Source organism: Agromyces humatus (assembly GCF_021228295.1).
GTDB lineage: Bacteria > Actinomycetota > Actinomycetes > Actinomycetales > Microbacteriaceae > Agromyces > Agromyces humatus.
Window position 1 is genome coordinate 1 of the sequence record NZ_JAJQPD010000008.1, and the last position, 114,763, is coordinate 114,763.

The following is a 114,763-nucleotide window of genomic DNA, read 5'->3' on the forward strand; positions in this document are numbered from 1 at the left end:
GCGAGCGTCAGCGAGGCCGTGGCGGCAAGCGCCACCACGGCGCCCAAGCGCAGAGACTTCTTCATGGATGCTTCCTCACTCTGGTGGATGGTGCACCGCGTCTCGGTACCCCAACGTGAGCAGCACGGCCTGCATCAGCCAGCACAGTCCCGTGAATCCTGCACGATGGGACTGCATTGTCGCGAGCGAAGCAACCGGAACTGCTATTAGTTTGGCTGCTAAACTATAGGCGCATCGTCCGCGCGTCAAGCACGAACTTCGCTGACCCCGACCGCGATCATTGGATGCCGAGAACGGCACTCGCCACGAGGCTCATCGCACCCTGCAGGACCAGGTCGTCGCCGACTTCGCTCACGCGGAGGTCGAGCGAATCGACGACCTCCGCCGCGAGCCGCGCGCGGAGCGCGTCTCGTGTGGAGGAGAGGATCGGCTCGACGAACGGATCGATCAACCCGGTCACCACGACCGCCTCGAGACCCAGCGAGCCGACGAGCGGCGCCAGAACGATCGCGAGACATTCCCCCGCATCGCGGAGCACACCTTCTCGAGCCGCATCCGGCGACTCTTCGACCCGGGCAACCAGCCGTGGGAGCGACAGGGTCGCCTCCAAGCATCCCTCACGACCACACACGCACCTCGGGCCGCCATCACCGCCGACGGCGACGTGGCCGATCTCGCCCGCCGTGAATCGCGACCCTTGGACGAGCTGACCATTCGTGATGATGCCCGCGCCCACACCGAATCCGATCTTGACGAGCATCAGATCCTCCTCCGACGCATAGAGGTCACGCTCGGCGAGCGCAGCGGCATTCGCATCGTTCGCGACGCAGGTCGGCAGGTTGGTATGCCGCTCGATCTCCGCCTTGAGCGGGAGACCGACCCAGTCGAGGTTGTGCGACGCGAGCACGCGACCCTCGTTGTCGACAGTGCCGGGGGCGCAGACGCCCACCCCGAGGATCCGTCGGTCGGCGCGGAGAATGAGCCGATCGATGAGCTCGATCGTCTTCTGCAGTGCCGCATCCCCGAGCGCACCCTCGGTCGCGATCGACTCCCTCACGTGCACGTTCCCCGCGAGGTCGATCAACGCCCCGCGGAGTTCACGGTCGGGAGACAGGTCCACGGCGACGACCAACCAGTTCAGCCGATCGATGTTCAGATCTACTGCGGGGCGACCGGGCCCGTCGACCGCGCGCTGGCGCGTCTCGACGACGAGCCCCTCTCGAATCATTTCGGCGATCAATGACGAGACCGTGGCCTTCGTGAGCCCCACGGCCCGCGCAAGGTCTGCACGGGAGAGATCGCCGCTCTCGTGCAAGAGTTGGAGCAGACGCGAATGGTTGCTCCCGGGGAGTTCGCGCCGGATCTCAAACGGCGTCAGATGCGGCGCTCCCGCTCCCGCTCCCGCTCGCGTTCCGTCCTCGGCCTTCATCGTTCGTCCTATAGCTTCGCGGAGACCGTCAAGATCTCTGTCCGTCGTCATGACTTGTCCTCGGTTTCGTCCGAACGGATTCCGCGCATATGGCACGGGTTGCATGCCTCCCGCTCGTGCTCCGAGACGGGCAGGAGGATCGGCGGTCGCGTACGACCGCCCATCCCCCTGCCCAACCTACTTCGCGACGAGCACCATGATCGGTGCACTCGTCGTCGCCCCGGCTTGATTCCGGAACTCGACCGTGTACACGTGGGAGCCGAGCATCCGGTCGGTCACGCGCACGCTCGCCCTCTGCGCATGCGGCGTCACCGCCGTCAATGTGCCCGAGCCGATCTCCACACCGTCCTCGAGGAACCGGTACGAGGTCGCGTTCGTTCCCCACCAGAGGTCGGCGTACACCGTGTACTCACCGTCACGATCCCAGTTGTCAGACGAGAGCACCGGCTTTCCCGGGTTCGCATCGGTCACGTTCACGACGAGCGTGACGGACTGCGAACGCCCCTTGGAGTTCTTCAACACGGCGACGTATCGGTATTGGCCGTTCGAGAGCCCCGAGATATCGACGCTCGCCGCCTGCGCACGCCGGCCATCCGCGGTGAGGTGTTTCGTCGAGACGAGCTCACCGTTCTCGTAGAGCTGGAACAGCGAGGCGTTCTCACCCCACCAGTTGTTCCAGGTAATGCGGAACTCGCCGTCGTGCAGACCCGTGTCCCAACCGTTGTCCGACGAGAGCACACCCGGCACCGGCGGCGCCACCGCTCCATCGTTCGACGGAACATCGGGCAGCGTCACGGGTGTACTCACTGCCGAACGCGTGCCCTCGCCGACACCGTTGACGGCCGCGATCTCGTAGCTATGCGAGCTCCCGAGTTCGAGACCGGAGACGGTGCATGTCGTGACTGCGACATCGACCTCGCACACCGGCGTCGAGGCGCCCGCTTCGTAGACGCGGTAACCCGTGACAGGGCTCCGCCCGTCGTCGTCGGGGGCCGCCCAGCTCACCGCGATCGAGGTATCGCCGGCCTGGACCGCGGTCGGGGCATCCGGCGCACCCGGCACCGTCGCAGCGTCGCGGAGCGACCACCCCGAGAACGCGGCCACGACTCGGTCGCTTCCGCCGGAGTTCACCGCGGAGGCAAGCATCCCCGTGTCGGCTGGGCCGGTGAGGCCGGCCGGGGTCGCAATCCCGAGCACCGTCCAGGCCTTGCGGTCGGCGCTGCACGCGCCCTCGAATCCGACCTCAGTGCGGGTGAGTCGCAGCCAGACCGAACCCGAGAATTCGGGTGCGTACCGGTGCGTGTCGAGCGAACCGCTCGAAGATCCGTTCCAGGTGAGCACACAACCGTTCGCGGGCGTCAGGGAGAGCAGGGCGATCGCCGATGTCCCCTTCGTGATATCGGCGCTCGCGACGATGCCCGAACGAGCCCACGGGCGAGCGCCCTCGCTCTGCTGGAGGTCGACGTGCACCTCGGCCGTCTGGCCGTTCCCGAACGCGTCGTCGCGGAACACCGCTGCAAAGCGGCGGGTCGTCCTGGAGAAGTCCGCACCCGTCGTGCGGATCGCGAACTGGTTGCCGCCGGCCGAGAAGTCGCTGACGGTCTCGGTCGAGTGTGTCAGCCACGGATCGCCGGGGGGTCCTCCGACGAGCACGATCGCCGACGCGGACTTCGTCTCCTCCGAGTCACCTGTGATCACCTGTGCGTCGACTCCCACGTCGGCGACCGCACCCTGCAGGTTCACTGCGTCCACCGTCACATCCCAGGTCGTGGTGCGAGTCTCGCCGGGGGAGAGGTCGGCCAGGGTCGTCTCCGCCGAGCCTGACACCAGGACACCCTCGGGTAGGTCCAGAGTCAGCACCACGCGATCGACCGTCGTCAGGGGCGACGTGTTCTGCACGCTCGCCGTCACGGTGCCGGTCGATCCCGGGCGGATGGTCGGTGCGGTGAGCCTGAGTGACACGCTCCCCTTCGCGAGCGAATCGATCGTCTTGCGCGCCTCGGTGACGATGTCGCCGCTCGGCGTGGAGGGGTAGCCGTGGTCGCCGCGCGCCCACGCCTCATCGACTTCGAACCAGTCGATCGCGGCCGGCGATCCACCCTGAACGAGCGCCACCCGGAGCGTCTGGAAGTACTGCTGCCAACGGGAGGCGTAGAAGTCGCCGACGAGCCCTTGCCACTCACGGTTCGCATAGTCGTGGAGCGAGAAGCTCGCTTTCGTCCCCCACGTCGTCAGCAGGTTCTGGAGATCATAGGCGCCGATCGCGCCGTTCTGCGCGTGAGCTCGATCGACGTACGCCCCGAGCAGAAACTCCGAGTCGGTCGCGAGCACTGCGTCCAGCTGCGCGATGAGGTCCATCCAGGTCTTCGTGAGCGAATCGAACTCCTCGAGGTTCCGCGCCTGGTAGGCCGCGTTGATCTGCGGGAGCAGGTCACGGCTGAGGTTCGCGATCACCTGACGCGTGACGTCCGTCAGGTCGTACTCGTAGGCCGCGCGCTGAATGACGTCGCCGTCCGCGGCGACCAGTTGCGGCAACGCCGTTGCGAACTTGGCGAGGTCGTAACGTACTTCGCCCACGGCACAGCACGAGCGCGCCTTCGTTGTCGTGAGGCTCGGCTGCGCTGCGAACAATCCATCGTGGGACTCGCTGTGGGTGCCGATGGGCTTCATCGAGTACGCGGTCTCGGCGATGGTCTTCCACGCCGCCGCCCCCGCGTCCGTGCCGTAGCGACCCATCGCGTACTCGCGGAACCATTCGGTGTGGTCCGGGGCCGTGTCGAGCCAGGGGAGTTCGGAGAGGAGCTCGTACGCCGCGGGGTTGTTGTAGAAGCCCTCGGGCAGGATGGCGACGCCCGAGAGCGCCGAGTCGGCCTTCGCCCGGGCCGCGAAGTATCGATCGATCCACACGGTGCTGATCGCCCCCATGGACGTGTTGCCGCCGAAGTTGTAGATCGAGCCGAACGCATAGGGGATCCCGGGCCACCGTGTCTCGCGGTTCAGCGTCCCCACGGTGTCCGAGAGCCCGTCGACGATCAGCAGTCGGTTCTTGTCGACGACGCCGGAAAGCAGCGCTGAAGTCGGGTTGCTCTGCCAGCCGAGCAGCACCCACAGTGCGGTGGGGTGTGCGTCGCGGAGGGCGTCCTCGATGCCGGACGCAGCATCAGGAACGGAGACGTTGCCGGGCTTGCCGCCCTCATGGAGCGGATCCATCTTGTAGGCCCCTGCATCCCCGATGAGTTCGCTCGAGATGCGGTAGTAGTCCGCGGCGACGTCCGCGAACAACTCGGTCGTCGGATCGAGCCAACTCGGACGCTGGTAGTTGCTCCAGGTGCCCTGGGGGACGACGTTCGCGCCAGGGTTGCGCTGGGCGAAGTCGGTCGGGACGGTGCCGAAGTACCCCGGTAGGACCGGGGTGATCCCGAGCGCGTCCGCGCGTTCGACGATGAGCGAGGCAAGCCTGGCACGCTCCTCCAGCAGTGCAGTCGTCATCGGCTCCTGACCCTCGGATGAGATGTTCTGCAGAACCCACCACGGCTGGTGAGCGGGCTGCGGAATCCACGCCCGGGCCTCGGCATCCGAGTAGCCGTACTCCGTGAGGAGTTCGGCGAACACCGCGTCGGTGCCGATGCTGAGGAAGACCTGGTTGACGCCGTGGAGCGCGAGGTTGTCGAGGAGTCGCTCCCAGCCGTCCCAGTCGAGGTAGGGGTCGGTGTAGCCCTCGTTGGTGTCGTTCATGGCGAACCGGTACCCCTCGTGGCCGGTGTTGGCAATGGGCGCTTCGGGAGCGGGCAGCACGTCGGGAACGGCGGGTCGGGTGCTTCCAAGGTTGACCGCGGCGTGAGCGACGTACTTGAGGTACCACCCGGCCGCGGCGGTCAGCGCGGACGGGGTGGTCGCCTGAATGTCGATGTTGCCGGCGCTGCCGGAGATGGTGTACTCCTCGACACCGTCGGCCGAGCGCTCGAGGTCGAAGTCGACCTGGTCGGCGGCGTCGCCGATCGATCGGGCGAGCACCGCTCCGGCCGCAGTCTCGTACTCGTCGTCTGTGAGCGGGAACTCGGGCGTCGGCAGCGTGATGGGCGGTTCGGGGTCGATGACGGGTGGCTCGCCCGTGGGCGGGACGATGCGGACGGTCGCGCCGCGGATCGAGCCCGAGTAGAAGAACTCCGTGCCGCTATTGCCGCCGTTGCCGAAGCGCAGCTTGGTCCCGTCCGTGACGGCGCTGTAGCCACCGCCGAGCACCGCCTTGCCCGTGCCGGTGCCGGCACCCGTGACGGCGATGGAAACGTCGTTGCCCGTGCGCTCGACGGTGATGTCGTAGGTTGCACCGACTGCGGCGACGACGCCGGATGACACGGCGAGGTACTTCGTGCTGCCGCTCTTCTGCCCCATCCAGAACTCGATCTGCTTCTGGGGGGTGAGGTAGACGGCCCAGCCGTCGTCGGCACCGCGAGTACCCATGATCGTTCGGTGCGTGCCGCCGACGACGGCCGGCGTCACGTCGTCGAGCTCGAGCCGCCACGTGCCGTGGTCGCCAGCGGCCTCGGGCTGGTAGCTCGCGGCGTATTCGACGGTGATCTCCCCGCTGTCCGTCCCGTTGAAGACGGCACCGGACGACGCGAATGACACGCCCGCGGCAGCTGTGCCGTCGTGCCCATGCCAGGAGACGTCGGACGCCGCACCGCCGCTGAAGTCCCATCTCGCGGCGTCATCGGATTCGTCGGCGTACGCAGCGACAGGTATGAGGGGACCTGCGATGAGAGCGATGCCGAGCATCGCCACGGCAAGGAACCGGCCCCGACGGGAGGGTGACCAGGATGAGGAAAGTTCGCGCATGTGCAAGCTCCGATTCGACCGGGTGGGCGTGTGTGTTCGCCCGAGCGCGACCGAGGGCACCAGAGCGATCGGGTTTAGTTCAATTGCCAAACTTTTTATTTCGTGCGACTCTAACCGAGCCTTCCGAGGCTGTCAACGGTTCGGGGCGACGGTGGATTCGTCCCGTGGTTCCCTTCGGCTCGTCTCTCGCCGGTGTCGCCGATCCGGCGGTTCACGACGGCGGTGCGGGCGCGGGAGCTCAGAAGGACGACGAGTGTCTGTCTCGACTGATCCCCAGGAGAAGCCGTGTTCTCAGGACAGGGTCGAGTCCTGCGCGAAATGGACGTCAGCCGGCGTCCCCGTGCTCATCAAGTGCACTGGGGAGCTGCTCGCGGGCGAGGATGCTCGCACGGGCGAGCACGTCGAGCTGAGCAGGGTTGTACAGTTCCACCATCACTTCGACGAGCGTCTGCTGCGTGACGTGCTTGCTCGTCGACAGGTGCGCCGCCGGATCGCTCAGCCAGGGGTAGTCGATCAGGTTCCGCGCGAGAATCGGCGCGAGCCGTTCGACGAGCTGCTGCCTGGTCGCTTCGTCCGCATCCGCGGGGAGTGCGTCGATGTCAGCGCCGACGGCGTCGGTGTCGGCCTCCACCATCTTCCGCACATCGGCAATTGCGTCCTCGTCGTACAACTGCTTGTAGATGTGGATGATCGAACTGTCGGTCTCGGACAGCCGTGACGCCACAGACTCGAAGCCGGCGGGGGCGTCAGCCGGAGCGTTGTCGCGCAGGATGACCGCGATATCCGATCGCGCCTGCTGCAGGCGTTCGATCCTCGCCGCCAGCTCTGCGTCGAGTTCCCGCAGCGCATCCGGCGTGCCGCCCCCGCCCGCGCTGACATCTCCGATCTGCGACAGCGGCACGCCCAGATCCACCAGACGTCGGATACGCAGAAGGCACACCAGATGCCGTACCTCGTACTCCTTGTACCCGTTGTACCTGCGCTCAGGCACGTCGAGCAGACCCAACCGGTGGTAATGCCGGATAGTGTTCACCGTCGTCCCCGCCAGATCGGCGAGCTCACGCGTACTCCAGGCCACGTTCGACTCCCTCGATGGAACCTACCGTACCGATTCGTGCTGAAGGATCGCGGAGTGATCTCGGCCGCGCGACCGGGTGGCCAGCCGAGTTCGCGGTCGAGATGACGCTCAGGCGAGCGCTGCTGCGAGCCCGTCGAGCAGGCGCTCCACGTCGTCGGCGTCGGTGTAGGGCGCGAGCCCGACGCGCAGCCCGCCCTCGTCGCCGAGTCCGAGACGGCGCGACGCCTCGAGCGCGTAGAAGTTGTGGGACGGTGCGAGCACCCTGCCCTCGGCGAGCCGCGCGGTGATGTCGGATGCCGCGTGGCCGGCGAATGTCGTGAGCAGGGTCGGTGTTCGGCGCGAGGCGCGTGACCACAGGGTCACCCCGGGCAGTTCGGCAAGTCCGGCCTCGATGCGCGCACGCAGCACATCCTCGTGCTCGTGCAGCGCCGCGTACGAGGCGGCGAGCCGCGCGCGGCGCGAGCCCGGGACATCCGATGCGCCCGACGACTCTCCCGCCTCGCCCGAAGAATCGCCCGACGTCGCGAGCCCGGCGAGCACGTCGACCGCCGCGGTGGCGCCGGCGAGCAGTTCGTACGGCAGCGTGCCGAACTCGAACCGCTCGGGCACGGCGTTCGTCGCCGGCAGCAGCTTGTCGGGCATGAACATCTCGAGCAGCTCGGGCTGCGCGGCGAGCACGCCGCAGTGCGGTCCGAGGAACTTGTAGGGCGAGCACGTGAAGAAGTCGGCCCCGAGCGCGTCGATGTCGGGCAGCTCGTGCGCGGTGTAGTGCACCCCGTCGACGTAGAGCAGGGCACCCACCGCGTGCACGGCGTTCGCGATCGCAGGGATGTCGGGCATCGTGCCGATGAGGTTCGACGCAGCGGTCACGGCGACGAGCCGGGTGCGATCGGTCAGGGCCGCCTCGATGTCGGCGGTCGCGAGCTCGCCGGTCTCGGGGTCGAAGTCGACCCAGAGCACCGTGGCGCCGACGCGCTCAGCGGCCTGCACCCACGGTCGCACGTTCGAGTCGTGGTCGAGCCGCGTGACGACGACCTCATCGCGCTCGCCCCAGCCCCGCGACAGCATGCGCGAGAAGTCGTAGGCGAGCTGCGTGGCGCTGCGACCGTGCACGATGCCGCGCGGGTGCCCGTTGACGAGGTCGGCCATCGCGAGGCGGAATCCGTGCACGGCCGCCTCGGCGCGCTCCTCGGATTCGCCGGTCGTGCCTCGATTCGAGAGCGGGCCGGTGAGCACGGATGCCACGGCCTCGCCGACGACTCGCGGCGTCTGCGTTCCGCCGGGGCCGTCGAACTGGGCCCACCCGCTCTCGAGCGAGGGGAACATCGATCGGATGCGCGCGACGTCGTAGGCCATGGCGGAAAGCCTAGCGATCGGCGACGCCCGCCCTCGGTTACGCCGCTCAGTGCGGCGCGTGGTACTCGGCTTCACCTCGACGCCAGTAGCCCTTGACCACCGCGTGGTCGGCGTCGATCGACCACCGTTCGAGCAGCGCCCGCCCCGGTTTCACGATCGCCTGCTCGGCGGCGATGAACGCGAACACGTCGCCCGTGGGCCGGTCGTCGGCGGTGAGCGCGGCGAGCCGCTCGCCGAGCACGGCGGCCGGGGCGGCCGGGTCGCGTCGCAGCCACTCGACCCGCACGTCGTCGGGTGTGTCGAGCTCGTAGTCGGCGCCGTCGCCGGCGGCCTCGATCACGACGAGTCCGATCGCGGTACGGGACATCCTGCCGACGTGGCGGCGGATCGCGGGCAGCGCCGTCTCGTCGCCCGCGAGCAGCCACGCGTCGGGCTCGCCCTCGAGCACGAGCGAGCCGCGCGGGCCGCCGACGCCGGCCGAGGCGCCGATGGGGGCGTCGGCCGCCCAGCGTCCGGCGATGCCCTCGTCGCCGTGCACGAGGAACTCGAGCTCGAGCACGCCGGCCTCGGCGTCCCACGCGAGCGGCGTGTACTCGCGGTTGGGCGACGCGCGCAACTCGTCGACGGTGAGTGGCGCGATGTCGCCCGCGTCGGCGGCCGGGAAGAACACCCGGATGTGGTCGTCGGCGCCCAGCGAGTCGAAGCCGCGCAGCGCGTCGCCCTCGAGACGCACGCGCACGTAGTCGGACGTCAGGAATCGGCGTTCGACGAGGCGGACCGGGCGGAAGACGAGTTCCGACGGGCGGCGGGCGAGCGAGAACGGCATGGTGTTCCGATCAGGTAGGGAAGGAGGTGGGGATGACGCCACGCTGCCGGGCGATGAGGCGTGCCCAAGACAACGAGCTTAATCCGAGACCCCGGCGCGACTGCCCGCCGGCGGTAGCATGCCGACATGGGGGAGACGCCGGTCGCGGCATCCGTTGCCATCGACGAGCCGCCGCGCGCGCGCCGGTTCTCGCTGAACGCCGCGCTCGACGGATTCTTCTTCGTGTTCGCCGGCGTCGCCTCGGTGTGGCTCGCGTGGCTCGTGCTCACCGAGTCGTTCGGCTTCGGCTGGTGGGGCATCGCGTTCTTCGTGGTGTTCTGGCTCGTGCTCGCGTACCTCGTACTCCCGCGGTTGCACCGCATCCTCACCACGATCTACGTGCCCGACTACTTCATCGGCCGTGCCCGCACCAGTGACGGCCTGCTGGGCGACCCGGTGAATCTCGCGGTCGACGGGCCCGAGGCATCCGTGCACGCGGCGATGCTCGCCGCCGGCTGGACCCGCGCCGACGACCTGTCGCTCGCCTCGAGTTGGCGCATCGTGACCTCGACCGTCACCCGCATGAGCTACGACGAAGCGCCGGTGAGCCCGCTGTTCCTGTTCGGGCGGCAGCAGGACTTCGCCTACCAGCAGGAGGTCGAGGGCAACCCGGCCAAGCGCCACCACGTGCGGTTCTGGCGCACGCCCGACGGCTGGCTGCTGCCGGGTGGGCGCCGGGTCGACTGGCTCGCTGCCGGCACGTTCGACCGGGCCGTCGGCTTCTCGCTGTTCACCCTGCAGGTCACGCACAAGATCGACGCCGACACCGACGTCGAGCGCGATCACATCGTCGCGACCGTGCTGGGAGGAAACCCCGATGCGCGCGTCCACGTGCTCGCCGACTTCGCGACCGGGTATCACTCCCGCAACGGCGGCGGGGATTCGATCCGCACCGACGGCGACCTGCCGGTGATCGATGTGTCGGATGTCCCGGCCGCGCCCGTCGCGCCGGCGCAGGGTGGTGGCGTATGAACGTCGACAAGCGTGCGGCGTTCGAGCCGCCGGCCGAGCTCGTGCGGCCCGTGGAGGCGACGCCCGACATGAAGCGGCCGGGCCCGACCGCAGCCGGGGCCGTGCTCGTGGTGCTGCGCGTGATCGCCGGCATCGTCTGGCTCGTCGCGCTCGCCGCCCAGTGGGAGCAGGTGCTCGCCGACGACGGCGGCATCGACCCCGAGTCGGCCGAGGGCGTCGCGTCGTACGGGGTGCTCGGGTTCATCCTGGTGGTCGGTGCGGTCGTGCTGCTCGTGCAGCTGCTGCTCGCGTTCGCGGTGTACCGCGGCAGCAACGCGGCCCGGCTGACCCTCATGATTTTCGCGACGCTCAGCATCGTCGTCTCGTGGATCGACTACGCCGCCGGTCAGGAGATCACGATCCGCACGACGCTCGTGACGCTCGCGCTCGACATTCTCGTGCTGCTCGCACTGTCTAGCCGTGCGGCGCGCGCGTACGCGAGGCGGCCGCGCCGCGCGTCGTCGGTCGAGTAGGCGCGCCAGCGCCGTATCGAGATCACGCGACGGGTCTCGATACGCTGGTCTCGAGACGGCGCTGGCGCGCCTCCTCGACCCGCCGCCTACGTCGCTATTCGACCTGCAGCGTGTGCAGCGCGTCGCTCGCGCTCAACCAGCGTCGGCGCTCGCCTACGTGACGACTGTGGCGGACGTCGACCCGGTGGCGATGACGGCGGTGCCCAGCTTCACGGTGGTCGTGATGGGCCACGGGGAGTACTCTGACCGCGGCGACGGGTCTCAGGTTCCCGTCGGATGGGGTGGGCGGTGGCGCGCGCGATCGACATGCTGGTCTGGGCCGCGATCTTCCTGCTGATCGCGGTCGTCCTCGTGTTCGCGGGCATCCGGGTCGGCACCGATGGTCCGCTCATCGTGACGGGCACCGCGGCCGAGGGCGACACGTTCGAGCTCCGCTACGTCGCGAACCCGTGGCTCGCCTACCTGCACATCGTTCCCGGCGTCTTCTACCTGATCGGCGCGCCGCTGCAGTTGTGGCGCCGCTTCCGCGAGCGGCATTTCGCGTTCCACCGTCGGTTCGGACGCGTGCTGCTCACGCTCGGGCTGGTGAGCGGCGTCTTCGCGCTCGGGTTCGGCGTTCCGTTCTCGTACGGCGGCGCGTGGCAGTCGCTCGCGGCGGCGGTGTTCGGCTCGTGGTTCCTCGTCTCGCTTGCGCTTGCCTATCGCGCCATCCGCGGCGGCGATGTGCGGATGCATCGGCGGTGGATGATCCGTGCGTTCGCGGTGGGGCTGGGCGTCGGCATGATCCGCATCTGGGTGGGGATCTTCGCCGGGTTCCAGATCCTCTCCCTTGAGGAGAGCTTCGCCCCCGCGTTCTGGCTCGGGCTCTCGATGCATGTCGTCGCCGGCGAGTTGTGGCTGTGGTGGCGCCCGAACGAGGACGGGCTGCCGCGGCGCGCCGCGCTCGAGCCGGTGGTCGAGTAGGCGCGCGAGCGCCGTATCGAGACCTCGTGCGCTGTTCGCGCGACCGGCCCACGGGGTCTCGATTCGCTGGTCTCGAGACGGCGCTGGCGCGCCTCCTCGACCCACCGCCTCCGTCGCTACTCGGCCGGCGACGCGTGTGCCGCGCACGGCGGCAGGTCGCACGACCCGCACACGACGCGCTCGGTCGTGCATGAGGCATCCGCGCAGTTCGCCGTTCGGTTCGCTGGTGTGCCGCACACGACGCACGAGCCGATGACCTCGGCGCGGTCGCTGAACTCGATCGCACCGCGCTTGTCGAACACGTAGAGCGACCCCTGCCAGAGGCCGTCGTCGCCGAACTGTTCGCCGTAGCGCACGATGCCGCCGTCGAGTTGGTAGACCTCGCCGAAGCCGCGGCTGACCATGAGGCTCGAGAGCACCTCGCAGCGGATGCCGCCCGTGCAGTACGTGACGACCGGGCGCCCCTTGAGGTCGTCGTACTCGCCCGAGTCGAGGAGTTCCACGAAGTCGCGGGTCGTCTCGACGTCGGGAACGATCGCACCGCGGAACCGGCCGATCGCCGCCTCGAGCGCGTTGCGCCCGTCGAAGAATGCGACCTCGTCGCCGCGCTCGGCGACGAGTTCGTGCAGGTCGTCGGGAGAGAGTCGCGTGCCGCCGGCGACCACTCCGTCGTCTCCGACGCGCAGCTCGCCGGGCGCACCGAACGACACGATCTCGTCGCGCACCTTGACGCTGAGCTTCGGGAAGTCGAGGCTCGCACCGGTGTCGTCGAGGCCGCTGCCGGCGCTCCACTTGAATTCGATGTTCCTGAATGGGGCATACTCGCGGGTCTTGCGCACATAACGCTTGAGCGCGGTCATCTCGCCGCCGAGGGTGCCGTTCAGCCCGTGCTGCGAGATGAGGATGCGCCCGCGCAGCCCGAGCGATTCGGCGAGGTCGCGCTGCCACAGCCGCACCGCGTCGGGGTCGGCGAGCGGCGTGAAGGCGTAGTAGAGCAGGATCTTCGCGAGCGGCACCCCGAGATTCTACGAGCGGATGCCGCGTGATTGCCGTGTGCCGCTGCGTCGGTCGAGTGGGGCGAAGCGCGCCTATCGAGACCCCTTGTGTTCACGGATCGGCAATACGCTGAGACTGATCGAGGAGGCCGATGATGCTCGACTACGACCCGTACGCAGCGCTGCAGGCGCTGAAGCCCATGCCGGCATTCACGCTCACGAGCGCCGACTTCGCCGATGGCGACGAGTTGCCGCTGCCGCTTCGCGCGTCCGGGCGCGGCGCCGGCGACCGTTCACCGCAGTTGTCGTGGTGGGGCTTTCCGGCTGCCACGCAGAGCTTCGCGGTGTCGTGCTTCGACCCCGACGCTCCGAGCGGATCGGGTTGGTGGCACTGGGCCGTCGCGAACATTCCGGTGACGGTGACGAGTCTCGACGCCGATGCCGGCGAGCCGGGCGGCCTGAAGCTGCCGCACGGCGCTCTCGTGTTGCGCAACGAAGACGGCGAGCGCCGGTACGTCGGATCGAGCCCGCCGCCGGCCACCGGCGTGCACCGCTACATCTTCGTCGTGCACGCGCTCGACCGGGCCCGCCTGTCGATCGATCCCGACGCGACCGCCGCCGTACTCGGCGCGCAGTGCTTCTTCCACGGCCTCGCCCGTGCTGTGCTCACGGGTACCGCGATCCACCCAGACTGAGCTCGGCGGCTATTCGACCGACGCCGGCCACACCGGGTCGAAGCGCTGCTCGTCGAGCACGCGGGCGACGAGCCCCGGCGGAAGGTCGTGCAGCTCGGGCGGATTCCACCGCGGCTGCCGGTCCTTGTCGATGACCTGGGCCCTGATGCCCTCGTGCAGGTCGTGCTGCTCGATGAACCAGGTCACCGCGCGGAACTCCTGCTCGAGCGCGTCCTCGAGTCGCGGCAGCGTGCGCGCCCGTCGCACCGATTCGAGCGTCACCGCCAGCGCGGTCGGCGAGAGCGCCTCGAGTTCGTCGGCCGCTGCGGCAGCGTAGGCGAACGCGCCAGGGTCGAGCGGATGTCGCGGGAACGCGCTCGACCCGGCATCGGGCCTGCCCTCGGCGAACGCGCGCAGGCGCGCGATGATCTCGCCGACGGTCGGCGCCGAGTAGCAGGCGTCGACCCAGTCGCGCGCGAGCGCGAGCGCCGACGGCCCAGGGGTCTCGTCGAAGAGCATGACGATCTCGGCGGGGGTGCCGGGGTCGGCCCGCTCGGCGAGGGCCTGCAACAGGTGCGGCAGGCGCTCGGAGGGCACGTACGCGTCGGCGAAGCCGGCGTGCAGCGCGTCGGCGGCGTCCATGGTGCGAGAGTTCAGGGCGAGGTGCACGCCGAGCTCGCCAGGTGTTTTCGCGAGCAGCCACGAACCGCCGACATCGGGCGTGAACCCGATGCGCGTCTCGGGCATCGCGACACGCGAGCGTTCGGTGACCACGCGGATCGACGCGTGGCCGGCGAGTCCGATGCCGCCGCCCATCGTGATGCCGTCCATGATCGCGACGACCGGCTTCGGGTACCGGGCGATCGCCGCGTCGAGACGGTACTCGGTTCGAAAGAACTCGTGCGCCTCGGCATGGGCGTCATTGGTCGCGTAGCCGTAGAGTTCGCGGACGTCGCCGCCGGCGCAGAACCCGCGCTCGCCGGCACCGTCGAGCACGATGACGCCGACCTCGGTGTCATCGCGCCAGGCGTCGAAGATCACGGTGAGCGCCCTGATCATCTCGAATGAGAGGGCGTTGAGTGCCTGGGGACGATCGAGCGTGACATGGCCGACACCGTCGGCGACGGTCGCAGAGATGTGGTCGCTCACGAGTGCCACCGTAGCGCCCATCGGGGCTAACCTGCTCAGATGGTGCCAGTCGAGATCCTGTGGGCGTTCGTGATCGCCTCGGTCGTGCTCATCGTGATTCCCGGTCCGAGCGTGCTGTTCGTGATCGGGCGCTCCCTCGCGCTCGGCCGCCTCGGCGGGCTGCTGAGCGTGGTCGGCAATGCGATCGGCATGGTGCCGCTCGTCGCCGCGGTCGCACTCGGGGTCGGCGCACTCGTCGCCCAGTCGGTGATCGTCTTCACGATCATCAAGTTCGTCGGCGCCGCGTACCTCGTCTACCTCGGGGTGCAGGCGATCCGCCATCGCGCCGACGCCGCCGACGCCGTCAACGGGCAGGCGCCGCCGCGCTCGCACTGGCGCCAGCTCGGCGAAGGCGTCGTCGTCGGCGTCACGAACCCCAAGACGATCGCGTTCTTCGTGGCGGTGCTGCCGCAGTTCGTGTCGTTCAGCGCCGGGTCGATCCCGCTGCAGCTCTTCGAGCTCGGCGTCGTGTTCATCGTGCTCGCACTCATCTGCGACTCGGTGTGGGCGCTCGCTGCGAGCGCTGCGCGCGACTGGTTCGGCCGTTCCCCGCGTCGAGCCTCCCACCTCGCCGCCACCGGCGGCGTCATGATGATCGGCCTCGGCGGCGTGCTCGCGCTCAGCGGCAACAAGCACTGATCGCCCATTCGCCTGTCGAGTAGGCGCGCCAGCACCCTATCGAGACCCCGCACCAGCGACCCGTCCTCCACACACCCGACCCGCCCCCTCTCCATTCCGTGCCCGGCCTTCGCTCGAGGCGCACCGGCGAGACGCCGTAGCCTGCCGGCATGATGCACGTATTCGAGATCGTCGCCGAGCCGGTGCGGCGGCGCATCATCGAGGTACTCGCGGTCGGCGAGCACACGGTCGGAAACCTGAACGACGTGATCTCCGTCGAGTTCGGGGTATCACGCTCGGCGGTCTGGCATCACCTGCGCATTCTTCGCGATGAGCAGGTTGTCACGGTGCGACACGATCTCCAGGAGCGCTGGTACATGCTCGACGAGGAGTTCCTCGAACGACTCGACCACGCGGGTCGGCGCCCTGTTCCTGCTCTGGGATCACAGGTACGGCTCCAACGTCGGCCGCATGCCCATTCCGCCGGTGACGCCGTCACGCACGCCGCACGCGCATCGCGCGGGTCGCAAGGGACTGCGCGGGCGCGACGAATTCGACACGTGAGCGCCTGCCTCTACTCCAGCGCGATCATCGAGACACCTCATGACCTGTGCAGAACCGGTATGCCAGTTCCGTCTCAGCGTGAGGGGGAACTGGCATACGGAATTCGAAGGACCTGGTGCCAGCGCCAGGGCCGGACGCCCGAGGAGCCGGCGGGTCGGCCGGCGCGCCTACGAGGAGCCGGCGGGTGGGCCGGCGCGCCTACTCGACCGCCGGGTGCGTCGGCGATCCGGCCTCGGTGAGGCACGCCTCGAGCGCGACCCAGCCCAGCATCGCGCACTTGACGCGCATGACGTACTTCGAGACGCCGTGGAACGCGATCGCGTCGCCGAGCAGTTCTTCGTCGGGCTCGCCCTGACCCTGCGAGCGCAGCATGGCCCGGAACCCGTCGATGAGTTCGCGCACCTCATCGACGTCGCGACCGGTGGCGAGCTCGGCGAGTGTCGAGGCCGAGGCCATCGAGATGCTGCAGCCGTCGCCCTGCCACGCGAGTTCGGCGATGCGAGCATGCGAGTCGTCGAGGCGAATGCGCATGGTCAACTCGTCGCCGCACGTCGGGTTGAACTCGTGGTGCTCGGCGTCGGCGTGGTCGAGCGGGCCGTCGCCGTGCCTCGCCCTCGCCTGGTCGAGGATGATCTCTTGGTAGAGCCCCGAGAGTCCGCTCATGCGATGACCGCCGCGGCCGGGGCATCCGAGACGCCGAAGAATCCACGCACGCCGGCGAGCGCGTCGACGAACCGGTCGACCTCGTCGTCGGTGGTGTACACGTGGGCGCTGGCTCGCGTCGACGCGGTGATGCCGAGTGCGCGGTGAAGGGGCTGCGCACAGTGGTGACCGACGCGCACGATGATGCCGGCCTCGTCGAGGAACTGGCCGACGTCGTGGGCGTGCACGCCGTCGACCGAGACCGCGACGAGCCCCGCGCGCTCGACGCCGACACCCGGGCCGATGATGCGCACTCCGGGCAGCGCCGAGACCCCTTCGACGATGCGCGCGGCGAGCTCGGACTCGTGCCGGGCGATCGCGTCCATGCCGATCGCCTCGAGATACCGCACGGCCTCGGCGAGGGCGACCGCCTGCGACACCGGCTGCGTGCCCGCCTCGAAGCGGTGCGGCGACGGCAGGAACTCGGCGGTCTCGAGCGTGACGCGCGTGATGGTCGATCCGCCGGTACGGGCCGGCGGGAGTACGTCGAGCAGCTCTTCGCGGCCGTAGAGCACGCCGATGCCGTTCGGCCCGAGCATCTTGTGGCCCGAGAACGCGGCGAAGTCGACGCCCATCGCGCCGAAATCGGTCGGACGGTGCGGCACCGACTGGCACGCGTCGAGCACGACCCGGGCGCCGCGGGCGTGCGCCAACGACACGACGTCGGCGACGGGTGCGAGGTAGCCCGTGACGTTCGAGACCTCGGCGACGGCGACGATGCGGGTGCGGTCGCCGAGCTCGGCGGCGAGGTCGTCGATCGACCACAGGCCGTGCCCGTCGACGCGCACCGCACGCAGCCGCGCGCCCGTCTTGGCTGCGAGGCGCTGCCACGGGATCAGGTTGGCGTGGTGCTCGGCCTCGGTGATAACGATCTCGTCGCCGGGTTCGAGTGCGAGCGAGCGAGCGGATGCCCCTCCGAGCCCCGCGCTCGCGTCGGCGATGCCGAGGGAGACCATGTTGATGGCGTCGGTGGCGTTCTCGGTCCACACGATCTCGCGCTCGCCGGCGCCGACGAATCGGGCGACGGTGGCCCGGGCGTCTTCGAAGAGCGTGGTCGAGTGGCCGACCGCCGCGCTCGCGCCGCGGTGGACGGGTGCGAGGTGGTGCTCGAGGTACTCGCGCTCGGCGTCGAGCACCTGGCGCGGTCGCTGCGAGGTGGCGGCGGAGTCGAGGTACGCGGTGGGGGTGCTGCCGCCGGACGCCCGGTCGAAGGCCGGGAAGTCGCGGCGGAGGTCGCTCATGCTCATCCCTTCAATCGTCCCACGGATGGGTGGGTGTGGGCCGGGAGCGATCAGCCGCCACCGTCAAGCGGTCTGTGTATACACAGCAGTGGGGGCGGGGCTCGGATTGCAACTCAAGCCGCCACAGTGTATACATAAAGAGGAAGAAGGGGACCGATGCGAGCCAGTGATCGCGCCTACCGCGCACTCCGCGAGGAGATCCTCGACGGGGTGCTCGCGCCCGGCACCGCGCTCGCCGAGGTCGAGCAGGCCAACCGCCTCGGCGTCTCTCGCACTCCCGTGCGCGAAGCACTCGCACGGCTCGAAGCCGACGGTCTCGCCACGGCCGCGTCGCCGCGCGTGCTGCAGGTGAGCGAGCTTTCGGCAGCGAGCATCACCGCCCTCTACGAACTGCGCGAAGCGCTCGAGGAGCAGGCCGCCCGCCTCGCCGCGATGCGCCGCGATCCCGAACGATTCGAGGGACTGCGCAGCCGACTGCAGCTCTCGCCGGGCCAGCTCGCCTCGGGCGACGAGGGCGGCCTGCGCGACTACTACGACACGGTCGACGCGCTCGACGCCGAACTCGATGCCGCGGTCGCCAACCCGCTGCTCATCGGCGCCCTCCGCAACGCTCGCCTGCACTCGGCCCGTGTGCGGCGGCTCGCACGCCAGCATCCCGAGCGACTTCGCGCTGCGGCATCCGAGCACCTGCTCATCGTCGAGGCGATCATCGCCGGCGACGCGTCGCTCGCAGCGCATGCCACTCACGTGCACCTGCACATGAGCCTTCGTCACGCACTCGCCTCGATCGAGGCTCGTCAGCCCGACGGGCACCGCGTAGCCTGACCGATGGAACACCGAGAAAGGTCCACCATGCATCTGCACCACGTTCGTACGCATCGCAGCGACGAGAACCTCGCCCGAGAGGGCCAGCTCGCCTGGCAGCTCGCTGGCGTCGCGACCGACCCGGTCGAGCTCGACGACGACGTGATCGACATGGTCGTGAACCGCGTGATCGACAACGCCGCGGTGGCCGCGGCGTCGGTCGCCCGCCGGCCGGTCGTGTCGGCCCGCAGCCAGGCGCTGTCGCACCCGGTTTCGATCGGCGGCGACGGTGCGACCGTGTTCGGTGCCGATGCGGCGCGCCACACTTCGCCCGAATGGGCCGCATGGGCCAACGGGGTCGCGGTGCGCGAGCTCGACTACCACGACACCTTCCTCGCCGCCGAGTACTCGCACCCGGGCGACAACATCCCGCCGATCGCGGCGGTCGCGCAGCACCTCGCGGCCAAGCGCGGGCTCACCGGGCGCGACCTCGTGCGCGGCATCGCCACGGGCTACGAGGTCCAGATCGATCTCGTCAAGGCGATCTCGCTGCATGCCCACAAGATCGACCACGTCGCCCACCTCGGGCCGTCGGCCGCGGCCGGCATCGGCACGCTGCTCGGCCTCGATCAGGAGACGATCTTCCAGGCCATCGGCCAGGCGCTGCACACCACCACCGCGACCCGGCAGTCGCGCAAGGGCGAGATCTCGACGTGGAAGGCGCACGCCCCCGCCTTCGCGGGCAAGATGGCCGTCGAGGCGGTCGACCGCGCGATGCGCGGCGAGACGAGCCCCGTGCCCATCTACGAGGGTGAAGACGGCGTCATCGCGTGGCTGCTCGACGGGCCCGAGGGCGCCTACGAGGTGCCGCTGCCCGACGTGGGCGAGGCGAAGCGCGCCATCCTCGACTCCTATACCAAGGAGCACTCGGCCGAGTACCAGGCGCAGGCCTGGATCGACCTCGCCCGCAAGCTGCACGCCGAGTATCCGCTCATCCTCGACTCCGACCACATCGAGTCGATCACGCTGCACACCTCGCACCACACCCACTACGTCATCGGGTCGGGCGCGAACGACCCGCAGAAGTTCGACCCCGATGCCTCGCGCGAGACGCTCGACCACTCGATCCCCTACATCTTCACGGTGGCCCTGCAAGACGGCTCGTGGCACCACGCCGACTCGTACTCGCCCGAGCGCGCACACCGTGCCGACACGGTCGAGCTGTGGAAGAAGGTGTCGACCGTCGAAGACCCCGAGTGGACCCGCCGCTACCACTCGAACGACATCAGCGAGAAGGCCTTCGGCGGCCGCGTCGTGATCAAGCTCGCCGACGGCGGCGAGATCGTCGACGAGATCGCCGTGGCCGACGCGCATCCGCTCGGCGCCCGCCCGTTCGCCCGCGAGCAGTACGTCGCGAAGTTCCGCACGCTCGCCGAGTGGGCGCTCGAGGAGGCCGAGATCGAACGGTTCCTCGACGTCGCCCAGCGCCTGCCCGAGCTCGGCCCCGACGAGCTCGCCGGCCTCACCTTCACCGTCGCCCCCGGGGCGCTCACCGGCGTCGACATCCCCGAGGGGCTCTTCTGATGTTGTATTCCACGACCCCTGCGGCCGAGAAGCGGCGACGGTTCCGCGAACGACTCGCCACCGGCGAGATCATGCGGTTCCCCGGCGCGTTCAACCCGCTGAGTGCCAGGCTCATCGGTGAGAAGGGCTTCGAGGGCGTCTACATCTCGGGTGCGGTGCTCAGCGCCGACCTCGGGCTGCCCGACATCGGCCTCACGACGCTCACCGAGGTCGCCGGCCGAGGCAAGCAGATCGCGCGGATGACCGAGCTGCCCGCGATCATCGACGCCGACACCGGCTTCGGCGAGCCGATGAACGTCGCACGCACGGTTCAAGAGATGGAGGACGCGGGGCTCGCGGGGCTCCACATCGAAGACCAGATCAACCCCAAGCGCTGCGGTCACCTCGACGGCAAGCAGGTCGTCGACGACGAGACCGCACTCCGGCGCATCCGTGCCGCCGTCGACGCGCGCCGCGATCCGAACTTCCTCGTCATGGCGCGCACCGACATCGCCGCGGTCGACGGCCTGCAGGCCGCAGTCGACCGCGCGAAAGCGCTCGTCGACGCGGGCGCCGACGCGATCTTCCCCGAGGCGATGCGCTCGCTCGAGGAGTTCGCCGCGGTCCGCGCTGCGGTCGACGTGCCGCTGCTCGCGAATATGACCGAGTTCGGCAAGAGCGACCTGTTCACCGTGCGCCAGCTCGCCGATGTGGGCATGAACATCGTCATCTGGCCGGTGTCGCTGCTGCGCCTCGCGATGGGGGCCGCGGTTCGCGGGCTCGACGAGCTCGAGGCATCCGGAAGCTTCACGGCGAAGCTCGGCGACATGCAGCACCGTGCCGACCTCTACGAGCTCATCGACTACGAGGGTTACAACCACTTCGACACGTCGATCTTCAACTTCACCGTCACCAAGACGCCGGTTGAGCGCCGGATCGAGTAGGCGCGAAGCGCCGTATCGAGATCCAGCGCGCCAGCGCCGCATCGAGACCACGCCACGAGCAAGGGAGCACACATGGCCGAGCAGAGCACCGCACCGCAGACCGCGGCGCCGACCCCGATGATCTACAAGGGCCTGGCCGGTGTGCCGGTCGACTACACGGCCGTCTCGAAGGTGAACCCCGACACCAACTCGCTGCTCTATCGCGGGTACCCCGTGCAGGAGCTCGCCGCGTCGTGCACCTTCGAGGAGGTGGCCTACCTGCTCTGGCACGGCGAGCTGCCCGACGACGCCGAGCTCGCCGCGTTCGAGGAGCGCGAGCGGTCGCTGCGCGGCCTCGACCACGACGTCAAGCGCATCATCGACGAACTGCCGCTCACGGCACATCCGATGGACGTCGTGCGCACGGCCGTGTCGGTGATCGGCGCGAGCGACCCGGCCACGCCCGACGACTCACCCGAGGCGAACCTCGACAAGTCGTTGCGGCTGCTCGCGAAGCTGCCCTCGATCGTCGCCTACGACCAGCGGCGCCGCCACGACCTCGAGTTCGTCGAGCCCCGCGACGACCTGGGCTTCTCGGCGAACTTCCTCTGGCAGACATTCGGCGAGGCGGCGGAACTCCCGGTGGTGACGGCGTTCGACGTGTCGATGATCCTCTACGCCGAGCACTCGTTCAACGCGTCCACGTTCACCGCGCGCGTCATCACGAGCACCCTCGCCGACCTCTACTCGGCCGTAGTGGGGGCAATCGGGGCGTTGAAGGGTCCGCTGCACGGCGGAGCCAACGAGGCGGTCATGCACGCCTTCGAAGAGATCGGCGCGGGCGAAGGCGGCGCCGAGCGCGCGGTGGCCTGGCTCGACACCGCCCTCGCCGAGAAGCGCAAGATCATGGGCTTCGGGCACCGGGTCTACAAGAACGGCGACTCGCGCGTGCCCACGATGCGCGACTCGATGGAGCGCATGGTCGAGCACTACGACCGGCCCGACCTGCTCGAGCTGTACGTCGCGCTCGAGCAGGCGATGGGCGAGCGCAAGGGCATCAAGCCCAACCTCGACTACCCGGCCGGTCCGACGTACCACTTGATGGGATTCGACACCCTGACATTCACCCCGCTGTTCGTCGCGAGCCGCATCACCGGGTGGACGGCGCACATCATGGAGCAGGCCGCGGCGAACGCCCTCATCCGGCCGCTCTCGGTCTACAACGGCCACGACGAACGGCACGTCCCCACGAAGGACTGACGCCATGTCGCACGTGTTCCTCGAGATGTCGATGACCCTCGACGGGTTCACGGCCGGGCAGGGCGTGAGTCTCGAGCGGCCGCTCGGCATCGACGGCGACTGCGTGCACGAGTGGCTCCGAAACTCCGTCTTCTCAGGCGCCGCGCCGCGCGACGACCGCTCGGGCGTCGACGACCGCGAATCCGACGAGGTCGACCGGCGCGCCCGCGCGGCGATGTTCGAGTCGACCGGCGCGTTCGTGATCGGCCGGCGCACGTTCGACGTCGGCGAGGGGCCCTGGGGCGACGATCCCGTGTTCGGGGGTCGGCCGTGCTTCGTGGTCACGAGCCGCGAACGCGAGCCGTTCTCGCGCGGCGGCTCGCGCTACGAGTTCGTGACCGGCGGGGTTCGCGAGGCGGTCGGGCGGGCGAGTGCGGCCGCGAGTGCGGCATCGGTCTGCATCATGGGCGGTGCGGATGTCGCGCGCCAGGCCCTGGCCGCCGACCTCGTCGACGAGGTGCGCCTGCACCTGGCGCCGTTCCTGCTCGGCGGAGGGTCGAGACTGTTCCCCGACGCGTCGGGGCATCGGGTCGATCTCGGCCCCGAGTCAGTCGAGCAGGGTGCGCTCGCGACGCACCTGCGCTACCGGGTGCTGCGCTCGGCCGGGTGACGCGAGCGTTCGTACAACCGCGGCCAGCGGCATCCGCATCGCCGCTGTGGTGATGTGCCAACGTTGAGGAAACGACCACGATTCCGGCATACAGTCGTGGACTATGCACATGATCTTCCGCACGCTGCTGCACGTGCTGTTCCTCGCGCGCCGCAAGCCCGACCTCGCGCACGACGAGGTCGCCCGCACGAACTTCATCACCCTGCCGACCGACCTCGACATCAACCGGCACATGAACAACGGCGTGTACTTCTCGATCATGGATGTCGCGCGGTTCGACATGCTCGTGCGCAACGGCGTCTGGCAGATGATGCGCGACAAGGCCTGGTACCCGGTGGTTGCGAGCGAGACGATCACGTTCCGCAAGTCGCTGGGCCTGTGGCAGCGGTTCACGATCGAGTCGCGGCTCGTCGGGCACGACGACAAGGCGGTCTACATGGAGCAGCGCTTCGTTCGACCCGGCCCGGGCGGCCAGCCCGAGGTGTACGCGACGGGGTTCATCCGGGCCCGATTCCTGCGCAAGGCGGGCGGCACCGTGCCGATGAGCGAGATCGTCGAGGCGCTCGGCGTGACCGAGGCGCACGGCATCCCCGAATGGCTCGAGCGGTGGGGCACGGATGTCGCGTTGCCGCCGACCCGTGCCGAAGCGCCGTCGGTCTGGCACTGAGGGAGGGTCTCGATACCGGCGCTGCGCGCCTCCTCGACCGACGCCTACGAGAGCGCCTTCTTCGGCACGACGACCTCTTTGATGATGAGCAGGATGCCGGCCGCCACCGGGATCGCGACAAGAGCGCCGGGCAGGCCGGCGAGGGTGCCGCCCGCGAGTGCGGCGATGAGCACGATCGACCCGGGGACCTGCACCGCCTTGCTCATGACCTTCGGCGTGAGCACATAGGCCTCGACCTGCATGTAGATGAGCATCGCGACCAGCACGATGAGCGCCGCCAGCGGCGAGACGAAGAGCGAGAGCACCGTCATCACGATGGTCGTGAGCACGGTGCCGATGAGCGGGATGAGCGTGATGAAGAACGCCGCAACCGCGATCACGAGGGCGAATGGAACCTGCACGAGCCACAGCAGGATCAGGCTGTACGTCGCATTGAAGAACGCCAGCACGACCATGCCGCTGAGGTAGCGACCGACGTTCTGCATGATGCGCTCGGCGTATCCGACGACCCGCTCACGATGCGAGGCCGAGATCAGCGTGTAGATCGCCGCCTTCGATACGTCGAGCGTGGCCGTGAAGTAGATCGTGAGGATGAAGATGAAGAACGCGCTCGAGAGGCCGCCCACGATCGCCAGGCCGATGTTGAGTGCTCCGCCGCCGATCGTCGCCCAGAAGTTCGGATCGCTGATCAGGCCGGTGATCCACGTGTAGATCGTGCTGAGCACCCCGCCCGTGCCCGAGGACGCCTCTTGGAACCACTCCTGCTCGCGCATGTTCGCGAGCATTTGCGGCAGCGAGTCGATGAGCAGCGATGCCTGCGAGATCACGAGCGGCAGCACGAGCCACAGCATGCCGGCGATGACCAGGATGAAGAGGATGATCACCGTGACGATCGCGACGCCGCGCTTCATGCCGCGGCGCTCGAACCAGCGCACGAGCGGGTCGAGGCCGAGCGTGATGAACGCCGCAGCGAGCACCGAGAACACGACGCTCGAGATGCTCGCGAACGCGGCGGTGAGCGCGAGCGCGACGACCACGCCGAGCGTCGCGACGAACGCCCACTGGAACGGCCGGTTCGCCATGAAGTCAGCGGCGCGCCCCGGGCGGCCGGGGCGGTCGGTCGTCGCCTGCTCGGCCTCGCGTGCACGTCGCTCGATGCGCTTCACGGCGTCAGTCTAGAGGGGCGGATGTCGCGTGGTCGGGACATCCGCATCGTCGGCATCATCGATGCCGGGCTCAGGCCTTGGCGCTGCTCGGAACCGTCAACTCGCGGTAGTGGGGTGCGAAAACGGGATAGTAGGTGTCCCACACGGGGAGCTCTGCCCCGGAGCGGGCCGCGATGAGCCGATCGAGGTAGTAGTCCCAGCCGGGGCCCATGCTCTCGGCCTCGGCCGCGTCCTTGATGCGCTGGCCGAGGGTGAGCGTGGTCATGCCGCCGCCCTCGACGAGGTGGCAGAAGACGCGGATGCCGGTCGGCCCGGAGCCGGAGTCTGCGGTGAAGCGGTACGGTCGCTGGCACTCGAGGATGCTCACGTTCTGCCACTCGGCGTCGCCCTCTTCGGCCGTCATCTGGAAGCGCACGCCGCCCGAGGAGGGCGTGCCGGTGTACGTGCCGATCCACGCCTTCATGGCGTTCGGGTTGGTGAGGCTGTACCACACGTCTTCGATGGGCGCATGGAACAGCCGATCGAACTGCAGGTACAGGCCGTCGACCTTCAGCACGTAGTGTCCGGTCGGTTTCGCGGTCATCTTCGCCTCCCTGTCGCTCGTCACTTCAGGCTAATGCGGTGCGGTGCCTATCTCTAGAGCGACGGGCCTCACTAGAGTGTCGCCATGGGTTCCAGTGGGGGCGCGAAGCGCAAGCCGAATCATCCGTCGAGCGGTCAGGCGCACGAAGAGACCATGAACGTCACCGAGGGCAAGTCCGGCCTCTGGGGTGCGCTCGCCGGACTCATCGTGTTCGCGGTCATCGCCGTTCCGTTGTCGGCGGCGTTCGCGTTCGCGACCAACCCGCACACGCAGCAGCTCTTCGCCGGCCGGCTCTCCGACGCGACGCAAGGCGGGTATCAGGCGTTCTGGTGGATCGTCACGATCTTCCTGCTCGCGCTGCCGTTCCTCGTCGGCTACGGCGTGGCCAGGCTCTCGGCGAAGTCGCTCACGGTCATCGGTGCCGTCGTGGCGCTGTTCCTGATCGCGGTGCTCGTGCTGGGGCAGCTGTTCGTCTTCTAGGCGGCTGGTCTTCTCGGCGCCCTGTTCGCGGCCGGGCTCTTCGGTGACCGCATCCGAGTCGGTCGGGCGCGCGATCGAGGGTGTGGCGGCATTGCCGCCGAAGGCGTCGAAGGGCTCGAAGTAGGTCGTTCGGTTCGGCACGCGTCGTGGTCGCGCGCGAGTAACATCGATCCGATGCATCCCCTGATGGCTCGCGCGGACCTCCGTCACCAGAACCTGCGTCGCGCGCTCCAGATCGTGGTCCGCGACGGCGGAACGGCGACGCGCGCGAAGATCGCGCGAGAGACCGGTCTGACCTCGGCCACGGTCTCATCGCTGATCGCCGAGCTCGAGCAGTCGGGGTTCGTCGACGAGGTCGGGCAGGCGTCGAGCACCGGAGGCAAGCGGGCCACGCTGCTGAGAGCGGCCGAGCGGGGGCACGAGATCATCGCCGTGCGGGTGCGACCGCACCTGATCATGGGCTCCGTGTTCAACCTCGCCGGCGAGAAGCTCGCCGAGGACCGTGCCGACTTCGAGTCCGACGTGCGACCCGACGACGTCGTCGAATTCGTCGAGCGCCTCGCGAGCAGCCACTGCGAACAGCTGCTCGCTGTGGGCATCCAGGTCCCGGGCGCCGCCGAATCGCGGGTCGTCGTCGAGAGCGTGCAACTCGGATGGTTCGAGCTCGCCCTCGGTGAACTCGTCGAGGAGGCGGTCGGTGCTCCCACGCACGTCATCAACGACGCCCACGCTGAGGCGCTCGGAGAGCTGATCGATGAGCGCATGCGAGAGGGCGTGCAACTGTTCGTGCACCTCGGCGAGGGCATCGGTGCCGCCGTCGTGCATCGCGGCGAGCTGCTTCGGGGCGCGTCGGCCCGCGCCGGCGAGATCGGGCATGTCCGCGTCGTGTTCGAGGGCGAGCGCGCACAGTGCCGTTGCGGGCTCTACGGCTGCCTCGAGTCCGCCGCGTCGATGAGCGCCATGATCGGCGACGAGTTCCGCGATGAACTGACCGCCGACGAGATCGCGAGGCTCGTCTACGACCCCTACATCCGGGCGCGGCTGGCCGCGGGCGCGTCGGCGTTCGCCCGCGCGCTGCGCATGCTCGCGGCAATGCTCGATCCCGACGACGTGGTCATCGGCGGTGCTGCGCCATCTCTCGGCCCCGACTTCCTCAGCATGCTGCAGGACGAGTTGGATCTGTACCGCGCGAAGGGCGCCGGCCCGGTCGCCGTCCGCTACGCACGTCCGACCGACCCGTTCCTCGGTGCGGCCCAGCATGCCCTCATGTCGACGCTCGGCGTTCGGTGGAACCATCCGGGTGTCGCACTGGCCGGCTGAGTCCGAGCCCGACTGCGGTGCTGGTGGGCCGACGGTTGCCGATGGAGCATACCATACGGTATGGTATGTAGTATGAACGGCCTGCTGCCCGACCCGATCTGGCCGGTCGTCGTGCTCGCGGCGATCCAGCTGGTCGACGGCATCATCAGCTACAAGCCGGTCGCCTTCGTGGCCGAGTGCTTCGACGACGTGCACTTTCCACGTCGCTGGTGGTGGATCATGACCCCCATCAAGTTCGCGGCCGCCCTCGGCCTCATCGCGGGCCTCTGGATCCCGTATCTCGGCGCCGTGACCTGCGGGGCGCTCATCGCCTATTTCGTCGTGGCGATCAGCATGCACCTGCGCGCACGAGACTTCGGGCGCAACCTGTTCGTGAACGCGACGGGCATGCTGGTGATCTGCGTCGCGACGATGCTGTGGAGCTTCGTGCTCTAACCGGTCGCCGCGTCGCCGGGCACCGCCTCGAGCAACAGCTCGTAGACCCGGCGCAGGTCGTCGGGTGCGATCGGCGGAATCGTCATCGCGGCGCCGAGTGACACGAGGTAGGGCACGAGCGCCGCGGTGCGGGCGGCTGCATCGGAGTCGACGGCTGGGCGCCACGCGGCCTGCAACGCATCGATGACCGCGGCATCGATGCGCGCCTGGGCCGCGCGGGCGACGGGGTCGACGGCGGCCCATGCCCGCACGGCGAGGTCGAGCCCGGGTCGCCGGATCGACTCGGGCCGAGACGTTGCGAGCTCGGTCAGCCACGCGAGCGTATCGCGGGTCTGGTCGCCGCGACGTGCTTCGATGGCGTCGGCGAGGGCGCCGAGGGTCCGCCGCTCGTACTCGGCGAGCAGCGCCTCACGGTACCCGGGAGCGCCGTCGAAGTGGTGGAAGAACGAGCCCTTGGTGAGTCCGATGCGCGCCGCGATGCGATCGATGCGAAGCCCGGCCTCACCCTCGTCGGCGAGCACGGCGAGACCCTCGTCGAGCCAGCGTTGCCGAGTCGTGGACATACCCGCCACCGTACCCGAAGGTATGGTCGCCGGCGAGCGCGAGCGCGAGCGCGGGCGCGGGCGCGCTCGGCCGCTCAGGCGCCGGATGCCTCGAGCACGGCCATCGCGGCATTGTGTCCGCCGATGCCGCTGACGGCGCCGCCGCGGACCGCGCCCGAGCCGCAGAGCAGGATGCGCGGGTGCTGCGTCGCCACGCCCCATCGTTCGGCGGGAGTCGTGAGTGGCGCATCGTCTTCGGCCCATGGCCACGACAGCGGCCCGTGGAAGATGTTGCCGCCCGGCATGCGCAACGCCTCCTCGAGATCGTGCGTGGTCTTCGTCTCGATACAGGGCCGGCCCGAGGCATCCGTCGCGATCACGCTCTCGATCGGCTCGGCGAGCACCGAATTCAGGGACTCGATGACGGCCGCCTGCAAGCGTTCGCGCAGCGCGTCGTTGCCGAAGCGCTCGACGAGGCGGTCGGGTGCGTGCAGCCCGAAGACGGTGAGGGTGTGCATGCCGGATGCCACGAGCTCGGGTGCGAGGATCGACGGGTCGCTCAGGGTGTGGCAGTAGATCTCGCACGGCAGCGGTGACGGGATCTCGCCGCGCGCGGCCGTGGCATACGCCCGGTCGAGCTGCGTCTCGAGTTCGTTGATGTGGAACGTGCCGGCGAACGCCGCCTCGGGGGCGACCGCGCTGTCGCGCAGCCGGGGCAGCCGCGTGAGCAGCAGGTTGACCTTCACCTGTGCGCCCTCGGGCACGGCCAGGCGGCGCAGGCGCTCGCGCACGACGGCGGGGATCGAGAGCGACTCGTCGCTGAACGGCGGCTCGTCTCGCGGGGCGATGCCGGGCGCCTCGGGGGCGATCGGAGCCGACGCACCCGCGTCGAGCAACCGCTCGAGCACGGCCGGGGCGACGTTGGCGAGCACGGTCGTGGCGGTGATCGTGTGCTCGGCGCCGTCGACGCGGTAGCGCACGTGACCCTCACCCGAGACGCCGAGCACCCCGGCGCCGGTGACGAGGTCGGCACCCGCCTCGCGCGCGGCCCGGGCGAGCTCGCCGGTGACCGCGCCCATGCCGCCGACCGGGACATCCCAGTCGCCCGTGCCGCCGCCGATGACGTGGTACAGGAAGCAGCGGTTCGCGTCGAGTGCGGGGTCGTCGAGGTCGGTGAACGTGCCGATCAACCCGTCGGTCGCGACGACGCCCCGCACGAGGTCGTTGGTGAATCGCGCGTCGACGGTCTCGCCGAGGGGGCGGTCGACGAACTCCTGCCAGATGCGGTCGTCGCCGACGAGAGTGCGCGCCTCGGCGCGCGTCGGCAGCGGCTCGGTGAGGGTCGGGAAGAGCCGATCGGCGAGTCGAGCGGTGTCGGCGTAGAACGCGTCCCAGGCGCCGGCGTCATCGGCCGCGTCGACGCGCGCGAAGGCGGCGACGGATGCCTCGGGCCCGGCCTCGTTGTCGATGAGCAGACCCCGTGCGGGGTCGGTCGGATCGGGGGTGTACGACGAGTAGCGCCGACGCACCAGCCGCACATCGAGTCCGAGGTCGTCGATGATGCGCTGCGGCAGCAGGCTCACGAGGTACGAGTAGCGCGACAGCCGTGCGTCGACACCCTCGAACGCCTGCGCCGAGACCGCCGCGCCGCCGAGGTGGTCGTCGCGTTCGAGCAGCAGCACCGAGCGTCCGGCGCGGGCGAGGTAGGCGGCAGCGGTGAGGCCGTTGTGGCCACCGCCGAGGATCACGACGTCGTGGGGCTGAGGCATCCATCGAGCGTAATCGAACCGCAAGTGCCTTCCGGGGGTGCTTTCCCGCCATCTGGAGTGTCGATCGGCCCTACATCTGGCGCGAATGCACCCCCGGAACGGGTGGAGGTGGTGGAGGTGGAGGTTGAGGTGGAGGTGGCCTGCGCAGCACGGTGCGCCAGATCGTGACGAGCATCGCCGTGAACGTGACGATCCAGGCGGCGAGGGCGAGCCAGGTCCAGCCGAAGCCGATCGCCTGCACGATGGGGAGATGGTCGACGTCGCCGAGGAACTGCGACCCGACGCCGTACATGCCGAGTGGGAAGACGATGCTCCACATCGTCGGCTCGTATCGCAATGGCACACGGTGGCGTACGTGGCGCCAGTATCCCGCGATCACGAGCGGCGGGATGAGCCACGTGCCGAAGGCCCAGAAGAACACGGAGGCGCCGGCGATGAGCCCGCGGGTCGCGTCGACCATCGGGGCATCGGCCATCTCGACGATGCGCGCGCCGGCGACGACCGTGATCGCGGTCGCGCCCATCGCGACCCAGTACGGCGGGGTGAGATCGGCCGGGCGGAACGGGTAGGCCAGCATCCGCACCCCCACGAAGACGCCCACCGCGCAGTACAGGAAGGTGCCGACCGACCATGAGAACACCGCGAGGAGCGCCAGCGCCGGGCGCCATGACGGAGTCAGTTCCACCTGCAGCGTGGCCGCAAGCATGGCGATGGACTGACTGGCCACGGCCCAGATGAACCAGGTGCCGTTCGCCGTGCCCAGCGCCAGCACCGTGCGCCGGCCGAGCACGGCCGTCCACGGCACCGTGTAGCCCAGCACGATCCACGCCAGTGAGGCGATCAGCAGCAGCCCGACCGAGAGGGAGTTGAGTCCCTCGAGACCCAGCCGACTGCCCAGCACGCAGCTGGCTGCCACGAACGTGAAGTAGCCGAACGCGCGCGCCGGATCCGCGAAGTCCGCTGCCATGGCCCCGCGGTGCCGCAAGAGACGAACGATGTTCAGGGCGATCAGGGTGACGTACGCGACAGCGGCGATGACGAGCAGCAGCCTCGAGAGCGCCATCACCTCGTTGGTGTGCATCGCCACTGAGAGGATGCCGCTCGCCATGACCAGTGCGAAGTACCCCGGGGTGAGTCCGCTCACCGCCGCATCGGCTCGGGCGAGCAGGGTGCTGCCCTCGGGATTCGGTCTGGCGTGCAGCGTGGACACGCCCTCAGGGTATCGCCGGGCAGGCCGGCCCGGGCAGGGCCGGCCCGGCCGCGCTAACGCGCCCGGCGCATCGCCCGCACGCCGACCACCACGCCGATCGCGCAGGTCGCGGCCGCGGCGATGATGCCGCCGACGACCGCCGCAGCCCCGAAGTCGCCCGCGAGCAGCGCCCGCTCGGCACCGACGAGGTAGCTCAAGGGGTTCACCGCGGCGGCGACCTGCATCCACGCGGGACCGTCTTCGAGCGGCAGCAGCATGCCCGAGAGGATCATCAGCGGGAACAGCAGCGTCTGGTGCACCATCCAGAACATCCAGTCGCGGTTGCGGCAGGCGAGGGCGAGCGTGTAGCTGAGGGCACCGAACCCGATGCCGAAGACGGCGAGCACCGCGAGGCCGGCGATGAGCCCCGCCGCGTCGAGGCTGAACCCGAACGGCACGGCGACGAGCACGACGATCGTTCCCTGGATGGTCAGCGGCACGACCTCTTTGAGTGCTCGGCCGACGAGCAGGGCGCTTCGTGAGAGCGGCGCCACCAGGGTCCGTTCGTGCGAGCCTGTCTGCATCTCGAAGAGCAGGTTCGCGCCGGTCGACGCGGTACCGAACAGCGCGACCATCACGAGAATGCCGGGAACGAACCACTGCAGGGTTCCGGCGACATCGCCGCCGGCCGCGCCGACGAGCAGGGGCCCGAACAGGCCGAGGAAGACGAGTGGCTGCACGAGCGAGAACATGACGCTGAACGGGTCGCGCACGAGCGGTCGCGACTCGCGCACGAAAACCGCGGCCGTGTCGCGCACGAAGCCGGTGGGGCGTGCGGATGCCGCGGGGCGATCGTTCTCGGCCGCGACGGCGGTCGAGGCGGGGCTGATGGTGTTCATTGGATTTCCTTCCGAGTTGTGATCGGTCGTGCGGTCGTTCTGGTTGCCAGCGCAGGAAGTTTCAGGCGACGCGCCGTTGCGGAGGCGGACTCGGGGTGCTCCTACGGCGTGTCTTCCTGCATTGGGGGTGAGTTGGGCGGGATGGGTGGGCGGGGGTGGGGTTTCGGGACGCTCGCTGCGCTCGCTCCTCAACTCGCTGTGCTCGCTCCTCAACCCGCGAGGGCCGGCTCGGCGGATGCCGCGGCGGCGGCCTCCTCGCGGAGACTCCGGCCCGTGAGCGCGAGGAAGACGTCGTCGAGCGTGGGCTGGCGATGCGTTGCGGCGACGGCCTCGAGACCGGCGTCCGAGAGCGAGCGGATGTACCGGGGCAGGGCCCGATCTCCGCCCGGCGCGGTGACGGCCACCACGCGGGCATCGACCCCGTCGACCTCGCCGCCGATGCGCGCGGCCGCGGTCGCGGCATCCGATGGCGTCTCGAACGTGAGCGTGACGCGGTCGCCCGCGAGCGAGTTCTTGAGCGAGCCCGCGGTGTCGTCGGCGATGACGGCGCCGTGGTCCATGACCATGACGCGCTCGGCGAGCTGGTCGGCCTCATCGAGGTAGTGGGTCGTGAGGAAGATCGTCGTGCCGGTCGCCCGGCGCAGGTCGACGATGTGCTCCCACAGGTTCGCGCGCGAGTGCGGGTCGAGGCCCGTCGACGGCTCGTCGAGGAAGAGCAGCTCGGGCCGGTGGATGAGTCCGAGCGCGATGTCGAGTCGCCGCTTCTGCCCGCCCGACAGGGACTGCACCGTGCGGTTCGCGACCTGGTCGAGCTCGAGCGACTCGATGAGCTCGGCAGCACGCGCACGCGTCTCGCGGCGGCCCATGCCGTAGAACGCGCCCTGCGCGTGCAGCTCGTCGCGCACACGCTGGGTGTGTCCGCCCGAGTTGCCCTGGCCGACGTAGCCGATGCGGCGGCGCACGCCGGCGGGATCGGTGCGGATGTCGCAGCCGGCCACGATCGCCTCGCCGGCGGTCGGCGGCAGCAGGGTCGTGAGCATGCGCAGCGTCGTCGACTTGCCGGCGCCGTTCGGGCCGAGGAAGGCGACGAGCTCGCCGGCGTCGACGGACAGGTCGACGGAACGGACGGCCTCGACGGTCTGTCCCTTCGAGCGGAACGTCTTCGTGAGGCCCTGTGCGGTGATCATCTGGTTCGTTCGGTTCGTCATGCCTGCAGTCTTCCGAGGCATCCGGTCACTTCTTGTCCTGATGAACGAGATACTTGAGCCATGGCCGCCACGACCTCGAGAACCCTCGAACTCCTCTCATTGCTGCAGAGCCACCGGCACTGGTCGGCGCGCGAACTCGTCGGCCGCCTGGGCGTGAGCGAGCGCACGCTGCGCCGCGACGTCGAGCGGCTGCGCGAGCTCGGCTACGGGATCGAGTCGATGCGGGGGAGTGCGGGCGGCTACCGCCTCGAGGCCGGCACCGGCCTGCCGCCGCTGCTGCTCAGCGACGACGAGGGCGTCGCGATCGCGGTGGGCCTGCGCTCGCAGGCGACCGCCGGGCTGCGCGGCGCCGAGCACACGACGCTCAGCGCCCTCGCGAAGATCGAGCAGGTGTTGCCGCCTGCACTGCGGCGCCGCATCGACGCGCTCGCCTCGCACGCGACGGTCGGGGCGGGCGCTGCGGGGACCGGCGGGCGGCCGACGCCCGAGGTCGACGCCGAACTGCTCGGCCTACTCGCGCTGGCCTGTCGCGATTCCGAGCGGCTGCGATTCAGGTACACGGATGCCGCGGGCGAGGCATCCACTCGTTCGATCGAGCCCTACCGGCTCGTGCCGGTGGCCCGTCGCTGGTACCTGCTCGCCTGGGACCGTGATCGCGACGACTGGCGCACATTCCGGCTCGACCGCATGAGCGAGGTGTTCCAGACCCGGGTGCAGTTCGAGCCCCGGCCGATGAGCGACGACGAGGCGCGCACCCGAGTCGAGCGCGCCTTGCGCTGGCGGGCGCGCAGCGTGAGGGCTCGCGTCGTGATCGCGATGCCCGCGGCCGAACTCACCGACTACCTCGGTTGGTACGGTCGCGACGTGGTGCCCGACGGGCCGGCGCAGTGCGTGTGGCCGCTCGAGTCCGACGCCGTCGAGAGTCTGTTCCTGGTGCTCATGTGGCTGCCCCGGGGCATCCGCTATCGCGTCGAGGCGCACGCCGACGTGCTCGCGTTCCTCGCGGAACAGGGCGAGCGGTTCTCCTCGGCGGCCCTCGCCGAGGACCTCAACGGCCCCTGAACACGGCGGCGCCCCGGCCGTCGTCGGGACGACCGCCGGGGCACCTGTTGGGGGCGTCTCACCTCGTGGCGACGAAGATGTCGCCGTCACGGCCGAAGTACAGCCGGTGACCATCGCGCGACAGTGACGGTCGTGTTTCCGATCCGCCGGTGTTCACGTTCGGGCCGAGCTCGACCGGCGGCTGCCAGGCGCCATCGGGTCCGCGCACGGAGGAGTAGATGTCCATGCCGGCGCTCCCGGGTCGAGACGATGCGAAGACGATCTCCCGGGCTCCGGGAAGCACGTTGGGCATGATGTCGTCAGCACCGGAATTGAGCTCCGCGACCGGCGTGGGCGCCGTGAACCGGAAGTCGCCGATCATCCTGCTCACGTAGATCTCCTGCGTGCCTCCCGGGATGGGCGCGCCGCTCGAGAAGTAGAGCGACAGTCCGCCCGGCCCGCTCGCCAGTGACGGTCCGTACTCCATGCCGGGCAGGTTCGGCCCGTCGGGCGCGCACCCGAGGTTGCGGGGTGGTGCCCACGCACCGCTGGCCGGGTTCTGCGACGTGATGTAGATGTCGCCGAGTCCGCATGCGACGGTGCCGTATGCGTCGGTGCCGCCGCGCGTGGAGACGAACAGCAGCTCGTTGCCGGGCAGCGGTGTCGGGCAGAAGTCCTGGGCGGGGCCGTTCACGGGCTCGGGCAGCATTGTCGGTGCGCCGAACGGCGTCATCGCGCTCTCGCGGGTCGCCACCCAGATGTCGTTGTCGCCGCCTTCGCGCGTCGAGGCGATGTACAGGCTCTTCCCGTCGGGAGACTCGATCGGGCAGCCGTCGGCGCCTGGCGCGTTCACCGCTGAGACAGGCACGGACGGTCCCCAGCCATCGCTTCCGCCCTGGGCGGCGTGCGCCGGCGCGGTGACGAGCGCTCCGATGACGATCGCCGTCGCGACCGCGGCGAACGCGAGCCTTCTTCTGTTGCCGAGCATGTCGATTCCCCTCTTCTCGGGTCGGGGCAGCGAACGCTGCGGAACCAGTCGAGCGCAATCCGTTATCAGCCTGTTAACGACCCCATTGACGGATATCGGCCGGCGCTCCAGAGTGGACGCGTGGAGATCGGCGTACTCGGGCCGGTGACCGTGGGCGGTGGAGCGGTCGCGCTCTCCCCGCGGGATCGCGTGGTGCTCGCCGCGCTCGTCGCGCGGGCAGGCGAAACCGTCTCGGCGTCAGAGCTCGCCGACGCGCTCTGGCGCGACGCGCCGCCGGCATCATGGACGAAGGTCGTTCCCGGCTGCGTGATGCGCCTGCGGCGCGCGCTGGGCGGCGCGGGCGCGATCGAGACGGTCGGCTCCGCCTACCGCCTGGTCGTCGAGCGCGTGGAGATCGACGCCGTCCGCTTCCGGCAGCGAGTGGCGCGCGGGCATGAGCTTCAGCAGCTGGGCGAGCCCGACCGCGCCGTCCACGTGTTCGCCGAGGCGCTCGAGCTCTGGCGCGGGCGGGCGTACAGCGATTCCGACGAAGCCTCGCTCGTGCGCGTCGAGGCGACCGCCCTGGAGGAGTTGCGCGACGACACCGAGGAGGCCCTCGTCACCGCGCGCCTCGAGGTCGGAGCGCTGGGCGAGGTGATCGGGGAGGCGCAGTCACTCGTTGCGCAGGAGCCGTTGCGAGAGAAGCGCTGGGCATTGCTTGCCCAGGCCCAGTACCGGGCGGGCCGGCAAAGCGACGCCCTCCAGACGCTCCGTGACGCTCGCGCGACCCTCGTGGAAGAGCTCGGGCTCGATCCCGGGCCCGATCTCGTTGAGCTCGAGCGGGCGATCCTGCGCCACGACTCCGCCCTGCACGTCGGCGAGGTCTCGACACCCCCCAGTCGCGAATGCCCCTACTTCGGGCTCGTCCCGGCCGGACTCGACGATGCCGACCTGTTCTTCGGTCGAGAGCGCGAGCTGCGGTCATGGCTGCCCGCTCTCGCGGAATCGGGCGTCCTCGTCATCGCGGGGCCGTCGGGCGTCGGCAAGTCCTCCCTCGCGCGGGCGGGGGTCGCCGCAGCCCTGCGGGCGCAGGGCAGAACCGTCTCGGTGATCACACCCGGTGCGCGGCCGATGGCGGCGCTCGAGGCCGGCATCTCTTCCGGTCCTCGCGCGCTGATCGTCGATCAGTGCGAGGAAGCGCTGGTGCTCTGCCAGGACCTCGCCGAGCGAGGACTGTTCTTCCGCACCCTCGCGGAGTCGTTCTCACATGACCTCCTCGTCATCACACTGCGCGCCGACCGGCTGGGCGACCTGGCGAATCACCCCGAGTTCGCCCGACTCGTCGAGCGGAACCTCGTGCTGCTCGGGCCGCTCGACGCAGACGGGCTGCGCAGCGTGATCGAGCGGCCTGCGCGTCAGGCGGGTCTGCTGCTCGAACCCGGTCTCGTCGATCTGCTGCTGCGTGACGTCGCAGACGAACCCGGTGCGCTGCCGTTGCTCTCGCACGCACTCCGGCAGACGTGGCTGCGTCGTGAGGGCCGCACACTCACGGTCTCGGGATATGCGGAGGCCGGCGGCATCAGCGGCGCCGTGGCGCAGACCGCCGAGCAGCTCTACGGCGAGCTTTCCGACGAGCAGCGAGCGCGTCTTCAATCACTGCTGCTGCGTCTGGTCGATGCCACGCCTCAGTCGCTTCCGACTCGCCGCAGGATGCCGCTCGACGTCGTCGCCTCCGATCCTCGTCGTGCCGAACTCGTGCGCCTCCTGGTCGACGCACGTCTGCTCACGAGCGACGACGGCACCGTCGAGGTCGCGCATGAAGCACTCGCACGGGCATGGCCGCGCCTGACGGAGTGGCTGGAGCAGGACGTCGACGGGCAGCGCATCCTCCGGCACCTCACCGCGACGGCCGAGGCCTGGGATGCCATGTCGCGTCCAGACAGCGAGCTGTACCGTGGAGCGCGGCTCAGCGCCGCGCTCGCGTGGCGGGATGCCGCATCTCCCGAGCTCACCTCGATCGAGGAGTCATTCCTCGATGCCTCGGTCGGGCGCGAGCAGGCCGACCTGCGGGCCGCGACACTTCAGCTGGCCAGGGAGAAGCGGAGCGTCGCCTGGTTGCGGCGGCTCGCCGCGGGCGCCGCCGTCCTCGCCCTCGTGGCCGCCGGGGCGGCGGCCTTCGCCTTCATCGAGCGTCAGCGGGCCGACGATCGCGCGTTGGTCGCCGAGGCGCGCCGCATCTCGGCACGCGCCCTCGTCGACCGGCCGTACGATCGTGCACTCCTGCTGGCGACCGAGGCGATCGGCCTGTGGGACAGCGTCGAGACACGGGGAAGCCTGCTCAACACGCTCCAGCGCAGTCCGCTCGCGTCCCGCGTCATCCGCAGCGGGGATGCGCCGATCATCCACTTCGATCTCTCGTCCGACACGAGTCGTGCGGTGGTGGTGGACAGTCTCGAGAACCTCGCCCTCATCGAGACCGAAGGCCGAGCGCCCATCGCCGGCCTCAGCGACGAAGGCACATCGTATATCGACGCCGAACTCAGCCCCGACGGCCGAAGCGTCGCGGTGTCGTCGGTCAACGTGGAGTGCTGGTTCGCCGACTGCCGCGACGTCGCCGTACGGTTGGTCGACGCCGACGACCTCAGCGGGCAGGGCACGCGGCTGGGCGGCTTCCCGCTGCCCGTCGCCGACGTGTCGTTCTCCCACGATGCCGCCATGATCGCCGCCATCGCGCCGATCCCGTGGTATCCGGCGCCGGGCAACATCGCGGTGTGGCACGCCGACGAACTCGACGCGCCCGCCGTCGTCATGGATCTGACCGAGCTCGGGGAGAACCCGGCCCTGACCCCCGACCGCTTCGTGTTCGGCACTGTCGAGTTCGCACCCGACGGGCAGACGCTCTATGCGAGCGGTTACGGCTCCACGGTCGCCTTCGACACCGCGACCGGGGAGGCCAGGGCCACGTACGGCGGGCTCGGCCTTCTCGGCGTCAGCCCCGATGGCCATTCGATCGCACTCGTCGGCACCGGGAACGAGGCGCTCCTCCAGGACACCGCCACCGGGGCGACCATCGAGCTCGTCGGGCACACCGCCCACGTGCGGGATGCCGCGTTCAGCCCCGACGGCGCCCTCGTCGCGACAGTGGGGAACGATCACACCGCGATGGTGTGGGACGCCCGCACAGGTGAGCGGAACCATGTTCTCGAAGCCCATGTCGGGGCGGTGCACGGCGTCGAGTTCGGGCCGTCCGGTGCCCTCTTCACCGCGGGAGCGGACGGTGCGGTCATCGAATGGGACCTCACCGGCGACTCCGGCCTGTTCCGCGAGGTCCTGACTGAGCGCCCGCTCGAGCACGTGGTCGCCGGCGTGCCGTTCGTGGCTCCGCATGGGGAGCGCGTCGTGGTGATGGGCGAGACGAGCGTGGATCTCATCGAGGTGACGACGGGCGTGGTTCGCTCGATCCCCTCCGGGACCGCCCGGTGGGCGGCCTTCCATCCCGACGGCGATCGCTTCGCAACCGTGACCGGCAGCGGGGTCGCCGAACTGTGGGATGCCCCGACCGGCGAGCTCGTCGCGAGGAGCGACCCGGGTGCGGCGAACGGCGGTGCGCTCGCGTTCACCCCCGACGGCCGGAGCGTGGTCGTGGCCGAGCGTTCGGGCGACGTGCGCATTCTCGACGCCCGCACGCTCGAACAGCTGCGACCGACGATCGATGTCGGTGTGCCGGCGACCGGCATCCGCGCGGCCGACGGTGTCGTTGCGGTGACCTCGCAGGGAATCGACACCGGGTCGGGCACCGAGGTGGTGTTCGCGGATGTGAACGACGGTGCGATCCTGCGTCGCGTCGAGCTCGACTCGTGGGGCGTCCGTGCCGCGTTCAGCCCCGACGGATCGCGGTACGCGTTCGGCGGTCGCGACGGTGACCTCGGGGTCTTGGACATCGCCACCGGCGAGGTCGTGTACGGCTCGACGGAGCCCATCCACCAAGGGCCCGTGTCGTGGGTCGTCTTCACCGGCGACGGCGAATCGCTCATCAGCCTCGGGTACGACGGCGAGGTCGTCGTCTCGTCAGGCGATTCCGCTGTGCCCTTCGCCCGCCTCTCATCGGCGCAGCCGAGCATGGCGGCACACGGGGTGTTCAGCGATGCCACGATGCTCCGGATCGGCTACGCCGACGGCTCGGTCGCCGAGTTCGATACCGATCCCGGGCTGTGGGCGCGGCACGCATGCACCGTCGCCGGCCGCGACCTCACCGCGTCGGAATGGCAGGATGCGTTCGGCGCGCGCGAGTATCGGCCGACCTGCGGGGGGCTCACGGGCCTCGCTGGTGCGCGATAGGCGGATCACGAGCCGTGTCGAGGGCAGCGCACCGTTGCGGATGTCGGCGGCAGGGCGTTGGCTTACCGCATGGACATCGCATTCGTGGCAGGGTTCGGTCCAATCGGCGGCGCCGACGCCTCTTCGTCCGAGTTCTGGGGCGGGGCGTTCGGCATCCCCTTCAGCGAGGACAGCGGCTACTTCCACACCGAGCGGCTTCCCGGCGTCAACGCCTTCGCCATCTGGCCGCTGAGCCAGGCCGCCGAGGCGACCTTCGGCACTGCCGAGTGGCCGGCAGGCCGCCCTGTGCCGCAGGCGTGGATCGAGTTCGACGTCGCCTCGCCGCAGGCCGTGGCCGAGGCGGTCGACGAGCTCCGCGCGGGCGGACATGAGATCCTGGTCGGCGCGCACGAGGAGCCGTGGGGGCAGACGACCTCGCGCCTCATGAGCCCCGAGGGACTGCTCGTCGGCGTGAGCTACACGCCGTGGATGCACGAGGTGCGACCTGCCGGAGATGCAGTGGTCGGTTACGACCCCGAACTCGACGGTGCCGCCGGTCTGGGGCCGGCCTAGTACCCCGAGGGCGCGTCGCCGCCGCCGCTGCGGTCGAGGGTGCCGATCTCGGCGCCGTCCTGACCGAGCACGGTCATCGTGTCGCCCGCGATGGTCGCCTCGCTCAGGCCCGAGAGCCACGTGTCGACGTCTTCGCAGGCCATGAGCGTCGTCGCGACGTCCTCGAACTGCACGTGGTCGGCCTCGTCGACACTCCACGAGCCGTTCAGCGTGTTACAGCCGTCGGTGCCGCTCAGGGTGCCGTCGTCGGCCAGTTCGAGTGAGGGCACGCTCGAGTTGGACGTGTCGCCCCACGTGCCCGCCGGGTCGACCGAACCGCCCTGCGCCTCGCCTTGAACACCGGCGCAGCCCGCCAGCACGAGCAGGGCGAACACGGCCCCGCCGGCGATCGAGATCTTCCGAATTCCAGCCATGGTCGCAGGGTAGTCCCGAGGGCCACATGCCGCCACGGATTCGGGTCTCGATCAGGGTGTCACCGCTGGGTTCAGGACGTGCGCGGCAGCGTGCCGATCTCGGAGCCCGACTCGTCGAAGAACGTGATGGTGTCGCCCGAAACGGTCGCCGTGGCCCGGCCGGCGAGCCAGTCGATACCGTCGCAGCCGACCTGGGTCGAGAAGCCATCGCCGAACACGAGCGTGTCGCCGTCGATCGTCCACTCGCCGCCGAACTCGTTGCAGCCGTCCATGCCGCCCGCGCTGCCGTCGGCTCTGATCGTGATCGAGGGCTCGCGCGGAGTGCTGGGAATGCCCCACGTGCCGAGGAACGCGGCGGCATCGCCCGACGGCACCGTGCTCGGGTCGATGTCGGTCGACCGCTCGAGGGTGCCGATCTCGGCGCCGCCGCCGTCGAAGACCGTCATCGTGTCGCCGTCGACCGTCGCGGTGTCGACGCCCGAGAGCCACGTGTCGACTCCCTCGCAAGCCATGCGCGTCGATGCGACCTGCTCGAAGGCGATCGTCTCGCCGTCGTCGCCCCACGAACCGACGAGGCGGTTGCAGCCGTCTGTGCCTGTGACGGTGCCGTCGTCGGCAAGGGCGAGCGCCGGCGGTGCGCCGACCATGGACGGGCCGCCCCAGGCGCCGACCGCGTCGAGCTGCGGCACCGGGGTCGGCGTCGGCGTCGGTTCGGGAGCGGAGCCGCCGGGGCTCACGCATGCGGCGAGCACGGCGGTCGCCGCGAACAGCAGTGCGCCGGCCAGCAGGGAGCGGGACGAAATCGCGGCCATCCTGCGAGCCTAGCTCGCGGCACCGACGACTGGCACGGAGCCAGGTCAGCTGGAGGCCGGCGTCGCCGTCGCGCGGGCCGCCCTCGCGAGCGCCTCGCGGCACGCGACGACGGCCGGCCTGACGGCCGCGGCATGCCGGGTCGAGGTGAACACCTCGCGCAGCGGATGTCCCGGCAGGTCGACGAGCGTCACGCTCGGCGCCTCGCCGGCCCACACGAGATCGGGCAGCAGCCCCACGGCATTGCCCGAGCGGATGAGGCGGATGTGCGCCATGAGGTCGGCCGTCTCGAACCGCACGTCGGGCTCGAACCCGGCGTCGCGGCAGAGCTGCTCGGCCCAGTCGCGCGACGCGGTGCCCTCGGGCTCGAGCACCCAGGGCCGTGTCGCGGCGGCGGCGAGCGATGACCCCGTGGGTTGAGGAGGCGCGCCGGCGCCGAGAGATGACCCCGTGGGTTGAGGAGGCGCGCCAGCGCCGTCTCGAAACCCCGAGGCCTGCCCGAGGGGGTTTCGAGACGCGTCCTTCGTCGGGCGCTCCTCAACCCGCCCGGCAGGGTGGGGCGGCAGCGCGAGGCGGATGGCGTCGGCGGCGAGCGGCACCCGGTCGAGCTCGGCGCGGTGCGCGCGGGTGTGACCGGGATACTGCTCGGCCACCACGAGGTCGAAGTCGCGGGCGGCGACGTCGAAGAGCGCGAGTTCGGGCTCGCGCTCGGTGATCTCGACGCGCAGTTCGGGATGTTCGACGCGCAGCAGCGTGAGCGCCTGCGGCACGACGGCGTGCGCGGCCGACTGGAACACGGCGATGCGCACCGTACCGCCGACCGTGGTGAGCGAGCGGGCGACCTCGGCCTCGGCCTCTTCGAGCCGGTCGAGCACCGCGCGGGCGTGGGCGACGAGCAGCTCGGCCTGCGGCGTGAGCTGCACGCGACGCCCCGCCTGCACGAGCAGCGGCACGCCCGCTTCGCGCTCGAGCTGACTGAGCTGCTGCGACACCGACGAGGGGCTGTACGAGAGGGCCTCGGCGACGGCCGCGAGCGTGCCGCGCTGGCTCAGTTCGACGAGCAGGCGCAGGCGTCGCACATCAAGCATGTCTGCCTCCGGGACATCCGTTCATTCATTCGGTTTCTCTGAACAGTATCCGTCAGAATCATTCGCTGTACTGATCGGATGTCGCGACGCACACTTAATCCGACAGGCGCGCAGTCCCCGACGCGCCCGCAGAAAAGGAACGTACCCTCGTGACCATGTCGAATGCCGCCACCGACGCCCGGCCGAACACCGATCACGTCGTCGCACTCGTGCGCCGCTGGCTCGCCGAGAGCGCCGAGCACCCTGTCGAGCCCGCTGCCGAGCGTCTCGCCGGCGTGCTGAAGGATCCGAACGGCCTCGCATTCACCGTCGGATTCGTCGATGGCGTCATGCGCCCCGAAGACCTGGGCGTCGCGGGCCGCAATCTCGAGCAGGTCGCCAAGCTCACCCCGAAGTTCCTGCCGTGGTACCTGAAGGCCGCGATCCGTGTCGGCGGGGTGATGGCGCCGGGGTTCCCGTGGCTCGTCATCCCGATCGCCCGGCGCGTGCTGCGCCAGATGGTCGGCCACCTCGTGCTCGACGCGACCCCCGAGAAGCTCGGCCCCGCGATCGAGACCCTGCGCGAGTCGGGCAACCGCCTCAACCTGAACCTGCTCGGCGAGGCCGTGCTCGGCGAAGACGAAGCGAACCGCCGCCTGCGGGGCACCCACGAGTTCCTCGCGCGCGACGACGTCGACTACGTGTCGATCAAGGTGTCGAGCGTCGTCAGCCAGCTGTCGATGTGGTCGTTCGACGAGGCTGTGCAGAAGGTCGTCGCGAAGCTCACCCCGCTCTACGAGCTGGCGGCGCAGAGCGAGGCGCGCTCGGTTTCGAGAGGCTCAACCAGCGGGAAGAAGTTCATCAACCTCGACATGGAGGAGTACCGCGACCTCGACCTCACGATCGCGGTGTTCACGACCCTGCTCGACCAGCCGCAGCTGCGCGGGCTCGAGGCCGGCATCGTGCTGCAGACCTACCTGCCCGACGCGCTCGGCGCCATGCAGGAGCTCACGGCGTGGGCGAAGCAGCGCCGCGCCGCGGGTGGCGCCCCCATCAAGGTGCGCGTCGTCAAGGGCGCGAACCTCGCGATGGAGCACGTCGACGCGGCCGTGCACGGCTGGCCGACTGCGACCTACGACACCAAGCAGGACTCCGACACCAACTACAAGCGTGTGCTCGACTGGTCGATGACGCCCGAGCGCACCGACGCCGTGAAGCTCGGCGTCGCCGGTCATAACCTCTTCGACGTCGCCCACGCGTGGCTCACCGCTCGCGAGCGGGGCGTCGAGTCGCGCGTCGAGTTCGAGATGCTGCTCGGCATGGCGACCGGCCAGGCCGAGGCGGTGCGCCGCGACGTCGGCAACCTGCTGCTCTACACGCCCGTCGTGAACCCGAGCGAGTTCGACGTGGCCATCGCCTACCTGATCCGCCGCCTCGAAGAGAACGCGAGCCACGACAACTTCATGTCGGCCGTGTTCGAGCTCGCCGACGACCGCGGGCTGTTCGATCGTGAGCAGGCCAGGTTCCAGCGTTCTCTCGACGCGCTGCGCCCCGAGTTCGAGGCGGCGGATGTCCCGGCCCCGATGCCGAACCGCACCCAGAACCGGCACACCGAGTGGGAGGGCGACGCGCTCGCCGCGGCGATGGCGATCACCGCCGCTCCCGCCCCGGGCAGCGAGCTCGACGACGACGCGTCGCTCACGGGCGTCGTGCTCGGCATCACCCGCGGGTCGGGCGGTGGGTTCGCAACGGCGGATGGCGCGACATCCGCCGTTGCGCAGGCGCCCGCCGGCACGCCCGCCGGACCGGGCCTGACGCCCGGCTTCCGCAACGAGCCCGACACCGACCCGGCGCTCGCCGCGAACCGCGACTGGGGCCGGCGCATCCTCGCCCGCGTGCCCGAGTCGCGTCTCGGGCTCGACACGATCGCCGGCGCGCACGTCGCCGACGCGGCCACGCTCGACACCGTCATCCAGACCGTCGCGGCTCGCGGCCGCGCGTGGGGCGAGCTGCCGGGCGCCGAGCGCGCCGCGGTGCTGCACCGTGCGGGCCTCGCCCTCGCCGCGAACCGCGACCGGCTCATCGAGGTCATGGCCGCCGAGGCCGGAAAGACCATCGCCGAGGCCGACCCCGAGATCAGCGAGGCCATCGACTTCGCGCACTACTACGCCGAGCGTGCCCGCGAGCTCGACCACGTGCAGGGCGCCGTCTTCGTGCCGCCGCAGCTCACGGTCGTCACCCCGCCGTGGAACTTCCCCGTCGCGATCCCGGCCGGCGGCGTGCTCGCCGCGCTCGCCGCGGGCTCGGGCGTCATCATCAAGCCCGCGAAGCTCGCACAGCGCTCGGGCGCGGTCATGGTGGAGGCGCTGTGGGAGGCCGGCGTGCCGCGTGAGCTGCTCGCGCTCGTCGACCTGGCGAACCATGACCTGGGCCGTCAGCTCGTCGCCGCGCCCGAGGTCGGCAGGGTCATCCTCACCGGTGCCTACGAGACGGCGCAGCTGTTCCGCTCGTTCCGCAACGACCTGCCGCTGCTCGCCGAGACGAGCGGCAAGAACGCGATCATCGTGACGCCGAGCGCCGACCTCGACCTCGCGGCATCCGATGTCGTCAAGAGCGCGTTCGGCCACGCGGGCCAGAAGTGCTCGGCCGCGTCGCTCGTGATCCTCGTCGGATCGGTCGCGAAGTCCGAGCGGTTCCACCGCCAGCTCGTCGACGCGGCGATGTCGCTGCGCGTGGGCTACCCGGCCGATCCGCAGAGCCAGATGGGCCCGATCATCGAGCCCGCGAACGGCAAGCTGCTGCACGCGCTCACCCAGCTCGGCATCGATGAGGAGTGGCTCGTCGAGCCCAAGCAGCTCGACGCCACCGGCAAGCTGTGGTCGCCCGGCATCCGCACGGGCGTCGCCGCGGGCTCGTACTTCCACCTCACCGAGTTCTTCGGGCCGGTGCTCGGCATCATGCACGCGAAGGACCTCGATGAAGCCATCCGCATGCAGAACGCGGTCGACTACGGACTCACGGCCGGCCTGCACTCGCTCGATTCCGACGAGCTCGCGACCTGGCTCGACCGGGTCGAGGCGGGCAACCTCTACGTGAACCGCGGCATCACCGGCGCGATCGTGCAGCGGCAGCCGTTCGGCGGCTGGAAGCGGTCGGCGGTCGGCGCCGGCGCGAAGGCGGGCGGGCCCAACTACCTGTTCGGCCTCGGCGATTGGATGCCCCAGCACGGCCACACCTCGAGCACGCTGCACCTGCGCGGGCTCGAGCAGCGGGTCACCCAGCTCATCGAGCTGTCGCAGCCGGCCCTCGACTACGAGGCGTTCGAGGTGCTGCGCCGCTCGGCGCTCAGCGACGAACTCGCATGGGCCGAGGAGTACGGTGCGGTGAAGGATGTCTCGGGCGTCGGCGTCGAACGCAACCTGTTCCGCTACCGATCCCTGCCGGTGACCGTGCGCGTCGGCGAGCACGCGACGCTCGCCGAGGGCCTGCGCGTCATCGCCGCCGGCCTGCTCGCGAACGCGCCGATGATGGTGTCGACCGCGGTCGAGCTGCCGAACGGAGTTCGCCGGCTGCTCGCCGCGCGCGACGTCTCGGTCGTGCGCGAGGGCGACGGTGACTGGCTCGCCCGCGCCGCTCGTGGTGCCATCGCGACGCCGCGCGTGCGGCTCATCGGCGGCGGGGCGTCGGCGCTCGCCGACGCGCTCGGCGGAACGCCCGATATCGCCGTGTGGTCGCACCCGGTGACGCCGTCGGGCCGCGTCGAGCTGCTGCCGTTCCTGCACGAGCAGGCGATCTCGATCACGAACCACCGGTTCGGCAACCCGACGACGATCTCCGACGGGGTCATCTGAGGGTCGGTCGAGTAGCGACGAAGGCGGTGGGTCGAGGAGGCGCGAAGCGCCGTCTCGAGACCAGCGTATCGAGACCCGTCGCGAGCGGATCTGCGGTCTCGGTACGCGTCGCTACTCGACCGGCGCGCGGTCGCCTGCCGTGACCTGTTCGCGCAGGAACTCCCGCCAGGTCCGCTCCCCGCGCTGCGTGCCCTCACCGGTCAGGTTCTCACCCGCACGATACGCGCGACCCACGGCGCCGGGGAGGCGGATCGGAAGTGGCCGCCGCGCCCGCCCACCGGTCACCTCGGCATAGGTCTCAGCCAGCTGCCGGATGTCGAGCACGTCGGGTCCGGCGAGGTCCGCGACCCGACCCGCGGGCCCGCCGAGCGCGAGCTCGGCGAGGCGCGCGGCGACCTCGTCGCCGTGGACCGGTTCGAACCGCAGCCCACCCGGCACGGGCAGCAGCGGCAGCTTCGCCAGGCCGCGCACGACCGGGAGCACGAAGTCGTGCAGCTGTGCGGCGCGCAGCACCGTCCACGGCACCCCCGACCCGGCGATCGCCTGCTCGGCCTCGGCCTTGCCGCGGAAGTATCCGATCGGCATCCGGTCGGCGCCGACGACCGAGATGAGGATGAGATGCGCCACGCCCGCCGCACGAGCGGCGGCGGCCAGGTTGCGCGCCGCGATGTCGTCGCCCTTCGCGCCGCCGGCCAAGTGCAGCAGGACGTCGACGCCCTCGAGCGCCGCGGCGAGTCCACTCCCGGCGACGGTGTCGGCTTCGACATGCTGGATGCCGGGCTCATCCGCGCGCGGATGGCGGGAGAGGATCCGGATGTCGCGACCGGCCTCACGAAGCAATGGAACCACGCGGCTGCCGATGTTGCCGGTGCCGCCGGTCACGAGCAGAGGTGCATTCATGGTCTTCTTCCTCTCATGTCACATCCGAGGGTGTTCCCTCGTCGACATTCCGACGATCGAGCACGAGGAGATGTGACATGACCGACCGGAGAATCCTGGCGAGGCGGTTCGAGACCGAGCGCCGGCGGCTGCGGGCCATCGCGATGCAGCTGCTCGGCTCGACCGCGGATGCCGACGATGCGGTCCAGGAGACGTGGCTCCGGCTCGAACGGGTGGATGCCTCGAGCATCGACAACCTCGATGCGTGGCTGACCACGGTCGTCTCACGCGTGAGCCTCGACCTGCTGCGCGCCCCGAGGCGTACGCGCGAGCACTCGTGGCAGGTCGAGCCGTGGCGGGACGAGCCCGTCGCGGTCGGTGCGGACCCCGCCGAGTTGGTGGTGCAGAGCGATCGCATCAGCACCGCGTTGCTCGTGCTCCTCGAGACGCTGAGTCCGGCCGAGCGGATCGCGCTCGTGCTGCACGACGTGTTCGGGCAGTCGTTCGACGAGATCGCGGCGGTGCTCGACCGGTCGCCGGAGGCGGCTCGGCAGCTCGCCTCCCGCGCGCGCCGGCGCGTGCGCGGCGCCGAGGAGCCCCCGCGACCGGATCGCGAGCGCGGCCGGCGCATCGTGCACGCGTGGCTGGCCGCGGCGCGCGACGGGAACCTCGTCGAGCTCCTCTCGCTGCTCGATGACGGCGCGGTGCTGAAGGCGGACTACGGAACCTCGAAGCAGATCGTCGAGGGCGCGCAGGCGATCGCCGAGCAGGCCGTGCTGTCGGGCCGATTGGCGGCGCATTCGACGCCGATCCTCATCGACGGACGACCCGGCGTCGCGGCGGTCATGCACGATCACGTGGTGTCGATCATGGCGTTCGACATCGTCGGCGATCGCATCGTCGGCATCGAGGTGCTGGCCGACCCGGCGCGGCTCGAGGCGCTCGGGGTGCAGCGCGTGCTCTAGACCTGCAGAGCGCGTGCTCTAGACCTGCGGGGTGGGCACGTGCCGGCCGCGATTGCGGCGACGGATGCCGCGTGGCGCGCGACCGCCCACGAACGAGCGCGCCGGGTCGACCATGAACCCGTGCCGGAGCGCCTCGCGGCCGATGAGCATGCGGAAGCCCATCTCGTCGCGGTTCGTGAGCGTGACCTCGGCGGTGACGCGGTGCTCCATGAGCACCACGTCCATGAGCACGACGATGCGCTCTTCGCCGTGGCCCGACGAGCTGCGCACGTGCCGCCGGTCGTACACGGGGCACTCGAACACCACGGCGTCGTCTTCACTGTCCTGCCAGGGGTGGATGCCGAATCGCACGAATGCCTCATCGCCGCGACGCAGCTCTTCGAGGTCGAAGGCGTGCAGTGACGAGGTGCGGGCGCCGGTGTCGAGCTTCGCCTTGATCCACGGCACGTCGGCTTCGGGCAGGCTCACCCATTCGCGCCATCCCGCGATGGTGTTTGAATGGTGGGGCTTCGACACGACACCATTTTCGCAGGGACAATGATGAAACTCGCGATTCTCTCGCGCGCCCCACAGGCATACTCCACCCAACGACTCAAGGCCGCAGCCCAGCAACGCGGCCATGACGTCAAGGTTCTGAACACCCTGCGCTTCGCGATCGACCTGTCGCGCGGCGAGCCCGACCTGCAGTATCGCGGCCGTCAGCTCTCCGACTACGACGCGGTGCTGCCGCGTATCGGCAACTCCATCACGTACTTCGGCACGGCGGTCGTGCGCCAGTTCGAGCAGATGGACGTATACACGCCGAACACCGCCAACGGCATCTCGAACTCGCGCGACAAGCTGCGCGCCACGCAGATCCTCTCGCGCCACAACATCGGCATGCCGCCGACGGCCTTCGTGCGCAACCGCGCCGACGTGCGCCCGGCGATCGCTCGCGTGGGCGGCGCTCCAGTGGTCATCAAGCTGCTCGAGGGCACGCAGGGCATCGGGGTCATCCTCGCTCCCGAGGTCAAGGTCGCCGAGGCGATCATCGAGACGCTGCACTCGACGAAGCAGAACGTGTTGATCCAGCACTTCGTGAAAGAGAGCCGCGGTCGCGACATCCGTGCGCTCGTCGTCGGCGACCGCGTCGTCGCGGCGATGCGTCGCGTCGCGAGCGGCGACGAGTTCCGCTCGAACGTGCACCGCGGCGGCTCGGTCGAACCGGTCGAGCTCTCGCCCGAGTACGAGCAGGCGGCGGTGCGCTCGGCGCAGATCATGGGCCTGCGGGTCGCCGGCGTCGACATGCTCGAGGGAGACGAGGGGCCCCTCGTCATGGAGGTGAACTCGTCGCCCGGCCTCGAGGGCATCGAGACCGCGACGAAGCTCGACGTCGCGGGCGCGATCATCGACTACATCGCCAACCAGGTCGCCTTCCCCGAGATCGACGTGCGACAGCGGCTCACCGTCTCGACCGGTTACGGTGTGGCCGAGCTGCTCGTGCACGGCGCGGCCGACCTCATCGGCAAGACGCTGGGCGAATCGGGGCTGTGGGACCGCGACATCACCGTGCTCACGCTGCACCGTGGCACGACCGTGATCCCGAACCCGCGCAAGGGCGTCGTGCTCGAGGCCGACGACCGGCTGCTGTGCTTCGGCCGGCTTGAAGAGATGCGCTCGATGATCCCCGAGCGCCGGCGGCGCCGCGCGAAGGTGCGCAAGCTGCCGAAGCAGCCCATCCCCACGCCCGCCGAGTAGCGGCGTCGACGAGGTATCGACCGCGGCCGGCACCTCGGCCCCGTCGTCAGAACAGGAACTCTCGTGCGGCACGCCGCCGCGGCGCTGCACCCGGGTCGCTGTATCGGCGTGTCTTCCTGCACTGGGAACGCGATCCGCGCTGAACGGTCAGCTCTCGGCGTCGAGGGCCGACGCCACCATGTCGAGGGCGGTCGCGCGGTCGATGCCGAGGTGGCGCACCCGGTCGGCGTAGGCGATCGCCGCCCGCTGCGCCTCGCGAGCGACCGCGTCGCCCTGGGCTGAGACGAAGCTGCCCGCCCGTCCGCGGGTCTCGATGACGTGATCGGTCTCGAGTGCGCGGTACGCCTTCGCCACGGTGTTGACGGCGAGCCCCAGCTCGTCGGCGAGCGCCCGCACGGTGGGCATGCGTGCGCCGGGGGCGAGCGTGCCCGATCGCACCGCGTCGGTCACCTGTCGCCGCAACTGTTCGAAGGGCGGCTCGGATGCCTCGTGGTCGATCGTGAATCTCATGTCGAGCCCACCTGCTCCGTGACGACGCGGGTCATCGTCAGTCGCGGTTCCGATTCACGAGTCGCGAGAGCACGATCGCGCTGCGGGTGTGATCGACGTTGGGTGCGATGCGCACGCGCTCGAGGGCGTCTTCGAGCGACGCGATGTCGCGGGCGCGCATATGCACGATGGCGTCGGCCGAGCCGGTGACGGTGCCGGCGTAGACGACCTCGGGCACGCCCTGCAGGATGCGCTGCAGTTCGTCGGGCGCGACCGTGCCACGGCAGAACAGCTCGACGTACGCTTCGGTCGACATGCCGTCGACCGTGGGGTCGACCTGGATCGTGAACGAGCGGATGACGCCGTCGGCGACGAGCCGGTCGACGCGGCGCTTGACCGCTGACGCCGAGAGCCCGACCGCCGAACCGATGTCGCCGTACCCCGCCCGGGAATTCTGCCTGAGCAGATCGAGGATTGCTCGATCGAGGTTGTCCATGCTCGGAGTGTACGTGGATCCGTTGCGCTCGAATAGCATTCAGCGCAGATTTCCTGCGCCTGATGCGGCGATCGCTCGGGTACGGGCGACTGGCGCATCATCGTCGCCGGTTCGCGGTCGGAGGGCACCCAGAGCGGCCCTGCATCACATCGTCGACTCAGGATGCCGCAGCAGAGGGCCGGACGCGAACCGTTGTCTGCGTCATCCGCTGGCCTTATCGCACTATTCGTGCTTCTCGTCGCCGAATGCGCTTGAATCTTGCGTCAGAAGCGGCCAACCGCAACGGAATTCGGTTCACACTGAAAGGAGTAGCCCCGGCGGCCGCGAGACCCGAACGTCGTCGCCGGGGCTTTGCACCGCACCCACGAAGGAGTGAGATGTCGACGCTGGTCGGAACCGAGCCGCAGCCCGCCATGACGCCCGAGCGTCGCCCCACCGGCCGCGCAGTGCTCATGTGCCGCCCCGAGCACTTCACGGTCGTGTACCGCATCAACCCGTGGATGAACCCCGCGGCGCCGACCGATACCGAACTCGCCCTCGCGCAGTGGCAGACCCTGTACGACACCTACGTCGAGCTGGGCTACGACGTGCAGCTGATCGATCCCGTCGATGGCCTGCCCGACATGGTCTACGCCGCGAACGGCGGCTTCGTGCTCGACGGCATCGCCTACGGCGCGAAGTTCACCCACCCCGAGCGGCAGCCCGAGGGGCCCGCCTACATGCGGTGGTTCGGCGACGCCGGCTTCGACGTGCACGTGCCCGACGAGGTCAACGAGGGTGAGGGCGACTTCCTGCTCGTCGGCGACACGATCCTCGCGGGCACGGGATTCCGCAGCGATTCGGGCTCGCACGAAGAGCTCGCGCGGGTGTTCGGCCGCGACGTCGTGACGCTGACGCTCGTGAACCCGAGCTTCTACCACCTCGACACGGCCCTCGCCGTGCTCGACCCCACTCCCGGCCAGGAGCACATCGCGTACCTGCCGAGCGCGTTCGACGAGGCATCCGTCGCCGTGCTTCGCGACCGGTATCCCGACGCGATCATCGTGAACGAGACCGACGCGGCGATCCTCGGACTCAACTCGTTCAGCGACGGCTACAACGTGGTCATCGCGTCTCGTGCGGCCGACTTCGAGCGCCAGCTGCGTGAACACGGCTACAACCCCATCGGCGTCGACCTGTCCGAGCTGCTGCTCGGCGGCGGCGGCGTCAAGTGCTGCACGCTGGAACTGCGCCGATGACCGTGACGACCGATTCCTCGGCGACGACCGATGCCACGAGTGCCGCGATCGCACTCGAAGACGAGCATGCCGCGCACACCTACCATCCGCTGCCGGTCGTCGTCGCGTCGGGCGAGGGCGCCTGGGTGACGGATGTCGCGGGCCGGCGGTATCTCGACTGCCTTGCCGCGTACTCGGCGGTGAATTTCGGTCATGGCAACCCGCGGCTCGTGGCGGCCGCGCGCGAGCAGCTCGCCCGTATCACGCTCACGAGTCGCGCCTTCCACAACGACCGGCTCGGGCCGTTCGTCGCCGAGCTGGCCGAACTCTGCGGCAAGGACATGGTGCTGCCCATGAACACGGGCGCCGAGGCGGTCGAGTCGGGCATCAAGGTCGCGCGGGCGTGGGGCTACCGGGTGAAGGGCGTCGCGCCCGACGCCGCGAACATCATCGTGATGGCGGGCAACTTCCACGGCCGCACGACCACGATCATCTCGTTCAGCGACGACCCCGACGCGCGGGATGACTTCGGGCCCTATACGCCGGGCTTTCGCACGGTGCCCTACGGCGACGCCGCCGCCGTGGCCGAGGCGATCGACGAGAACACCGTCGCGGTGCTCGTCGAGCCGATCCAGGGCGAGTCGGGCATCGTCGTGCCGCCCGCCGACTTCCTGCCGCGGTTGCGTGAGCTCTGCACCGAGCATCGCGTGCTGCTCATCGCCGACGAGATCCAGTCGGGGCTGGGCCGGGTCGGCGCGACGTTCGCGTGCGAGCTCGTCGGGGTCGTTCCCGACCTGTACCTGCTCGGCAAGGCGCTCGGCGGTGGCGTCGTGCCCGTGTCGGCCGTCGTGGGCGACCGCGACGTGCTCGGCGTGCTGCGGCCGGGCGAGCACGGCTCGACCTTCGGTGGCAATCCGCTCGCCGCGGCGGTCGGGCTCGAGGTCGTGCGCATGCTCGCCACCGGCGACCCGCAGCGGCGTGCGCGCGAGCTCGGGGCGCGATTGCACGAACGCCTCCAACGGCTCATCGGCAACGGCGTCGTCGCAGTGCGCGGTGCCGGGCTGTGGGCCGGCATCGACATCGACCCCTCGATCGCCACGGGGCGTGAGGTGTGCGAGGCGCTCATGCGCCACGGCGTGCTCGCGAAGGACACGCACGGCTCGACCATTCGGCTCGCGCCGCCGATCGTCGTCGAGCCCGCCGACCTCGACTGGGCGGTCGAGCGGCTGGCGCAGGCGCTGGAGGACCTCAGGGGATAGGCAAGGTCGACAGCGCGGCCTCCAGGCTGCAGGTCTCTGCTCTCTGCGTCGCGCATGCCACTCGTCGCGCATCGCGGGCGTTCGCCGCGCCGGAGTCGTAGGGTGGGCCTCGTCCCGATGACGCGGCACTCGTCGCGGCTCCGAACGGAGGAAGCGCATGGCCGACACCGACGTCCGTCGTCACGCTGACGAGTATCGCCGCAGCATCGAGTCGCCCGACGAGTTCTGGCTCGAGGCAGCTGCGCTGGTCGACTGGCGTCACGCTCCCGAGCGTGGCCTCGACGACGGCGCAGCTCCCATCTATCGCTGGTTCCCCGACGGAATCCTCAACGTCAGCGAGAACGCGCTCGACCGCTGGGTCGCGGCCGGCCGTGGTGATCAGGTGGCACTCGCCTACGACTCGGCCATGACGGGCTCGAAGCGCACCTTCACCTACAGCGAGCTGCTGCATGAGGTCGCGCTCTTCGCCGGCGTGCTGCGCAACAACGGCGTCGAGAAGGGTGACCGGGTCGCAATCTACCTGCCGATGACGCCCGAGGCCGTGATCGCCATGCTCGCCTGCGCCCGCATCGGTGCCGTGCACTCCGTGGTATTCGGTGGCTTCGCGGCCAACGAACTCGCGGTGCGCATCCAGGATTCCCGACCCCGGGTCATCGTCACGTCGTCGGGCGGTCTCGAGCCGGGCCGCTCCGTCGAGTACCTGCCGATCATCGAGAAGGCCCTCGCCATGATCATCGGCGACCGCTCGGTGACCGACGCCGTGACGCAGTCGATCCGCGTCGTTTCCGCTGACGAGCTCAGCGTCGAGACCGTCATCGTGCGCAGTCGCGAGGCCGTGCCGGGCACCGCAGCCGAGTTCGACGGCCGGGTCGGCGTGCGCTGGGCCGACTGGGACGAGGAACTCGCGAAGGCCGAAGCCGTCGAGCCCGTCGCCGTCGAGGCGACCGACCCGCTGTACGTGCTCTACACCTCGGGTACGACCGGCACGCCGAAGGGCGTCGTGCGCGACAGCGGCGGGTACGCCGTGGCCCTCGCCTGGTCGATGAAGAACATCTACAACGTCGACGCCGGAGACGTCATGTGGACGGCGTCCGACGTCGGCTGGGTAGTGGGCCACAGCTACATCGTCTACGGCCCCCTGCTCGCCGGGGCGACGACGGTGCTCTACGAGGGCAAGCCGATCGGCACACCAGATGCAGGTGCGTTCTGGCGAATCGTCGAGGAGTACGACGTCAAGGTGCTCTTCTCGGCGCCGACCGCCGTGCGCGCCATCCGCCGCGTCGATCCCGATCTCATTGAGCTCGCCAGGTATGACACGTCGACCCTCGACGCGATCTTCCTCGCCGGTGAACGGCTCGACACCGAGACCTATCACTGGATGGACAAGGCCCTCCACTGTCCGGTCATCGACCACTGGTGGCAGACCGAGACGGGGTGGGCGATCGTGGCGAACCCTCGGGGCATCGAGCCGCTGCCCGTGAAGCCGGGCTCGCCCTCGCTTCCCGTGCCCGGTTACCGGCTCGCGGTCGTCGACGGCAAGGGCAGGCAGGTCGAGACCGGAGTCGAGGGCAACATCGTGCTCGGGTTGCCGCTCCCGCCGGGGAGTCTGCCCACTCTCTGGAGCGGTGACGAGCGGTACGTCTCGTCGTACCTCACCGCCTTCCCCGGGTACTACGCAACCGGCGACAGCGGTTACGTCGACGACGACGGGTACGTCTATGTCATGGGGCGCACGGATGACGTCATCAACGTCGCAGGACACCGGCTCTCCACCGGCACGCTCGAGGAGGCCATCAACCACCACCCCGCGATCGCAGAGGTCGCCGTGATCGGCATCCACGACGAACTGAAGGGGCAACGCGCGGCCGGATTCGTGACACTCAAGCACGGGGCATCGATCGACCACGACGTGCTCGTGAAGGAACTGGTCGCGCTCGTTCGCGAGACAGTGGGGCCCGTCGCGGCGTTCCGCGACGTCACCGTGCTCGAGCGCCTGCCGAAGACCCGCTCGGGCAAGATCCTGCGCAAGACCATGCGCCAGATCGCCGACGGCGAGACCTACAAGGTACCCGCCACGATCGAGGACCCGACGGTGCTCGAGGCGCTGAAGGCGGCGCTGGCGGCGCAGTAGGTCGCGGCCGGGCGGACGAGCGGCTCGACGACGTGCTGAACGAACTTCGGGCCGCGTAACCTCGCCGCGATATCCTTGCACCCGACCGCACGGGTTCGTCCGCGTCGGGGTCAGGGGTGGGCAATGGCACGAAGCAAGGCCGAGAAGGCCGCGTCCAAGGCGCTGAAGAAGGCACGCGAGGCACTCGATGCGGCGGCCGAGGCGCTGGCCGAGGCGAGACGTCTCGCAAAGAAGGTCGACAAGGGCGCGAAGAAGCGCGCGGCCGAGGTCGGGTCCGACCTCGATCGCGTTGCGTCTCGGCTGCGCGTCGAGGCCGCGGTCGTGAAGCAGAAGATCGAGAACGCGGCGAAGTCCGACAAGCCGGCGAAGGCGAAGGCGAAGCAGGCGGTCGCGAAACGCGCGTCGACCACCGAGGCGAAGAAGTCGCCTGCCACGAAGACACCGGCGGCGAAGGCTGCGGCCGCGTCCGTCGCGACGACGAAGCCGCCCGCGGCGAAGAAGCCCGTGGCCAAGCCCACCGCGAAGAAGCCGGCGACGAAATCTTCGGCCAAGCCTGCCGCGACAAAGCCGGTGACGAAATCTTCAGCCGAGCCTGCCGCGAAGAAGAAGCCAGCGACGAAATCTTCGGCCAAGCCTGCCGCGACGAAACCGGCGACGAAATCTTCGGCCAAGCCTGGCGCGACGAAGCCGGCGACGAAATCTTCGGCCAAGCCTGGCGCGACGACCTCCGCAGCCGAACCCTCCGCAGCCGAACCCGCCGCGGCGAAGCCGGCCCCGGCGAGCCCCGCAGCGACGACGGCGCTCGAGGAGATGACGGTCGTGCACCTGCGCAGCCTCGCCCGCGAACGCGGCATCCCCGGATACTCACGGTTCACCAAAGCGCAACTGATCGTCTTCCTCCGCGACTGACACTTGATCGCTCCATGACGCGGCGCCGCCTCGGCGCGTCGCGGTCGTCCCCGTTCCCAGAGGAGGTCGCGTGACCACTGACGCTCCGGGAGCCCTCGATCGCTCGAGCGAGGCCACCCCTCCGCGCACCTTGCTCGACGTGCTGCGCGACACGACGCAGCGGCATCCCGACGCGTCAGCGCTCGAAGACGCCGACGGCGCACTCAGCTACCGCGAACTCATGGCGCGGGTGGTGCGCACGGCCGCCCGCCTGCACGAGGCGGGAGTTCGCCGCGGAGATCGGGTCGGCGTGCGCATGGCCTCGGGCTCGCGGGAGCTGTACATCGCGATCCTCGGCGCGATGGCCGCGGGCGCGGCCTACGTGCCCGTCGATGCCGACGACCCCGAGGAGCGTGCGCAGCTCGTCTTCGGCGAGGCCGCCGTGCGGGGCGTCATCTCGGGTCGCGGCGAGTTCCGCCCGAGCGCCGGGTTCGCGGATGGCCCGTCGCCCGAGCTGTTCGACGGCGAACCGCCGCACCCGAGCACGCATGCGACGCCCATCGCGACTCCGCCCACGCTCGACGACGACGCGTGGATCATCTTCACCTCGGGCTCGACCGGCACCCCCAAGGGCGTCGCGGTGACGCATCGTTCGGCCGCGGCGTTCGTCGATGCCGAGGCGCGGCTGTTCCTGCAGGGTGAGCCGCTGGGCCCGGGCGACCGCGTGCTGGCCGGGCTCTCGGTCGCCTTCGACGCCTCATGCGAGGAGATGTGGCTCGCGTGGCGTCACGGCGCGTGCCTCGTTCCGGCGCCTCGCAGTCTCGTGCGCAGCGGCATGGACCTCGGCCCGTGGATGATCACGCACGGCATCACGGTGGTCTCGACGGTGCCGACCCTCGCGGCGCTGTGGCCGGCCGAGGCGATCGAGAACGTGCGCCTGCTGATCTTCGGCGGCGAGGCCGTGCCGCCCGAGCTCGCTGCGCGCCTCACCGCTCCCGAGCGCGAGGTGTGGAACACCTACGGGCCCACCGAGGCCACGGTCGTCGCGTGTGCCGCGCTCATGGACGCCGAAGGTCCGGTGCGCATCGGCCTGCCGCTCGACGGCTGGGCGCTCGCCGTGGTCGATGCCGAGGGCAGCCCCGTCGCGGACGGCGAGCCGGGCGAGCTCATCATCGGCGGCGTCGGGCTCGCGCGGTACCTCGACCCCGAGAAGGACGCGCAGAAGTACTCGGCGATGCCGACCCTCGGCTGGGAGCGCGCCTACCGTTCGGGCGACCTCGTGGCGTTCGACGGCGTCGGGCTGCTCTTCCTGGGCAGGGCCGACGACCAGGTGAAGGTCGGCGGTCGTCGCATCGAGCTCGGCGAGATCGAGTCGGCGCTGTTGGAGCTTGCGGGCGTGAGCGCCGCGGCGGCCGCCGTGCGCACGACCGAGGCGGGCAACAAGGTGCTCGTCGGCTACCTCGCCGTGACCGATGCCTTCGACCAGTCCGCGGCCCGGGCTCGGCTCACCGAAGAGCTGCCTGCGGCGCTCGTGCCGCTGCTCGCGGTGCTCGACGACCTGCCCACCCGCACGTCGGGCAAGGTCGACAAGGCCGCACTGCCGTGGCCGCTGCCCGGTGTCGAACTCGATGCCGCGGGCCTCGGCGAGTCCGCTGCCTGGCTCGCCGAGCAGTGGCAGGCCGTGCTCGGCGTGCCGGTGACCGAGCCCGACGCGAGCTTCTTCGACCTCGGCGGCGGGTCGCTGTCGGCGGCGCAGCTCGTGAGCCGACTGCGTACCCGCGATCCCGAGTTCACGGTCGCCGACATCTACGACCACCCTCGGCTCGGCGCGATGGCCGACGAGCTCGACGCGCGGGTCGGCGACGGGTCATCCGAACCGGTGACGTTCCACCAGCCCGAGCCGACACCGCGGGGCACGCAGTGGCTGCAGACGCTCGTGGGTGTGCCGCTGTTCATCCTGAGCGGGGCGCGATGGCTGCTCTACCTGCTCACGTCGACGACGATCCTGCGCGCGGTGAGCGACGACTTCGGGTTCCTGCCCACGGTGCCGCTGTGGCTGCTCATCGTCGGGCTCCTCATCTTCGCGACCCCCTTCGGCCGCATGGGCATCGCCGTCATCGGGGCGCGGCTGCTGCTCGCGGGGCTCGAGCCCGGCGACTACCCGCGGGGCGGCTCGGTGCACATGCGCATGTGGCTCGCCGACCAGATCGCGCACCAGGTCGACCCGGTCGGCCTGTCGGGGGCGCCGTGGGTGACCAACTACGCCCGCGCGCTCGGTGCGAAGGTGGGGCGCGACGTCGACCTGCACACGCTGCCGCCCGTCACGGGCATGCTGACGATCGGCGATCACGCCGCCATCGAGCCCGAGGTCGACCTCGCCGGCTACTGGATCGACGGCGATCTCGTGCGCATCGGCCGGGTGCGCATCGGTGCCGAGGCCACGATCGGCACGCGCAGCACGCTGCTGCCGGGCGCGCGCATCGGCCGCGGCGCCGAGGTCGCGCCCGGGTCGGCCGTGTTCGGGCGCGTGCCGTCGGGCCAGCGCTGGGCCGGGTCGCCCGCCGAGCGCATCGGACCCGCCGAGCCGAAGTCGGCCGAACCGCCGCGACCCGGCCGTTGGCTCGTCGCCTACGGGCTGTCGTCGATCTTCCTCGCGCTGCTGCCGTTGACGGCATTCGCCTCGGGCGGTGTCGTGATCGCCCTCGGCATCGCCGGCTCCGATGACCTCGGTCAGGCGGCGCTGCGCGCGCTCGCGTGGCTCGTGCCCGCAACCCTCGTCGCCGGGGTCGTGTTCGCGGGTCTCGTCGTCATCGCGGTGCGGCTGCTCGCCATCAGGCTCGACGAGGGGACGCACCCCGTGCGCAGCCGCATCGGCTGGCAGGCGTGGACCACCGAGCGCCTGCTCGACGCGTCGCGCACCATCCTGTTCCCGCTCTACTCGAGCCTGTTCACCCCCATCTGGCTGCGCCTGCTCGGCGCCGACGTCGGGCGCGGCGTCGAGGCATCCACCGTGCTGCTCATCCCGTCGCTCACCACGATCGGCGACCACGCGTTCCTCGCCGACGACACCATGGTCGCCTCGTACGAACTGCAGGGCGGGTGGATGCGGCTCGCGCGGGCGCGCATCGGCAAGCGCGCGTTCCTCGGCAACTCGGGCATCGCCACCGCCGGCCACCGGCTCGCCAAGGACGCGCTCGTGGCCGTGCTGTCGGTCGCACCCTCGAAGTCGAAGCCGGGCACCTCGTGGCTCGGGTCGCCGCCGGTGCGGCTGCGCCGAGCCACCCTCGAGTCCGACGAGAGCCGCACGTACCAGCCGCCCTACGGCTTGCGCGTCGCCAGGGCGCTGTGGGAGCTCTGCCGCATCGTGCCGGTCTTCGTCACGTGCGGCATCGGCCTCGGCGTGCTGTTCACGCTCGCGTGGCTCACCGACACCTACGGGGTGTTCGTCGCCCTGCTCGTCAGCGGCGTCGTGATGCTCGCGGCCGGCGGCGTCGCGGCGCTCGTCTCGACCATCGCGAAGTGGGCGTTCGTCGGGCGCATCGCGGTTGCCGAGTACCCGCTCTGGTCGAACTTCGTGTGGCGCACCGAGGTGTCCGACACCTTCGTCGAGATGGTCGCCGCACCGTGGTTCGCGAACGCGGCTGCCGGAACGCCCGCGCTCGCCGTGTGGCTGCGCTCGCTCGGCGCCCGCATCGGACGCGGCGTCTGGTGCGACAGCTACTGGCTGCCCGAGGCCGACCTCGTGACCCTCGGCGACGGGTCGACCGTGAACCGCGGTTGCGTCGTGCAGACCCACCTGTTCCATGATCGAATCATGAGCATGGACCACGTCACCCTCGAGACCGGCGCGACGCTCGGCCCGCACAGCGTGATCCTGCCCGCCGCAAGCATCGGCGCGCATGCCACCGTCGGCCCGGCCTCGCTCGTGATGCGCGGTGAAGCAGTCCCCGTGGGCAGCCGCTGGAGCGGCAACCCCATCGGGCCGTGGCGCGCGGTGCGCATCGCCGACTACCACGCGCGGGTGCGCTGATGCACGCGAACGAGATCGGCGCCGAGACCGCCGGCGACCCCTATGTGCCGCAGAGCGGCAACGGCGGCTACCGCACGCTGTCGAACTCGTTGAACCTCAAGTACCGCATCGCCCGCAACCGACTCGACGGCGTCGCCGAACTGCGCCTGCAGGCCATGCAGCCGCTCGCGCGATTCACCCTCGACCTCGTCGGGCTCGCGGCGTCACGGGTGCGGGTCGACGGTCGCAAGGCCGACTTCCGGCAGGTGCACGGCAAGCTGCGCATCACGCCGCCGCAGGCGATCGAGGCGGGGGCCGAGGCATCCGTGGTCATCGAATACGGCGGCGCCCCGAAACCGCGACGCACCCGCTGGGGCGCGATCGGCTGGGAGGAGCTCGACGACGGCGTGCTCGTCGCGTCGCAGCCGTCGGGCGCGCCCACCTGGTTCCCGTGCAACGATCACCCGAGCGACAAGGCGAGCTATCGCCTGCGGTTCGAGACCGACGCCGCGTACACGGTCGTCGCGAACGGCGAGCTGGTCGAGCACCGTGTGGTCGCCGGGCAGGGCGTGTGGGTCTACGAGCAGCGCGAGCCCACGGCGAGCTACCTGCTCATGGTGCAGCTCGGGCGCTACGCGAAGCGGGTGCTCCCGAGCACGGTCACCGAGACCGCGGTGTACTTCCCGCGGGCGCTCGAGCGCCGGGTGCGCGCCGACTTCGACCCGCTGCCGGCAATGCTCGAGGTGTTCGACGACTGCTTCGGCGCGTACCCGTTCGAGCAGTACTCGGTCGTCGTCACCCCCGACGAGCTCGAGATCCCGCTCGAGGCCCAAGGGCTGGCGGTGTTCGGGGCCAACCACATCGACGGGCACGGCGGTGAAGAGCGGCTCATCGCACACGAGCTCGCGCACCAGTGGTTCGGCAACAGCGTCGGCGTCGACCGGTGGCAGGACATCTGGCTGAACGAGGGCTTCTGCTGCTACGCCGAGTGGCTGTGGTCGGATGCCGCGGGCAAGGCCTCTGCCGACGAGCTCGCCCGAGAGCACCACGCGCAGGTGTCGCAGCTGCCCGCCGACCTGATGCTCGGCGATCCGGGGCCCTCCGACATGTTCGACGACCGGGTCTACAAGCGCGGCGCGCTCACCCTGCACGCCCTGCGCCTCACGATCGGCGACGACGCGTTCTTCGCCCTGCTGCCCGCGTGGACCGGCGCGAACCGGCACGCCACCGCCACGACGACCGACTTCATCGCGGTCGTCGAGCACCACACGGGCCGCGACCTCGGGGCGTTCTTCGAAGCTTGGCTGTTCCACCCGGTGCTGCCGGCATTGCCTCCGGCCCCGGTCGTCGACGACTCGGTCATCGGACGAGTGACGGCGTGGGCCGGGCGACGGCGACACTGACGAGGCATCCCTCGATGCGGCGGTCGATCAGGTCGTAGACGGTCGCCGTGCCGGGAAGGTGCGCGGTCACGCCGTCGCGGCTGCCGCGCGTCTCGAACACGATTCGGCCGGGTTCGATGCGCAGCCCCCGGCCGTCGGCCTTGAGCGCGGCCTCGGCGCGCACCCACCGGCGTACGGCCGTGCGCGGGGTGCCACCGAGCAGTTCGACGATCGCTCGACGGCGAGCGGTGTCGGCTTCGCGCGGCACGCGAGCAGGTTCGACATCGACGCCGACCGCGACACCTGCGGGTGCGATGACGGCGACCACCAGATGACCGCACGAGGCGAGGCTCGCGGCCGGCGGCTTCGACGCGACATCCGACCAACGAAGCCGCGGCCGGCCGTGCTCGGCGCCGCAGCGTTCGCACGCGGCGGTGACCTCGACGGCCTCGGATCGCATGCCACCGGCCGCGGCGGCGAGATCTCGCAGCAGCATGCGCCCGAGCAGGAATCGGTCTCGCAGCCCGGGGTGCGTGGTCGCGACCGCCCGAGCGCGCTCGGCGTTGCCGAGCAGGTGCAGGGCGCGCCCGCGGTCGAAGTCATCGGGGTTCGCCCATGCGAGCCGCACGCCCTCGTCGAGCCCGGCCGAGCGGGGCGTCAGGGGCGGCATCTCGTCAGTCCACCACTGCGGCTGAGGCCGCGCAAGGCTATGCTGCGCCCATGAGCGAGGTCCGCGAAGAGCCGATCGAACGCGATACCCGGGGCGACCACGGCTTTCTCGGGCAGCCGAGACCGCTTGTGCACATCTTCGGTGTCGAGATGTGGGAGCGGTTCAGCTTCTACGGCATGCAGGGGATCCTGCTGCTGTACCTGTACTACTCGGTCGCCGAGGGCGGCCTCGGCATGGACCAGACCTCGGCCGCCGGCATCGTGGGCGCCTACGGCGGGGCGGTGTACCTCTCGACGATCCTCGGCGCATGGATGGCCGACCGGCTGCTCGGCTCCGAGCGGGTGCTCTTCTTCAGCGCCATCGTCATCATGGCCGGACACATCGCGCTCGCCGTTCTCCCGGGATTCGTCGGCGTCGGCGTCGGCCTCGTGCTCGTCGCGATCGGCTCGGGCGGGCTGAAGGCCAACGCCACGAGCGTCGTCGGCACGCTCTACTCCGAGCATGATCCCAGGCGCGACGCCGGGTTCTCGATCTTCTACCTCGGTATCAACCTCGGGGCCTTCTTCGGCCCGATCCTCACCGGCATCGTGCAGCAGCAATGGGGGTTCCACTGGGGCTTCGCGCTCGCCGCGGTCGGCATGGCATTCGGGTTGATCCAGTACTCGTTCGGTCGAAAGAGCCTTCCGCCCGAGGCATCCGTCGTGCCCAACCCGTTGCCGTCGTCGCGACGCGCGCTCGTGATCGGCATCGCGGTCGCCTTCGTGCTGCTCATCGCGGTGCTGCTGCTCACGGGTGTCATGAACGCGACGAACCTCGTGACGTGGGTGATCGGCGGCACCGTGATCGCCGCGGTCGCGTACTTCGTGGTGATCCTCTCGAGCCACCGCATCACGCCGACCGAGCGCAGCCGGGTCTACGGGTTCATCCCGCTGTTCATCGCGAGCGTCGCGTTCTGGTCGCTGTACCAGCAGCAGTTCACCGTGCTCACGATCTACTCCGACGAGCAGCTGAACCGCGACCTGTTCGGCTGGGAGATGCCGGTGCCGTGGGTGCAGTCGATCAACCCGATCTTCATCATCATCCTGTCGGGCGTGTTCGCCGCGCTCTGGACGAAGCTCGGCGACCGCCAGCCGCCGACGCCCGTCAAGTTCGCGCTCGGTACGGCGGTCATGGGTGTCGCGTTCCTGCTGTTCCTGCCGTTCGCGGGCGGCGGCGCCAACTCGACGCCGCTGCTGTGGATGGTGCTCATCCTCTTCGTGTTCACGGTCGCCGAACTGCTGCTCTCGCCTGTGGGGCTCTCGGTCGCGACGAAGCTCGCGCCGGGCGCGTTCCACACCCAGATGGTGGCGCTGTTCTTCCTCTCGGTCGCACTCGGCACGTCGATCGCCGGACAGCTCGCGGAGTTCTACACCGTCGTCAACGAAGCGACGTACTTCGGGGTGCTCGGTGCGATCGCGATCGTGCTCGGTGCCGCGCTGTGGCTCGCGCGCAAGCCGGTGCTGCGGCTCATGGCGGGGGTGCGCTGACCGGCCGGATGCGCCGGCGCCGCGCCGGCGCCGCGCCGCCGGTCGTCAGTTCGGCTCGACGGTGATCGACCCGTTCGACGTCGACAGGTCGAGCGTGAACTCGCCCGACGGGTCGGTCGGGATCGCGATATCGATGCGACCGTTCGAGGTCTCGTGGTTCACCCGGTAGCTGCCGTCGGGCACGGCCACGTCGATCGAGCCGTTCGAGGTGCGTGCCTCGACCTCCTGCGCGACCTCGAGCCGGAGGTCGATCGCGCCGTTCGACGTCGATACGTCGATGCCGCCGCCCTCGAGCCCCGAGCCTTCGATTCGCCCATTCGAGGTCGCCGCCCGGATCGTTCCGGTGACGCCGTCGAGCGCGATGCGGCCGTTGCTCGTCTCGACGTCGACGTCGTGCACGAGCGTGAGATCGACCTCGCCGTTCTCGGTGCGCCCGCCGACGTCGAGCCCGGCCGGCCCCTCGAGCGTGTATTCGACCGAGCAGTTGCGGCCGCAGCCGCCGAGGACGAGCGTGTCGCCTTCGACGGAGTGCGTGTCTTCGAACGTGCGCTCGCCGCGATACCGGATGGTGCGTTCGAGCGAGATTCCAGTCGCCCCTTCGACGCCGCGAACCGTGACCCCGCCGTCGGTGTCGTCGATCTCGATCGCGGTGACCACCTCGTCGATGGTCGCGTCGTCGCTCAAGGTCTTCGGTGGTTGGAGCAGTGCGCATCCGCTGAGCAGCAGAGCAGAGATGCCGACGCCGGCGGCGACGGCGAGCCGTGTGTTTCGCCTGGTCGAGTTCATGCCTTCGACGGTACCCCCGCATGGACGCGCACGCTCGGGGGATGGCCCCCCGACCGCTCACGGACATCCCCCGCAGCGGGCGGCTACGATTGCGTGGTCACCAGATGAGAAGGAGCTCGATGCGGCGACCCCTTGTGGTGATCCCCACCTACAACGAACGCGAGAATCTCGCGTCGATCGTGGGTCGGGTGCGTGTCGCCGTTCAGGATGCCTCGGTGCTCGTGGTCGACGACAGCTCGCCCGACGGCACCGGCGAACTCGCCGACGAGCTCGCCGCCGCCGACGCCGCGGTGCATGTGCTGCACCGCGCGGGCAAGCAGGGACTCGGCGCCGCCTACCTCGCGGCGTTCGACTGGGCGCTCGAGCAGGGCTTCGATCCGATCGTGCAGCTCGACGCCGACGGGTCGCACCTGCCCGAGCAGATGCCGTCGCTGCTCGCCGCGCTCGAGGGCACCGGTCCGGCCGGCGAACCAGTCGACCTCGTCATCGGGTCGCGCTGGATTCCCGGCGGCTCGATCGAGAACTGGCCGCGCCGCCGCGAGCTGCTCTCGCGCGCGGGCAGCGCCTACGCCCGGTGGGTGCTGCAGTTGCCCACGCGCGATGCGACCGCGGGCTACCGTGCCATCCGCGCCGACGCGCTGGCGCGCATCCACCTCGACGAGGTGCACACCCGGGGCTACGGGTTCCAGGTCGACATGCTCTGGCACGCCAGAGAGGCGGGGCTCACCGTCGTCGAAGTGCCCGTGACCTTCGTCGAGCGGCTGCAGGGGCAGTCCAAGATGAGTCTCGGCATCGTCGTCGAGGCGATGTTGAAGGTCACCGGCTGGGGCATCAGCAGTCGATTGCGGCGCCGGGGTCGGTCGACGAGCAGCAGCGGGTCGGCGACGAGGCGTTCGCGCGCCTGACGCCGGAGGAATGGTCGCATCGCAGCGACGATCGGTCGGGTGCGCAGCTTCCGTCGAGGCGAGGCTGGAAGCCGACCGAAGGAGCATCCATGTCGACTCGCACGCCCACCGCTGCGGTACCCGCCGTGCCGGCCGCCCACGCACCCAGCACCGCGGCCACCGTGCGCCGTGCCTCATGGCCGGCCGTGGTCGCGCTCGGGCTCGGGATCTTCACCCTCGTCACCAGCGAGTTCCTCCCCGCGAGCCTGCTCTCGCCGATCGCTGCGGAGCTCGCGATCACCGAGGGCACGGCAGGGCAGCTCGTGACGGCGACGAGCCTCATCGGCATCGTCGCGGGCCCGCTCGTCGTCTCATCACTGCCACGGCTCGACCGTCGGTGGGTGATGGCCGGGCTCACGTCGCTCGCGATCATCTCGAACGTGCTCGTCGCGGTGGCGCCGACCTTCGGGCTGATGCTGGCCTCCCGGCTGCTGCTCGGGCTCGCGCTGTCGGGATTCTGGGCCATGTCGCTCGCCGTCACCGCGCAGCTCGTGCCGGCCGACCGCCTCGGCCGGGCGATGACGATCGTGAACGGCGGCGTGTCGCTCGCCACGATCGCGGCAGTACCCGCGGGCGCATGGTTCGGCGAGCAGTTCGGCTGGCGAGCCGTGTTCCTCGGTGCAGCCGCCGCGGGTGTCGTGACGCTCGCGGCGCAGCTCGCCACCCTGCCGTCCGTTCCGCCGAGCGGTGCGCCCGGGTTCCGCGCGCTCGTGCAGACCGCGAGAACGCCGGTCGTCGCGCTCGGCATCCTCGCGATCGTGCTGATCGCGGGCGGTCATTTCATGGGCTTCACCTACCTCCGACCCGCGTTCGAGTCGATCGACGGCCTCAACCCGTCGCTGCTCGCACTGCTCCTGCTCGTCTTCGGCGTCGCGAGCTTCGTGGGCAACGTCGTCGCCGGCCCGCTGGCCGACCGCCGACTCCAGGTGCTCGTGATCGCCGCTCCCGTGGCCATCGGCGCGGCGACCGTCGTGTTCGCACTCGGCGGCGCACACCTCGGCGTGGCGATCGTCACCGTCTTCGTGTGGGGTTCGGGATTCGGCGCCGTACCCACGATGGTGCAGACCTGGATGGCGAAGGTCGCACCCGACCGGCTCGAGAGCGCGGGCGGACTCGTCGTCTCGGCGTTCCAGATCGCGATCACGATCGGCGCGGCGGTCGGCGGATTGCTCGTCGACTCGGTGGGCGTGCAGGCGGCGTTCATCGGCGGCGGCATCGCCGCTGTGCTGGGGGCGTGCGTGCTGTCATCCGCGCGGCGGCGCTGACGCGGGACCCGACCCGGCGGGCCCGAGGGGCCACCGGGTGCGCCGCTCAGGCGATGCGCTGGGGAAGGGCTCGGCGCCAACGGCTCGGGGCGGCACCCGAGTGCCGGCGGAAGGCGCGACTGAACCCCGCCTCGCTCTCGTAGCCGAGTCGATAGGCGATGTCACCCACGGGAATGCCGGCTCGAAGCATCCGCTCTGCATGTTCCATCCGGACCCGCATCAGATAGCGCGCCGGGCTGTCGCCCACCGTCAGGCGGAACTGCTCGGCGAACTGCGACCGCGATGACCGCGCCACGCGTGCGAGCGACTCGACGGTCCAGGGTGAACCCGGGTCGTCGTGGATCGCCTCGACTGCGCGCCTCAGGTTCGGATCGCGGGCGGACGCGAGCCAGTCGAGGGCGCTCCCGCAGCCGCGTTCGAGCCAGAATCGCACGGCCGCCGACGCGACGACATCGGCCAGCCTGCGGATCACGGAGTCGCTGCCCGCCCGGGCGCTCGACATCTCGCGGTACATCGTGTCGAGGAGCGAGGCGAACACCGGCTCCTCGACACGGAATCCGCAGGTGAACAACACCGGCGGCATCGCACGAGTGAGCTCGCTGCCGTCGCCGTCGGTCGCGAGCGACCCGCTCAGCATCACCGAGTCGGCTCGGGCTCGGACGTCGGCGCCCCCGCCGCTCGGAAGCAGCACGAAGTCGCCGGACTGCATGGTGAGCGGTTCGGCGCGCGCACCGATGGTGCCGACCGCGTGTTCGCCGAGGAGGGCGCGCACTTCGATGCCGCCGCTGACGACGAAGAGGAATCGGACGCCGGGGCCGTCATCGCGTCGTGCCGTGCCCTCGGGGAGGTCCCAGTGGGTGAACTCGAGCACGCTCCAGTGCAGCCGCGCGAGCACGTCGTCGATCGCGCGCGCCTCGAGATCGACCTCTGGCGCCGCTCCTGCAGGGAGCTCGATCGTACTCATGAGAGGTGCAAGCGCGACGCCGGCCCGGGCATTCCCCGGAATCACGGAGCCGGACTGCGGCGTCGTCAGCCGACGAGCAGCAGGGGGTCGGCGACGAGACGTTCGCGCGCCTGACGTCGGGCGCCGACGAGCGCGGCGTCGGGACCCAGCCGCGCCGGCGCGATGGTCGGGATCGCCCGCAGCGCACCTCCGCCGATGGTCGGCCGGTTCGCCCGGAACGATGCCTCGATGTCGCCGAGAAGCGGTGCCCAGTAGCCGCCGATGATCACCGCGGCGGGGTCGACCGTGGGCACGACGACCTGCAGCGTGCGCCCGATCCACAGTGCGGCGTCGAGCCACGACCAGCGTGCCCGGTCTTCGCCGTCGGCGACCCGTGCGACCAGCTCTTCGAGGGCGGCGGCGCGTCCATTGGCGGCGGCGAACTCCGCGAGACCCGCACGCTCGAGCACGACCTCGGGCGCGGCGACCGTGGCGAGGCATCCGCTCTGTCCGCAGTCGCACCGCACGCCGCCCTGCACGACCGGCAGGTGGGCGAATGTCGCGGCGAGCCCGTGCGCACCGACGAGCGGCCGCCCGCCGGAGATCACGGCCGCCGTGATCGCACCGTCTCCCGACAGGTAGAGCACATCGTCGATGCCGGGCAGCTCGGCGCGCTCGGCGTCGGCCGCGGCGCTTGCCGTCGACTGCAGGGTGACCGGCAGCGGCAGCGCGGCCTCGGCGTCGTCGAGTTCCGGCGTGGCGTCGCGCAAGACGTTGATCAGGTCGACCGGTTCGGCGCCCAGGCGCGCATCGGTGATGACGACGGCCGGTTGGCCGACGACGGCGCCGTCGACGAGCACGGTGACGTCGGCGATCGGATGTCCCGCCCGGTCGGCCCGCGCGAGGGCGCGGCCGAGCGCGGCCGCGAGGAGCTCGGCGGGCGACGGCGCCTCATCGGTCGCGTCATCGGGCTCGCCCTGATCCAGCGCCGGAGCGGCCGGCACGACGAGAGGGGCGACGAACCGTGCGATCTCATCGCCTCCGAGCGTCGCGACCGTGGCGATCGCCTCGTCGCGTGCGAGCATCGCCGTGACGAGCACGTGATCGGCCGCGGTGAGCGCGAGCGGTGCGGTGCGGCCGTCGGCCGGGGCATCGGCAGGATTCACCCGGATCACACCGGCCTCGAGCAGGCGCGCTGTCAGGCCGGCGATCGCGCCCCGGCCCAGTCCGGTCGCCGACGAGAGCTCGCTTCGCGTCGCCGGGCCGTGCACGATGAGGTGCTCGAGCAGGCGCGCAGCCTGCGCGCGGTGCGCGTCGTCGATGGGGCCGGTGGTCGTAGGGGCGGATGTCTCGCCGACCTCAGTCATGGTGAAAGCATGGTGGTCGGAGGGTGCCGCGGTCACGTACCCCATTCGGGGGACACAGGCAGAATGACCCGCGACATCCCCCACCGAACTCGAGCTCGATGCCGGAATGCGCGACCTTCGCGCAACGAGGGGTTCAGGTGCAGCGACAGGCCGGGCGCGAGGTCTCGAATGTCAGGGGCGGTAGTGATCGCGCATGGCCGGGTAGTAGTCATCGAAGTTGATCGCGGCCGCGTCTTGGCCGGCCTCGGCCGCGACCAGTCGGTCGAGGTAGTACTCCCAACCGGGGCCGGCGGTGTCGAGGTCGTGCGGGCCCGGCTGGGCGAAGGTGAGGGTGGTGGTCCCATCGGACTCGGTCAGGTGGACCTCGTACGTCCAGCCCGGCGAGGTCTCGGATGCGGGAGTGGCCGCGGTGAGCCGGTGGGGCGGCGCGCATTCGAGGATGTTCAGTGGCTCGGGCCGTGCATCGTCTTCGGCGGTCATGGTGAGCATCACGGTTCCCGTGGCGGGGTCGCCGGTGTAGGTCCCGATCCATCGGGACAAGCGGGCCGGCTCGGTGATGGCGGCCCAGACGTCTTCGACCGGGGCTGTGAACGTGCGTGTCAGGATCAGTGCCGGAGTCCCGTTCCGGTCCTCGACTCGGCCCGTGGGGGTGGGGTTCATGCTGTCTCCTCTCGATCGGCTTCTCGTGACAACGGGGATCTGCGTCGCTCTCGGCTGGTGCGGCGCACCTCGGTGGCCAAGGCGTTATTGGTAACCGATGAGTTACGTATCTGTCAAGGTCGGTTCGTTGCTCGGCTGGTTCCGCCCGCTCGGCCTTCGACGGCCGTCACCACCTGCGATCTGGCGGTCCGGTGGGACACTGGACATGAAACCTGATTGGAGGGTGTCATGGCGAGGACGCCGGATGCGCGACACGATGAGCAGCGCGAGGCCCGAAAGGCGGTCGCCGAGGCCAAGCACGCGAACACGGAGGCGAGGAAGCTTGCGAAGACGCTGTCGCGCGACGCCCGGATGAACCTCGAGGTGCTCATCGCCACCGCCCGCGCCGACGTCCGCACGGCGCGCAAGGAGCTCCACGACAATCCGAGACGCGCGCGGCGTACCGCGAAGCGGGCGGCGGCGCGGCTGGAGTCGGCATCGCTTCAGGTGACCGCCTCGGGCGACGCCCGGCGCAAGGCGCTCGCCGATTCCGATGCCAAGAACCGGGCCAAGACGATCAAGCGGCGCCGCGTGCAGGCGGAACGGGCTCGCAAGATGGCCAGGACCGCCGCGTTCCGCACGATCGTGTCGTCCATTGCCATCCCGACCGATCGCGACCAGGCCGAGTCCGACCTGTCGTACTTCCAGCACCTCGAGGATCGCGTCGCCAAGCGCGCGCGCCACTGATCAGCGCGGGTGCGGCGCGGCGGCGACCGCCCACGCCTCCGAGCACGCCCTGATGCCGCTCAGGGACGGTGTGCGCCGGATGGACGAGCGTGGCGCTCCACGAGGCATCCGCTCAATGGGTGTTTCTCCCGATGCGGTCGCACCCGGCGTTTCGTACCTTCGGTGCCATGGATGTCGCCGTGCTCGCCGGCGTCGTATCGACCGGCCTCTTCGCCATGAGCTATATGCCCATGCTGCTGAAAGCGGCGCGCACCAAGGATCTCTCGTCGTACAGCTTCGGCAACCTCGCGATCACCAACCTCGGCAATGTCGTGTACTCGCTCTACGTGTTCAGCCTGCCGTTCGGGCCGATCTGGTTCCTGCACTCGTTCTACCTCGTCGCGTGCGGGCTCATGCTCGTCTGGTTCCTGCACTATGGGGGAGCGTGGCGTCGGTTCCTCGCCAGGCGGCGCGACGCCTGGCGGGAGCGGGCAGCGGCGAACGACCGGTCGAGCCAGTCGCCGGTGCGCTCGGCCGCGTAGCACCGGCGGATGTCGCGTGCGCGGATTCGGATGTCGCGTGCGCGGCGTTTCGGGACGGTGACCCGCTTGCCGCCTCTGACCGCCAGGGGTAGTTTGACCGTATCCGACGGGTGCGCGGCGAGCTGCCGAGCCCCGAGTGCGCCCGCCACGGAAGTCGTCATGACGTCAGTTGACGTGCTCGAACGCGGACTCGAGGCCTTCGCCCGACAGCGATGGCGCGAGGCGTTCGACGCGCTGACCGAAGCCGACGCCGAGACCGAACTCGGCGCCGACCAGCTCGCCCGGCTCGCGACCGCGGCGATCCTCCTCGGGGACTCGTCGGGCATCGACACGGCGACGCGGGCGCATGAGGCCTTCCTCAGAGCGGGCGACGACGCGGAAGCTGCGCGAGCCGCCGTATGGATCGGCATGCACCTCTTGGATGAGCAGGAGATGGCGCGGGCCGGCGGCTGGATCGCGCGGGCACAGCGCATCGTCGGGTCGGGCGGCGCAGCCGAATCGGTCGGTGGGCTGCTGCGGATACCGCAGGCGCTCGGTGCACTGTACGGGGGAGACCCGACGAGCGCGCTCGAGATGTTCTCGCAGGCGCTCACGCTCGCCGAACGCTTCGGCGACCATGATGCGATCGCGCTGGCGCGAATGGGGATCGGCCAGGTCGAGATCGCGATGGGTGACTCGGATGCGGGGTTCAGGCTCTTCGACGAGGTGATGGTGGCGGTCACGGCCGGTGAGCTCTCGCCCGTGCCATCGGGAATCGCCTACTGCGAGGTGATCGGGATGTGTCAGATCGCATTCGACGTCGCGCGGGCACGGGAATGGACCGTCGCATTCGATCGCTGGTGCAGCGCCCAACCCGACATGGTCGCGTTCAGCGGACAATGCCAGGCGCAACGCGCGGCACTGTTTCGCCTGCACGGTGCGTGGCAGGAGGCGTTCACGGCAGCGTCCGCGGCGTTGGCGCGTCTGCGTCGAGGCGACCGCGACGCGTCGTATGGAGCCTGGTACGAGCAGGGCGAGATCCAGCGCCTGCGCGGTGAGACCGACGCGGCCGAGGAGTCGTACCGCCATGCGAGCGAGACGGGATACCCGCCGGAGCCGGGACTCGCACTGCTTCGGCTGGCGCAGGGCCGGGCGAGGTCTGCGCAGTCGCTGCTCCATGAGGCGATGGCGAGCGCTGACGTGGTCAATCGTCGGCGGCTCCTGCCTGCGTTGATCGAGACCGAACTCGCCATGCATGACACCGCTGCGGCCCGCCAGGCCGTCGACGAACTGATCGCGATGACCCCGAGCGCACCGAAGCCGATGCTGCAGGCGGTCGTCGACGCCGCCGAAGGGGCCGTGCTCCTCGAGGAGGGCGCACCGCGCGAGGCGCTCGAGCACCTCCGCCGTGCGTGGGCGACCTGGCACGAACTCGACATCCCCTACGAGGCGGCGCGGTGCCGGCTGCTTGCGGCCCTCGCGTCCCGAGCAGTCGGTGACGAGGCATCCGCTTCGATGGAGTTGGATGCCGCGCGCACCGCGTTCTCGGAACTCGGCGCAGCGGCGGATCTCACCCGGCTCGACGCGCTCGCGCGCTCGATCTCGAACGCCGCATTCGGTCCGCTGACCGCGCGCGAGGTCGAGGTGGTGCGCCTCGTCGCCGCCGGCAAGACGAATCGCGCCATCGCGAACGAGCTCTACCTCAGCGAGAAGACCGTGGCGCACCACCTCAGCAACGTGTTCGTGAAGCTCGGGCTCACGTCACGTGCGGCGTTGACGGCATACGCGTACGAACACGCGCTCGTGTAGGTCGTCCGGCCACTTCGCGCTCGTTCTGCACCCGGCCCCCGGGTCTGGCCGTGCGCTCGCGTCATGATGGGGATTTCTTCCGATGCGGGCGCCGATCGCGCCGCCTACCGTCATGCGCATCACCCACACCATCGCGTGACGGAGGCCCTGAAATGCTTACCTACAACACCGACCGTACCGACAACACCGACCGCACCGAGTTCGTCGACACCGTCGTCATCGGCGGCGGACAGGCAGGGCTCGCCATCGGCACCGAACTGGCGCGCCAGGGGCGCGACTTCGTCATCCTCGACGCGGCGCAACGAGTGGGCGACGCCTGGCGGCAGCGTTGGGACTCGTTGCTGGCGAATACTCCCGCTCGTTACGACGGGCTGCCGGGTGCGCCCTTCCCCGGCGACCCGCTCGCCTTCCCCGCCAAAGACGAGATCGCCGCGTACCTCGAGGACTACGCCGCCGCGCAGGGGCTCCCGGTCCGCAGCCGGGTGCGCGTCGACGGTGTGCGGCGCGAGGAAGACCACTTCGTGACTTCGGCCGGCAGCCGCAGTTGGGCATCGCACAACGTCGTCGTCGCCGCGGGCGGGTGCCAGGCGCCCAAGGTGCCCGACATCGCCGATCAACTCGGCGACGACATCCTCCAACTGCACTCGAGCGAGTACCGCGATCCGGCGCAGCTGCCCGCCGGCCTGGTGCTCGTCGTCGGCGTGGGCAATTCCGGCGCGGAGATCGCCCGGGAGGTCGCCTCGTCGCACGAGACCCTGATCGCGGGGAGGCCGAGCGCGCAGCCCCCGGTGCGCCCGAGCCGCGCGAATGCACGGTTCGTCTACCCGGTGATCCGTTTCGTGGGGCTTCATGTGCTGACGATGGCGAATCCGATCGGTCGCAGGTCGGCCGCAAAGCTCACTGCCGCGCCGCTCATCCGCACCAAGGTCGCGGACCTCGTCGCCACGGGCGTTCGAGTCGTTCCGAGGGTCACCGACGTGCACGACGGCCGCCCGGTCTTCGCCGATGGCACGACCTGCGAGGTGTCGAGCGTGATCTGGTGCACGGGGTATCGGAACGACTTCGGATGGATCGACCTGCCGGCGTTCGGCGACGACGGCGCGCCGCTGCATCACCGCGGAGTGGTGGAGGCCGTGCCGGGCCTGTTCTTCATCGGCCTCGAATTCCTCTACGCCCTCTTCTCGGCGACGCTCCCGGGCGTCGGGCGCGACGCCCGCTACCTCGCGAAGCGGATGCCCCCGCCTGCACGCATCCAGGCCGGTGGGAACCAACGTCCGGATCACGTGAGGACGACCGTCGGGAGCGAGTCATGACCGGGTCCATCGGCCTGCACCGCAGACTGGTCGGTTGGTACGAGAATCTGCCCCTGCCTGCGGGGCAGATCCTGGGGATGGCGACGGCCGTTGCGGTCGGTCGTGTTCGCCCCGCACCGATCCCTGGCCCACGGGTCATCCACCGGGCAGTCGGTGTCGCCGCGCTCGCCGCAGGGGCCGCGCTCAACGCGTGGGCGCTTGCCGAGCGGCGACGCCGCACCTCGGGCCGGTTCGAACTCGAGCAGCCGGAATCGCTCGTGACGACGGGGCCGTACGCGCTGAGTCGGCACCCGATGTACGTCGGATGGTGGTTCATCCACCTCGGCGCCGGCCTGCTGTTCGGTTCTGCCTGGGTTGCCGCGACGATACCGGCGGCGACGTTCGTCGAGCACCGATTCGGCGTGCTCGTCGAGGAGTGGATGCTCGAACGGGAGTTCGGCGACGAGTTCGCACGATACCGCGAACGCGTGCCCCGCTACCTGACGCCGTGGCGATCGCGACCGGCGGTACGACCTCCTTCGTGACCAGCGAATTCGCCGCCCGCCCTTCCCTCACGGCGGCGACGAGCGCAGAGTGGGATGAGCGAGGGAGGCTCCCATGCGCAACGCAATGGTTCACCCGGATGTCATGCCGATTCTGTCTCCAGGCCGGCATCGCTCGCCTCGGCGCGGGGCGTGCTTCATGGAGTTCGCGTCGTACCTCGCGGGCGAGCGCTGGAGCGACCACCCCGCATGCACGCAGGGAACTCTCGCACTGCTCGCGCGGCTGGTGAACGATCGCACCACCGATTCCGGCCGCGCCCGGCTCACACCGCTCATCCCGTCGGTCATCGGCTTGAAGAGCGACGACCCGCTGCTCGACGTGCTGCTCGCTGTGCGGGCCGCCCACGACGCATTGCCCGTCGCCGCCGAGGAGCGCCAGCGCTCGCAGGCCGTCGCCCTGCTTGTCGCGGTCGACGTCCTCGAAGAACACGGTGGCGTGCTCGCCGCCGAGGCGCTCGAGTCGGCCCGGACCGCCCTCCGAACCGTCCCCGCCGCCGATGCCTGGGCCACCGGATTCATCACGCAGATGGGCCCGGCGCGGCGCGCCGGAATGAGCGTGCGGCAATGCCGGGATGTCGTGATCGGCGCGGTCCACGGGATCTCGCAGGCGTGCGTCGGCGATGCCGACGATCGACTCGGCGCCCTGCTCACGGCGGCCGTGTCGATCACGGAACGCTTCGTGCGCGCCGAGCAGGCCCCAGCGGATGTCCCAGCCCGCGCCGACGCGCATCTCGAGACCGACGCGCACCTCGCGAGCTGAGGGGCACGCCTGCCGCTGACGCCGAGGTTCGCCCTACTTCGTGACCGAGTTGCGTGCCGTCGGCTTCGACACGGCCGGCTTCGTCGCAGCTGCACGCGGGTTGCGCACCGTGCGCGGTTTCGACGAGGTCGCCTGCTCCGCGGCATCCGCCACCGTGCGCGCGATCGGCTGCAGCCTCGCCAACTGGGTGACGTGCTGCGGGCCGAGCTCGTCGAGCGTCGCCACCTCGAGCAGCTTCATGGTGCGCTCGATCTCGGTGCGCAGGATCGAGATCGTCGTGTCGACCCCGCGGCGCCCGCCGGCCATGAGGCCGTAGAGGTAGGCGCGGCCGATGAGCGTGAACCGGGCGCCGAGCGCGACCGAAGCGACGATGTCGGCGCCGTTCATGATGCCGGTGTCGAGGTGCACCTCGAGGTCTGCACCGACCTCGCGCACGACGCTCGGCAGCAGGTGGAACGGGATCGGCGCGCGGTCGAGCTGGCGACCGCCGTGGTTCGACAGCACGATGCCGTCGACGCCGCGGTCGGCGAGCAGCTTGGCGTCGGCGACCGTCTGCACGCCCTTGACCACGATCTTGCCCGGCCACATCTCGCGGATGACGTCGAGGTCGTCGAACGAGATCGTGGGGTCCATGGCGGCGTCGATCAGCTCGCCGACCGTACCACCGGTCGACGAGAGCGAGGCGAACTCGAGCGCGGGGGTCGTCAGGAAGTTGATCCACCATGCCGGACGGGGGATCGCGTTGATGATCGTGCCCGCCGTGAGCTGGGGCGGGATCGAGAAGCCGTTGCGCTTGTCGCGCAGCCGGGCACCGGCGACGGGCGTGTCGACCGTGAAGAAGAGGGTGTCGAAGCCCGTCGCGGCCGCGCGCCGCACGAGCTCGTACGAGATCTCGCGGTCGCGCATCACGTAGAGCTGGAACCAGTTGCGCCCGGCGGGGTTCGCGGCCTTCACCTCTTCGATCGAGGTCGTGCCGAGGGTCGACAGGGTGAACGGGATTCCGGCTGCTCCCGCGGCACTCGCGCCGGCGATCTCGCCCTCGGTCTGCATCAGGCGAGTGAAGCCCGTCGGTGCGATGCCGAACGGCAGGGCGCTCGTGCCGCCGAGCACCTCGCGCGAGGTGTCGACGACGGGCACGTTGCGCAGGATCGACGGGTGGAACTCCACGTCCTGGAACGCCTGACGCGCCCGCGCGAGCGACAGTTCGCCCTCGGCCGCGCCCTCGGTGTAGTCGAACGGCGCCTTCGGCGTGCGACGCTTCGCGATCGCGCGGAGGTCGGCGATCGTGAGGGCCTTCTCGAGCCGCCGGTCGGTCGCGTTGAGGGTCGGCTTCTTGAACGTCATGAGCTCCGCGAGGTCGCGGGCGTTCGGGAACTGGCGCTTCACCATCGTGCTTCTTGCTCTCTCTGTCGTCATCTCGAGGCGGGGTTCGGGGCGGGGTCGATGAACGTCTCGGCGTAGTACCCCGAGATGTGGTCGTGGATGCGGGTGCGGGCGGTGGCGGCATCCGCTGCTCGAATCGCGTCGACGATGCCGCGATGCTCGCGACGCAGCCGATCGGATGTCGCATGCCAGTCGTCGAGGCGATCGAGGCCGGCGCGTGCATAGCCCTCGATGCCGCTGCGCAGGCCGGCCATGGTCGCCGCGATGACCTGGTTTCGGGATGCCTCGGCGAGGGCCAGGTGGAAGGCGGCGTCGAGTGCGAGGAACTCGGCGGGGTCGAGGTCGGGGGAGTCCATCGCGTCGAGCAGGGCGATCGCCTCGGTGAGGTCGGGCTGCGGTGAAGCGTCGGCGAGGTCGGCGGCCACCGCGGTCTCGAGGATGAGGCGGGTGCGCACGATGTCGGCGACGGGGAAGCCGCTCGCCGCGACCTGCAGCCGCATCAGGGCACTCATCCCTCCGCTCGGGGTGGCGATGATGATCGCGCCGGCGTTCGGGCCCGACCCGGCCTGCGTGCGGATGAGCCCGAGTACCTCGAGCACGCGCAGCGCTTCGCGCACGCTCGAGCGGCCCACCCCGAGCTCGGATGACAGCGCGCGCTCGCCGGGCAGACGCTCGCCGGGGTGCAGCGCGCCGGACAGGAGTTGCGACTCGACGTGATCGAGCACGGTGCGCCAGGCGCGCGGGGCTTCGGATGTCGCGACGAAGGCAACCGGGGATGCCGTCACGTCGCCCGCCATGTCGTGTGCTCCCGTCGCCCCATCGTGTGGTCTGACCACAGTAGCAGATGTGGTCAGACCACACGAGTCCGCACGGCACTTCGTGGGTTCGTGCGCCGCCTACGGCACGACGACAGCGCGTCCTCGCAGCGTGCCGTCGTGCAGCCGTCGATACGCCTCGGGAGCCTCGTCGAGCGAGAACACCTCGGTCTCCACATGAACGAGACCGGCCCGCGCCAGCTCGTAGACCTCGAACAGCTCCGATCGCGACCCCCAGTAGGGTGCCCGCACCGTCGAGTCGAACGGTCCGGCGAGCACGCCGCTCGGCAGGGTGCCGGCACCGACCCCGACGAGTACCTGGTCGCCCTCGACCGAGATCATCGCGTGTCCGGCGTCGAGCGTCGGCTGGTTGGCGACGAAGTCGAAGACGGCGGTCGCGCCTTTGCCGCCGGTGAGCTCCTTCACCCGCTCGGCGGATTCGGCGTCGGACGGGAACACGTGGTGCGCGCCGACCTCGGTCGCGAGCTTCAACTTGTCGACGCTGACGTCGAGCGCGACGACCATCGCGGGGGTGAGCGCCCGCAGGAGCTGGATGGCGACATGCCCGAGTCCGCCCGCGCCGATGACCACGGCGGTCGAGCCGGGCACGAGCTTCGGGAGCGACTGCTTGATCGCGTGGTACGGCGTGAGCCCCGCATCGGTCAGCGCGACGTTGGCGACGGGGTCGAGATCGCCGATGGGCAGGAGATGACGCGCGTCGGGGACGAGCATGAACTCGGCCATCGAACCGGGGGCACCGAGTCCGGGCGGGGCGATGCCGAGCTCCGCGGCCCGCTCGCAGTAGTTCTCCTCACCCTGCGCGCAGTGGTAGCAGCGCCCGCACCCCTGCGGCCCGTACACGGCGACCGACTCGCCGAGCTCGAGGCCCGTCACCCCGGCGCCGAGCTTGTCGACGACGCCGACTCCCTCGTGCCCGAGGGTGAGCGGGAGGCCGTAGATGTACTGCTCCTCGGTGAGGCCCATGATGAAGCTGTCGGAATGGCAGGCGCCCGCCGCGGTGACCCTGATGCGTACTTGACCCGGGCCGGGCTCGGGCGTCTCGATCTCGACGACCTCAGGCTCGACGCCGATCTGCCGGTACTGCAGTGCCTTCATGTTCCGTCCTCCGTTCATCGGCCGGAGTCCGGCTCCGGTGGCTCCACTCTTCACGGTTCGAGCCACGGATGTCGCGACGAAAGTCCTTCGCCTGCTGCTCAGCCCTTGCTCGGGCGGATGCGAATGCGGTTCCTGCCCGACTCGTCGAGCTCGACGACGCCGCCACGCGACTTCACGAACTCCGTGAACGACCCGAACCCGAGCCGGCGCTCCTGGAATGACGGGTCCATGCGCTGCATCTGGTTCTTCACGGCGCCGCTGGGCTGCCACTCGTCGTCGTTCTTCGCGCGCAGCAGTTCGAGGGCCTTGAGCAGCAGGCGGCTCGGGTTTCGGGTGCCCCCGGCGGGCGCGACATCCGTTCCGTCGGAGAAGGCCACGACCGGCGACGGGCGACTCGACGACCTGGCGGGCACAGCGTCTGTCTCGGTCGACGCGGCGGTGTCGTCGGCCGCTGCGTCGACCGCGGCGTCGGTGGCCTTCGCCTTGCCGCCGCCGCGGGTCGCACGACGGCTCTTCGGCGCCTCGGGTGTGGACGCCTCGACCGGTTCGCTCGCGGATGCCTCGTCGGCCTCCACCGCGGCGTCGGTCGACAGCAGGGCGTCGTAGTCGGCGTACTCGTCGCAGGCCGCGGTGAGCGCTCGGCTCGTTCCGCCGGCCACGCCGATGCCGACGACGTAGCGGCCGAGGCGCCGGGCCTTCTGCGCGAGCGCGACGTAGTCGGAGTCGCCGGCCACGATCACGATGTGCGAGAGGTCGTCGATGCGGAACATGTCTTCGACCGCGTCGACGGAGAGGCGGATGTCGGCGCCGTTCTTGGTCGCAGAGAGCGGGAAGAGCTGCACGAGGTCGACGGCGCGGTCGATGAGCTGGCCGCGGTAGCTGGCGTTCACCGGCGTCGACCAGTCGGCGTAGGCACGCGAGATCGCGATGGTGCCGAACGTCGCGGCGAAGTCGAGCACCGCGTCGATGTCGACCGTTGCCTCCGCGAGCCGCTCGGCGGTCTTCGTGCCGGCGGTGGGCGCCTTGGTGCGCGATGTGTCCTTGCGGTACGAGCTGTCGCCGTGCAACTGGTCGTAGCGCGAGATGACGATGTTGTCGAAGTCGAAGTAGAGGGCAACGCGAGGTTCTGCCGATGTGGCCATGTCGACCTTCCGTCGAGGGTGCGTTCGTCCCGATGCTATTGGGTTTCGGCCGGAGCCCAGATCTTCACGGACAACTCGCCGCTGTTGTCGCTCAGGTTGCTGTCGTTGATGCCGAGCACCAGGGTTCCGGCGTTCAGGCAACGATACGTCGTCGCCTCGCCCGGAGTGACGGCACTGAAGAACTCGGGGTTCACGGTCGTCAGCCCGACGATCAACGCTCCGTGCGAGTGTTGCCCGTAGCCGGAACGGGCCTGGCCGTCGGCGACGACTGGCATGTCGCCGGTCGCCAGAATCGTGAACGCCTCGTCCTGCTCGCAGCCGAGGCCCGTGGTGAACCAATCGTCGGTCGCGAGCACGACATGTTCGAGATCCGCATCGGTGATCGGCTCGGGCACGACTTCATTCGCGTCCGTACCTCCGTTCTGGTTGGTCGCGGCGGAATCGACCCAGGGTTGGGTCGCGAGGAGTGTCGCGACGCCACCGCCGATGACCACGGCGATGAGCCCTACCACGAGCCAGGGCACCCATCGCGGGGTCGTACCGCGGGATCCGCGGCGACCCGGCGGCGGCGCGCTCGGCGTCGGTCGGGTCGGCGGGTCCGACCGCGGTGGCGCGGGTGTCTGGGTCGTGGTGGGCCGGGTCGTCCACCATGGCGGATCGGACCCCGAGATGGATGTCGGTCGCCGAGGCGATTCGGAGGGCGGGGTCGATCGGGCCGTGGCCGAGGTGACCGCCTTCGGCGGCTCGGCGGCGGGCGGAATGGTCGGTGCCGTCGCCGGTAGGGCGTCGCTCGGCGGGACGGGGCCGGTCGGGACATCCGCCACTGGTCCCGTGTGGACGATCGGAATCAGGCCCGCCGTCGGCACCGGGCCGTGGTCTGGGCGTGTTCTCAGCGGGGCCACGTCGAAGAGCTTCGTGTCCTCGCCGCGCAGGTACAGCACCGGCGTCACCCATTCGAGCGTGCCGCGTCCCATGCCGAGGATGCCGATCCGGCCGCTGCGCACCGCGTCGTCGATGCCGCGCCCATGGGCGAGGGCGGTGTAGAAGCCGCGCGCGAACTCGATGGCGGCGTTGTCGCTGATCGAGAACTGCATGGCGGCGACCGCCCGGATGCCGCTGTGGGCGAGCGCTGCGGCGGTGCCCGAGAACAGGTCCGTCGTCCCACCGGCGCCCGACTGGCACGAGTTCAGCACGACGAGCCTCGGCGTCGGCTCGGCCTCGTGCAGCAGGTCCGCGAGACTCGATGCGGTGACGTAGTCGGCACGGCCGTCGCGGCCGACGAAGGCGAGCACGCCCTCGTCGGTGTCGACGTCGTAGGTGCCGTGTCCGACGAAATGCAGCACGTGCCACTCGCCTTCGAGCAGCCTGCCGTGCACGCCGTTCCAGGTCACCTCTTCGAGCCACTCCAGCTCGACGCGCCCCGAGTCGAGGTGCGGGCGAAGCGCCTCCTCGAGCCGTTCGCGCTCGCCGACGACGTCGAGCGTCGGGAGGCCGCGAGGCGACGAGATCATGCCGAGCACGCGCATGGGCGGCTCGATCGCGAGCGCGGCCGGCGAGTGCGGGGCGGGGACGTGACGCACGAGCGGTTCCTTGCGGCACAGGTACACTCCGGTCTCGGCGTCGAAGAGTGTCTCCCAGGGGAGTGCCGCAAGGCCGGGCGCCGTGAGGCGAAGGGAGATCTGCACGCCACGGCCGCGCTCCGAGGCGACCGCCGTGCTCGTCCGGTAGGCGGTGCGGATCGCGCCGCTGAACGTGGACTCGAAGAGTCGCCGGCCGACGTCCTGCACCGCGGCCTCGGTGTCGGACATGACCCGTCGCGCCGAGACCGACGATGAGAGCACGGTCGCCTCGAGCAGGGGACGTCGCCCGATGAGCTCGTCGAGGTCGAGCGTGATCGTCTGCGTCGGTTCGCCGCCGCCGACCGACCGCAAGACGTGCACCACATAGGAGCCGGATTCGGGGCCGGGCCCGATCTCCAACTCCAGTACCGTGTTCATGCGCGCATCCTCGCCCCGCCCCGTCGTCATTGCAACGGTGGTCGCACCGGATTCCGGCTCAGGGAGCGCCACCGCATCACCACTCGAAAGTTCGCGCCCGAGCTGGCTTTGGCGATATAGGCGCCGACATCGAGGCTGAGCTGCAGACCGAACTCCACCTCGATCTCGTCGGGGGCGTCTTCCTGCGCCTTCACCTGGCGCAGGAGCGCCGTCACCGCGGGCCGCGCGTGCTCGATCGCGTCGTCGAAGCTCTGTTGCGTGCGTTCGACGACCCGGCCGTTCGGGATTCCCCGGGTTGTCAGCGCGCTGTCGGGAATGCCCCGCACGGTCAGTCCGGGCGGAGCGCCCGTCGCCTCTGCGGTGACGCCGGAGGCGCCTGATTGGGCGTCGTCGGCGACCTCGATGGCGACTTCTCCGCCATCCTCCGTCGTGAAGACCGCGATCCGCTGCATGACGCCCCCCGCCGTCGAATCCGCTGTGCGGTGACGTTCGGTCAGTTCACAGGGTACTCCCGAGACGGTTCTCTGGGGTATCCCCTCATCGTCGACCGGCTGGGGGGCGCCGATCAGCGCTCCTGATCGAGACCACCTCCCCGAAGTCGGGATGGCCGCCCACGACGGTCGCGGCTAGGCTCGCGACATCCGCTCAGGAGGATCGGGATGGCGCTCGCACGGCTCGCACCGCTGGTGGTCATCTCTGCGTTCGCAGCGTTGCTGGTCGGCTGCACCTCGGCGCCACCGTATTCGCCGCGCGTCGAGTCCGCGCCGGCACCGCCGGCCGACGCGGTCGAGTTGCCCGAGGGCAGCGTCGAGGCCGCCCTCGAGGCACTGCCCGACACGGTGGCGCGCATCCTCGACGAGTCGGGCGTGCCCGGCGCCGCCGTCGCCGTCGTGAGCGACGAAGAGTTGCTCTTCGCCCAGGGATTCGGGGTGCGCCGCGTCGGTGACGACGCCGCGGTCGACGACGACACGGTGTTCCAGGTCGCCTCGATGTCGAAGCCCATCGGGGCGACCGTCGTCGCGACCCAGGTCTCCGACGGCGTCGTCGGCTGGGATTCCCCGGTGGCGCCCCTGCTGCCGGGTGTCGTGCTCGCCGACGCCTGGGTCACCGAGCGGCTCACCGTCGGCGATCTCTACGCGCATCGGTCGGGGCTGCCGATGGCGGCCGGCGATGACCTCGAAGACATCGGCTACGGGCGCGACTACATCCTCGAGCACCTGCGGCTCGAGCCGCTGTCGCCGTTCCGCAGCACCTACCACTACGCGAACTTCGGCATGACGATGGGCGCGCAGGCCGTCGCGAACGCCGCGGGTGCCGAATGGGAAGACCTCTCCGATCAGGCCCTCTACGAGCCGCTGGGCATGGACTCGACGAGCTCTCGGTATGACGACTTCGTCGCGCATGACAATCGCGCCGCCCTGCACGCGAAGATCGACGGCGCCTTCGAGCCCCGCTACGAGCGCGTGCCCGATGCCCAATCGCCGGCAGGCGGGGTGAGTTCGAACGTCGTCGACCTCGCGAGGTGGATGTCCCTCGTCATCGGAGAGGGCACCTTCGCGGGCGACGAGCTCATCGCACCCGCCGACCTGTTGGCGGCGACCTCGCCGCACATCGTGGCGGCCCCGCCGGGCGCGCCGACGATGCGGGCCGGGTCGTACGGATTCGGCTTCAACGTCGGGTCGCAGCCGAGCGGTCGCACGACCCTCGGGCACTCGGGTGCCTTCACGCTCGGCGCAGGCACGAACTTCACGATCGTTCCCGCACTCGGCCTCGGAGTCGTCGCGCTGACGAACGGCGGGCCGGTCGGGGCGGCCGAGGCGATCGTCACCGAGTTCCTCGACCGCGTGCAGTTCGGCGAGCCGACCCGCGACTGGCTCGAAGCCTACGGCGGCGCTCTCGCGCACTACTACGCGCCCGCCGGCGACCTCGCCGATGCCGGCGCCCCCGCCTCGCCGGCGCCGTCGCCGGCGCTCGAGAACCTCGCCGGTACCTGGTCGAACGACTACTTCGGCCCGGCCGAGGTCGAAGTCGCGGGCGGCGTCGCCACGGTGCGCCTCGGCCCAGATGGCGGCTACTCGTTCGAACTCGAACCGTGGGACGGCGACGTCTTCGCATTCGTCCCGACGGGTGAGAACGCCCCGGACGGGTCCCTCTCGTCGGCGACCTTCACGTTCGGCGACGGGGCCGCCGGCGGCGACCGGATGACCCTGCAGTTCTTCGACGCGAACCGCCTCGGCACCTGGACGCGGGGCTGAGGGCCGAGCGTCCCTGCAGCCGCGCAGGCGTCAACTCGGCTGGGTTGGTGGCGACTCGGGCGTGTGGGGCGACCACTCGGGCTCTTCCACGGGGACGTCCTCGGCGGCGGGCGGTTCAGGTGCGGCCTGGGGGAGTCCGCCGAGTCGGTCGACCTGTTCGGTGAGCGCTTCGAGAACCGATCGCAGCTGGATCTGTGCCACTTGGGCGTAGGTGCGCACGTACTCGATCTCGGGGACGGGCGGCCCTTGGCCCGCGGCGACCGTTGCCGACGCCTGATTGGCGCTGGTCTCGGCGCGCTGCAGGATCTCGCGGTACTGGTTGCGGGCGGTCAACACGAGATCCCGGGCGTACTGCTCGGCGTCGGCGACCGCCTTGTCGGCGATCAGCTGAGCCTGAGACAGCAGCCCGACGGCCCCGGAGGTGATCTCGTCCTCATCGACGGGTGTGCGACCGTTGGCATTCTCGGCGCGCAGAGCAGCGAGCTCCTGTTGCGCGCTGGTCATGGCTTCGCGGGCCTCGGCGAGGGCCTCGGACAGCTGCCCCATGAAGGTGTCGACTTCGAGTCGGTCGTATGCGCCGCCCCTGATCTTCATCGTGAAGTTCACATCGTCGGTGTTCGGCAGGTGGCTGACAGCCGCAGCCAGGGCATTCTCTGGCGTTGTGCCTGAGTCGTCGGCGGGACTCTCAGGCTCGGTTCCGTTCTGTGTCATGCGCGGTCCCCCGATTCGGTGTGCGGCGGCTGAGTTGACTGCGGGTCCTGGCTGTGGTGATGCAGGGCATGACTGTCTTCGTCGAGCGTAGCGAATTGCTCGAAGCGGATGTCGGCCCAGGCGATCCCGGCGCTGCGAAGCCGCGCAGCCGTGTGCCGCACCATCTCGGGTGATCCGCATACCAGTGCGAGGCGCCCGGAGTGGCCGCGGTCGTCGGCGGCGGCGTCCCCGACCCAGCCCTTGCGACCGGGGTAGGTGGCGTCGTCGGAAACCACGGGCGTGTACGTGAACCAGGGACGGCCGTTGAGGTTCTGCAGCAGCCGGTGCTCGTAGAGGTTCGCCGGCACCCGCACCCCGTGGAACAGATGCACGTGTGGAGCCTGACCGGTCGTTTTCCAGTCGTGGTCGATCTGCTCGAGATGCGCTCGCAGGGGCGCGAGGCCGGTGCCGCCGGCGACCATGACGAGGTCGCGCCGGCGCTCGTCGGCCGTCAGCGTCAACTCCTGACCGACCGGGGCGCCGAGGCGGACGGTCTCGCCGACCCCGAGGGAGCGGACGATGGTGCTGCTCACCTGACCGCCCGGGACCATCTGGACATGGAACTCGATCGTGCCGTCGGAACGGGGCGCATTCGCCGGGCTGAGATAGCGCCACAGCCGTGGCCGAGCGGGTACCTCGACGGCCACCGACTGGCCGGGCGCGAAGGGCAGGTCGGGTTCGGGGCGGACCTGGATGACCGCGATGTCGAGGCCGCGGTGCTCCACCGCGGTCACACGACCCGACCACGAGGCCGGGCTGGTCGCTTCGGACTCATCGGCGGCCGCGATCATGACTGACGCGATCAGGCCATAGGCCGCGGCCCAGTCGGCCGCGAGCTCCTCGGTCCACAGGTCGCCCAAGAAATGCTCGAGGGTGGCGAGCAGGGATCCGCCGACCGCGTCGTAGTTCTCGGCGATGACCTCGAAGCGCCGATGGTCGCGGCCCAGCTGCTGAATGAACCCGGTCACCTCGTCGAGCTCGTCGACACCCGACACGATCCGACCGAGCGCGCCGACGAGCCGATCACGCTGATTGGCCATCGAGACCGGGAACATGCCCCGCAGCTCGGGGTGGGACAGGAACAGGTGCGAGTAGAAGTACAGGGGGACCTCGTCGCCAAGGCTCTGGGCGAGTGCCCACGTCTTCTTCAGCGCCGCGGTGTCCACCTGCCCTTCATAGCAGAGTCGACCCTGACGTCCAAGGATGAACGGCAGTTGCCTCAGGTGCGCAGCACGACGTTGCGGGGTTCGTCGCCACGCGACATCCGCTCGATCTGATCGCGCAGGAGGCGCGCCATCCGCGGCATCATCGCCGTCGACGCGCCGCCGACGTGCGGTGAGATCAGCACGTTCGGCAGGTCGAAGAGCGGATGCCCCGTGGGCAGCGGTTCGGGGTCGGTGACGTCGGTCGCGAACCGGAGCCGGCCGCGCGTCGCGTGCTCGAGCACCGCCACCGTGTCGGCCACCCTGCCGCGCGCGATGTTCACGACGAGCGCGCCGTCGGGCAGGGCGGAGAGGAATCGGTCGTCGACGAGGCCCGTCGTCTCAGGGATGAGCGGCACGGCGACGATGACGATCTCAGCCGTGGGAAGCAGGTCGTCGAGTTCGTCGATGCCGTGGATGCGCCCGGTGTCGTCGTCGCGGGCACGGGTCGCGACGCGCACGAGCTCGACCTCGAACGGTGCGAGGCGCGCCTCGATCGCGCGGCCGACGCCGCCGTAGCCGAGCAGCAGCACGCGCCGGTCGGCGAGGCTCGCGTGGCGCGCCGGCGCCCAGCGTCCCTCGCCCGCGGCACGGACGAAGTCGGGGATGCCGCGCTGCGCCGCGAGCACGAGCGCGAGGGCGAGTTCGGCCGTCGAGGTCTCCTGCACGCTCGCGGCGTTCGCGAACACGTGCCCGGCCGGCAGTGTGGCCGCGACGTCGTCGTAGCCGATCGACTGCGACTGCACGAGCCGCACCGGCACGCCGGCGAGCGCGCCGAGACGCTCGGACGCGCCCATGTACGGCGGCACGACGATGTCGATGCGCTGACCGGGCGCAGTCGGCGGCGGGCCGTCGAGCTTCCACTCGATGAGGTCGACGTTCTCGGGCAGCGGCTCGGTCGCGAGCAGCGCATCGCGAAGGGCTGCGCCGGGCAGGGACACGAGGAGCGGGTCGGTCATGCCTCGATCCTCGCAGAGCCGATGCCGATGCCGATGACCCGATGACTGCACGGACTGCTCGCCTCTGTGGCTAGGGTTGGCAGAGCAGGCGAGTTGAGAGGACTGCCCTGCTTCGGATGCACGCCACCCGAAGCACCCCCGTTCAGCGAACACGAAGACAGTGGAGCTTGAAGCATGCTTTCAGAGAAATCAGCACCCATCATCGAGGCCACCCTCCCGGTGGTCGGAGCGAACATCAACGAGATCGCCGAGCGCTTCTACCGGCACCTGTTCGAGACCCATCCCGAACTGCTCGACGGGATCTTCAATCGGGGCAACCAGGCCGACGGCCATCAGCAGCAGGCGCTTGCGGGCTCCGTTGCCGCGTTCGCGACCATGTTGGTCGACAACCCCGGGCAACTGCCCGAGTCGCTCCTCTCACGCATCAGCCACAAGCACGTGTCACTGGGCATCAAGCCCGAGCAATACGAAGTCGTCCACGACCACCTGTTCTGGGCCATCGTCGATGTCCTGGGCGACGCCGTCACCCCCGAGGTCGCGGCCGCCTGGGAGGAGGTCTACTGGCTCATGGCCAACACCCTGATCAACTTGGAGCGCGGCCTCTACGATGCCGTGGGCGTCGCCCCCGACACCATCTGGCGCACGTGGCGGCTGGTCCAGCGCATTCAGGAGACCGACGACGTCGTCACGTTCGTCGTCGAACGCACCGACGAGCGCGACGTCCTGCCATCGCTGCCAGGTCAGTACGTCACGCTGCAGATGCCGATGCCCGACGGCACCCGCCAGCCGCGCCAGTACAGCCTCACCCGGGCCGACGACGGACACCATCGCTGGTTCGCCGTCAAGCGGATCACGGGCGCGGGCAGTCCCGACGGGGAAGTATCCAACCTGCTGCACACGGCGGCGAAGGTCGGCGACGAGGTCGTGCTGTCCGCACCGTTCGGCGATGTCGTCCTCGACACCTCCGACCGGCCCGTGGTCTTGGCCAGCGCTGGAATCGGTGTGACCCCCATGGCCGGCATCCTCTCGCACCTGGCCCAATCCCGCTCGGGCCGTGAGGTCATGTTCCTGCACGCGGGAACGTCACCGGACTCCTATGCACTGCGAAACCAGGTGCAGGAGGATCTCGGAACGCTGCCGCAGGCGGGCATGGTGACCTGGTACGAGCGCGACCTGGATTCCGGTCCGGGCTCCGGTGACGAGCGTGCCGGCTTCATGGACCTCACCGACGTCGAACTTCCCGCCGACGCCGTCTACTTCCTCTGCGGGCCGCTCCCGTTCATGCAGGTGGTCCGCCAACAGCTCCTCGGTCTGGGCGTGTCGCCCAGGGACATCCAGTACGAGGTCTTCGGCCCCGACCTCTGGCAGGCCGACTACGAGTAGCCGGTACCGGGCAGGGCGACGATGAGCGGGTCGGTCACGACTCGATCCTCGTAGAGCGGATGCCGCGGGCCCCGCCCGCGCGTGTCACGGAAGCTGCTCGACCTGGGCGCGTCAACCAGCCCGCGGTTCGTAGCGGACGGGCGCGAATGCCGCGGCGACGAGCGAACGCAGCGTCTCGAGGTCGCGTCCGATGAACCTCTGCGCGCGTGCCTGCACGAGCACGTTGCCGATCGCGGTCGCCTCGACCGGGCCGGCGAGCACCGGCAGCCCGGCGCGGTCGGCGGTGCGCCGGCACAGCAGCTCGTTCAGGGCCCCGCCGCCGACGATGTGGATCGTCTCGACATCGACGCCCGACAGGATCGACGCGGTGCGAACCGCACCGGCGAACGCCTCGGCGAGGCTCTCGATGATCGACCGCGCGAACTCGGCACGACTCGCGGGTGCGGCGACGCCGTGCTCGGCGCACCACTCGGCGATACGGCCGGGCAGGTCGCCGGGAGCGAGGAAGCGCGGGTCGTTCGCGTCGAAGATCGAGATCGGCGAGGTGACGGATGCCGCGGCCGCGAGCAACGCGCTGAGCTCGACGGTCTCGCCCTCGCGTTCCCACTGCCGCACCGACTCGCTGAGCAGCCAGAGGCCCATGACGTTGTGCAGGAATCGCACACGCCCATCGACGCCGCCCTCGTTCGTGAAGTTCGCCTCGCGGGCCGCATCGGTCGTGACCGGATGTTCGAGTTCGACGCCGACGAGCCCCCACGTGCCGCACGAGATGTAGGCGGCCGTCTCGGCCCGCATCGGCACGGCGACGACCGCCGATGCGGTGTCGTGCGATCCGACCGCGACGACCTCGACGCCGTCCGGCGCGCCCAGCTCGGCGGCGACGCTCGACCTCAGGGCGCCGATTGGCTCACCTGGGCTGATGAGCGGCGCGAAGACGGATGCCGGAAACCCGAGCCGCGCGATGAGCTCGTCGTCCCACTCACCCGACTCCACGCCCACGAGTCCCGTCGTCGACGCATTCGTGCGCTCGGAGAGCTTCGCCCCGGTGAGCTGATAGGCGATGAGGTCGGGCACGAGCAGCAGCGAATCGGCCAGGTCGAGACATCCGCCGTCGCGTTCCGCGGCGAGCTGGTAGAGCGTGTTGAACGGAAGGAACTGCAGCCCGTTGCGGCGGTACAGCTCCGCGAACGGCACGATCGCGTGCACGGCCTCGGCACCGCCCGCGGTGCGGCGGTCGCGGTAGTGGAACGGTTCGCCGAGCATCCGGTCGCCCCGGATCAGCGCGTAGTCGACGGCCCACGAGTCGATGCCGATGCTTGCGACGTCGGGGGCGGCGCGAAGCGCCTCGCCCAGCCCCGCGAGCACGCTGCCGTACAGGCCCGTGAGATTCCAATGCAGCCCCGAGGCGAGCCGCACCGGGTTGTTCTGGAAGCGCGCGACGGATCGAAGCTCGAGCGTGCCCGCGCCGCGGCCGTCGACGTGGCCGAGCATCACCCGACCGCTCGTCGCCCCGAGGTCGACGGCCGCGACGGTGCCGTGCGTTGAGGAGCGACGAAGGTGCGTCTCGAAACCCGGTTGCGTCGTGTTTCGAGACGCGTCCTCCTTCGTCGGGCGCTCCTCAACCCGCGGCTGCTCGGTCATCGCAGGAAGGCCGCCGCGACACCCGCGTCGACCGGGACGTGCAGGCCGGTGGTGTGGCTGAGCTCGGGGCCGGTGAGCACGAACACCGCGTTCGCGACGTGCTCGGGGAGCACCTCGCGCTTGAGGATCGTGCGCTGGGCGTAGAACGTGCCGAGGTCCTCCTCTTCGATGCCGTAGGTCTTGGCGCGGTTCGCGCCCCATCCGCTCGCGAAGATGCCCGAGCCGCGCACGACGCCGTCGGGATTGATGCCGTTGACCTTGATGCCGTATTCGCCGAGCTCGACCGCGAGCAGGCGCACCTGGTGGGCCTGGTCGGCCTTCGTCGCCGAGTAGGCGATGTTGTTCGGGCCGGCGAACACCGAGTTCTTCGAGGAGATGTAGATGATGTCGCCGCCGAGGCCCTGGTCGATCAAGACGCGGGCGGCGGCCTTCGACACGAGGAACGAGCCCTTGGCCATCACGTCGTGCTGCAGGTCCCAGTCGGCCTCGGTCGTCTCGAGGAGCGGCTTCGAGAGCGACAGGCCCGCGTTGTTCACCACGAGGTCGAGCCCGCCGAAGGCGAGCACCGCGTCGTCGATCGCGGCCTGCACCGCCGCGGCGTCCGTCACATTCGCCTGCACGCCGATCGCGACATCGGTATCGCCGAGCTCGGCGGCCGCAGCCTGCGCCTTCTCGAGGTCGAGGTCGGCGATGACGACGCACGCGCCCTCGGCCGCGAGGCGGGCGGCGATGGCCTTGCCGATGCCCGAGGCGGCGCCAGTGACGAGCGCGACGCGGGTCGCGTGCGTCTTGGGCTTCGGCATGCGCTGCAGCTTGGCCTCCTCGAGCGCCCAGTACTCGATGCGGAACTTCTCGTCATCACTGATCGGCGCGTAGGTCGAGACCGACTCGGCGCCGCGCATCACGTTGATCGCGTTCACGTAGAACTCGCCGGCCACGCGCGCGGTCTGCTTGTTCGCACCGAACGAGAACATGCCCACACCGGGAACGAGCACGATGGCCGGGTCGGCACCGCGGATCGCGGGCCAACTGCCGGTCGAGCCCGTCGAAACCGCGTGGGCGTCGTAGTACGTCTGGTAGTCGGCGCGGTACTGCTCGTGCAGCTCCTTCAGGCGGGCGATGCTCTCCTCGACGCTCGCCGAAGCCGGCAGGTCGAGCACGAGCGGCTTGACCTTGGTGCGCAGGAAGTGGTCGGGGCAGCTCGTGCCGAGCGCGGCCAGCGGGGCGAGCTTCTCGCGGGAGCAGAACTCGAGCACCACGTCGGCGTCGGTGAAGTGGCCGACCTGCGGCCTGTCGTACGACGCGAGCCCGCGGATCGTCGGCGCAAGCGCGGCGGCCTTCGCGCGCCGCTCCACCTCGGGCAGCGCCTCGTAGCCGGGCACGACCGCGCCGAACGGGTCGGCCTTGCCGTGCTCGGCGAGGTAGGCCGCGGCGGTGTCGATGATCCAGAGCGAGTTGCGCTCGGACTCCTCTGACGTGCCGCCCCAGGCCGTGATGCCGTGGCCGCCGAGGATGCAGCCGATCGCCTGGGGGTTCGCCGCCTTGATCCCGGCGATGTCGAGACCGAGCTGGAACCCGGGTCGACGCCACGGCACCCACACGACCCTGTCGCCGAAGATCTTCGCGGTGAGCTCCTCGCCGTCGGCGGAGGTCGCGATCGCGATCCCCGTGTCGGGGTGCAGATGGTCGACGTGCGCGGCATTGACGAGGCCGTGCATGGCCGTGTCGATCGACGGCGCCGCGCCGCCCTTGCCGTGCAGCGTGTAGTCGAACGCGGCGACCATCTCGTCCTCGCGCTCGACGCCGGGGTAGACCGCCACGAGGTCGCGCAGGCGGTCGAGCCGCAGTACCGCGAGGCCCTGCTCGGTGAGCGTGCCGAGGTCGCCGCCCGAGCCCTTCACCCACATCAGCTCGACCGGCTCACCCGTGACGGGATCGGTCCCGGTGCCCTTCGCCGACGTGTTGCCGCCGGCGTAGTTCGTGTTCTTCGGGTCGGCACCGAGGCGGTTCGACCGCGCGATGAGGTCGGCAGCAGCCTGGTTCGTCATGGTCATGCCCCCCAGCCGGCCTGCACGCCGCCGACGCGGTCGGCCGCGATCTGCGAGAGGTAGCCGGATGCCGCGAACGCGGCCATCGGGTCGGCGGCAAGGCCGCGCGACTCGCGCCAGTCGGCGAGGGCCGGGCGCACGTCGGTGTAGAACGCGTCCATGAAGACGCGGTTGGCCTCGAGCACATCACCCGACACCTGCGCGGCGCGCAGCGCCTCGGTGTCGACGAGCAGCGCCCGGGCGGTCATCTCCTGCACGTTGAGCACGCTGCGGATCTGTCCGGGCACCTTGTCTTCCACGTTGTGGCACTGGTCGAGCATGAACGCCACGTCGGGGTGGTTGAAGCCGCCACCGCGGATCACCTCGAAGATGATGCGGAAGAGCTGGAAGGGGTCGGCGGCGCCGACGATGAGGTCGTCGTCGGCGTAGAAGCGGGAGTTGAAGTCGAACGAGCCGAGCTTTCCGAGGCGCAGCAGCTGCATGACGATGAACTCGATGTTCGTGCCGGGCGCGTGGTGCCCGGTGTCGAGGCAGACCATGGCCTTGTCGCCGAGTGCGGCCACCTGTGCGTACGACGTGCCCCAATCCGGGACATCCGTGTGATAGAACGCCGGCTCGAAGAACTTGTACTCGAGCACGAGGCGCTGGTCGTCGCCGAGGCGCTCGTAGATCGTGGCGAGCGAGTCGTGCAGGCGGTCCTGTCGACCGCGCAGGTCGGCCTGGCCCGGGTAGTTCGAGCCCTCGGCGAGCCAGATCTTCAGGTCGCGGCTGCCGGTCGCGTGCATGACGTCGATGCACTCGAAGTGGTGGTCGATGGCTTTCTGTCGAACCGAGGCGTCCTCGTGAGTGAGGGCGCCGAACTTGTAGTCGTCGTCTTGGAAGGTGTTCGAGTTGATCGTGCCGAGCGCGACGCCGTGGTCTTCGGCGTGGCGGCGCAGGTCGTCGTAGCTGTCGACCTTGTCCCACGGGATGTGCAGCGCCACGATCGGTGCGAGCGCGGTGTACCGGTGCACCTGCGCGGCATCCGCGATCTTCTCGTAGGGATCGCGCGGGGTGCCCGGCGTCGCGAAGACCTTGAATCGGGTTCCCGAGTTGCCGAACGCCCACGAGGGGAGCTCGATCGACTGCAGCTCGAGCTGGTCGAGGACGGTCTGCGGAATGGTGCTCACGAGTCGCTGCTTTCTGTTCTGGTGCCACTGCGGGCGGGGTCGGATGCCGCGTCGGCGACGACCGCGGCGAGCTGGTCTTCGAGGTGGAACACCTCGGTGAGCCTGAGGAAGCCCTCGTCGGGCGGCACGTCGAGGTCGACGAAGAAGTCGGCCATCTCGGCCTGCCAGCGGGCATTCACGTCGGTGCCTGCCATCGCCGCCTGCGCCTCGACGATCGACGGCGTCTCGACGTAGCCGATGAGCAGTCCGTCGTCGCGAAGGAAGAGGGAGTAGTTGTTCCAGCCGGTCGCCTTGAGCGCCCGGAGCATGTCGGGCCACACGGCGGCATGGCGCTCGCGGTACTCGTCGATGCGCTCGGGTTTCACCTGGAGCTGGAAGCACACGCGTTCGAACGTCATGATCACACCTCTCGGTAGTCGATGCCGAGCAGCGAGGCCGCAGCGCGGTAGTCGCCGGCACGGTGTCCGACCGACAGCGACCAGTGGTGACCGATGCCGGTCGCCGACCACTCGTCGACCCACTCGCCGGGATCGCGGCCGAAGTCGACCCGACTGGTGGTATTGCCGATCTCGAGCAACGGCCCCGGCACCACGATGCCCTCGGACGCCACGAAGGCGAGACCGCCGTCGCGATCCTGCCCGAGCCCCAGCAGCGTGACCGGGCCGGCCTGCACGTCGAACTCGACCGAGACGCCCCAGCCGCGCTTGCCGTGGTACACACCGAGTCCTCTGAGCAGCGGCTCGCGGGCCGACACCGCGAGGTGCGCGGGACCGTCGTGGCCCATCTCGACCACCCCGTCCTCGAAGTTGAGCGCCTGGATCTCGCAGAACGACCCGCCGGCGCCGACGACCTGCGTCGCGAGCTGCGCGACCGTCGTGCGCAGCTCGTACTCGCCCGTCGCGGGGATGCCCCGTGCCGTCAGCAGCGATGCCCCGAGGATCATCCCTGCGCCCAGCCGTTCGTGTTGCTCCCCGTCGAGTCCGCGATGGTAGTAGGCGAGCGAGTCGAGGTCGAAGTCCTCGACCAGGCGATCGAGCCCGACCGACACGCGGGCGCCCCAGGCGAAGTCCACGTCGTCGACGGTGTCGTCGAGCGTGAAGATCTCGCGGGCAAGGGACATCCGCTCGCTCGTCTCGGCGTCGGTGACCTGCTCGACCCGCACCCGCAGGTCATCGAACTCGAGCACCTCCACGTGCGACCCGAACGTAACGGGCAGCAGCGTGAGATCGGTCGACACGTCGAGCATGCCGGGGTACACGTGTCCCATGAGGCCGTGGCGCGCATGGCGCAGGGCCGCGCGCACGTGCGCGGCGTTGATCCAGCGCTCGATGCGCTGCCACGCCGACTCCTGGCGCAGCCAGCCCGAGACGCTGCGGAACGGGATGCCCGCGCGCCGGAACACGTTGCCGATCTCGGGCACGGGGCACTGCCCGCAGTACGCGAGCCACGCGCCGGTATCGAACGAGGCGTGGTCCATCTTCTCGGTCGGCTGCAGGTCGATCACCAGCACCGGCGTGTTCGCGCGCTGCGCGATCGGCAGCACCATCGACGACGTGAGGTAGGTCGTGAGGAACAGCACGATGAGGTCGCAGTCGGCCTGCCGCAGCCGCTCGGCGGCGACCGCGCCCTCCTGTGCGTCCGAGATGAACCCGACGTCGGTGACCTCGGCGTCCATCGCCTGGAATCGCTCGGACACGTAGCGGGCGGACTCCTGAAGCTGCGGCAGCAGGTCGGGGAACTGCGGCCAGTACGTGCCGAGGCCGCCGGCGACGAGGCCGATGCGCGGCTTCCGTCGCGCCTTCGGCGGCAGCAGGCCGCTCACGTCGCGTGCGGGTGCGTCGGTCATGGTCGTCATCTCCTTCGTGATGTGGGCGGGGTCTGTCCACGGATTCGGCAGCTCCGCACTGCGTGCGCGCGATTGAGCGCGACGCGGCGGAACTCCGAAACGGCGTACAGGCGGGTGCCTGGAGAGTGGGGCGGATGCCGCTGGCGCGGCTCGCGGCATCCGCCCCGGTTCAGCGACTAGAAGTCGTAGTCGTCGATGTTTTCGGCGTTGAACACGGTCGGCGGGCCGACGATGACGATGCCGCCCTCGCCGATCTCGCGCTCACCGAGGTCGCCGGCCTCGAAGGTCTCGCCGACTTCGCCGGTGAGGTCGCCGTCAGCGAGCGCCTTGCCGGCGAACGCCGCCACGTAGCCGAGCTGGGCCGGGTCCCACAGGGCGAACTCGGTGACGGTGCCGTCCTTCACGAACGGGCGCATCTCGTTCGGCAGGCCGAGGCCGGTGAGGGCGACCTGGCCCTTGTACTCCGACGTCGAGAGGTAGCGCGCCGTCGCGGCGATGCCGACCGTCGTGGGCGAGATGATGCCCTTCAGGTTCGGGTACGCCTGCATCAGGCCCTGCGCCTCCTGGAACGACTTCGTGTCGTCGTCGTCGCCGTAGACCTTCGCGACGAGTTCGATATCGGCGTAGTCGGGGTTCGACGCGAGCTCCTCCTCCATGAACTTGATCCACTCGTTCTGGTTGGTGGCGTTCGCGGTCGCCGAGAGGATCGCGATCTCGCCGGCTCCGCCGATCTGCTCGGAGATGAGTTCGACCTGGATGAGCGCGACCTCCTTCGCCACGACCTGGCTGATGAACACGTCGCGGCAGTCAGGGTTCGTGTCGGAGTCGAAGGCGACGATCTTGGCGCCGCCGGTGCGCGCCTCCTCGAGGGCCGAGCAGACCGCGTCGGGGTCGTTCGCGGCGATGACGATGACGTTCGTGCCCGCCTGGGTCTCGGCGTTGATGAACGAGACCTGGCTCGACGCGCTCGCGTCGAGCGGGCCGACGACCGCGCTGGAGGCGAATCCGGCCGCTTCAGCGCCCTCTTCGCCGCCGCCGAGCACGACGTCGGTGTACGGGTTGTTGAGCTGCTTCGGGATGAACGTGATCGTCTGGTCGCCTTCGGTGCCCGAACCGCCGCCGGACTCGGAACCGCCGCCGGCGGCGCAGCCCGTCGCGATGAGGGCGATGGTCGCCGCGGTTGCGGCGATGGTCGCGATCCGCCGGGTGCGTGTGCCCCGGCCGGTGCGCGTGCGGAACAACTCCATTGTCTTTTCCTTCCTTCGTGCGCCAGGTGCTAGGCGCTGACCGACCCCGAGGGCTGGGCCTGGGGGAGTTCGCGGCGCACACGACGATCGTGGCGTCGGCGTTTCACGGCATCGAGGATGCTCGGTGCGACGACCGAGGCGATCAACAGCGTGCCGGTGACGATGATGAGCACGACATCGGAGACGCGTCCGAGTCGCAGGGCGTAGTTGATCGTGCCGATGAGGAGGACGCCGGCGACGACGCCCGGGATCGAGCCCTTGCCGCCGAAGATCGACACCCCGCCCAGGAGCACGGCCGCGATCACCGCGAGTTCGAGTCCGCTCGCGTTGTCGGAACGCGCACTCGAGTAGCGAAGCGTCCAGTAGATGCCGGCGAGGGCCGACACGCCCCCGGAGGCGACGTAGAGCCAGAACTTGGATCGAGCCACGTGGATGCCCACGAACCTCGCCGCCTCGGTGCTGAAGCCGAGCGCGTACAGGCCCCGCCCGAACGGGGTGAAGTGCAGGATCACGCCGAAGGCGACGACGATGATCAGCACGCCGATCATGACGGTGGGGATGCCGGTCGCGCCGATCTTCGAGGTGAAGAAGGCCGTGAGCTCCGGCGGGAAGTTCGCGACGGCGTTGTCTCCGATGACGACGAGCGCGAGCCCGCGGAACAGCGCCAGCGTGCCGATCGTCACGGCGAGCGATGGGAGCCCGACGACGGCGACGAGGAAGCCGTTGAACGCGCCGGCGAGCACGCCGACCACGAGCCCGAGGGCGAGCACCACGCCGATGTCCCACCCGGCCTGCCACAGCACACCCATGAGCGCGCTGGTGAGGCCCGCGATGGAGGCGACCGACAGGTCGATCTCGCCCGTGATGATGATGAGGGTCATCGGCATCGCGATGAGCAGCACCGGGATCACGTCGAGCAGCAGGAATCCGACCGTGACGGGCGAGGCGAAGCGGGGGATCGAGATCATCGCGATGACGATCGTCGCGATGAGCAGGTAGATCATGATCGCGTCGCGCCCGAGCAGGATGCGTGCCCAGCCGGTTCGGCCGCGAGGCTCGTCGCGCAGCGTCTTCGTCGTGTCGGCCGAGACCGCCGATGTCGCCGTGGGTTCCACCATCTCGGTGTGCTTGGTGTCAGACATCCCGGGCCTCGCTGAGTCGGAGTCGACGAGCCGTGCGGATGCTCGCGACGCGGTCGATGATGATCGCGGCGAGGATGAGCACGCCCACGATCGCCTGCTGCCAGAACTTGTCGACCCGCAGCGCGGTGAGCGCGCTCGTGATGGTCGTGAGGAGGAGGGCGCCGATCGCCGCGCCGACCACCGAGCCGCTGCCGCCGAAGATCGCGACGCCGCCCACGACGGCCGCGGCGACCACGTCGAGTTCGAGTCCCGTTCCGGTCGTCGCGCCGACGGAGTTGAAGCGTGACGCGTAGAGCACACCCGCGAGGCCCGCGAGCACGCCGTTCACCGCGAAGGCGATGAAGACCCGGCGCCCGACGGGGATTCCGAAGAGCTTCGCGGCATCGGGATCCGACCCGATCGCATAGAGGTCGCGACCCGACCGCGTGCCTGCCATCACGATCGCGACGACGACGACGACGAGGACCGCGAGCAGCGTGATCAACGGGAACCCGAGGATCGTGTCGACCGACAGCGCGCCGAACGCGTCGGGACGGTCGTCGGCGAAGTACTGCGTGCCACCGGCCCAAGCGTTGTTGAGACCACGGTAGATGTAGAGCGTACCGAGCGTGATGACGAGCGCCGGCACGCGGGCGAGGGTCACGAGGAGGCCGTTGATCGCCCCGAGGATCGCGCCGAAGGCGAGCCCGATCGCGAAGACCGCGATGATCGGGATGCCGGGCACGTTCGCGAAGAGCGAGCCGGTGCCGAACGCGACGAGGCCGAGGATCGATCCCACCGACAGGTCGACATTGCGCGTGATGATCACGAGTGCCTGGCCGACGCCGAGGATGATCATGATCGTCGCGTTGAGCAGCAGGTCCTTCGTGCCCTGCGGCGACAGGAAGAGCGGGTTCGCGGCGTACGTGACGAGCACGAGCACGATGAGCGCGAGCGCGACCGGGAACTCGCGCAGGCGCAGCACCCCGGCGAGGCGTGAGCCGCCCGGCCTCGACTTCGTGGGCGGGGGAGTCGGCGCCGGGGTGGGCGTCGACGTGACGGTGTCGGTCATTCGGTGTGCTCCCGGGTGGCGGTCGCCGCGTGCATCACGGCTTCGGGGGTGGCATCCGCTCGATCGAGGCGGGCGGTGATACGGCCTTCGTGCATGACGAGGACCCGGTCGGCCATGCCGAGCACCTCGGGAAGCTCCGACGAGATCATGAGGATCGCGATGCCGCGCCCCGCGAGGTCGGAGAGGAGTCGGTGCACTTCGGCCTTGGTTCCGACGTCGATGCCGCGCGTCGGCTCGTCGACGATCAGGAGCTTCGGCTCGGTGGCGAGCCACTTGGCCAGCACGACCTTCTGCTGGTTGCCGCCCGAGAGCGTCGAGACCGCGTACTCCTGCGAACCGGTCTTCACCTGGAGGCGCTTCGTCCACTCCACCGCGGCCGCGCGTTCGCGACCGCCGTTGATGAGGCCGAACCGGGCCAGCGAGTTCCGCAGGGTGAGCGTCGCGTTGCGGGCGACCGAGAGGTCCATCACGAGCCCCTGCTTGCGCCGATCCTCTGGGACGAAGCCGATGCCCGCGTCGATGGCGGCCTGCGGATCGCGCGGCCGCAGGGCGCGGCCGAGCAGTTCGACGCTCCCGCTGTCGTAGCCGTCGATGCCGAACACTGCTCGGGCTACCTCGGTGCGGCCGGCGCCGACGAGCCCGGCGAGCGCGACGATCTCGCCCGAGCGCACGTCGAAGTCGATGTCGCTGAACACGCCCGCGCTCGAGAGCCCGGAGACGGTGAGCACGCGGTCGCCGATCTCGGCCTCGACCTTGGGGAAGAGTTGGTCGATGTCTCGGCCGACCATCTCGCGCACGATGACCGGAGTCGTGACGGAGGCGGTGTCGTGGGTGCCGATGTAGCGACCGTCGCGCATGACGGTGATGCGGTCGGTGAGCGCGAAGATCTCGTCGAAGCGGTGCGAGATGAACAGGATGCCCGCTCCGCGATCGCGCAGGCCGCGGGCGACGGCGAAGAGACGGTCGACCTCGACACCCGAGAGCGCCGCGGTCGGCTCGTCCATCACGAGCACCTTGGCCTCGAGTGAGATCGCCTTCGCGATCTCGATGATCTGCTGGTCGGCGATCGAGAGACCCTCGGCGATGCGGTCGGGATCGATCGGCACGCCGAGTCGCTCGAACAGCGCGCGGGCTTCGGCGCGCATGCGCGTGCGGCTGATGAGACGGGAACGCCCCTTCGGCTGCCGGCCGATGAAGATGTTCTCGGCGACGGTGAGATCGGGGAACAGCGTCGGCTCCTGGTAGATGACCGAGATGCCCGCGGCCTTGCTGTCGGCGACCGTGCGGAAGGCGACCGGCTGCCCGTCGACCGTGAACTCACCGGCGTCGGGGTGGTAGAGACCCGCGAGGATCTTCACGAGCGTCGACTTGCCGGCACCGTTCTCGCCCACGAGGGCGTGGATCTCGCCGGAACGGAGTTCGATCGTGCCGTCGGCCAGGGCGACCACGGGACCGAACGTCTTCGCAGCGTGGCGCAGGGCGAGCACTGCCGGTGGTGGCGTGGCGACGTCAGTGGTCGGTTCTTGCGACATCGGTAGCACGCACCTCCGCGTTGAGGAATGAATCGTTTCAGCAATCCCGATGTTAGGGCTATCCATCGGTGACGTCAACTTCTTCCGAGTCTCGTTATTGATTCGATTCATTTCGGTGCTCGATGCGCAATACTGTGTGGACGAGCCAGCGCGCGACTCACTACCGGCACGAGTTGGCGACGATCGTCCGAGGGGGGCCGAATGGCGGTGAGTGTGCGCGATGTCGCGGCTGCGGCATCGGTGTCGGTCGGCACGGTCTCGAACGTGCTCAACCGGCCCGACAAGGTGTCGCCGGCCACGGTCGAGCGTGTGCACGCCGCGATCCAAGAGCTCGGCTTCGTTCGCAACGACGCCGCTCGCCAGCTGCGCGCCGGGCGCAGCCGCTCGATCGGACTCGTCGTGCTCGACGTTCGCAACCCGTTCTTCACCGACGTCGCACGGGGTGCCGAAGACCGTGCCGCCGAAGACGGAATGACGATCCTGCTCGGCAACAGCGACGAGAACGCCGATCGCGAGGGTTCGTACCTCGACCTGTTCGAGGAGCAGCGCGTGCGCGGCGTGCTCATCACGCCGCTCACCGACGACCTTCCGCGACTCGAGCGGCTGCAGGGTCGCGGCACGCCCGTCGTGCTCGTCGACCGTGAGGCCGCAGACCGGCGCTTCTCGTCAGTCGCCGTCGACGATGTCGTGGGCGGCGAACTCGCCGTGCGGCATCTCGCCGAGGTCGGCCGGCGCCGCATCGCCTTCGTCGGCGGACCGATGGCGATCCGCCAGGTGACCGATCGCCTCGAAGGCGCCCGGCGCGCGGTCGCGGCGACACCGGGCATGACGATCGAGGTCGTCGAGACCGAGTCCCTCACCGTGCTCGCGGGACGGGCCGCCGGTGCCGGCATCCGCGAGCGCGTGGCATCCGACCGGCCCGACGCGATCTTCGCCGCCAACGACCTGCTCGCCATGGGCGTGCTGCAGGCGCTCATGATGCAGGGAACGGTGCGCGTGCCAGAAGACATCGCGCTCATCGGGTACGACGACATCGACTTCGCGTCGGCGGCGGTGGTGCCGTTGTCGTCCATCCGGCAACCGGCGGCGCTCATCGGCTACACGGCGGTCGACCTGCTGCTGAAGGAGGCAGGCGAGGCAGAAGATGGCGGGCGTGAGCGCGAACGCGTGATCTTCCAGCCCGAGCTCGTCGTGCGGGGTTCGACGGTCGCGGATTCCGCGTCATCACCGCCGTAGCGCGCAGCGCACACGCGACAGTGCGCTACGTGCGCGCCGGTGTCGATTCTCGCAGCACGACCTCGGTCGCCACGGCGCGGGCAGCGGCATCCGAATTGCCGAGTGCCAGGCGAAGCGCGCGGCGGCCGAGCGCTTCGAGCGGTACGCGCACGGTCGTGAGCGGCGGGGTGACGTCGCGCGCGGTCGGGATGTCGTCGAAGCCGGCGACGGCGACGTCGGCGCCCGGGGTGAGCCCGGCGTCACGGATCGCCGAGAGCGCACCGACGGCCATGATGTCGCTGGCGGCGAAGACGAGCTCGATCCCGTCGAGTCCGCGCGAGAGCAACCGCCGCATGCCGTCGTAGCCGCCGTCGCGGGTGAACGCCGTGCGAACGACGTCGTCGTCTCGCAGCGAGCCACCGCCGGCCTCGAGGCCGGCGCGGAAGCCGTCGAGGCGGTCGACCTCGGCGAGCAGCCCCTCGCTGCCGGTGAGCACACCGAACCTCCGGTAGCCGATGCCGGTCAACGCGCGCGCGAGCGCGACGGCGCCCCCCGCGTTGTCGACGAGCACGGTCCGCAGACCGAGTTCGTTGCGGCCGATGAGCACGACCACGCCGCCCGCGCGCTCGTAGGCCCGCAGCTCGTGACCGAGTGCGCTCTCGGCCGAATCGGCCGTCGGTCGTGATCCGGCCAGGATCATGACGCGCGGGCGCTGCCCCCGGAGCGCGCGAACGAATTCGAGCTCGCGCTCGGCGTCGCGGTCGGTCGCCGTCATCGTGACGATGAGCCGAGCGGCGTCCGCCTCGGCGACGACGCCCGCCGCGATCGACGAGAAGTAGGGGTCGGCGATATCGGCGACGAGCAGCGCCACCGTGGTCGTCGTTCCTCTGGCCATGGCCTGGGCCGGGACGTTGGGGGAGTAGTCGAGCCGCGCCGCCGCCTGGAGCACGCGCTCGCGGAACTCGTCGTTGACCTTGCGGGTGCTGCCGTTGATCGAGCGAGACGCGGTGGCCAATGAGACGCCCGCCTCGCGCGCGACGTCGTGCAGGGTCGCGGGTCGGCTGGGCCGAGTGTCAATGCCGCCGTCGGTCATCGGTCCTCCTGCGCGTCGGCGCGGGCGCCTCGACTCGGCGGGGCAGCGCAGGTCGGATGTCGCGGGCGGGCCGTTGGGCGTCGTGTCGGTGGTGCTGGTAGGAATGATACAACTCAGGCAGCGCTTTCCCACAGGTCGAGAACAAGGTGGAACCACGGTGACTCGTCGCGTCGTCGTCGCACCCGACTCGTTCAAGGGCGCCGTCTCAGCTGCCGATGCCGCGGCGGCGATCGCGCGGGGCTGGTCGAGCGTCGCCCCGAGCGACCAACTCGTGCTCCGTCCGATGGCCGACGGCGGCGAGGGCACCGTTGACGCGCTCGAGGCGGCGCACCCCAGTGCCCTGCGCATCCCCGTCACGGTACAGGGTCCCGACGGCCGGCCGGTCGCGACCTCGTGGCTGTGGCTGCCCGATGGCAGCGCCGTCGTCGAACTCGCGATGACGAGCGGCATCACGCTGCTCGACGCGCCGCGCCCGCTCGACGCACACACCCTGGGCTTCGGCCAGGCGATCGCCGCGGCGCTCGACGCCGGGGCCTCGCGGCTGGTGCTCGCGATCGGCGGAAGTTCGTCGACCGACGGCGGCGTGGGGGCGCTCGCCGCGCTCGGCGGCCGGTTCGCCGACGCCTCGGGGCGACCGATCCGACTCGGCAACCGCGGCCTCGGCACCGTCGCGCGCATCGACCTGTCGGGGCTCCGGCCGTTGCCCGAGGGCGGGGCGACGATCCTCTCCGACGTGACGAACCCCCTGCTCGGACCCATGGGCGCCGCGGCGGTGTTCGGCCCGCAGAAGGGCGCCGACACCGACGGCGTCGACGTGCTCGAACAGAACCTCGCGCGCCTCGCCCGCCTCGTGCAGCGCTCGCCGCTCGGCTCGGTTGACCCGGCGACCCCGGGCGCGGGCGCAGCCGGCGGCACGGGCTTCGGACTGCTCGCGTGGGGTGCGACGATGGCCGGCGGCGCGAGCGCCGTCGCCGATGCGATGCGGCTCGACGAAGCACTCGAGGGGGCCGCGCTCGTCATCACGGGCGAGGGCCGGTTCGACGGCCAGTCCGCAGCCGGCAAGGCACCCACCGAGGTCGCCCGCCGGGCTGCGGCAGCGGGGGTTCCGGTCGCCCTCGTCGCAGGCGCGATCGTCGCCGAGACCGACCGCTTCGCGGCATCCGTCTCGCTCACCGACCTCGCCGGCGACGCCGCCGGCGCGATGACCGAACCGGTGCGATGGCTCGAACGCGCCAGTGCTGAACTCGCCCGTTCGATCGGCTGACCCCACGTCACATGCGAGGAGCACTCGGGGACGCTGAGTATGGTGGAAGACGCCGCGCGCGAGGTTGCCCCACGTGGCAGCCCCGTTCGACAGAAGGGTCCGCGCGTGAGTTCACATCGCTCTGCCATCGAAGACGTCTATGCCCAGGTGCTGGCGCGCAACCCCGGCGAGGCCGAGTTCCACCAGGCCGTGCACGAGGTCTTCGACTCGCTCGACCGCGTGCTCGAGAAGCATCCCGGGTACGTTCAGGCGTCGATCCTCGAGCGCATCTGCGAGCCCGAGCGCCAGATCATCTTCCGCGTGCCGTGGGTCGACGACGCCGGTCGCGTGCAGATCAACCGCGGCTTCCGCGTGCAGTACAACTCGGCGCTCGGCCCCTACAAGGGCGGCCTGCGGTTCCACCCGACCGTCACCCTCGGCACCGTCAAGTTCCTCGGCTTCGAGCAGATCTTCAAGAACGCCCTGACCGGCATGCCGATCGGCGGCGGCAAGGGCGGCAGCGACTTCGACCCGAAGGGCCGCTCAGACGCCGAGGTCATGCGCTTCTGCCAGTCGTTCATGACCGAGCTCTCGCGGCACGTCGGCGAGTATCGTGACGTGCCCGCGGGCGACATCGGTGTCGGCGGCCGCGAGATCGGCTACCTCTTCGGCCAGTACAAGCGCATGACGAACCAGTACGAGTCGGGCGTGCTCACCGGCAAGGGCCTCACCTGGGGCGGCTCGCTCGTGCGCACCGAGGCGACCGGCTACGGAGCGGTGTTCTTCACCGAGCACATGCTCGCCACGAAGGGCCGCTCGTTCGACGGCGCCCGCGTGCTCGTGTCGGGTTCGGGCAACGTCGCGACCTACGCGATCGAGAAGGTGCACGCCCTCGGCGGCATCGTCGTCGGCGCCTCCGACTCGGCGGGCGCCGTGCACGACCCCGACGGCATCGACCTCGACCTGCTGCGCGACATCAAGGAACGCCGGCGCGAGCGCATCAGCGTGTACGCCGACGAGCGCGGCGACCGGGCGAAGTTCATGCCCGGGGCATCCGTCTGGGATATCGAGAGCGACGACCCGATCCAGGTCGCCCTGCCCTGCGCCACGCAGAACGAGATCAGCGAGGCACAGGCGGCGAAGCTCGTCGCCGGTGGGCTCATCGCGCTCGCCGAGGGCGCCAACATGCCCACGACGCCCGGCGCGATCCGGGTGCTCAGAGAGGCCGGTGTGCTGTTCGGGCCCGGCAAGGCCGCGAACGCGGGCGGCGTCGCGACGTCTGCGCTCGAGATGCAGCAGAACGCGTCACGCGACTCGTGGAGCTTCGAGCACACCGAGGCGCGGCTCGCCGAGATCATGGCCGGCATCCACGAGCGCACCGCCACGACCGCCGACGAATACGGCGCACCCGGCGACTACGTGGTCGGCGCGAACATCGCGGGGTTCATCCGCGTCGCCGATGCGATGCTCGCGCTCGGCGTGATCTGAGGCGAACCCGCTTCACGGCTCGACGACGCGCTCGGTGATTCCGCGCGCGAGTTCGACGAGCCGGGTGCCGCTGTCGCGCGCTCGCTGGCGGATGAGGCCGAACGCCTCGTCGACGTCGATGCCGCGGGTCTGCGCCACGATCCCCTTCGCCTGCTCGATGAGCACCCGGCTGTCGAGCGCGTGCTGCAGCTGCGCGCGCACGACGTCGCCCTCGCGCACGGCGCGCTCGTGCAGGATGCTGATGGTCGCGACGTCGGCGAGCGCGCGGGCGACCAGCGCGTCGTCGTCGTTCAGGCGACCACGCGAGGTTCCGAACAGGTTGAGCGAACCGATCGTCGAATCCCGCAATCGCATGGGGATCGCGTGCACCGATTCGTAGCCGGCGTCGGATGCCGCTTCCGCGAGCGTCGGCCACCGGTCGCCGATCTCGGTGCGATCGGCTGCCGAGACGACCGCGCCGGACGTGTAGGCGTCGATGCACGGCCCCGCACCGATCGACAGCTGCACCGCGCCGAGTCGCTCGCTGCGCGCACTCGTCGCTGCTGCCACCGCGAGCGCTCCGCGCGGATCGGCGAGGATGATGCCGGCATCGGCCGCGTCGAGCAGGTCCCTGCATCGCTCGACGAGGGTGTGCAGGAGGTCGATCACGTCGTAGCCCTCGACCAGCGTGTCGGCGAGCGTCACGAACGTCTCCACGAGTCGACTCTCCCGGGTCGCGTCGTTCATGTGCTCATTGTAAAAACGGGTCGCCGACAGCGCCAGCTTCGGGCACGCTGTGAACCGCGCGCGGAGTCTTGTCGGGCCGTTTCGGCGAGCGTAGCCTTGACGTAGGTAGCCCTGGACCTCGGTCACCTGAATCTGTTTCCGTCGCGTCGTCGCACGCGACCCAGACGAAGGAACCGAGGATGTCCGCCATCATCCGCACCCACGCCGCTTCAGCGTCATCCGCCGGCCATCCGGGCAACAGCGAGTTCACCGAACTCGCCCGGCTCATTCAGGCGTCGGGACTCATGAGACGCCGCTACGGGTACTACTGGACCAAGCTCGTCGCCGTGCCGGTCGCGTATGCCGTTGCGATCGCCGCCTTCATCTGGATCGGCGACAGCTGGTGGCAGCTGGTCGTCGCCGTGGGGTTCGCGGTGCTGTTCACCCAGACGGCATTCCTGGGGCATGACGCCGCGCACCGCCAGATCTTCAGGTCGGGCGTCTGGAACGACTGGACGTGCCTCGTCGTGGGCAACCTCTTCGTGGGCATGAGCTACGGGTGGTGGCAGCACAAGCACACGCGCCACCACGCCAATCCCAACAAGATCGGCGCCGATCCCGACATCGAGCTGCCGGTCATCTCGTTCACGCCCGAGCAGGCCTCGCGCCGGCGCAACGCGCTGACGGGGTGGCTCGTCGCCCATCAGGGCGTCTTCTTCTTCCCGGTCCTGTTGCTCGAGGGGCTCTCGCTCCACGCGTCGAGCGTGCACCGGGTCTTCGCCAAGGAGCCCGTGAAGCGGCGGTGGGTCGAGATCACCTTTCTGATGATTCGAGTCGTCGGATACCTCGCCCTCGTGTTCCTCGTGCTGTCGCCGGGTGTGGCGGCTGCCTTCCTCGGCGTGCAACTCGGACTCTTCGGGTTCTACATGGGTGCCTCGTTCGCGCCGAACCACAAGGGCATGCCCCTCGTGCCGCCGACGCTGAAGCTCGACTTCCTCAGGCGCCAGGCGATGATGAGCCGCAACATCCGCGGCAACCGCTGGATCGACACCGCCATGGGCGGACTCAACTACCAGGTCGAGCACCACCTCTTCCCGTCGATGCCGCGCCCGCACCTTCGCCGTGCCGCGCCGATCATCTCGGGCTACTTGCGCGAGCACGACGTGCCCTACGTGCAGGCCGGACTGTTCGAGTCGTACGGCATCGTGCTGCGCTACATCAACCGCGTGGGGCTCGGCGAACGGGATCCGTTCGAGTGCCCGCTCGTGGCGGCGCGGCAGACGATCTGATTGGCCGGACGCCCCACCGCCGCAACGGACTGCGTCTCGATCGCGGAGAGCGCCGCGGTCGGGGCATCCGCGAATCGAACGACGGGTCGCCATGCAGACTGCGGATGCCTCGCCACACGCATTCCCCGTGAGAACACCAGCCAGCCCAGCCCGATGAGGGCCGCGACCGCGGCCGCGACCGCCGCGACGCCGAGTGCCCACCGCGGGCCCAGGCCGTCGGCGACCGCGCCGACGATGGGTGCGCCGACGGGTGTTCCGCCGACGAGGATCGCCATGTACAGGGCCATGACGCGGCCCCGCAGCGCGGGATCGGTCGTCGTCTGCACGTAGCCGTTGGCGGTGGTGAGAATCGTGACGGCGCCGAGGCCGATGAGGATCGTCGAGGCCGCGAACGTCCAGAACGTGGGCATGAGCGCCGCGATCAGCGTGGCGACACCGAAGAACGCGGTGGCCAGGATGACGATGCGGATGCGGGCGCGCTCACGGCGGGCGGCGAGCAGCGCACCCGTGAGCGAGCCGATCGCGAGGATCGACGAGAGCAGCCCGTATTCGCCCGCACCGCGCCCGAACTCGACCGCCATCGTCGACGAGAAGATCGGGAAGTTCATGCCGAACGCACCGATCAGGAACACGATGACGAACACGATCATGAGGTCGGGTCGCGTCAGCACGTAGCGGAAGCCCGCGATGAACTGGGCCACGGGCCTCTCTGAGCCGGTCGCTCGAACCACCGGCTTCAGTCGCCCGCCGCGCAGCATGGCGAGGGCGCCGAGCACCGCGAGGAACGAGACGGCGTTGATGACGAACACCCAGCCAGAGCCCACCAGCACGATGAGGACGCCGGCGACGGCGGGGCCGATGAGGCGGGCGGAGTTGAACGACGCCGAGTTCAGCGCGACCGCGTTCGACATGTTCGAGCTCGAGACCAGGTCGGAGACGAAGGTCTGCCGCGCGGGCATGTCGACGGCGTTGACGATGCCGAGCGCGAGGGCGAACGCGTAGAGGTGCCAGAGCTCGGCGTGGCCGAGGATGAGCAGCAGGCCCAGGCCGAGTCCGAGGAGCATGAGGGCCGACTGGGTGAACATCAGGATCTTGCGGCGCTCGAAGCGGTCGGCGAGAAGGCCGGTGATGGGCACGAGAAGCAGCTGCGGGGCGAACTGCAGGGCCATGGTGATGCCCACGGCGAAGGCGTCGTTGTCGGTGAGTTCGGTGAGGACGACCCAGTTCTGGGCCGTGGCCTGCATCCAGGCGCCCACGTTCGAGACGAGGGCGCCAATGAACCAGATGCGGTAGTTGCGGTGGGCGAGGGAACGGAACATGGCACTCACTGGGTGGCGAGTCCTCCGATCAGTTCTGCGGCGCGGGCGAGTACGGCGCGGTCTTCTTTCGAGAGGTCGCGCAGGCGGGTGGTGAGCCATGCGTCTCGCTGCGAGATGGTGGCCTTGACGAGGGCGAGGCCAGCGTCGTTCAGGGTGATGTTGGTCTTGCGGCGGTCGACCTCGTCGGCGGTGCGCTCGATGTAGCCGGTCTCTTCGAGGCAGTTGACGGTGCGGTTCATCGACGGCGCCGACACCTTCTCGCGCTCGGCGAGCTGTGTAAGGGTCTGCGTGCCGCCGCGGTAGAGCGCGCCGAGCACCGCGAACTGGGCATCGCTGAGCGCCTCGTCGGCCTTCTGCGCACGCATTCGGCGGGCCAGTCGAAAGGTCGCCAAACGCAGCTCGGTGCTTTGCTCTGCGATGGTTGCCATGGCTAATTAGTGTAGCTCATTAGCGTGGCTAAGTAAAATTGGTCTGGCGCCGTCGCGCTCTGATGACACGACGAGGGGCCCGCGCGTCGCGCGGACCCCTCGGAGGCAGGATGCCTCAGTCGCAGACGAGCCTCAGTCGCAGACGAACTTCGCGTCACCCCACACGCCGTGGGCGCCGTTGATGCTGCCCGGCGCCTCGACGATCAGGTCGACGTACTGCGCCCCGCTGAGGTCGACGTCCAGAGACTCGGGTGCGAACCCGGGTGTGAACGTGCGCGACTGGTAGCGGTTGACCCCGTCGGCGTCGACCTTGAAGATCACGTTGCCGGCGAAGCCGGCCTCGAGTCCCACGTCCGCGGTGAAGGCGCTGCACGCCCCGCCCACGTAGTAGGTGATCTTCGACAGTGCGTGCACGCCGAGACCCTTCTCGTACGTCGGCCGCTCACCCGTAGCGGGGTCGGTGTAGTTGATCGCGAGCGGCAGGTCGGGCGAGTTCGCGGCGTCCTTGTTCGCCACGTTCTTGCCGATGACCCCCCAGCCGTTCGTGGCGCTCAGCCACGGCAGCTCCGAGGCGAACACCGTGCCGCTCGGCGGCGTCGGCAGCGGCTGGTCGACGACCTTCCAGTCGAAGATCTTGAGCCGCGACTCGGTCGGCAGCACGACGTACGCGAGCTCCTTCGCCGGGTTCAAGCGCACCATGTTCGAGTACACCTGGTACCTGCCCGTGGGGTACTCGTACACCGCGGGGTTCGTCGCGCTGTTGCGCCCGAGCGAGGTGATCGCGACGCTCGAGCCGCCGAGCCCCGAGGCTTGCAGCAGCCAGTTCGGGAAGTACACGCTCTGCTTCGAGACGGTGCCGTCGGTGTAGTGGAGCTCGAGCTCGGGGTTCACCCCGCCGCCCGTGGCCGCCGAGGCGAGCAGGGCGAGGTGGGTTCCCTGCCCCGAGAGCGCGACCGTCTGCCCCGCGGGTGCGACCGAGTCGGCCGCGCCCGAGGGGGCCGGCCAGGTGTACTCGATCGCCGCGTCGCCGGTGCCGACGGTGACCGTCGAACCGGGGGTGACCCCGGCGCGGGCGAGCGCCTCGGCCGAGAACGTGGCACCGCCGCCGTCGAAGTTCCCGGCCTTCGCCGTTGCGATCTCGGTGACCGAGTCGGCGTTGAACGCGCCTGCCAGCGAGCCGTACGCGACGTACAGCTGGTTCGCTCCCGACACCGTGTTCGGGTCGCCCTGCGAGGTGAAGGCCGCCTCGACCGTCACGGTCTGCAGGTCCGCTGCAGCGGCATCCGTCACCTCGAAGACGAACTCGGCGCTCGCCGAGCCGCCCGCCTTCACCGTGCCGACCCGGTCGCCGGCCGACGAGACGAGGGTCCAACCCTCGGGCGCGACGGGCGTCAGCACGACGCCGTCCTTGGCCTTGGTGCCGGTGTTCCGGAACGCGGCGGCCACCGTGGTCTGCTCGCCCTGGAAGATGCGATCGGCGAGCTCGACGGCGACCGATGCCGCGGAGGCATCGGCGTCCTTGCCGCCCACGCTGCTCGTGGCGGCCAGCACGACCTCGGCACGCTCGCCCGAGGCGATCGGCTCGAGCTTGACGGCGACGACACCGCCGGCGTCGTCGGCGTCGTAGAACCAGCCGGATGCCGCGGCCTCGAGTTCGGCCATCGACCCGTGCTCGCCCAACCTGACGTCGTCGATCGTCACGTTCGCCGGAGCCGAGCCGGTGTGCGCCTCGATGACGTACGGACGGGCGTCCGCCTTGCCCGCGTACTCGCCATCGCGTGCCCCGATCTCGACGGTCACGGTGCCCTTCTTGCCCGCGGCGGGTGCCGTGACCGAGAAGTCCTGCGTGCTCGAGGCGCCGTCGGCGTAGGCGCGGGTGACCTTGTCGTCCTCGTAGAGTGCGAACTCGCTCTCGCCCTGCGGGTACACCGAGAGCGTGATCGGCGAGTCCTCGGGAACGAGCGAGGCGTTGCGGGCGACGATGCCTTGCGGCACCAGTGCGCCGGCGCGCACGAAGATCGGCAGGCGCTCGAGCGGAGCGGGGTGGCCGTTCAGCACCTGCCCGCCCTCGTGCACCTTGCCCGTCCAGTAGTCGACCCACTGGTCGCCGGCCGGCAGGTAGATGCCGTTGCGCACCGCGGTCTTCGTGAACACGGGGGCGACGAGGTAGTCGCTTCCGAGCAGGAACTCGTTGTTGGCCTCGACGCTGTACGCGCCCGGGTCCTTCGGGTACTCGAGCGCGATCGACCGCATCATCGGCAGGCCGCTGCGGTGCGATTCTGCCGCGAGCGAGTAGATGTAGGGCATGAGCTGCTGGCGCAGCTGCAGGTAGTCGCGGTTGATCGCGGTCGCCTGCTCCCCGTACAGCCACGGACGCTTGTCGGTGCTGGCCCAGCCGCTCATCGAGTACAGCGCGGGGGCGAACGCCTTCCACTGCAGGTCGCGCACGTAGCTCTCGGCCGAACCGCCGAAGATGCCGTCGACATCACCCGTGGTGAACGGCAGGCCCGAGTTTCCGGCGCCGGTGAGCGCCGAGACCTGCCAGCGCACGGCGTCGAGGTTGCCCGAGTGATCGCCCGTCCACTGCATGCCGCAGCGTTGCGAGCCGGCCCAGCCCTCGACCATGAGCGAGGTGCCACGGGCGTCGGAGTACTGCTCGATGCCGTTGTAGGCGGCCTCGCAGCCGGTGAGCGCGAGGCGGTAGCCCGAGCCGACCCAGGCCACGTCGAGCTTGCGCAGGCGAATGCCGGCCTCACCGACCTCGTACTCCTGTTCGGTGAGCGAGCGCTGCGTCCAGAGCCCGGTCTTCAGGCCGGTCTCGGCCTCGATCGCGTCGACCGTCTCAGGCAGCTCCTGGTACTCGCAGCCGTAGCCGTCGTTGACGAGCATCCAACCTGCGGGCATGTCGTGCTCGACGAAGCCCTTCGCGATCTCGAGCGCCTGCGGGGTTCGCAGCTTCGCCGGGTCCTTCGAACCCGAGTACGTCGGGCTCGAACGGTTGTAGCAGTCGGCGTCACCGTACTCGAGCGCATAGACCGGCGGCATCATCGGCCGGCCGGTGAGCTTCGTGTAGCCGTCGAGCGCCTTCGTGTACGAGCCGACGAAGTAGTAGGCGTCGAAGCGCTGCTCGGCGTGCGTCGTCGTGTGCGCCGCGAAGTCGTAGCTGCCCGCGGCGAAGGTGTTGCGCAGCACACCGTAGCCGTTGGACGACATGTAGTAGGGCACCGCGTTCGGGTAGCCCTCGTCGTCCCAGTCGAAGTTGCGTGCGACGTTGATGGTCGCCCCGGTGTGCACCGAGCGGCCGTTCTGCATGCCGCCGCCGAGGAACTGCTCGCCGTCGAACTCGTCGAGGTGCTGGGTGGTCGAGCGGTCGCCGAAGGTCAGCGGCGCGGATTCCGACCAGACCACTGAGCCGTCGCTGCGCTTCAGGGTGGCGGCACCCGAGGCGCGGTCGACCTCGAGCGTGACCGCCGAGGTCGCGATCGCGATGGTGTCGCCGTCGTTCACATCGACGGATGTCCCGTCGAAGTCGCCGGTGCCCACGACGATGTTCGCGGTGCGTGCGGGGTCGCCCTGCGGGGTGTTCGCCGGATCGGTGAACTCGCCGGTCGGCGTGGCCTCGAGGCGGAGCGTGCGCTCGTCGAGGAAGGTCGCCCGCAGCGCGCCGTGCTCGGCCCCGAGCGTGACGCTCGCGCCGTCCTGCTCGACGTCGACGATGGCGCCGAGCGTCTCACCCGTCTCGTCGACGGGCACCTCGGGGATCACCTTCTTCGGCGTGATGGGCGTGGGTTCCGTCGCCGCGGCGGCCGGTTCGGGGGTCGATCCGACGGCGAGGGCGACGGAGCTCATGCCGGTCATCGCGACGATCGCCGCGAGACCGAGTGCGGTGGCGCGCCGGGGTCGCCCGGCGACGCGTGTTCGGGGTGGAAGCATCGTTGCTCGCATTCGTAGTTGTGAGTGAATATGGTTGAAACACTGCGAAACGTTCAAATAAGATCATTTGTGAATCATCCCCGTCAAGGGGAATCAACGAATTGAATGACGAATCCGGGCCGACCGCCGACGGTCGGGCAATTCCGGCGTCAAGGTCTCCAGCGCGCCTCGGGTGCACCTCGGAGCGCGTCGCGTGAGCGCGAACGGATGTCGCGACTGCCACAATGTCCGCATGCCCACGTTCACCGACGACTACGGAGTCCGAATCCACTACCGGTCGTGGCGCGTGCCCGACCCGACGGCCGTGGTGCAGCTCGCCCACGGCATCGGCGACCACATCGGCCGATACGGCGAGCTCATCGAGGCGCTCAACACGGCCGGGTACTCGGTATGGGCCGACGATCACCGCGGTCACGGGCAGACGGGCTTCGAGCAGCACGGCGGCGACCTCACGCGCATGGGTCGGCCGGGCCCCGGCGGAATGCGCGCGGCGATCTCCGGCCTCGAGCGCTTCGGCGAGGTCATCCGCGACGCCGAGGGTGACGAGGTTCCGCTGGTCATGCTCGCACACTCGTGGGGGTCGTTCATGGCGCAGCACATCGTCAACCGGCATCCTGATCGCTACGACGCCGTCGTGCTCACCGGCACCTCGTGGCTGCAGCTCGGCTACACGAACATCGGAGACCTCAACAAGCGCTTCGCCAGGCCGGGTGGCACCCCGATGGACTGGATCAGCCGTGACACGGCCGTTCCCGAAGCGTTCATGGCCGATCCATACACGACGAGCCGCACGCTGCAACAGCTGTTCGGCTGGCCGCAGTCGTTCACGCTCATCAGACGGCCGTCGAAGCGGATTCCCAGCGAGCTCCCGCTGCTCATCATGGTCGGCTCAGAGGACGTCGTCGGGGGCGTGCGCGGCTCGAGGGCGCTCCTGAAGGACTACATCCGGCGGGCGAACCTCGTCGACGCGACGCTCATCGTCTACGACGGTGCCAGGCATGAGTTGTTCAACGAGACGAACCGCGAAGAGGTGCGCGGCGACCTGATCCGCTGGCTCGACGAGCGTTTCGCGGTCGACTGACCGTCGGTCGAGGAGCGACGCAGGAACGTATCGAGACCTCCCCGGGGGCTGCGTGGGCGACTCAGCCTGCCCGCGACGCCGGCACGTCGAACCCGAGCAGACGGATGCGCGGGTGGTGGGCGGCGCGCGACTCGGTCGCCCACGGATAGACGATCGTCGTCAGATTGCAGTTGCCGAGCACGGGCAGCAGGTCGCGGTAGCCGTCGGGGTCCATGCCCGCGAGCTCGCAGAACATCAGCCTGATGAGGGTCGCGTGCGCCACGATGAGCACCCTGCCGTCGGGGAACTCGGCGACCAGCTCGTCGAGCACCGGCAGGGCGCGAGCGATGCCGGTCCGGCCGGCCTCGCCGCCCGGCAACGGGTTCGACGCGGGCGCCTCGCAGAACGCGGTCCATTCGGCGGGGAAGCGTTCGGCGATCTCGTCGGGCGTGAGCCCCTCGGCGTCGCCGAAGTCGATCTCGACGAGACGGTCGTCGAGACGCAGCTCGAGGCCCGTCGTCTCGATTGCCGGTGCCGCCGACCGCCGTGCACGGCTGAGC

General features: G+C 70.0%; 97 protein-coding genes (1 of these 97 cut by a window edge). 44 read left to right on the top strand and 53 right to left on the bottom strand.

Annotated features, from left to right (window positions below; all coding sequences use genetic code 11):
* Positions 1-210, top strand: a 210-nt coding sequence (locus tag LSF15_RS13760; protein WP_232499123.1) for a hypothetical protein, incomplete at its 5' end; no start/stop codon positions are given.
* Between the two features lie 67 nt (positions 211-277).
* Here LSF15_RS13760 and LSF15_RS13765 read toward each other — a convergent pair.
* The 5 genes from LSF15_RS13765 to LSF15_RS13785 form a co-directional block, all read right to left on the bottom strand.
* The gene (locus LSF15_RS13765; RefSeq protein ID WP_308188478.1) at positions 278-1,534 is read right to left on the bottom strand and encodes an ROK family transcriptional regulator; all 1,257 of its coding nucleotides are present in this window, start codon (positions 1,532-1,534) and stop codon (positions 278-280) included.
* Positions 1,535-1,606: 72 nt separating this feature from the next.
* The gene (locus LSF15_RS13770) at positions 1,607-6,205 is read right to left on the bottom strand and encodes an alpha-N-acetylglucosaminidase TIM-barrel domain-containing protein (RefSeq protein ID WP_232499125.1); all 4,599 of its coding nucleotides are present in this window, start codon (positions 6,203-6,205) and stop codon (positions 1,607-1,609) included.
* A 385-nt stretch (positions 6,206-6,590) separates the two neighbouring features.
* Positions 6,591-7,343 (bottom strand): MerR family transcriptional regulator, encoded by a 753-nt coding sequence (locus LSF15_RS13775; protein WP_232499126.1) that lies wholly within the window; start codon positions 7,341-7,343, stop codon positions 6,591-6,593.
* Positions 7,344-7,451: 108 nt separating this feature from the next.
* Positions 7,452-8,699 (bottom strand): cysteine desulfurase-like protein, encoded by a 1,248-nt coding sequence (locus tag LSF15_RS13780; protein WP_232499127.1) that lies wholly within the window; start codon positions 8,697-8,699, stop codon positions 7,452-7,454.
* 46 nt (positions 8,700-8,745) lie between these two features.
* On the bottom strand, positions 8,746-9,525 hold the full coding sequence (locus LSF15_RS13785) for a siderophore-interacting protein (RefSeq protein WP_232499128.1): 780 nt from the start codon (positions 9,523-9,525) through the stop codon (positions 8,746-8,748).
* A 126-nt stretch (positions 9,526-9,651) separates the two neighbouring features.
* On the opposite strand from LSF15_RS13785, the gene LSF15_RS13790 reads away from it, so the two are divergent.
* From LSF15_RS13790 to LSF15_RS13800, 3 genes are all read left to right on the top strand, one after another.
* The gene (locus tag LSF15_RS13790; RefSeq protein ID WP_232499129.1) at positions 9,652-10,536 is read left to right on the top strand and encodes an LssY C-terminal domain-containing protein; all 885 of its coding nucleotides are present in this window, start codon (positions 9,652-9,654) and stop codon (positions 10,534-10,536) included.
* Entirely contained in the window at positions 10,533-11,048 is a 516-nt protein-coding gene (locus LSF15_RS13795; protein WP_232499130.1) for a hypothetical protein, read from the top strand. The genes LSF15_RS13790 and LSF15_RS13795 overlap by 4 nt, the downstream gene beginning before the upstream one ends.
* A 288-nt stretch (positions 11,049-11,336) precedes the next feature.
* Positions 11,337-12,011 (top strand): DUF2306 domain-containing protein, encoded by a 675-nt coding sequence (locus tag LSF15_RS13800; RefSeq protein WP_232499131.1) that lies wholly within the window; start codon positions 11,337-11,339, stop codon positions 12,009-12,011.
* A 116-nt stretch (positions 12,012-12,127) separates the two neighbouring features.
* On the opposite strand, the gene trhO is transcribed toward LSF15_RS13800, so the two are convergent.
* On the bottom strand, positions 12,128-13,027 hold the full coding sequence (trhO, locus tag LSF15_RS13805) for an oxygen-dependent tRNA uridine(34) hydroxylase TrhO (RefSeq protein ID WP_232499132.1): 900 nt from the start codon (positions 13,025-13,027) through the stop codon (positions 12,128-12,130).
* A 134-nt stretch (positions 13,028-13,161) separates the two neighbouring features.
* Here trhO and LSF15_RS13810 point away from each other — a divergent pair, with 134 nt between their 5' ends.
* Positions 13,162-13,701 carry a YbhB/YbcL family Raf kinase inhibitor-like protein gene (locus tag LSF15_RS13810; protein ID WP_308188479.1) on the top strand — a complete coding sequence of 180 codons (540 nt, stop codon included), beginning with the start codon at positions 13,162-13,164 and terminating at the stop codon, positions 13,699-13,701.
* Positions 13,702-13,710: 9 nt separating this feature from the next.
* Here the strand turns inward: LSF15_RS13810 and LSF15_RS13815 are convergent, their stop codons facing one another.
* Positions 13,711-14,829: an enoyl-CoA hydratase/isomerase family protein gene (locus LSF15_RS13815; protein WP_232499134.1), complete on the bottom strand. Its 1,119-nt coding sequence runs from the start codon at positions 14,827-14,829 to the stop codon at positions 13,711-13,713.
* Positions 14,830-14,868: 39 nt separating this feature from the next.
* Here LSF15_RS13815 and LSF15_RS13820 point away from each other — a divergent pair, with 39 nt between their 5' ends.
* Together LSF15_RS13820 and LSF15_RS19220 are read left to right on the top strand one after the other, a co-directional pair.
* The gene (locus LSF15_RS13820; protein WP_232499135.1) at positions 14,869-15,507 is read left to right on the top strand and encodes a LysE family translocator; all 639 of its coding nucleotides are present in this window, start codon (positions 14,869-14,871) and stop codon (positions 15,505-15,507) included.
* Between the two features lie 152 nt (positions 15,508-15,659).
* Positions 15,660-16,289 (top strand): ArsR/SmtB family transcription factor, encoded by a 630-nt coding sequence (locus tag LSF15_RS19220; RefSeq protein WP_372460026.1) that lies wholly within the window; start codon positions 15,660-15,662, stop codon positions 16,287-16,289.
* Here LSF15_RS19220 and sufU read toward each other — a convergent pair.
* On the bottom strand, positions 16,249-16,713 hold the full coding sequence (gene sufU, locus LSF15_RS13825) for a Fe-S cluster assembly sulfur transfer protein SufU (protein ID WP_232499136.1): 465 nt from the start codon (positions 16,711-16,713) through the stop codon (positions 16,249-16,251). The genes LSF15_RS19220 and sufU overlap by 41 nt on opposite strands.
* The gene (locus LSF15_RS13830) at positions 16,710-17,993 is read right to left on the bottom strand and encodes an aminotransferase class V-fold PLP-dependent enzyme (RefSeq protein ID WP_232499137.1); all 1,284 of its coding nucleotides are present in this window, start codon (positions 17,991-17,993) and stop codon (positions 16,710-16,712) included. The genes sufU and LSF15_RS13830 overlap by 4 nt, the downstream gene beginning before the upstream one ends.
* A 156-nt stretch (positions 17,994-18,149) precedes the next feature.
* On the opposite strand from LSF15_RS13830, the gene LSF15_RS13835 reads away from it, so the two are divergent.
* The 6 genes from LSF15_RS13835 to LSF15_RS13860 all read left to right on the top strand — a co-directional run bounded on the left by LSF15_RS13835 (position 18,150) and on the right by LSF15_RS13860 (position 23,859).
* The gene (locus LSF15_RS13835) at positions 18,150-18,818 is read left to right on the top strand and encodes a GntR family transcriptional regulator (protein WP_232499138.1); all 669 of its coding nucleotides are present in this window, start codon (positions 18,150-18,152) and stop codon (positions 18,816-18,818) included.
* A gap of 27 nt (positions 18,819-18,845) precedes the next feature.
* A complete protein-coding gene (locus LSF15_RS13840; protein WP_232499139.1) occupies positions 18,846-20,381 on the top strand; it encodes an MmgE/PrpD family protein in 1,536 nt (511 codons plus the stop codon).
* Positions 20,381-21,304 (top strand): methylisocitrate lyase, encoded by a 924-nt coding sequence (gene prpB / locus LSF15_RS13845; RefSeq protein ID WP_232499140.1) that lies wholly within the window; start codon positions 20,381-20,383, stop codon positions 21,302-21,304. Before LSF15_RS13840 ends, prpB begins: the two co-directional genes overlap by 1 nt.
* 72 nt (positions 21,305-21,376) lie before the next feature.
* Positions 21,377-22,543: a bifunctional 2-methylcitrate synthase/citrate synthase gene (locus LSF15_RS13850; protein WP_232499141.1), complete on the top strand. Its 1,167-nt coding sequence runs from the start codon at positions 21,377-21,379 to the stop codon at positions 22,541-22,543.
* Positions 22,544-22,547: 4 nt separating this feature from the next.
* Positions 22,548-23,192: a dihydrofolate reductase family protein gene (locus tag LSF15_RS13855; protein WP_232499142.1), complete on the top strand. Its 645-nt coding sequence runs from the start codon at positions 22,548-22,550 to the stop codon at positions 23,190-23,192.
* Positions 23,193-23,301: 109 nt separating this feature from the next.
* Positions 23,302-23,859 carry an acyl-CoA thioesterase gene (locus tag LSF15_RS13860; protein ID WP_308188480.1) on the top strand — a complete coding sequence of 186 codons (558 nt, stop codon included), beginning with the start codon at positions 23,302-23,304 and terminating at the stop codon, positions 23,857-23,859.
* A gap of 44 nt (positions 23,860-23,903) precedes the next feature.
* On the opposite strand, the gene LSF15_RS13865 is transcribed toward LSF15_RS13860, so the two are convergent.
* Together LSF15_RS13865 and LSF15_RS13870 are read right to left on the bottom strand one after the other, a co-directional pair.
* Positions 23,904-25,025: an AI-2E family transporter gene (locus tag LSF15_RS13865; protein ID WP_232499144.1), complete on the bottom strand. Its 1,122-nt coding sequence runs from the start codon at positions 25,023-25,025 to the stop codon at positions 23,904-23,906.
* Between the two features lie 70 nt (positions 25,026-25,095).
* Positions 25,096-25,608, bottom strand: coding sequence for an SRPBCC domain-containing protein (locus LSF15_RS13870; protein WP_232499145.1), 513 nt, complete (start codon positions 25,606-25,608; stop codon positions 25,096-25,098).
* A gap of 84 nt (positions 25,609-25,692) precedes the next feature.
* Here LSF15_RS13870 and LSF15_RS13875 point away from each other — a divergent pair, with 84 nt between their 5' ends.
* The 3 genes from LSF15_RS13875 to LSF15_RS13885 all read left to right on the top strand — a co-directional run bounded on the left by LSF15_RS13875 (position 25,693) and on the right by LSF15_RS13885 (position 27,843).
* Positions 25,693-26,088 carry a hypothetical protein gene (locus LSF15_RS13875; protein ID WP_232499146.1) on the top strand — a complete coding sequence of 132 codons (396 nt, stop codon included), beginning with the start codon at positions 25,693-25,695 and terminating at the stop codon, positions 26,086-26,088.
* Positions 26,089-26,274: 186 nt separating this feature from the next.
* Positions 26,275-27,408, top strand: a complete 1,134-nt coding sequence (locus tag LSF15_RS13880) for an ROK family transcriptional regulator (protein WP_232499147.1) — start codon at positions 26,275-26,277, stop codon at positions 27,406-27,408.
* Positions 27,409-27,480: 72 nt separating this feature from the next.
* Positions 27,481-27,843, top strand: a complete 363-nt coding sequence (locus tag LSF15_RS13885; protein WP_232499148.1) for a DoxX family protein — start codon at positions 27,481-27,483, stop codon at positions 27,841-27,843.
* On the opposite strand, the gene LSF15_RS13890 is transcribed toward LSF15_RS13885, so the two are convergent.
* From LSF15_RS13890 to LSF15_RS13910, 5 genes are all read right to left on the bottom strand, one after another.
* On the bottom strand, positions 27,840-28,406 hold the full coding sequence (locus LSF15_RS13890; RefSeq protein WP_232499149.1) for a TetR/AcrR family transcriptional regulator: 567 nt from the start codon (positions 28,404-28,406) through the stop codon (positions 27,840-27,842). The two genes, LSF15_RS13885 and LSF15_RS13890, sit on opposite strands and share 4 nt — an antisense overlap.
* A gap of 74 nt (positions 28,407-28,480) precedes the next feature.
* Positions 28,481-30,154, bottom strand: a complete 1,674-nt coding sequence (locus tag LSF15_RS13895; protein ID WP_232499150.1) for a phytoene desaturase family protein — start codon at positions 30,152-30,154, stop codon at positions 28,481-28,483.
* 70 nt (positions 30,155-30,224) lie between these two features.
* Positions 30,225-31,364: a tellurite resistance/C4-dicarboxylate transporter family protein gene (locus LSF15_RS13900; RefSeq protein ID WP_232499151.1), complete on the bottom strand. Its 1,140-nt coding sequence runs from the start codon at positions 31,362-31,364 to the stop codon at positions 30,225-30,227.
* A gap of 53 nt (positions 31,365-31,417) precedes the next feature.
* Positions 31,418-32,242, bottom strand: coding sequence for an ABC transporter permease (locus tag LSF15_RS13905; protein ID WP_232499152.1), 825 nt, complete (start codon positions 32,240-32,242; stop codon positions 31,418-31,420).
* A 209-nt stretch (positions 32,243-32,451) separates the two neighbouring features.
* Entirely contained in the window at positions 32,452-33,450 is a 999-nt protein-coding gene (locus tag LSF15_RS13910) for an ATP-binding cassette domain-containing protein (RefSeq protein ID WP_232499153.1), read from the bottom strand.
* A 60-nt stretch (positions 33,451-33,510) separates the two neighbouring features.
* Here LSF15_RS13910 and LSF15_RS13915 point away from each other — a divergent pair, with 60 nt between their 5' ends.
* Positions 33,511-34,512 (top strand): helix-turn-helix transcriptional regulator, encoded by a 1,002-nt coding sequence (locus LSF15_RS13915; RefSeq protein ID WP_232499154.1) that lies wholly within the window; start codon positions 33,511-33,513, stop codon positions 34,510-34,512.
* 58 nt (positions 34,513-34,570) lie between these two features.
* Here LSF15_RS13915 and LSF15_RS13920 read toward each other — a convergent pair whose 3' ends face one another.
* Complete coding sequence (locus LSF15_RS13920; protein ID WP_232499155.1) at positions 34,571-35,479, bottom strand: TolB-like translocation protein; 909 nt, start codon at positions 35,477-35,479, stop codon at positions 34,571-34,573.
* A 120-nt stretch (positions 35,480-35,599) separates the two neighbouring features.
* On the opposite strand from LSF15_RS13920, the gene LSF15_RS13925 reads away from it, so the two are divergent.
* Together LSF15_RS13925 and LSF15_RS13930 are read left to right on the top strand one after the other, a co-directional pair.
* A complete protein-coding gene (locus LSF15_RS13925; protein WP_232499156.1) occupies positions 35,600-39,796 on the top strand; it encodes an nSTAND1 domain-containing NTPase in 4,197 nt (1,398 codons plus the stop codon).
* Positions 39,797-39,865: 69 nt separating this feature from the next.
* A complete protein-coding gene (locus LSF15_RS13930; protein ID WP_232499157.1) occupies positions 39,866-40,348 on the top strand; it encodes a VOC family protein in 483 nt (160 codons plus the stop codon).
* Here the strand turns inward: LSF15_RS13930 and LSF15_RS13935 are convergent.
* The 3 genes from LSF15_RS13935 to LSF15_RS13945 all read right to left on the bottom strand — a co-directional run bounded on the left by LSF15_RS13935 (position 40,345) and on the right by LSF15_RS13945 (position 42,659).
* Complete coding sequence (locus LSF15_RS13935; RefSeq protein WP_232499158.1) at positions 40,345-40,761, bottom strand: META domain-containing protein; 417 nt, start codon at positions 40,759-40,761, stop codon at positions 40,345-40,347. The two genes, LSF15_RS13930 and LSF15_RS13935, sit on opposite strands and share 4 nt — an antisense overlap.
* A gap of 71 nt (positions 40,762-40,832) precedes the next feature.
* Positions 40,833-41,573 (bottom strand): META domain-containing protein, encoded by a 741-nt coding sequence (locus LSF15_RS13940; protein WP_232499159.1) that lies wholly within the window; start codon positions 41,571-41,573, stop codon positions 40,833-40,835.
* Between the two features lie 45 nt (positions 41,574-41,618).
* Positions 41,619-42,659, bottom strand: coding sequence for a LysR family transcriptional regulator (locus LSF15_RS13945; protein WP_232499160.1), 1,041 nt, complete (start codon positions 42,657-42,659; stop codon positions 41,619-41,621).
* A gap of 155 nt (positions 42,660-42,814) precedes the next feature.
* Here LSF15_RS13945 and LSF15_RS13950 point away from each other — a divergent pair, with 155 nt between their 5' ends.
* Positions 42,815-46,489 carry a proline dehydrogenase family protein gene (locus LSF15_RS13950; RefSeq protein WP_232499161.1) on the top strand — a complete coding sequence of 1,225 codons (3,675 nt, stop codon included), beginning with the start codon at positions 42,815-42,817 and terminating at the stop codon, positions 46,487-46,489.
* Positions 46,490-46,600: 111 nt separating this feature from the next.
* On the opposite strand, the gene LSF15_RS13955 is transcribed toward LSF15_RS13950, so the two are convergent.
* Positions 46,601-47,389: an SDR family oxidoreductase gene (locus tag LSF15_RS13955; RefSeq protein ID WP_232499162.1), complete on the bottom strand. Its 789-nt coding sequence runs from the start codon at positions 47,387-47,389 to the stop codon at positions 46,601-46,603.
* Between the two features lie 77 nt (positions 47,390-47,466).
* On the opposite strand from LSF15_RS13955, the gene LSF15_RS13960 reads away from it, so the two are divergent.
* Positions 47,467-48,333, top strand: a complete 867-nt coding sequence (locus tag LSF15_RS13960; protein ID WP_232499163.1) for a sigma-70 family RNA polymerase sigma factor — start codon at positions 47,467-47,469, stop codon at positions 48,331-48,333.
* Between the two features lie 18 nt (positions 48,334-48,351).
* Here the strand turns inward: LSF15_RS13960 and LSF15_RS13965 are convergent, their stop codons facing one another.
* Positions 48,352-48,849 carry an ATP-dependent zinc protease family protein gene (locus LSF15_RS13965; protein ID WP_232499164.1) on the bottom strand — a complete coding sequence of 166 codons (498 nt, stop codon included), beginning with the start codon at positions 48,847-48,849 and terminating at the stop codon, positions 48,352-48,354.
* A gap of 24 nt (positions 48,850-48,873) precedes the next feature.
* Between LSF15_RS13965 and LSF15_RS13970 the strand changes: the two genes are divergently transcribed.
* Positions 48,874-50,070 carry a RimK family alpha-L-glutamate ligase gene (locus LSF15_RS13970; RefSeq protein WP_232499165.1) on the top strand — a complete coding sequence of 399 codons (1,197 nt, stop codon included), beginning with the start codon at positions 48,874-48,876 and terminating at the stop codon, positions 50,068-50,070.
* 147 nt (positions 50,071-50,217) lie between these two features.
* Here LSF15_RS13970 and LSF15_RS13975 read toward each other — a convergent pair whose 3' ends face one another.
* Complete coding sequence (locus tag LSF15_RS13975) at positions 50,218-50,580, bottom strand: GntR family transcriptional regulator (RefSeq protein ID WP_232499166.1); 363 nt, start codon at positions 50,578-50,580, stop codon at positions 50,218-50,220.
* Positions 50,581-50,617: 37 nt separating this feature from the next.
* Positions 50,618-51,055: an Lrp/AsnC family transcriptional regulator gene (locus LSF15_RS13980; protein WP_231048115.1), complete on the bottom strand. Its 438-nt coding sequence runs from the start codon at positions 51,053-51,055 to the stop codon at positions 50,618-50,620.
* Between the two features lie 377 nt (positions 51,056-51,432).
* On the opposite strand from LSF15_RS13980, the gene ddaH reads away from it, so the two are divergent.
* The 6 genes from ddaH to LSF15_RS14010 all read left to right on the top strand — a co-directional run bounded on the left by ddaH (position 51,433) and on the right by LSF15_RS14010 (position 61,962).
* On the top strand, positions 51,433-52,293 hold the full coding sequence (gene ddaH / locus LSF15_RS13985; RefSeq protein ID WP_372460015.1) for a dimethylargininase: 861 nt from the start codon (positions 51,433-51,435) through the stop codon (positions 52,291-52,293).
* Positions 52,290-53,531 carry an ornithine--oxo-acid transaminase gene (gene rocD / locus LSF15_RS13990; RefSeq protein WP_232499167.1) on the top strand — a complete coding sequence of 414 codons (1,242 nt, stop codon included), beginning with the start codon at positions 52,290-52,292 and terminating at the stop codon, positions 53,529-53,531. Before ddaH ends, rocD begins: the two co-directional genes overlap by 4 nt.
* Before the next feature lie 157 nt (positions 53,532-53,688).
* Positions 53,689-55,662 (top strand): AMP-binding protein, encoded by a 1,974-nt coding sequence (locus LSF15_RS13995; RefSeq protein WP_232499168.1) that lies wholly within the window; start codon positions 53,689-53,691, stop codon positions 55,660-55,662.
* Between the two features lie 123 nt (positions 55,663-55,785).
* The gene (locus LSF15_RS14000) at positions 55,786-56,571 is read left to right on the top strand and encodes a Rho termination factor N-terminal domain-containing protein (protein ID WP_232499169.1); all 786 of its coding nucleotides are present in this window, start codon (positions 55,786-55,788) and stop codon (positions 56,569-56,571) included.
* 70 nt (positions 56,572-56,641) lie between these two features.
* Complete coding sequence (locus LSF15_RS14005) at positions 56,642-60,580, top strand: Pls/PosA family non-ribosomal peptide synthetase (protein WP_232499170.1); 3,939 nt, start codon at positions 56,642-56,644, stop codon at positions 60,578-60,580.
* Positions 60,580-61,962: a M1 family metallopeptidase gene (locus LSF15_RS14010; protein WP_232499171.1), complete on the top strand. Its 1,383-nt coding sequence runs from the start codon at positions 60,580-60,582 to the stop codon at positions 61,960-61,962. The genes LSF15_RS14005 and LSF15_RS14010 overlap by 1 nt, the downstream gene beginning before the upstream one ends.
* Here the strand turns inward: LSF15_RS14010 and LSF15_RS14015 are convergent.
* The gene (locus LSF15_RS14015) at positions 61,919-62,611 is read right to left on the bottom strand and encodes a 4'-phosphopantetheinyl transferase family protein (protein ID WP_232499172.1); all 693 of its coding nucleotides are present in this window, start codon (positions 62,609-62,611) and stop codon (positions 61,919-61,921) included. The two genes, LSF15_RS14010 and LSF15_RS14015, sit on opposite strands and share 44 nt — an antisense overlap.
* Positions 62,612-62,661: 50 nt before the next feature.
* Here LSF15_RS14015 and LSF15_RS14020 point away from each other — a divergent pair, with 50 nt between their 5' ends.
* Positions 62,662-64,137 (top strand): peptide MFS transporter, encoded by a 1,476-nt coding sequence (locus tag LSF15_RS14020; protein WP_232499173.1) that lies wholly within the window; start codon positions 62,662-62,664, stop codon positions 64,135-64,137.
* A gap of 45 nt (positions 64,138-64,182) precedes the next feature.
* Here the strand turns inward: LSF15_RS14020 and LSF15_RS14025 are convergent, their stop codons facing one another.
* Entirely contained in the window at positions 64,183-64,923 is a 741-nt protein-coding gene (locus LSF15_RS14025; protein WP_232499174.1) for a DUF4097 family beta strand repeat-containing protein, read from the bottom strand.
* A 119-nt stretch (positions 64,924-65,042) separates the two neighbouring features.
* Between LSF15_RS14025 and LSF15_RS14030 the strand changes: the two genes are divergently transcribed.
* Both LSF15_RS14030 and LSF15_RS14035 read left to right on the top strand, forming a co-directional pair.
* The gene (locus tag LSF15_RS14030; protein ID WP_232499175.1) at positions 65,043-65,828 is read left to right on the top strand and encodes a polyprenol monophosphomannose synthase; all 786 of its coding nucleotides are present in this window, start codon (positions 65,043-65,045) and stop codon (positions 65,826-65,828) included.
* A gap of 89 nt (positions 65,829-65,917) precedes the next feature.
* Positions 65,918-67,132, top strand: coding sequence for an MFS transporter (locus LSF15_RS14035; protein ID WP_232499176.1), 1,215 nt, complete (start codon positions 65,918-65,920; stop codon positions 67,130-67,132).
* A gap of 46 nt (positions 67,133-67,178) precedes the next feature.
* Here LSF15_RS14035 and LSF15_RS14040 read toward each other — a convergent pair whose 3' ends face one another.
* The 3 genes from LSF15_RS14040 to LSF15_RS14050 form a co-directional block, all read right to left on the bottom strand.
* Complete coding sequence (locus tag LSF15_RS14040) at positions 67,179-68,096, bottom strand: AraC family transcriptional regulator (RefSeq protein ID WP_232499177.1); 918 nt, start codon at positions 68,094-68,096, stop codon at positions 67,179-67,181.
* A 65-nt stretch (positions 68,097-68,161) separates the two neighbouring features.
* Positions 68,162-69,442, bottom strand: coding sequence for an ROK family transcriptional regulator (locus LSF15_RS14045; protein ID WP_232499178.1), 1,281 nt, complete (start codon positions 69,440-69,442; stop codon positions 68,162-68,164).
* Positions 69,443-69,613: 171 nt separating this feature from the next.
* Positions 69,614-70,102 (bottom strand): SRPBCC domain-containing protein, encoded by a 489-nt coding sequence (locus tag LSF15_RS14050; protein WP_232499179.1) that lies wholly within the window; start codon positions 70,100-70,102, stop codon positions 69,614-69,616.
* 351 nt (positions 70,103-70,453) lie between these two features.
* Here LSF15_RS14050 and LSF15_RS14055 point away from each other — a divergent pair, with 351 nt between their 5' ends.
* The 6 genes from LSF15_RS14055 (at position 70,454) to LSF15_RS14080 (ending at position 75,752) form a co-directional block, all read left to right on the top strand.
* Positions 70,454-70,828, top strand: coding sequence for a hypothetical protein (locus LSF15_RS14055; RefSeq protein ID WP_232499180.1), 375 nt, complete (start codon positions 70,454-70,456; stop codon positions 70,826-70,828).
* 167 nt (positions 70,829-70,995) lie between these two features.
* Positions 70,996-71,349 (top strand): hypothetical protein, encoded by a 354-nt coding sequence (locus tag LSF15_RS14060; protein ID WP_232499181.1) that lies wholly within the window; start codon positions 70,996-70,998, stop codon positions 71,347-71,349.
* Positions 71,350-71,508: 159 nt separating this feature from the next.
* Positions 71,509-73,137: a helix-turn-helix transcriptional regulator gene (locus tag LSF15_RS14065; RefSeq protein ID WP_232499182.1), complete on the top strand. Its 1,629-nt coding sequence runs from the start codon at positions 71,509-71,511 to the stop codon at positions 73,135-73,137.
* Between the two features lie 152 nt (positions 73,138-73,289).
* Positions 73,290-74,450 carry a flavin-containing monooxygenase gene (locus tag LSF15_RS14070; RefSeq protein ID WP_232499183.1) on the top strand — a complete coding sequence of 387 codons (1,161 nt, stop codon included), beginning with the start codon at positions 73,290-73,292 and terminating at the stop codon, positions 74,448-74,450.
* Complete coding sequence (locus LSF15_RS14075) at positions 74,447-74,974, top strand: methyltransferase family protein (RefSeq protein WP_232499184.1); 528 nt, start codon at positions 74,447-74,449, stop codon at positions 74,972-74,974. Before LSF15_RS14070 ends, LSF15_RS14075 begins: the two co-directional genes overlap by 4 nt.
* A 157-nt stretch (positions 74,975-75,131) precedes the next feature.
* Positions 75,132-75,752: a hypothetical protein gene (locus LSF15_RS14080; RefSeq protein WP_232499185.1), complete on the top strand. Its 621-nt coding sequence runs from the start codon at positions 75,132-75,134 to the stop codon at positions 75,750-75,752.
* A 33-nt stretch (positions 75,753-75,785) separates the two neighbouring features.
* On the opposite strand, the gene LSF15_RS14085 is transcribed toward LSF15_RS14080, so the two are convergent.
* The 6 genes from LSF15_RS14085 to LSF15_RS14110 form a co-directional block, all read right to left on the bottom strand.
* Positions 75,786-77,141 carry an alpha-hydroxy acid oxidase gene (locus LSF15_RS14085; protein ID WP_232499186.1) on the bottom strand — a complete coding sequence of 452 codons (1,356 nt, stop codon included), beginning with the start codon at positions 77,139-77,141 and terminating at the stop codon, positions 75,786-75,788.
* Between the two features lie 23 nt (positions 77,142-77,164).
* On the bottom strand, positions 77,165-77,920 hold the full coding sequence (locus LSF15_RS14090; protein ID WP_232499187.1) for a FadR/GntR family transcriptional regulator: 756 nt from the start codon (positions 77,918-77,920) through the stop codon (positions 77,165-77,167).
* A 111-nt stretch (positions 77,921-78,031) separates the two neighbouring features.
* Positions 78,032-79,066 carry an NAD(P)-dependent alcohol dehydrogenase gene (locus LSF15_RS14095; RefSeq protein WP_232499188.1) on the bottom strand — a complete coding sequence of 345 codons (1,035 nt, stop codon included), beginning with the start codon at positions 79,064-79,066 and terminating at the stop codon, positions 78,032-78,034.
* A 98-nt stretch (positions 79,067-79,164) separates the two neighbouring features.
* Positions 79,165-80,208, bottom strand: coding sequence for an NYN domain-containing protein (locus tag LSF15_RS14100; protein ID WP_232499189.1), 1,044 nt, complete (start codon positions 80,206-80,208; stop codon positions 79,165-79,167).
* Positions 80,209-80,243: 35 nt separating this feature from the next.
* Positions 80,244-82,205: a CHAT domain-containing protein gene (locus LSF15_RS14105; protein WP_232499190.1), complete on the bottom strand. Its 1,962-nt coding sequence runs from the start codon at positions 82,203-82,205 to the stop codon at positions 80,244-80,246.
* Positions 82,206-82,231: 26 nt separating this feature from the next.
* On the bottom strand, positions 82,232-82,657 hold the full coding sequence (locus tag LSF15_RS14110; protein WP_232499191.1) for a CU044_2847 family protein: 426 nt from the start codon (positions 82,655-82,657) through the stop codon (positions 82,232-82,234).
* A gap of 207 nt (positions 82,658-82,864) precedes the next feature.
* On the opposite strand from LSF15_RS14110, the gene LSF15_RS14115 reads away from it, so the two are divergent.
* Entirely contained in the window at positions 82,865-84,460 is a 1,596-nt protein-coding gene (locus tag LSF15_RS14115; protein WP_232499192.1) for a serine hydrolase domain-containing protein, read from the top strand.
* A gap of 30 nt (positions 84,461-84,490) precedes the next feature.
* Here LSF15_RS14115 and LSF15_RS14120 read toward each other — a convergent pair whose 3' ends face one another.
* Genes LSF15_RS14120 through LSF15_RS14130 form a run of 3 tightly spaced genes read right to left on the bottom strand, consistent with a single transcriptional unit; the run spans position 84,491 to position 87,371 of the window.
* On the bottom strand, positions 84,491-85,171 hold the full coding sequence (locus tag LSF15_RS14120; RefSeq protein ID WP_232499193.1) for a DivIVA domain-containing protein: 681 nt from the start codon (positions 85,169-85,171) through the stop codon (positions 84,491-84,493).
* A complete protein-coding gene (locus LSF15_RS14125) occupies positions 85,168-86,376 on the bottom strand; it encodes a globin domain-containing protein (protein WP_232499194.1) in 1,209 nt (402 codons plus the stop codon). Before LSF15_RS14125 ends, LSF15_RS14120 begins: the two co-directional genes overlap by 4 nt.
* 53 nt (positions 86,377-86,429) lie before the next feature.
* A complete protein-coding gene (locus LSF15_RS14130) occupies positions 86,430-87,371 on the bottom strand; it encodes a 2-hydroxyacid dehydrogenase (protein ID WP_232499195.1) in 942 nt (313 codons plus the stop codon).
* A gap of 174 nt (positions 87,372-87,545) precedes the next feature.
* Between LSF15_RS14130 and LSF15_RS14135 the strand changes: the two genes are divergently transcribed.
* Positions 87,546-88,754, top strand: coding sequence for a globin domain-containing protein (locus tag LSF15_RS14135; protein WP_232499196.1), 1,209 nt, complete (start codon positions 87,546-87,548; stop codon positions 88,752-88,754).
* A gap of 111 nt (positions 88,755-88,865) precedes the next feature.
* On the opposite strand, the gene LSF15_RS14140 is transcribed toward LSF15_RS14135, so the two are convergent.
* The 9 genes from LSF15_RS14140 to LSF15_RS14180 form a co-directional block, all read right to left on the bottom strand.
* The gene (locus tag LSF15_RS14140) at positions 88,866-90,395 is read right to left on the bottom strand and encodes a rhamnulokinase (protein ID WP_269756473.1); all 1,530 of its coding nucleotides are present in this window, start codon (positions 90,393-90,395) and stop codon (positions 88,866-88,868) included.
* On the bottom strand, positions 90,392-92,443 hold the full coding sequence (locus LSF15_RS14145; protein WP_232499331.1) for a bifunctional aldolase/short-chain dehydrogenase: 2,052 nt from the start codon (positions 92,441-92,443) through the stop codon (positions 90,392-90,394). The genes LSF15_RS14140 and LSF15_RS14145 overlap by 4 nt, the downstream gene beginning before the upstream one ends.
* A 2-nt stretch (positions 92,444-92,445) precedes the next feature.
* Positions 92,446-93,612: an L-rhamnose isomerase gene (rhaI, locus tag LSF15_RS14150; protein WP_232499197.1), complete on the bottom strand. Its 1,167-nt coding sequence runs from the start codon at positions 93,610-93,612 to the stop codon at positions 92,446-92,448.
* Entirely contained in the window at positions 93,609-94,010 is a 402-nt protein-coding gene (locus LSF15_RS14155) for an L-rhamnose mutarotase (RefSeq protein WP_232499198.1), read from the bottom strand. Before LSF15_RS14155 ends, rhaI begins: the two co-directional genes overlap by 4 nt.
* Before the next feature lie 2 nt (positions 94,011-94,012).
* Entirely contained in the window at positions 94,013-95,458 is a 1,446-nt protein-coding gene (locus LSF15_RS14160) for an L-fucose/L-arabinose isomerase family protein (RefSeq protein WP_232499199.1), read from the bottom strand.
* A gap of 176 nt (positions 95,459-95,634) precedes the next feature.
* Complete coding sequence (rhaS, locus tag LSF15_RS14165) at positions 95,635-96,705, bottom strand: rhamnose ABC transporter substrate-binding protein (protein ID WP_232499200.1); 1,071 nt, start codon at positions 96,703-96,705, stop codon at positions 95,635-95,637.
* A 29-nt stretch (positions 96,706-96,734) separates the two neighbouring features.
* Positions 96,735-97,847, bottom strand: a complete 1,113-nt coding sequence (locus LSF15_RS14170; RefSeq protein ID WP_232499201.1) for an ABC transporter permease — start codon at positions 97,845-97,847, stop codon at positions 96,735-96,737.
* On the bottom strand, positions 97,840-98,898 hold the full coding sequence (locus tag LSF15_RS14175) for an ABC transporter permease (protein WP_232499202.1): 1,059 nt from the start codon (positions 98,896-98,898) through the stop codon (positions 97,840-97,842). Before LSF15_RS14175 ends, LSF15_RS14170 begins: the two co-directional genes overlap by 8 nt.
* Positions 98,895-100,430, bottom strand: a complete 1,536-nt coding sequence (locus LSF15_RS14180; RefSeq protein WP_232499203.1) for a sugar ABC transporter ATP-binding protein — start codon at positions 100,428-100,430, stop codon at positions 98,895-98,897. The genes LSF15_RS14175 and LSF15_RS14180 overlap by 4 nt, the downstream gene beginning before the upstream one ends.
* A gap of 201 nt (positions 100,431-100,631) precedes the next feature.
* Here LSF15_RS14180 and LSF15_RS14185 point away from each other — a divergent pair, with 201 nt between their 5' ends.
* Positions 100,632-101,666, top strand: coding sequence for a LacI family DNA-binding transcriptional regulator (locus LSF15_RS14185; RefSeq protein ID WP_232499204.1), 1,035 nt, complete (start codon positions 100,632-100,634; stop codon positions 101,664-101,666).
* Positions 101,667-101,691: 25 nt separating this feature from the next.
* Here LSF15_RS14185 and LSF15_RS14190 read toward each other — a convergent pair whose 3' ends face one another.
* Positions 101,692-102,738, bottom strand: coding sequence for a LacI family DNA-binding transcriptional regulator (locus tag LSF15_RS14190; protein ID WP_232499205.1), 1,047 nt, complete (start codon positions 102,736-102,738; stop codon positions 101,692-101,694).
* Between the two features lie 157 nt (positions 102,739-102,895).
* Here LSF15_RS14190 and LSF15_RS14195 point away from each other — a divergent pair, with 157 nt between their 5' ends.
* Together LSF15_RS14195 and gdhA are read left to right on the top strand one after the other, a co-directional pair.
* Positions 102,896-104,002 carry a glycerate kinase gene (locus LSF15_RS14195; protein ID WP_232499206.1) on the top strand — a complete coding sequence of 369 codons (1,107 nt, stop codon included), beginning with the start codon at positions 102,896-102,898 and terminating at the stop codon, positions 104,000-104,002.
* A 105-nt stretch (positions 104,003-104,107) separates the two neighbouring features.
* Positions 104,108-105,469, top strand: coding sequence for an NADP-specific glutamate dehydrogenase (gdhA, locus tag LSF15_RS14200; protein WP_232499207.1), 1,362 nt, complete (start codon positions 104,108-104,110; stop codon positions 105,467-105,469).
* Positions 105,470-105,481: 12 nt separating this feature from the next.
* Here the strand turns inward: gdhA and LSF15_RS14205 are convergent, their stop codons facing one another.
* Positions 105,482-106,195 carry a GAF and ANTAR domain-containing protein gene (locus LSF15_RS14205; protein WP_232499208.1) on the bottom strand — a complete coding sequence of 238 codons (714 nt, stop codon included), beginning with the start codon at positions 106,193-106,195 and terminating at the stop codon, positions 105,482-105,484.
* A gap of 179 nt (positions 106,196-106,374) precedes the next feature.
* Between LSF15_RS14205 and LSF15_RS14210 the strand changes: the two genes are divergently transcribed.
* Complete coding sequence (locus tag LSF15_RS14210; RefSeq protein ID WP_232499209.1) at positions 106,375-107,463, top strand: fatty acid desaturase family protein; 1,089 nt, start codon at positions 106,375-106,377, stop codon at positions 107,461-107,463.
* Here LSF15_RS14210 and LSF15_RS14215 read toward each other — a convergent pair.
* The 3 genes from LSF15_RS14215 to LSF15_RS14225 form a co-directional block, all read right to left on the bottom strand.
* Positions 107,388-108,782 carry an MFS transporter gene (locus LSF15_RS14215; protein WP_232499210.1) on the bottom strand — a complete coding sequence of 465 codons (1,395 nt, stop codon included), beginning with the start codon at positions 108,780-108,782 and terminating at the stop codon, positions 107,388-107,390. The genes LSF15_RS14210 and LSF15_RS14215 overlap by 76 nt on opposite strands.
* A 5-nt stretch (positions 108,783-108,787) precedes the next feature.
* Positions 108,788-109,210 carry a MarR family winged helix-turn-helix transcriptional regulator gene (locus tag LSF15_RS14220; protein WP_232499211.1) on the bottom strand — a complete coding sequence of 141 codons (423 nt, stop codon included), beginning with the start codon at positions 109,208-109,210 and terminating at the stop codon, positions 108,788-108,790.
* Positions 109,211-109,342: 132 nt separating this feature from the next.
* On the bottom strand, positions 109,343-113,143 hold the full coding sequence (locus LSF15_RS14225; protein ID WP_232499212.1) for an NPCBM/NEW2 domain-containing protein: 3,801 nt from the start codon (positions 113,141-113,143) through the stop codon (positions 109,343-109,345).
* Positions 113,144-113,375: 232 nt separating this feature from the next.
* Here LSF15_RS14225 and LSF15_RS14230 point away from each other — a divergent pair, with 232 nt between their 5' ends.
* Positions 113,376-114,224, top strand: a complete 849-nt coding sequence (locus LSF15_RS14230) for an alpha/beta fold hydrolase (protein ID WP_232499213.1) — start codon at positions 113,376-113,378, stop codon at positions 114,222-114,224.
* Between the two features lie 61 nt (positions 114,225-114,285).
* Here LSF15_RS14230 and LSF15_RS14235 read toward each other — a convergent pair whose 3' ends face one another.
* Positions 114,286-114,763 carry the 3' portion of a histidine phosphatase family protein gene (locus LSF15_RS14235; protein ID WP_232499214.1) on the bottom strand. The gene runs 164 nt beyond the window's last position, so 478 of the gene's 642 nt are visible here — the last part of the coding sequence; its start codon lies beyond the right edge, outside the window; its stop codon occupies positions 114,286-114,288.

Bases quoted from the DNA above. Each gene is read 5' to 3' on its own strand.
- LSF15_RS13765 (WP_308188478.1), bottom strand. From the start codon at position 1,534: ATGCAACCCGTGCCATATGCGCGGAATCCGTTCGGACGAAACCGAGGA.
- LSF15_RS13770 (WP_232499125.1), bottom strand. From the start codon at position 6,205: ATGCTCGGCATCGCTCTCATCGCAGGTCCCCTCATACCTGTCGCTGCG.
- LSF15_RS13780 (WP_232499127.1), bottom strand. From the start codon at position 8,699: ATGGCCTACGACGTCGCGCGCATCCGATCGATGTTCCCCTCGCTCGAG.
- LSF15_RS13785 (WP_232499128.1), bottom strand. From the start codon at position 9,525: ATGCCGTTCTCGCTCGCCCGCCGCCCGTCGGAACTCGTCTTCCGCCCG.
- LSF15_RS13790 (WP_232499129.1), top strand. From the start codon at position 9,652: ATGGGGGAGACGCCGGTCGCGGCATCCGTTGCCATCGACGAGCCGCCG.
- LSF15_RS13795 (WP_232499130.1), top strand. From the start codon at position 10,533: ATGAACGTCGACAAGCGTGCGGCGTTCGAGCCGCCGGCCGAGCTCGTG.
- LSF15_RS13810 (WP_308188479.1), top strand. From the start codon at position 13,162: ATGCTCGACTACGACCCGTACGCAGCGCTGCAGGCGCTGAAGCCCATG.
- LSF15_RS13820 (WP_232499135.1), top strand. From the start codon at position 14,869: ATGGTGCCAGTCGAGATCCTGTGGGCGTTCGTGATCGCCTCGGTCGTG.
- LSF15_RS19220 (WP_372460026.1), top strand. From the start codon at position 15,660: ATGCACGTATTCGAGATCGTCGCCGAGCCGGTGCGGCGGCGCATCATC.
- sufU (WP_232499136.1), bottom strand. From the start codon at position 16,713: ATGAGCGGACTCTCGGGGCTCTACCAAGAGATCATCCTCGACCAGGCG.
- LSF15_RS13830 (WP_232499137.1), bottom strand. From the start codon at position 17,993: ATGAGCGACCTCCGCCGCGACTTCCCGGCCTTCGACCGGGCGTCCGGC.
- LSF15_RS13835 (WP_232499138.1), top strand. From the start codon at position 18,150: ATGCGAGCCAGTGATCGCGCCTACCGCGCACTCCGCGAGGAGATCCTC.
- LSF15_RS13840 (WP_232499139.1), top strand. From the start codon at position 18,846: ATGCATCTGCACCACGTTCGTACGCATCGCAGCGACGAGAACCTCGCC.
- prpB (WP_232499140.1), top strand. From the start codon at position 20,381: ATGTTGTATTCCACGACCCCTGCGGCCGAGAAGCGGCGACGGTTCCGC.
- LSF15_RS13850 (WP_232499141.1), top strand. From the start codon at position 21,377: ATGGCCGAGCAGAGCACCGCACCGCAGACCGCGGCGCCGACCCCGATG.
- LSF15_RS13855 (WP_232499142.1), top strand. From the start codon at position 22,548: ATGTCGCACGTGTTCCTCGAGATGTCGATGACCCTCGACGGGTTCACG.
- LSF15_RS13860 (WP_308188480.1), top strand. From the start codon at position 23,302: ATGATCTTCCGCACGCTGCTGCACGTGCTGTTCCTCGCGCGCCGCAAG.
- LSF15_RS13870 (WP_232499145.1), bottom strand. From the start codon at position 25,608: ATGACCGCGAAACCGACCGGACACTACGTGCTGAAGGTCGACGGCCTG.
- LSF15_RS13875 (WP_232499146.1), top strand. From the start codon at position 25,693: ATGGGTTCCAGTGGGGGCGCGAAGCGCAAGCCGAATCATCCGTCGAGC.
- LSF15_RS13880 (WP_232499147.1), top strand. From the start codon at position 26,275: ATGGCTCGCGCGGACCTCCGTCACCAGAACCTGCGTCGCGCGCTCCAG.
- LSF15_RS13885 (WP_232499148.1), top strand. From the start codon at position 27,481: ATGAACGGCCTGCTGCCCGACCCGATCTGGCCGGTCGTCGTGCTCGCG.
- LSF15_RS13890 (WP_232499149.1), bottom strand. From the start codon at position 28,406: ATGTCCACGACTCGGCAACGCTGGCTCGACGAGGGTCTCGCCGTGCTC.
- LSF15_RS13895 (WP_232499150.1), bottom strand. From the start codon at position 30,154: ATGCCTCAGCCCCACGACGTCGTGATCCTCGGCGGTGGCCACAACGGC.
- LSF15_RS13905 (WP_232499152.1), bottom strand. From the start codon at position 32,242: ATGAACACCATCAGCCCCGCCTCGACCGCCGTCGCGGCCGAGAACGAT.
- LSF15_RS13910 (WP_232499153.1), bottom strand. From the start codon at position 33,450: ATGACGAACCGAACGAACCAGATGATCACCGCACAGGGCCTCACGAAG.
- LSF15_RS13915 (WP_232499154.1), top strand. From the start codon at position 33,511: ATGGCCGCCACGACCTCGAGAACCCTCGAACTCCTCTCATTGCTGCAG.
- LSF15_RS13920 (WP_232499155.1), bottom strand. From the start codon at position 35,479: ATGCTCGGCAACAGAAGAAGGCTCGCGTTCGCCGCGGTCGCGACGGCG.
- LSF15_RS13930 (WP_232499157.1), top strand. From the start codon at position 39,866: ATGGACATCGCATTCGTGGCAGGGTTCGGTCCAATCGGCGGCGCCGAC.
- LSF15_RS13935 (WP_232499158.1), bottom strand. From the start codon at position 40,761: ATGGCTGGAATTCGGAAGATCTCGATCGCCGGCGGGGCCGTGTTCGCC.
- LSF15_RS13940 (WP_232499159.1), bottom strand. From the start codon at position 41,573: ATGGCCGCGATTTCGTCCCGCTCCCTGCTGGCCGGCGCACTGCTGTTC.
- LSF15_RS13945 (WP_232499160.1), bottom strand. From the start codon at position 42,659: ATGCTTGATGTGCGACGCCTGCGCCTGCTCGTCGAACTGAGCCAGCGC.
- LSF15_RS13950 (WP_232499161.1), top strand. From the start codon at position 42,815: ATGTCGAATGCCGCCACCGACGCCCGGCCGAACACCGATCACGTCGTC.
- LSF15_RS13955 (WP_232499162.1), bottom strand. From the start codon at position 47,389: ATGAATGCACCTCTGCTCGTGACCGGCGGCACCGGCAACATCGGCAGC.
- LSF15_RS13960 (WP_232499163.1), top strand. From the start codon at position 47,467: ATGACCGACCGGAGAATCCTGGCGAGGCGGTTCGAGACCGAGCGCCGG.
- LSF15_RS13970 (WP_232499165.1), top strand. From the start codon at position 48,874: ATGAAACTCGCGATTCTCTCGCGCGCCCCACAGGCATACTCCACCCAA.
- LSF15_RS13975 (WP_232499166.1), bottom strand. From the start codon at position 50,580: ATGAGATTCACGATCGACCACGAGGCATCCGAGCCGCCCTTCGAACAG.
- LSF15_RS13980 (WP_231048115.1), bottom strand. From the start codon at position 51,055: ATGGACAACCTCGATCGAGCAATCCTCGATCTGCTCAGGCAGAATTCC.
- ddaH (WP_372460015.1), top strand. From the start codon at position 51,433: ATGTCGACGCTGGTCGGAACCGAGCCGCAGCCCGCCATGACGCCCGAG.
- rocD (WP_232499167.1), top strand. From the start codon at position 52,290: ATGACCGTGACGACCGATTCCTCGGCGACGACCGATGCCACGAGTGCC.
- LSF15_RS13995 (WP_232499168.1), top strand. From the start codon at position 53,689: ATGGCCGACACCGACGTCCGTCGTCACGCTGACGAGTATCGCCGCAGC.
- LSF15_RS14000 (WP_232499169.1), top strand. From the start codon at position 55,786: ATGGCACGAAGCAAGGCCGAGAAGGCCGCGTCCAAGGCGCTGAAGAAG.
- LSF15_RS14010 (WP_232499171.1), top strand. From the start codon at position 60,580: ATGCACGCGAACGAGATCGGCGCCGAGACCGCCGGCGACCCCTATGTG.
- LSF15_RS14015 (WP_232499172.1), bottom strand. From the start codon at position 62,611: ATGCCGCCCCTGACGCCCCGCTCGGCCGGGCTCGACGAGGGCGTGCGG.
- LSF15_RS14020 (WP_232499173.1), top strand. From the start codon at position 62,662: ATGAGCGAGGTCCGCGAAGAGCCGATCGAACGCGATACCCGGGGCGAC.
- LSF15_RS14025 (WP_232499174.1), bottom strand. From the start codon at position 64,923: ATGAACTCGACCAGGCGAAACACACGGCTCGCCGTCGCCGCCGGCGTC.
- LSF15_RS14030 (WP_232499175.1), top strand. From the start codon at position 65,043: ATGCGGCGACCCCTTGTGGTGATCCCCACCTACAACGAACGCGAGAAT.
- LSF15_RS14035 (WP_232499176.1), top strand. From the start codon at position 65,918: ATGTCGACTCGCACGCCCACCGCTGCGGTACCCGCCGTGCCGGCCGCC.
- LSF15_RS14040 (WP_232499177.1), bottom strand. From the start codon at position 68,096: ATGAGTACGATCGAGCTCCCTGCAGGAGCGGCGCCAGAGGTCGATCTC.
- LSF15_RS14045 (WP_232499178.1), bottom strand. From the start codon at position 69,442: ATGACTGAGGTCGGCGAGACATCCGCCCCTACGACCACCGGCCCCATC.
- LSF15_RS14050 (WP_232499179.1), bottom strand. From the start codon at position 70,102: ATGAACCCCACCCCCACGGGCCGAGTCGAGGACCGGAACGGGACTCCG.
- LSF15_RS14055 (WP_232499180.1), top strand. From the start codon at position 70,454: ATGAACCTCGAGGTGCTCATCGCCACCGCCCGCGCCGACGTCCGCACG.
- LSF15_RS14060 (WP_232499181.1), top strand. From the start codon at position 70,996: ATGGATGTCGCCGTGCTCGCCGGCGTCGTATCGACCGGCCTCTTCGCC.
- LSF15_RS14065 (WP_232499182.1), top strand. From the start codon at position 71,509: ATGACGTCAGTTGACGTGCTCGAACGCGGACTCGAGGCCTTCGCCCGA.
- LSF15_RS14070 (WP_232499183.1), top strand. From the start codon at position 73,290: ATGCTTACCTACAACACCGACCGTACCGACAACACCGACCGCACCGAG.
- LSF15_RS14075 (WP_232499184.1), top strand. From the start codon at position 74,447: ATGACCGGGTCCATCGGCCTGCACCGCAGACTGGTCGGTTGGTACGAG.
- LSF15_RS14080 (WP_232499185.1), top strand. From the start codon at position 75,132: ATGGAGTTCGCGTCGTACCTCGCGGGCGAGCGCTGGAGCGACCACCCC.
- LSF15_RS14085 (WP_232499186.1), bottom strand. From the start codon at position 77,141: ATGGTGAAGCGCCAGTTCCCGAACGCCCGCGACCTCGCGGAGCTCATG.
- LSF15_RS14095 (WP_232499188.1), bottom strand. From the start codon at position 79,066: ATGAAGGCACTGCAGTACCGGCAGATCGGCGTCGAGCCTGAGGTCGTC.
- LSF15_RS14100 (WP_232499189.1), bottom strand. From the start codon at position 80,208: ATGGCCACATCGGCAGAACCTCGCGTTGCCCTCTACTTCGACTTCGAC.
- LSF15_RS14105 (WP_232499190.1), bottom strand. From the start codon at position 82,205: ATGAACACGGTACTGGAGTTGGAGATCGGGCCCGGCCCCGAATCCGGC.
- LSF15_RS14110 (WP_232499191.1), bottom strand. From the start codon at position 82,657: ATGCAGCGGATCGCGGTCTTCACGACGGAGGATGGCGGAGAAGTCGCC.
- LSF15_RS14115 (WP_232499192.1), top strand. From the start codon at position 82,865: ATGGCGCTCGCACGGCTCGCACCGCTGGTGGTCATCTCTGCGTTCGCA.
- LSF15_RS14120 (WP_232499193.1), bottom strand. From the start codon at position 85,171: ATGACACAGAACGGAACCGAGCCTGAGAGTCCCGCCGACGACTCAGGC.
- LSF15_RS14130 (WP_232499195.1), bottom strand. From the start codon at position 87,371: ATGACCGACCCGCTCCTCGTGTCCCTGCCCGGCGCAGCCCTTCGCGAT.
- LSF15_RS14135 (WP_232499196.1), top strand. From the start codon at position 87,546: ATGCTTTCAGAGAAATCAGCACCCATCATCGAGGCCACCCTCCCGGTG.
- LSF15_RS14140 (WP_269756473.1), bottom strand. From the start codon at position 90,395: ATGACCGAGCAGCCGCGGGTTGAGGAGCGCCCGACGAAGGAGGACGCG.
- LSF15_RS14145 (WP_232499331.1), bottom strand. From the start codon at position 92,443: ATGACGAACCAGGCTGCTGCCGACCTCATCGCGCGGTCGAACCGCCTC.
- LSF15_RS14155 (WP_232499198.1), bottom strand. From the start codon at position 94,010: ATGACGTTCGAACGCGTGTGCTTCCAGCTCCAGGTGAAACCCGAGCGC.
- LSF15_RS14160 (WP_232499199.1), bottom strand. From the start codon at position 95,458: ATGACCGACGCACCCGCACGCGACGTGAGCGGCCTGCTGCCGCCGAAG.
- rhaS (WP_232499200.1), bottom strand. From the start codon at position 96,705: ATGGAGTTGTTCCGCACGCGCACCGGCCGGGGCACACGCACCCGGCGG.
- LSF15_RS14170 (WP_232499201.1), bottom strand. From the start codon at position 97,847: ATGTCTGACACCAAGCACACCGAGATGGTGGAACCCACGGCGACATCG.
- LSF15_RS14175 (WP_232499202.1), bottom strand. From the start codon at position 98,898: ATGACCGACACCGTCACGTCGACGCCCACCCCGGCGCCGACTCCCCCG.
- LSF15_RS14180 (WP_232499203.1), bottom strand. From the start codon at position 100,430: ATGTCGCAAGAACCGACCACTGACGTCGCCACGCCACCACCGGCAGTG.
- LSF15_RS14185 (WP_232499204.1), top strand. From the start codon at position 100,632: ATGGCGGTGAGTGTGCGCGATGTCGCGGCTGCGGCATCGGTGTCGGTC.
- LSF15_RS14190 (WP_232499205.1), bottom strand. From the start codon at position 102,738: ATGACCGACGGCGGCATTGACACTCGGCCCAGCCGACCCGCGACCCTG.
- LSF15_RS14205 (WP_232499208.1), bottom strand. From the start codon at position 106,195: ATGAACGACGCGACCCGGGAGAGTCGACTCGTGGAGACGTTCGTGACG.
- LSF15_RS14210 (WP_232499209.1), top strand. From the start codon at position 106,375: ATGTCCGCCATCATCCGCACCCACGCCGCTTCAGCGTCATCCGCCGGC.
- LSF15_RS14215 (WP_232499210.1), bottom strand. From the start codon at position 108,782: ATGTTCCGTTCCCTCGCCCACCGCAACTACCGCATCTGGTTCATTGGC.
- LSF15_RS14220 (WP_232499211.1), bottom strand. From the start codon at position 109,210: ATGGCAACCATCGCAGAGCAAAGCACCGAGCTGCGTTTGGCGACCTTT.
- LSF15_RS14225 (WP_232499212.1), bottom strand. From the start codon at position 113,143: ATGCTTCCACCCCGAACACGCGTCGCCGGGCGACCCCGGCGCGCCACC.
- LSF15_RS14230 (WP_232499213.1), top strand. From the start codon at position 113,376: ATGCCCACGTTCACCGACGACTACGGAGTCCGAATCCACTACCGGTCG.